The sequence below is a fragment of the Pantoea vagans genome, from assembly GCF_001506165.1.
Taxonomy (GTDB): domain Bacteria; phylum Pseudomonadota; class Gammaproteobacteria; order Enterobacterales; family Enterobacteriaceae; genus Pantoea; species Pantoea vagans_C.
On the sequence record NZ_CP011427.1, the window covers coordinates 2,757,523 to 2,872,865 of the forward strand.

A 115,343-nucleotide genomic window follows, 5' to 3' on the forward strand; every position below is an offset into this window, starting at 1 on the left:
ATCTTTTTCGTAGGGCATGATCAGGCCGACTTCACCCTGATAATCAGGATGGCGGAACACCTGTGCCGGGCCATCACTGCGCCCGCGCGTCTGGCGTTGCCAACCTTGCATGATGAGTTGATCGCGGATCACTTCGCCGGAGATATGGTGACGGCGGAACAGATCGCCGCCCTCGCCGGTTTCCATCAGCTCGATAAAGCGCAGTTGGATTGGGCGCGTGCGGATCCAGTCCAGGAAAGTCTCCAGACTGTGGCTGTTCAGGTCGCGCATCAGCACGCTGTTAACTTTGACCTTCTCGAAACCCGCAGCAAAGGCAGCATCAATGCCGGCCATCACCTCAGCAAACTTGTCCTGACCGGTAATCGCGTGGAACTGGCGCGCATCAAGGCTATCGACGCTGACGTTGATGTGGGTGAGTCCCGCATCACGCCACGCCTGCACATCCCGCGCGAGGCGATAACCGTTAGTGGTCACAGCAATCTGACGGATCGCCTGATTTTCACGCACCGCCGCGATGATATCGGTGAAGTCGCGACGCATAGAGGGTTCGCCACCGGTCAGGCGCACTTTTTCTGTGCCCGCAGCCGCAAAGGCACGCGTCACGCGACGGATCTCGTCCAGCGAGAGAAAGCTTTTGTTGTGCGTACCGTTCGGCTTGTAACCGTCGGGTAAGCAGTAGGTACAACGGAAGTTACACACATCCGTGACCGACAGGCGCAGATAGTAAAAGCTGCGCGCATAGGCATCTGTAAATTGTGGCACCTGAACACCTTTCCAAATACGGGAGATGCAGTCATTTCTTTCTGCACCCTGGCAGCTTACGCTACGGCCAGGCAGCCCTATCTTTCGACTTAGGCATGCAAGGCTTGGGAGTCTGCTGTCGTTATCGACAACACGGTTAATACGGATGTTAGCGCGATTTGCCTCTCGCATCCATGAGTGAATTTCGCTATATATACTGATACATAACGATTTTTCACCGCATTTTCGCAGCAGGATACGTTAAAATGCGCGGTAGATATTGATTCACATCACTACAACTGCGCCTCTTCAGGCAGTTGTAAGCTTTTAAGGAATAGCATGAATCGTACCCTGGCAGATTTAGATCGCGTAGTGGCGCTTGGCGGCGGGCATGGCCTTGGCCGTGTGATGTCCGCACTGGCACCGCTTGGCTCGCGCCTGACCGGTATCGTGACGACCACCGATAATGGCGGATCCACCGGACGCATTCGTCGTTCGGAAGGCGGCATTGCCTGGGGTGATATGCGTAATTGCATCAATCAACTGATCACCGAGCCTAGCGTGGCGTCGGCGATGTTCGAGTATCGCTTCGCAGGCAATGGCGAGTTGGCGGGCCATAATCTTGGCAATCTGATACTCAAAGCACTCGATCACCTCAGCGTACGTCCGCTGGAAGCCATCAACATCATTCGTAATCTGCTCAAGGTGGATGCCTTCTTGATCCCGATGTCGGAGCAGCCGGTTGATCTGGTGGCGCAGGATTGCGAAGGCAACATGGTGTACGGTGAGACCGCCATTGATGAGATGAAGCAACCGCCGCAAGAGTTGATGCTGCACCCGAACGTCATCCCCACTAAAGAGGCGCTGGATGCGATTGCTGAAGCCGATTTAATTTTGATTGGCCCCGGCAGCTTTTACACCAGCCTGATGCCGATTCTGTTGATGGAAGAGATGACTCGCGCATTACGCCGTACCCCTGCCACCATGGTGTTTATTGGCAATCTTGGCCGCGAATTAAGCCCTGCAGCCGCCAGCCTGACCGTGGCCGATAAGCTGGCCATCATGGAAAAGGCGATTGGAAAGCGCGTGATTGATGCGGTAGTGGTCAGTCCGGCCGCCGACATTCGTGGTGTAGAGGATCGTCTGATTGTGCGCGAACCGCTGGAGGCCGCTGACATCAAGTACCGTCACGACCGCCAGTTACTGCGCATTGCGCTGGAGCAGGCGATTCAGGCGTTTTAGGTGCACATGAATCGCCAGTTACTGCGCATTGCGCTGAATCAGGCGATTCAGGCGATTTCGGTGCGCATGAATGCGCACACTACGGCGTTTCGCGTAGGGTCGCCATTAATGGCGACCGCAACGATTCTTGCTGAAATCAGGACGCCGCGATAAACAATTCGCGTAACTGGTGTAACTGGTCGCGCACGCTGGCAGCCTCTTCGAATTCCAGATTCTGCGCATGCTGTTGCATCTGCACCTCCAGCTCGTGAATTTTCTTCTGCATCGCCTGCGGTGTCAGTGCCAGATAGTTCGCCTCTTCTTCTGCAGCCACGCGTGAAGCCGTCTTACCTTTGCCACGCGTTTTCACCACGTTTTTGCCCAACTCAAGAATATCGGTGATTTTCTTGTTGAGACCTTGCGGCACAATGCCATGCTCTTCGTTGTAGCGCTGCTGCTTCTCGCGACGGCGTTCGGTTTCCCCCATCGCACGCTCCATCGATGGCGTAATCTTATCGGCGTAAAGAATCGCCTTACCGTTAATGTTACGTGCCGCACGACCAATGGTCTGAATCAGTGAGCGCTCAGAACGCAGGAAGCCCTCTTTATCCGCATCGAGGATCGCCACCAGCGACACCTCCGGCATATCCAGCCCCTCACGCAGTAAGTTGATGCCGACCAGCACATCAAACTCACCCAGGCGCAAATCACGAATGATCTCCATACGCTCTACGGTGTCGATATCGGAGTGCAGGTAGCGCACCTTCTCTCCGTGTTCCACCAGATATTCCGTAAGGTCTTCCGCCATACGTTTGGTCAGGGTGGTCACCAGCACACGCTCGTTAATCGCCACGCGCTGACGGATCTCTGACAGCAAATCATCCACTTGGGTCGCGACAGGACGCACTTCCAGAATCGGATCCAGCAGCCCGGTGGGACGAACTACCTGATCGATCACCTCACTGCCCGATTTTTCCAGTTCATAGTTGCCTGGCGTCGCCGAAACATAGATGGTTTGCGGCGCCAGCGCTTCAAACTCTTCAAAGCGTAAGGGACGGTTATCCAGCGCTGACGGCAGACGGAAACCATACTCCACCAGCGTCTCTTTACGTGCACGGTCGCCACGATACATGCCGCCAATCTGCGGGATGGTGACGTGCGATTCATCGACCACCAGCAAACCATCGGCCGGAAGATAATCAAACAAGGTCGGAGGCGGTTCGCCGGGGCCACGACCCGAGAGGTAGCGCGAGTAGTTCTCAATGCCAGAGCAGTACCCCAGTTCGTTCATCATCTCCAGATCGAACTGGGTGCGCTGGCTAATGCGTTGCTCTTCCAGCAGCTTATTGTTTTCCAGCAGCACTTTACGCCGCACCACCAGCTCGTCTTTGATCTCTTCCATCGCTTGCAGGATACGCTCGCGCGGCGTGACGTAGTGCGTTTTAGGGTAGATAGTAAAGCGCGGGATCACCGAGTCCACTTGCCCCGTGAGCGGATCGAACAACGATAAGCGCTCAACCTCTTCATCAAACAGTTCCACACGCAAACCAATGTCGTCGGATTCCGCCGGGAAGATGTCGATGACTTCACCACGCACCCGGAACGTACCGCGCTGGAAGACCTGATCGTTACGGGTATATTGCAGCTCTGCCAGACGACGCAAAATGCTGCGCTGATCGATGATCATTCCGCGCGTTAAGTGCAGCATCATCTTCAGGTAGAGATCGGGATCGCCCAAACCGTAGATGGCCGATACCGACGCCACCACGATCACGTCACGGCGCTCCAGCATGGCTTTGGTGGCGGAAAGACGCATCTGCTCAATGTGTTCATTAACTGCCGCATCCTTCTCAATGAAGGTGTCGGAACTTGGCACATAGGCTTCAGGTTGATAGTAGTCGTAGTAGGAGACAAAAAACTCCACCGCGTTATCCGGGAAAAACTCTTTCATCTCCCCGTACAACTGGGCAGCCAGTGTCTTGTTAGGCGCCATCACCATCGTAGGGCGATTGAGATCGGCGATGACATTGGCAATGGTAAAGGTTTTACCCGACCCCGTGACGCCCAGCAGCGTTTGATGCGCGAGACCATCTTCCAGCCCCTCCTCCAGACGACGAATCGCCTCAGGCTGATCACCTGAAGGTTTGAAAGCAGAGTTGAGTTTAAAGGCTTTACTCATGGTTTTGCGGTTCCTGCGGAAGAAGTCGGCGGGCAGGCTGCTAATTCTACTCTGCTATGGCGAATTTGCCAGAAAAAAATACTGGATATATTTACAGATATCTTGCACGATAACGGGGAAACGGGTTGTTTCGCTTCAGTGCAATTAAAGCGGCAGAAAGCAAAATGTTGTTGCGCAAGGTTATCCCCAGAGCCGTAACGCTTTTAACATTTGTCAAGAGAGCGCCATTAAATTGCAGTCGGATGACAAGGCAGAAAAATCTCAGGCTTGCTTTTAAATAACCTGCTGATTTTATTCACAATGACCTCAAAGTCCAGTTTCGCAGCATAATGTATGCAGGCCGCGTATTTCCTCGCTTGCGCCCGGTTTTCAGTCGCTAATACACAAGGTTATCCACAGGAATGGTGGATAACTGAATCCAGCCCTGAACCCATCGGCTGTGTATAATTTTCCCCAGGCTTGTCCAGGCGTGCGAAATATTTTTTTTTTGCGATTATTTTCCCCCCACCTCAGACCGCTTTAACTATTCTTTTTGCAGCTTAAGCAAGCCTTCTTGTCGTGAAAACCGTGCGTTAAGACCATTTATTTCTTCAGTGATTGCCTTATGAACGAACAGATGCACCAGAAACGTTAAGCGTTCAGCACTCTCAAAGTGCAGCCAGGTTATTACTGAGTGGAATTATTAAGCATCTCTCATCTTTTAAGGGCTGTTTTGCCTCGATTCTGATGAAGATGCCCCCGTCGCACTAATCTGGCCTGGGAATTGCAGGTACCTGACTATGGAGTGACGAGTCCATAAGGTCTGCTGCGCAGGCCTGTAACAGCAGTGTCCACTATCAATCGTGCACGACTGTATGCCAGACGACACAGAGCGGGAGCATTCAGGCAAATAATCTGGAAGGAGTATGTCAGATGCTGAGTTTACGTTCGGTGAATCAGTTTTACGGTCACAACCATATTCTGTGGGATGTCGATCTCGATCTGCCCCCCGGCACCTGTACCGGTGTGCTGGGCAGTCCCGGAATGGGCAAAACCACGCTAGTGAACTGCATCATGGGGCGCTTACCGATTAATAGCGGCTCGATGACCTGGCAGGAAGATGGTTCGCCGCCAGAGGACTTGCTGCTGCAACCTGCGGAACAGCGCGCGCGAATGGGCATTGGCTATGTGCCGCAGGGGCGCCATATTTTCTCGCAGATGAGTGTGGAAGATAACCTGATGATTGCGTTGATGGCCGCGCAGGACGACCGCAGCCGTGCTATTCCAGAAATGGTTTTCGATCTGTTTCCTGCACTCTATTCATTACGCCATCAGCGCAGCGGCGAATTACCGATGGACCAGCAGCAGCACCTTGCGCTGGCACGTGCACTGGTGTTGCAGCCAAAGCTGCTGATTCTGGATGAACCCACTGAAGGTATGTCGCCTTGGCTGGAAGAGGAGATGGGCAACCTGATCCGCCGCCTCAATCGCGAATACGGTTTAACGGTATTACTGCTGGAGCAGCACGTGTCGTTTATCCGCCGGGTAGCGGACTATTTCCTGCTGCTGCATCGGGGTCGTAATGTGGCGCAGGGCCACGTGGCACAACTGGACGATATCACTGTTAGCAAGTGGTTAACGTCGACGTAGCGGCCGCCGATTGGTGTGGTCGCCATTAATCGCGACCCTACGGGTGAATGATAAATCGTTGTAGGGTGCGCATTTATGCGCACCTGGAAAGGATATTTTTACAGTGGCAGGGTCAAATACTGCCCGCACTCGGCCTGCTGCGTTTCGTTGTCCAGATACGGAATCTCGCCCAGGAACGGCGCATCAATACGCTGACGCAGTGTGGCGATGTACTCCGCATGACGTTTACCCGGCGGCTGAATATCGTTGGCAATCCATCCCGCCAGACGCAGCCCGCGTGCCTTAATCGCTTCTGCTGTCAGCATCGCATGGTTAATACAGCCCAGTTTCACTCCCACCACCAGGATGACCGGGAGTTGCTCCGCCTCAACCCAATCGGCATAGGTTTGCGTCTCCGATAAGGGGGTAAACCAACCGCCGGCCCCCTCCACCAGCACCCATTCAGCCTGCTGCTCCAGCGCACGCAGCCCTGCGGACAACGCAGCAAACTCAATCGGCCTGCCCTCTTCCGCACTGACAATGTGCGGTGAAGTCGGTTCCACAAATGCCATCGGGTTCACCTGCTCGTAGCTGAGTGCCAGGCTGCTGTAGCGCTGGAGCGCCAGGGCATCACTGTTGCGGATCCCCGCTGGCGTGATGTCACACCCTGATGCCACTGGCTTGTAGCCTGCGGTACGTAAACCCGCAGCACTCGCCGCCTGCAACAGTGCGCCACTGGCCACCGTTTTGCCGACTTCAGTGTCCGTTCCGGTAATAAACCAGCGTGTCATTTACTTAAAACTCCATACATCAAGTGATAACTGAGGCGATAGCCGCGCTCATCTTGCGGCCAGCACTGCTCAAGCTGTGTCAGCTGCTTACGCGTGAGCACACCTGTGCCGCGCCCTTCATGCAAATGGGTGGCACCAATACCTTTCAACGAGCGCATCGCGCTCAGCGCTGTGGGGAAGTGCAGCGTGATCATCTGCTGCTGAGCGTGCAGCGGCAAACCTGCGCAGGCTGAGGTCAATTGCGCTTCGTTGAGAAAGCGATTGGCGTGGATACGGCCATCAAGTTGTGCCCACGCCTGATGCACTTCATGCAGCGAGCCATCAAGCAGGGTCGAAAACAGCACCGCGCCGCCGGGACGTGTGACGCGCAGGAATTGCTGTAGCGCAAGGCGCAGATCGCTGCTCCACTGCACCGCCAGATTGCTCCACACCCCATCAACGCTGTTATCCGGTAGCGGCAATTCATCGATATCCCCTTGCACATAATGCTGTGCAGAGTGCTGGGTGCGCGCAGCATCCAGCATACTGGCAGAGAGATCGAGCGCGGTGAGTGTGCGCCCACGATCGCGCCAGTAGCGACTGTACCAACCAGTGCCACACCCCGCGTCCAGCAAATGCGGGCCAAAACCCGCCGGTGCCAGCGCCAACAGGGCATCCCCACTCTGCCGCTGCAACTCGGCATGTTGTTCATAATGCTGTGCCGCGCGTCCAAAGGCCTGCGCCACCGCCTGCTTGTTAACCTGCAGCGTCATACAGTGCCTCCAGTAGACGATCGATGTCTTCAGTGTGGTGTGCCGCCGTGAGGGTGATGCGTAAACGCGCCGTGCCCGGCGGCACCGTAGGCGGTCGAATCGCGCTCACCCAGCATCCGGCAGCAGCCAAACGCTGTGACAACGCCAACGCCGCACTGTTTTCGCCCACAATCAGTGGCTGAATCGCACTGTTTGACGGCATCAGCTGCCACGGAAGATCGGCCGCACCGCGACGGAAGCGAGCGATATGGCTGTTTAGCTGTTCACGGAGGGCATCGCCCTGTTGGATCTGCTGCAACGCGGCCAACAGCGCACAACATTGTGCCGGTGGCATCGCGGTGGAGTAGATCAAATGGCGTGAAAACTGCTCGACGTAATCCGCCGTGGCTTCATCGCATAACAGTGCGGCTCCGCTGACGCCAAAACCTTTGCCAAAGGTGACAATTAACAGCTCGGGTTTTACGCCCTGCTGCCAGCAACTTCCTCGCCCCTGCTCACCGCACACCCCAATACCGTGTGCATCATCCACCAGCAACCAGCCGTTGCCACGCTGCGTCTCCTGCGCGATAGCGGCTAGCGGTGCGCTATCGCCATCCATGCTGAAAATGCCTTCGGTCACCACCAGCGTGCCGCCGTCCGACGGCGTTGCCAGCAGTTTAGCCAGGCTCTCAGGCTGATTATGGGCAAAACGTCTGAGGGTAGCCGGGCTGTGGCTGGCCGCATCCAGCAGCGATGCGTGTGCCAGCTTATCGGCGAGAATGCGATCTTGCTTTTCTGCCAGCAGATGGATCACCGCCTGATTGGCGGCAAAGCCGGAGATAAACAGCAAGGCACGTTTGTAACCCAACCACTCCGCCAGCTGCTCTTCCAGCTGCGCATGGTATTGGCTATAGCCCGTGACGTGGCCGGAAGCGCCCGCGCCAGCCCCCGCTTGCGCCGCACCCTGCTGCCAGGCCGCAATCACCGCTGGATGCTGGCTCAGGCCCAGATAATCGTTGCTGGAGAAGTGGCAATAGCGCTGCCCCTCGAGCGTGATCTCACGGACACTGTTGTGTTCAAAACGCCGCCGCACGCGCCAGCCATCAGCTTCACGTCGTGCGATCAACGCGTGTTCAATGCGATCTGACCAGCTCATTACACTGCCGCGTTGTAGAACTGTTCGGTATCCGCGTGCACCAACTGTTCACTCAGTTGATATTGCTGCTCATTGTCACCTGCGGTGGTGGCGGTGTGTTCGGGATTGAGGCCGAGTTTGCGGAACAGGATCAGATCTTTATCTTCTTCCGGGTTCGGCGTAGTCAGCAATTTGCAACCGTAGAAGATGGAGTTAGCACCGGCCATAAAGCACATCGCCTGAGTTTGCTCGCTCATCTGCTCACGGCCCGCTGAAAGACGGACGTGCGACGATGGCATCATGATACGTGCCACCGCAATGGTGCGGATAAAATCAAAAGGTTCAACGTCATCGTTATCCGCCAGCGGCGTGCCTTTGACCTTGACCAGCATGTTGATCGGCACACTCTCTGGTGGCGTCGGTAGATTCGCCAACTGCACCAGCAAGCCCGCACGGTCTTTCACCGTTTCACCCAGGCCGACAATGCCGCCCGAGCACACTTTAATGCCTGCGCCGCGCACTTTATCCAGCGTATCCAGACGCTCCTGATAGCTGCGCGTGGTGATGATGCTGCCGTAAAACTCTGGCGAAGTGTCGAGGTTGTGGTTGTAGAAATCGAGACCCGCACTGGCCAGGCGCTCAGCCTGGGTGTTGTCCAGCGTGCCCAGTGTCATGCAGGTTTCCATACCCATAGCTTTCACGCCCTGCACCATCTGCTCCAGGTACGGCATGTCGCGCTCGTGAGGGTTTTTCCATGCAGCGCCCATACAGAAACGGCTTGATCCCGCCGCTTTGGCTTTACGCGCCGATTCCAGCACCGCTTCCACTTCCATCAGACGCTCGGACTCCAGCCCGGTTTTATAGCGTGCACTCTGCGGGCAGTATTTACAGTCTTCCGGACAGGCACCGGTTTTGATCGACAGCAGTGTACTGACCTGCACCTGGCGCGGATCAAAATGCTGACGGTGAACTTGCTGCGCTTCGAACATCAGCTCAAGGAAAGGTTTATCGAACAGTGCCTGAGCTTGTGTCAGTGTCCAGCGGTTTGCCATTGCTTACTCCAGAAAAAAGGGGTTCATCCCGACGATTAACGTGGTTATACTCGTAAACTAAATCTTTTCAAAATGGTTTACAAGACAGATGTTCACTCAGGACGACCTCAACTTTGACCGCCAGCATATCTGGCATCCGTACACCTCGATGCGCGATCCGCTGCCCTGTTACCCGGTAGTCGCCGCGCACGGTTGCCAGCTACAGCTGGCTGATGGACGAGAACTGGTCGACGGGATGTCGTCGTGGTGGGCAGCGATTCATGGCTATAACCATCCGCGCCTCAATCAGGCTTTACAGCAGCAGATGGCGCAGATGTCGCATGTGATGTTTGGCGGTATTACCCATCCGGCCGCCGTGGAACTGAGCCGCCAGCTGATCGCCATGACACCTGAAGCGCTGGAGTGCGTGTTCCTCGCCGATTCCGGGTCGATCGCCGTCGAAGTCTCGATGAAAATGGCGTTGCAGTACTGGCTGGGACGCGGTGAAACACGGCAAAAATTCCTCACGTTGAAGCGTGGCTATCACGGCGACACTTTTGCCGCGATGTCGGTGTGCGATCCAGAAAACTCCATGCACAGCTTGTGGCGGGGTTATCTGCCGGAACACCTGTTCGCCGCTGCGCCGCAGTGCGGCTTCGATGCGGAGTGGGATGCCTCTGACTTTGCCGATTTCGCTCAGTTAGCGGAGAAGCATCATCGCGAGATTGCGGCGGTGATCCTTGAACCCATCGTGCAGGGTGCTGGCGGGATGCGCTTCTACCATCCGCGCTATTTGCAGCAGGTGCGCGAACTGTGCGATCGCTACGGCATCCTGCTGATTGCCGATGAGATCGCCACCGGATTTGGTCGCAGCGGTAAACTGTTTGCCTGCGAGCATGCCGGGATCGCACCCGATATTCTCTGCCTGGGTAAGGCATTGACCGGCGGCACCATGACGCTTTCCGCCACACTCACGACCCGCGAAGTGGCCGACACCATCAGCCGCAGTGCCGCGGGCTGCTTTATGCATGGCCCCACCTTTATGGGCAATCCACTGGCCTGTGCGGTGGCGGTAGAGAGCCTGACGATGATCAATGAGGGGCACTGGCCTGCGCAAGTGACAGCAATCGAACAGCAGTTGCAGCGCGAACTGCTGCCACTCAGCCAGCATCACGCCGTGGCCGATGCCCGCGTGCTGGGGGCGATTGGCGTCATTGAAACCCACTCGCCGGTGAATATGGCGGCACTGCAGCAGTTCTTTGTTGAACGTGGCGTGTGGATCCGGCCGTTTGGCAAGTTGATCTACCTGATGCCACCTTATCTGATTTCTGCCGCTGAACTCTCACAACTAACCCAGGCAGTGCGTGCGGCGCTGGATGTTGAGGCGCATTTCCAAGGGTGAGGAGACTGGAAGTGCAGCAGATTTTCCACCATGATGGACGGCACTGCACAATGGAAAAAAGGAGAGGTCATGCGCGTATTTAGCCAGGATTTTAATGATGGCGATAAGATGCCAGAGCGACACGTTTTCAACGGGATGGGATACACAGGGGATAATCTGTCACCTCATCTGGCTTGGGAAGATGCCCCTGAGGGGACTAAGAGTTTTGTGGTGACCTGTTACGATCCTGATGCACCAACAGGTTCAGGTTGGTGGCACTGGGTGGTCGCGAACTTGCCCGCTGACGTGACGGAACTGGCGCAAGGTGCCGGTTCAGGCGTTGCCGCCTTGCCAGCAAGCGCGATTCAGACGCGCACCGATTTTGGTCAAACCGGTTACGGCGGCGCAGCGCCTCCGCAGGGTGAGTCACATCGCTATATCTTTACCGTACACGCGATGGATACCGATAAGATTGACGTAGATGCCGGCGCGAGTGGTGCCATGGTGGGCTTTAATGTGCACTTCCATGCACTGGCAAGCGCGTCCATCACGGTGAAATACGCTTAATTGTTACTCTGTAGCGGCGCGATTTATCACGCATGTCGTCGCGATACCGCCGTAAAATGCGCGATAAATCGCGCCGCTACGGTTAAGACCTGCCGGTTATATCGGCAGGTCATTAATCAATCCAACGCGTGAATCACCACCCACATCGGGCCCTGGCCTACGGCGTAACGCGCCAGCGGTTGCAGCAGACCGCGCTCTGCAATCTTATACACTTCGATATGATGTGATTTCTGCCCCGCCGCCACCAGATACTGACCACTGTTATCGATATTGAAACCGCGCGGCTGTGTTTCTGTTGGCTGGTAGCCTTCGATCGCCAACACCGAACCATCTTCACTTATGCTAAACGCAGTAATGGTGCTGCTGGTGCGGTCGCAGGCGTACAGGAAACGGCCATCTGGCGTGATGTGGATATCTGCCGCCCAGCGCGTATCGCTGAAATCTTTCGGCATCATGTCCAGGCTTTGCACGCGCTCTACCTGGCCGTGCACGTTGCTCAGAGCCCAGACATCCACGGTGCTGTCGAGTTCATTCACCACATAGCCGTAAGCGCCATTAGGATGGAATGCCATGTGACGTGGACCTGCACCTTCAACCGTGGTGACTTGTGTTTGCTCGCGCGGTGCCAGGGTGCCGTCCGCGTTCAGTTGGAACAGGCAGATGCGATCCTGCTTCAGTGCCGGCACAAACAGCGTTTGGTTGCTGAGATCGATATTCGCCGAGTGGCAACCATCCAAACCGCTAATCACCTGGCTCGGTGCCTGCGGCACACCATCGCTGCCAATCGGGCTGATGCTGACGCAGGCATCGTTGTAAGAACCGCAGAACAGGTAGTGACCCTGACGATCGGTGGAGATATGCGTCGGGCTGCCCGGCAACGGCGCTTCACCGGCCAGGCTCAGCGAACCGTCGGCCGCAATGCGATACGCCAGCACGCGAAAATTCGGACGAACCCCGACATAGAGAAAATCTTTCTTCGGGCTCACCACCATCGGCTGCACCTGACCGGCCACATCCGTGACCTGCAATAACGTCAGTGCGCCATCTTCCTGTAACTGCCAGGCATGGATCTGCTGGCTCTCGGGACTGGCGGTATACACGACTTGTTTCATGCGTTTTTCCTTATTCGCTGCCTGATGAAAGGGATAACTGTAGCGCGTTTCATTTTGCCGCGCTGGATTCATTTGTGCCCTGTTTTTTGTCTCAGGGCCGCTGCCGGGTGTAGACTAAACCCTTTGCTAACTCCCGGACGGAAAGAGTAATGAGCTACCGCGTAATCGCCCTTGACCTTGATGGCACCCTGCTGACCCCGAACAAAACCATTCTGCCAGAATCGATTGAAGCGCTGGCCCGCGCACAACAGGCGGGTGTCAAAGTGCTGATCGTCACCGGTCGCCACCACTGCGCTATCCACCCTTTTTATCAGGCACTGCAGCTGGAGACACCCGCAATCTGCTGTAATGGCACCTACTTGTATGATTATCAAGCGAAGAAGGTGCTGGCTTCCGATCCTCTGGAGAAAAGCCAGGCGACACGCGTTATCGAGATGCTCGATGAGGAGAACATTCACGGCCTGCTGTATGTGGATGACGCCATGCTGTATCAGGAGCCGACCGGCCACGTCACGCGTACCTTAAACTGGGCACAATCGCTGCCGGAAGCGCAACGTCCGCTGTTCCTGCAAGTGCCTAGCCTGGCGCAAGCGGCTCAGGATGCACACGCCATCTGGAAGTTTGCCCTTTCCCACCCTGATACCCGAGCATTACAGCAGTTTGCAGAGCGCACCGAAGCTGAGCTGGGGCTGGCCTGCGAATGGTCATGGCACGATCAGGTGGATATTGCTCAGGCAGGCAACAGCAAAGGTAAGCGTCTGGCGCAGTGGGTTGAGAGCCAGGGTTTGAGCATGCAAGACGTGCTGGCGTTTGGCGACAACTACAACGATCTCAGCATGCTGGAACAGGTTGGATTGGGCGTGGCGATGGGTAATGCTGATGACGCGATCAAAGCGCGCGCCAAAAAAGTCATTGGCACCAACCTGGAAGCGGGTATTGCCGAAGTGATTTACCAGGAAGTTCTGTAACCGTCTGAAATCAAAGGTGCGCATAAATGCGCACCCTACAAATGTGTCGCTATGTTGTAATCGACACACTCTTAATCTGCGCATACAGCCACTGATCGGGTCGAATACCCAGCTCATCCCTTGCCCATGGCGAAATTCGCGCCCACAGCTCACTGATGCCAATGCGCAATTTCACTTCGACCTGATCATCAATCTCCAACAACTCGACCACCTGGGCAGGCAAGATGTTGCGGACTGAGGTGTTTTGCGGCGGCTGCAGTGCCAGGGACACGTCTGCCGAGGCGATACGAATACGCAGTGCCGTTTTTACGGGCTGATTCACCCGGCTGACCCAAATGTGTTGGTCGCCCAGTGATAAAGCCGTCATCGGGTAATCGGGATGCTGCTCCAGCACCTGCACGCGCAGTACGCTGGTGCGATCGGCAATTGGGAGCCACGGGCGCATTGCCGCGCTACTCCACACCTTCTCCAGTGCGCCAAAGGCTTTCACTTTGCCACTATCCAACACCAGTACGTTGTCGGCCAGTTGCAGGATCTCATCCAGGCTGTGCGAAACGTACAGGATCGGAATATCCACCTGCTTCGCCAGCTTTTGCAGGTACGGCATCAGTTCACGCTTACGGATCAAGTCCAGTGAGGCCAGCGGTTCGTCCATTAGCAAGATGTCCGGCGCGGTGAGCAATGCGCGGCCAATCGCCACACGCTGCTTTTCACCGCCTGACAGGGATGCCGGAAAGCGATTGAGCAGCGGTTCCAGCCCAAGTAACGTCACCAGGCTGTTAAACTGCGCCTTCATGTTCGCCGCCATGCCATATTGCAAGTTGCCCTTCACACGATAGTGCGGGAACAAACGTGCATCCTGGAAGACATAGCCGATGCGGCGTTTTTCGGGCGGCAGATTTACACGCGTCGCCGCATCAAACAGCAGGCGATCGTTAAGCTGAATCTGCCCGTTCTGCGGTTGCGTCAAGCCACCAATCGCATTGATCAGTGAGGTTTTACCTGCCCCTGACACGCCAAAAATGGCGGTGATGCCACTGCCGGGGATCTGCACATTGACGTCAAGCAGGTGATCGCCCAGCTGTTGGGAAATATTCAGATTCAGCATCAGGCCGCTCCTAACCGCTTACGGCCCCAGCGCGCCAGCAGCTCTGAAGCCACCAGCGACAACAAGGCCAGCGCAATCGCCACTGCGCACAGGCGAGCAGCAGTGCCTTCCGCGCCGGGCGTTTCAATCAGCGTAAACATCGCGGACGGAATAGTGCGCGTCTCACCAGGAATGTTGGAGACGAAAGTAATGGTTGCGCCGAACTCACCCAGTGAACGGGCAAAGGCCAACACCGTACCGACAATGATGCCCGGCAAGGTGAGCGGAAGGGTAATGGTGAAAAATACACGCCAGCGTCCCGCACCCAGCGTGCGTGCGGCTTGCTCCAGTTTGGTATCGACCGCTTCCAGCGCCAGACGTATCGCGCGTACCATCAACGGAAAAGCCATCACCGCAGAAGCCAGCACCGCACCGCGCCAGCTAAAGGCAAAGGTGAAGCCAAACCAGTCATACAGCCATTCGCCAATGAATCCACGGCGGCCAAGGGCTATCAACAGCAGATAACCCACCACCACGGGCGGTAACACCAGCGGTAAATGGATCACGCTATCCAACAGGGTTTTGCCCGGAAACCGGCAGCGCGCCAGAATCCAGGCCATCATGATGCCAAACGGCAGGCTGACCAGTACTGCAACACAAGAGACTTTTAGGCTGAGAAACACCGCCTGCCATTCGGGATCGCTAAGTATCATTTCTTCGGCGTAAATCCATACTGTTTAAACACGGCAGCGGCATCCGGCCCCTGCAAGTACTTGTAGAAGGCTTCAACCGTTGCGTTCTGATGTTCTTTCACTATCGCCATTGGGTATTCCACTGGCTTGTGGCTGTCTTCAGGGAAGCGCCCGACCACCTGCACTTTGTCACTGGCCACGGCATCGGAACCGTACACAATGCCATAAGGCGATTCGTTACGTTCCACCAGGGCCAGCGCGGCACGGACGTTGTTGGCCGGAGCCAGCTGCGGCGATAACGTTTCCCACGCGCCCAGTTTTTGCAGCGCTTCTTTCGCGTAAATCCCTGCTGGCACATGATCCGGATCGCCCACCGCCAGACGTTCACCTTTTAACAGGCTTTTCCAGTCAGTTTGCGCATTGATGGTCACGGCTTTCGCGCTGTCACTCTTCGGCGCCACCAGCACTAAATCGTTGCCCAGCAAGGTGTAGCGCGTGCTATCGACTACACTCTTTTTCGCCATCACATCATCCATCCACTGCTGGTCAGCAGAGATGAACAGATCGGCGGGGGCGCCCTGATCAATCTGACGCGCTAAGGTAGATGAAGAAGCAAAAGAAGACACCACCTCGACACCGGTTTTCTTCTGATACTGCGTGGCGATTTCCTGCAACGCATTGGTCAGTGATGCCGCGGCAAACACAGTGATCTTCTCTGCCGCCACGGCGTGGCTCGCCATGGAAACACTTAAAACAGTTGCAGCAGTCCAGCGGTAATTAATTTTCAGCATTGTTTACTCCTTGTTACGTTATATATTTGATAATACAACGCGAGGACAAATGCTGTCATGAGATATATATCGGCGGTTTTTGACAGAAGTTAAGGACAAAACGCCCGCGAAAAGCGGGCGTTTAGAAATCAATGATGTGAGCTGTTGGCAGGACGATCGTCGCGGCGGCCAAATTTTGAGATGACGTTGAAAACTTCACCCAAGCCGTAAATCAGACCGAGCATAATGGCCATCACAATTGGCACCATGATGACAGCCACAGCCAGGCTTTTAAGCAGTTCCAGCATGGAAACCTCACGCAGAAAATAAAAAAGTGATTGTAACGGTTAGGGAAAAAAACGCACTGCCCTTTTCGTGCTTTTACTTTTGGCCTTAAACTTGTCGGACTAACCCAAGGAGCTGACATGCAGGCAGAACTTTCTCTCAATATTCGTCTTCAGCAAAAGCTGTTTGCCGATCCGCGCCGCATCGAACTGCTGAAACGCGTGCAGGAAACGGGCTCCATCAGCCAGGGGGCAAAACTGGCTGGCATCAGCTACAAAAGCGCCTGGGACGCCATCAACGATATGAACCAGATGGCTGATCAAACTTTAGTCGACCGGGCCACGGGAGGCAAAGGCGGCGGTGGCGCGCAGTTAACCCGTTACGGCGAACGCCTGATTCAGCTGTTTCAGTTGATGGAGCAAATCCAGCAGAAAGCCTTTGATGCACTGCAAAATGACAGCTTACCGCTCGATAGTCTGTTGGCGGCCATTGCCCGTTTCTCGCTGCAGACCAGTGCCCGTAACCAACTTTTTGGCACCGTGTTGGCGCGCGACCATCAGCAGGTCCAGCAGCATATCGACGTCCAGTTGGCCGACGGCGTGACCCGACTGCAGGTCGCCATTACCGAACGCAGCGCTGAATGTTTGCAACTCGATAGCGGTAAAGAGGTATTAGTGCTGATTAAAGCACCGTGGATTCAGGTGAGCCGCGATGCCGTGAAGAGTGATAATCAGCTGCAGGTGACCATCAGCGCTATCGAACCCGGCGATCAGGTGAGCGAGGTATTAATGGCTCTGCCAAGCGGTGAGACCTTGTGTGCCACCCTTAATAATGCACAAGTGCAGCAGCAGAATCTCCAGCCGGGCGAGCCGGTGACCGCCAGTTTTAACGCTGAACATGCCATCATCGCCACACTGCTCTGAAATCCAGGCCATGATTTGACTTCGTCCGCCTTGCTCGCTACAACTGAGTAACACGATGCATAAAACGGAATGAATCATGGCTTCATTGCAAATTTCGCAAGGCATATTTCACCTTAGCGACACGCGAGCACTGTCACTTAACGATCTCACCCTGAACAGCGGCGAAAGCTGGGCCTTTGTTGGCGCCAACGGCAGCGGAAAATCGTCACTGGCACGGGCGCTCTCTGGCGAACTGACGCCGGGTAAAGGGCAAGTTACCCAGGATTTCCAGCGCCGTACCCGACTGTCACTGGAACAACTGCAAAAGCTGGTCAGCGATGAATGGGAACGTAACAACACCGATCTGCTGAGTGAAGGTGAAGACGATACCGGTCGCACCGCGGCGCAAATTATTCAGGATGAAGTGAAGGACGAGGCGCGTTGTCAGGCACTGGCGCAGCAGTTTGGCATCACTTATCTGCTCGAACGCCGTTTCAAATATCTCTCTACCGGGGAGACGCGCAAAACATTGCTGTGTCAGGCGCTGATGGCGCAGCCGGATTTATTAATTCTTGATGAACCCTTTGATGGACTGGATGTGGCCTCACGCGCCAGCCTCGCAGAAACGCTGAGCGACTTGCACCAGCATGGCTATTCTGTGGTGCTGGTGCTCAACCGCTTTGATGATATTCCCGACTTCGTCCAGCAGGTTGGCGTGCTGGCAGAGTGCACCCTGACCCACGTTGGCGAACGCAAGGCGATTCTGGCTGAAGCCCTGGTGGCACAGTTGGCGCACAGTGAGAAGCTGGCAGGGATGGCGCTGCCAGAACCCGATGAGCCAGATCAGTTGCCGCATCTGGCCGACGATGCGCCGCGCGTGATCCTGCGTAATGGCGTAGTCTCCTATAACGACGTAGCGGTGATTGATGGACTGAGCTGGCAGGTGAATCCAGGCGAGCACTGGCAGATTGTTGGCCCAAACGGTGCCGGTAAATCCACCCTGCTCAGCCTGGTGACCGGCGATCATCCTCAAGGCTACAGTAATGATTTAACGCTGTTCGGCATTCGTCGCGGCAGTGGTGAAACCATCTGGGATATTAAGCAGCACATCGGTTACGTCAGCAGCAGTCTGCATCTCGACTATCGTGTGAGCTGCAATGTGCGCACAGTGGTGCTATCCGGGTTCTTTGATTCGATCGGTTTGTACCAAGCGGTTTCTGACCGCCAGAAAGCCCTCGCGCGACAGTGGCTGGCGCTGCTGGGCATGGACAATCATCTGGCCGATGCGCCGTTCCACAGTCTCTCCTGGGGCCAGCAGCGTCTGGTGTTGATTGCGCGTGCGCTGGTGAAACATCCAACGTTACTGATTCTGGACGAACCGCTGCAGGGGCTTGATCCGATTAACCGCCAGCTGGTGCGTCGTTTTGTCGATGTGCTGATTGGCGAAGGCCGCACCCAGTTGCTGTTTGTCTCGCATCACGCGGAAGATGCGCCGCAGTGCATTACCCATCGTCTGAGCTTTGTGAAGCAGGATAAAGGGTACGGCTATCAGCAGGATGATTTGCGATAACCTGGTCGCCATAAATGGCAACCCTACGTCAATCGTGCGCGGTTTTCCTAGGGTGCGCATTAATGCGCACCTTTGATGTCACCTTATGTAACCGCTACCATTAACCCGCCTGGTATTTCAGCAAACACGCGCTATAACCCCACAAAATGAGAATCGTCACCTTGTGTAAACGATACCATTTATCCAGACTGGATCACGCTTTCATGCGGGCCTTTGTGCTACTTTGATCGCAGTGATTTTGATCCGTTTGCCGTTTACCAGGACTCGTTATGGAAAAATTTAACCCGGTTGATCATCCGCATCGCCGTTATAACCCATTGATCGATCAATGGGTGCTGGTCTCACCGCATCGTGCTAAGCGCCCATGGCAAGGGGCGCAGGAAACCCCTGCGCTGGAGCAACTGCCCGCGCACGATCCCGACTGTTTCCTGTGTGCAGGCAACACGCGTATCACCGGTGACAAAAATCCTGATTACAAAACCACCTATGTCTTCACTAATGACTTCGCCGCGCTGATGACCGATACGCCTGACGCGCCGGAAAGCGAAGACATCTTGATGCGTTGTGAAAGTGCGCGTGGTACCAGCCGTGTGATCTGCTTTTCGCCCGATCACAGCAAAACGCTGCCCGAACTGCCGTTGAGTGGCCTGGAAGATATCGTGCGCACCTGGCAGGAACAGACCGCCGATCTCGGTCAACACTACCCTTGGGTGCAAGTGTTTGAGAACAAAGGCGCGGCGATGGGCTGCTCAAATCCCCATCCGCACGGTCAGATTTGGGCCAACAGTTTCCTGCCCAACGAAGCGCAAAAAGAAGATGATAATCAGCGCCGCTACTTTGATAAAAAAGGTTCACCGTTATTAGTGGATTACGTCGCGCGTGAATTGAAAGACGGCAGCCGCACGGTGGTGGAGACCGAACACTGGCTGGCCGTGGTGCCTTGGTGGGCGGCCTGGCCGTTTGAAACCCTGCTGTTGCCAAAAGCACACGTGAAACGCATCACCGATTTAACGCCGGCCCAGCGCAGCGATCTGGCGCTGGCGCTGAAGCAGCTCACCAGCCGTTACGACAACCTGTTCCAGTGCTCTTTCCCCTACTCCATGGGCTGGCACGGCGCACCGTTTAACGGTGAAGCCAACGACCACTGGCAGTTGCACGCTCACTTCTATCCGCCGCTGTTACGTTCAGCCACGGTACGCAAATTTATGGTTGGCTACGAAATGCTGGCCGAAACCCAACGTGATTTAACGGCGGAACAGGCAGCAGAACGTCTGCGTTCTGTCAGCGATATCCATTTCCGCGAGGCGCAATAAATGTCATTAAAATCCATCACTCAACAGGTTTTCGCTGACACTTTTGGCTATCAGCCGACGCACAGTATCCAGGCGCCAGGTCGTGTGAACCTGATTGGTGAACACACCGACTACAACGATGGCTTTGTGTTGCCGTGTGCCATCGACTATCAAACCGTGATTGCCTGCGCCAAACGCGACGATCGTCAGGTGCGCGTCGTCGCGGTTGATTACGATAATCAGCAAGACAGTTTCTCGCTGGACGCGCCGATTGAGCCGCTGAAAGAACCGATGTGGGCCAATTATGTGCGTGGTGTGGTGAAACATTTGCAGAAGCGCGATGCCAGCTTCGGCGGTGCCGATCTGGTGATCAGTGGTAACGTCCCTCAGGGTGCAGGTCTCAGTTCATCGGCATCGCTGGAAGTGGCAGTGGGCACAGTGTTCCAGCAGCTGTATCAGCTGAAACTCGACGGCGCGGCGATTGCGGTCAACGGCCAGGAAGCGGAGAACCAGTTCGTGGGCTGCAACTGCGGCATTATGGATCAGCTGATCTCCGCGCTCGGCCAGCCCGATCACGCCATGTTGCTGGATTGCCGTACCCTCGGTACGCGCGCGGTCTCCATGCCTGAAGATGTCGCTGTGGTGATTATCAATTCTAACTTCCGTCGTAGCCTGGTGGGCAGTGAATACAACACCCGCCGTGAGCAGTGTGAAACCGGTGCGCGCTTCTTCAACAAACCCGCGCTGCGTGACGTGACGCTGGCCGAGTTCCAGGCCTCTGAATCACAACTCGATGCTTTGGTGGCGAAACGTGTACGCCACGTCATTACCGAGAATGCCCGTACGCTGGAAGCGGCCGATGCCCTGAGCAGCGGCGATCTGAAACGGATGGGCGAGCTGATGGCGGAATCCCATGCTTCGATGCGTGATGATTTCGAAATCACCGTACCGCCGATCGATCAGTTGGTTGAGATTGTAAAAGCCGAAGTTGGCCCGCGTGGTGGCGTGCGTATGACCGGTGGTGGTTTTGGCGGCTGCATCGTGGCGCTGATGCCAACCGATCTGGTTGATCAGGTGAAAGCCGCAGTGGCCGAGAAATACGAAGCGCAGACCGGCATTAAAGAGACCTTCTACGTCTGCAAAGCGTCAGCAGGAGCGGGCCAATGGTAACTGACGTTAATTCCCATGCGCCAGACGGGCAACCGTGGCGCATCACCGTGTTGCGTAACCGCAATGGCATGGTTGCCACCTTTATGGATTGGGGCGCGACATGGTTGTCTGCACGCGTACCCATGCAGGATCACAGCGTGCGCGAAGCACTGTTAGGCTGCGCGACACCATCGGACTATCTGCATCAGGATGCCTATCTCGGCGCGACTATCGGCCGCTACGCGAACCGTATCGCGTCGGCTGAACTCAAGCCGCTCAATCTGCTGCTGGCCGCCAATCAGGGCCCGCATCAACTGCACGGTGGGCCAGAAGGCTTCGACAAACGTCGCTGGCAGATCGTTAGCCAGAGCGAAACCGAAGTGCATTATCGCCTCGACTCACCCGATGGCGATCAGGGCTTCCCGGGTAATCTGATTGCCGATGTGGTTTATCGTCTTGATGAGGATAACAGCCTGTCGATTCGCTATCAGGCGGAAACGGACAAGGCTTGCCCGGTCAATCTCACTAATCATGCTTACTTTAACCTTGATGCGCATCATGGCGATGCGCGCCAGCATCGCTTACAACTGCACGCGGATCGTTACTTACCGGTCGACAGTGAAGGTATTCCCAACGCGCCACTGAAAGCGGTGGCGGGCACCAGCTTCGATTTTAATCAACCGAAGCGCGTGATGGATGACTTCCTCGCCGATGACGATCAAAAAGCGGTGAAAGGCTATGACCATGCCTTCCTGCTGAATACCGCAGGCGACAGCAGCCAACCCGCCGCCCAATTGTGGTCGGCGGATGGCAAGCTGTCATTGACTGTGTTTACCGCCGCACCGGCACTGCAGTTCTATTCCGGCAACTATCTGGAAGGAACGCGCGCCCGTGAACAGGGCAGCTATACTGCTTTCCAGGGCATCGCGTTGGAGAGTGAATTTTTACCGGATTCGCCCAACCATACCGAGTGGCCACAGCCGGATTGCTGGCTGCAACCCGGCGACCGCTGGCAGTCTGAGACGTGTTATCGCTTCACGGCACACTGAGCCAGCGGATGAAAAACGCGCACTGCGTTACCGACAGACTTACGCAGTGCGATGTTTTCCGCTATGGTATGGCGCTATTAGTGAGCCACAGCGTCAGGTGGCCGCAGCCGGTTTCGATAACTATCTACATCAAGCATTAAGGAGTTAAGCTATGGCCGTAACTAAGCTGGTTCTGGTGCGACACGGCGAAAGCCAGTGGAACCAGGAAAACCGCTTCACCGGATGGTATGACGTCGATTTGTCTGACAAAGGTCGCACTGAAGCCAAAGCAGCCGGTCAGCTGCTGAAGAAAGAAGGTTTCGTGTTTGATTTCGCTTACACCTCCGTGCTGAAACGTGCCATCCACACCCTGTGGAACGTGCTGGATGAGCTGGATCAGGCTTGGCTGCCGGTTGAGAAAACCTGGCGTCTGAACGAGCGTCACTACGGTGCGCTGCAAGGTCTGGATAAAGCCGAAACCGCCGCTAAATACGGCGACGACCAGGTTAAGCAGTGGCGTCGTGGCTTTGCCATCACCCCACCAGAACTGGACCGTGCGGATGAGCGTTTCCCTGGCCACGATCCACGTTACGCATCACTGACTGATGCGCAGCTGCCAACTACCGAAAGCCTGGCACTGACCATTGAGCGCGTGATCCCTTACTGGAATGAAAACATTCTGCCGCGCATCAAAAGCGGTGAGAAAGTCATCATTGCAGCACACGGCAACTCACTGCGCGCACTGGTTAAATACCTCGATAACCTGAGCGAAGACGAGATTCTTGAACTGAACATCCCAACTGGCGTGCCATTGGTGTATGAGTTTGATGAGAACTTCAAACCGCTGAAGCGTTACTACCTGGGTGATGCAGACGAGATCGCAGCGAAAGCGGCGGCCGTTGCTAACCAGGGTAAAGCCAAGTAATTACCGGCTTAAAATAAAAAGGCCAGACGCGAGTCTGGCCTTTTTTTTGCGCGCGAGGCGTTTAACCGCGGCGCTGTTTGATCGCCTGCGCCAGTTGACGCAACGCTTTCTCAGTGTCTTCCCAGCCAATACAGGCATCAGTGACACTCTGGCCGTAGACCAACGGTTTACCGCTTTCGAGACTCTGGTTACCTTCCACCAGATGGCTCTCAATCATCACGCCGGTAATCGCCTGCTCACCGCCAGCAATCTGCTGCGCCACGTCTTCAGCTACCACCATCTGACGCTGAAACTGTTTGCTGCTGTTAGCGTGGCTGAAATCGATCATCACCTGCGGACGCAAGCCCGCTTTTTCCAGACCGGTTTTCACCGCTGCCACATGTTCTGCACTGTAGTTCGGCTCTTTGCCGCCACGCAGGATGATATGGCAATCTTCGTTACCGCTGGTTTCAACAATCGCCGAGTGGCCAAATTTGGTGACGGAGAGGAAGCAGTGCGGCGCACTGGCTGCACCAATCGCATCGATCGCCACTTTAATGGTGCCATCGGTGCCATTTTTGAACCCAACCGGGCAAGAGAGACCGGAAGAGAGTTCACGGTGCACCTGTGATTCGGTGGTGCGTGCACCAATAGCGCCCCAGCTCATCAAATCAGCCATGTACTGTGGGGTGATCATATCAAGGAACTCACCTGCGGCAGGCAAGCCCATATCATTGATGTCCACCAGCAGTTTACGCGCCAGGCGTAGACCGTCGTTGATTTGGAAGCTGCCATCCATGAAAGGATCGTTTATCAGCCCTTTCCAACCCACGGTAGTACGCGGTTTTTCAAAATAAACGCGCATCACTACTTCAAGCTCGCCCTTGAGTTCTTCACGCAGTGTCAGAAGGCGTTGAGCATACTCTTTGGCCGCTTCGGTATCGTGGATCGAACAAGGACCGATCACCACCAGCAGACGATCATCTTGACCGTGCAGAATGCGGTGAATCGACTGACGTGCCTGGGCAACGGTCTCAGCGGCTTTATCGGTAGCGGGGAATTTTTCGAGCAAAGCAACAGGAGGCAGTAACTCTTTGATCTCTCTGATGCGTAAATCGTCGTTCTGGTAATCCATGCTTAATTCCATTCAAATTTCTGGCCCCGCGTTCGCCGGGCGCAACCTGTTAAATGTATCCCTTCGGGCATCAGGTGTAAATTCCACACGCAAGGAAATGCATTTGTTAAATTTGCATTTATCTGGTCGTCGACTAAGCTTTTTAAATGTAAGCACTAAGGAATGACGTTCTTACAAGATTAAATTTTTAAGCGAAGCGTTAATGGTGGAATTATATTCCGTCACGGTACGTTATTTTCGTTAACCAGCACCACCGGGTGCCTGATGGCAACTCACCATCGATTAAAGGAGCATAATGATGAATAAGTTTGCATTGATCTTTTTGACGGCAGCGATGACTTTGGGCAGTGGCGCAGCAATGGCCGCTGACAGCAACAACGGCAGTACTAATGCCTCCGCTGAAGCCGGGGCCGCTGCAGGTGGGGCTAAAGAGAACCTGCCACCGAATAACGTTGATAACAGTAAAATCAACAATGGCAGCATGAATACTAACAGTGCCGCAACTTCAGGCACCAGCAGCGGCAATATGACCGCTGAACAGATTCATAAAAACACCATGTGTAAAGACGGCAAATGTCCGGATATGAATAAGAAAGTCGACACCAAAAAAGGTGGCGGCCATGTGAAACACAAAACGGATGGGACTACGCAGTAAGTCTTTACCGATCACACAAAGGGAGCGCTATGGCGCTCCCTTTATTTTTCCCTCTGCTCTTTTCCGCTATGCTGAAGCCCTCAAATAAACAGGAACTGTTTTATGGCTTCGCTACTGCTCATTGATGACCATCCGCTGGTTGAAGTCGCACTGGAAGCGGCCTGCGTTAATTCCCCTATTCCTTTAAAGGTGCACGCGGCGGCAGATGAAACCCAGGCCCGCCAATTTTTGCAGCAACATACCTACGATCTGATCGTGCTCGACATCGGCTTACCGAACAGTGATGGGCTGGAGCTACTGCGCCGCTTGCGCGCGCGTGATGAATGTTGCCCGGTATTAATCTATTCGGCGCAGCAGAGCCGCCATACGCTACTCAGTGCCGTATCATTGGGTGCGGCGGGTTATGTGGTAAAGAGCCAGAGCATGGCACAGTTGTTAAGTGCCATTCTCGCCGTGCTGGGCGGCCAGCGAGCCTTCCCGCCACTGCCCGACCGCATTGAATTACCGCTCACCGATAAAGAGCAGCAGATTGTCGCACTGTTAGTACGTGGCTTGTCGAATTTACAGATTGGTGAACAACTGCATATCAGCAATAAAACTGTCAGTACTCACAAGAAAAACATTCTGGAGAAAACCGGCGTGCAGTCCGTGGTGGAATTAGCCGAACTGTGGAAAGCGCAGCAGTGAGAGGGGTTATGCTGCTGTGCGTGCTGCTATTCAGCCTGGCCGCTCGCGCAGATTTACAGCCCGCCAGCAGTGTGATGCTGCCCGCTATGATGCCCGCGCCGCATGCCGAACCCTGGACAGCACCTAACCTGCGCGTTGCCGTACCGGCACAAAACAGCGCACCCTGGGCAATGCGCATCGGCGATCGTATTTGGGGTATTGATGCGGATTATCTCAGCGCCCTGAGCCAGCTCACCGGCACGCACTTTACCCTGCAAAGCTTCCCGGATCGCAATCAGCAACTTGCGGCACTGGCGCGTGGCGACGTCGATTTTGTCTTGAGTAACGCGCACTTCCCGCTCACCGATGGCCTGCAAACCAGCGACAGCTGGTACAACAGCCCGATTCGTATTTATCGTAATCGTGATAACCAGCGGGCCGTGATGTTCAACAGCGATAGCGCCCAGCTCACCATTGCTGAGGCCACGCTGGCGCATTTGCCTGAAGCCTTTGTGCGCAGCCACCGCTGGCACAGCCTGCCGGGCGATTTACAGGCGTTGTATGCCCTGCTCAACCAACAGAGTGATTATCTGGTAGCAGACGAAGCCAGCGCCGGATTTCTGCTCAGCCAACTGCAACAGGGACAGATTTACCAAATCACTGCCGATCCCGGTGCGGGTGAGCTCTCTTTACGGGCATTCGCGCGCGATCCGGCGCTGATTCAGTGGCTCAATACGCAACTGCGTTTACTCCCCGCCGAGTTCAGTAACCGGGTTCAGCAGCGCTGGAGCCTACCTTTGCTGCGATATCAGGATACGCAGACGTTAATGCTGACTGCCGCCGAGAAACAGTGGCTGGCACAGCAGCAGGAGATCTCTTACGCCGCCGAAGCCGACAATGCGCCCTGGAGTTACCGTGATAGTAACGGCAATGCACGCGGCTTTGGCATCGACTTGCTCAACGCCTTGAGTCAAAGCACTGGGCTGCACTTCACGCCACGCTGGGTGAGCAACCCGCAGCAGGCCAATGCGCTGCTACAGCAACATCAGGTCATGCTGAATCTCATGCAACCGCTATATGAAGACGATGCCAGCAGCAACACCTTGCCGGTATGGCGCGCCATCTGGGGGATTTATACCCTCAATACTCAGCAGCCGATGGGTTGGCAGTCACTGCAGCATCGACGCGTTGGGGTTTTACGGGCTGACTTAGCCCAGCGTTTACTGCCGGCTGATATCACCCCACAGTTGTTTGACGACCGTGCGCAGCTGTGGCAAGCCCTCAATAGCGGCCAGATCGATGCGCTGGTGGATAACGTGCTGTCGGCGCGCTGGCGCATGGCCAGCCACAGCGATAATCGCGTGCATTTGGCCTTCGCCGCCAGCGATATTGCCTGGCCACTGGCTCCGCAGGTCAGCATCGAACAGCCGCAATTGCGAGCACTGTTGGATCATGCACTGCAGCAGATCCCGCCGGATACGCTAAATCAGATGCGCATCAGTTGGTCACAGCCGCCGCAACCGGGCACCAGTGTGGCAATGCGTAATGTTCCGCTGATGATCTTGATCGTGGCAGGGCTCACCATCCTGCTGCTGTTAATCCTGCTATTACGCCGTTACCTGCAACAGCGCCGTGAACGTATCCAGCGCGAACAGGCTGAACGCGCCAATGCCGCCAAAAGCCAGTTCCTTGCCACCGCCAGCCACGAATTGCGCACCCCGATGCAGGCGATTCTCGGTCTGCTGGAACTTGAACAGCAGCAGCATCCCAGCGAACGATTGACGCTGATGCACAGCAGTGCCCGCTCACTGATGACGCTGCTGAATGATTTGCAGGATCATGCCCGCATTGAGAATCAGAGTTTCCGTCTGGCCCCGCGCCCGCTCAATCTGGCACTCTGGCTGCAACAACAGCAGCAGTTTTACCATCCATTAATGCGTGAATCGGGCCCAGAGATGATCATCGAAGCCCTGACGCCGTTGCCCACCTGGGTGATGTTGGATAGCGATCGCCTGCAACAGGTGGTGAATAATCTGGTGGCAAATGCGCTGAAGTTCACCCGCCATGGCGAAGTACGGCTGTCGCTGGCAGTGGATGAACAAATTCATCTCACCGTGGCGGACAGTGGCAGCGGCATTCCGCTCAGCGAACAGACGCAGCTGTTTGAACCATGGTATCAGGCCCCATCCGGCAAAAGCCATGCGGTACAGGGCAGCGGTTTAGGCTTGTTTATTTGCCGGGAGATTGTGCAGCGCATGGGAGGAAGCCTGACGCTGACCTCCGAACCCGATCAAGGCACCACGGTGAATGTCCTGCTGCCGCTGGAGCGAAGTGATACTGGCCCCGTCGATGACCACGCCATCTGGCCGCGCTATCCGCATCTGCGTGTAGCCGTTGTTGATGACCATCCGACCAATTTGTTGGTTCTACAGCAGCAGCTGGCAAGTTTTGGCGTGACAGCTGAACTGTTTGAGGACGGCCGTAGCCTGCTGCGAGCCGATGCACAACAACCGTTCGATGTTCTGCTCATCGACCAGATGATGCCGCGCCCGGATGGCTTAACCCTGCTGCGCATTCTGCGCCGACGCCATCAGCGACGTGCCAGTCCCGCGCTGCGAGTGCTCTGCTCCGCCGATGTGCAGTTGCTGAAAATCACGCTGCAGGAGAACGAAGCCCTGCTGCTGAAGCCGATTGAGCGCGAGCATCTGGTCCCGCTGCTGGCGCGCGCCGTGCAGGATCCCCTGAGCCCGCTACACGAGAGCCTGTTGATTCTGGCGCAGCACAATGAGGCCTTTATCCCGCGTATCTGCCAGACGCTACAACGCACACTACAGCAGGATCGTGATGCGCTGCTGGCCGCCAGCGCCAGCGACGACTGGCCAGCACTGGAGCGTGCCGCACACCGCATGAAGGGAAGTTGGCTGATGCTGGGCATGGATGAGATTGCCGGGTACTGCCAGCAGCTGACCGACCAGGCAAAACAGCAACAGCTGGACGCAGATGCACTCAATTTACTGATATCATTAACGAACAGGTTACTTAACCAACTGGAAAGTTATGGCACACACTCATTCTCACAGCGAGCATAACGGCAACCGCACCCGTCTGGCGGCCGCGTTTGGCGTCACCGCCCTGTTTATGGTGGCCGAAGTGATTGGCGGCGTCATTTCAGGCTCGCTGGCGCTGCTGGCCGACGCCGGGCATATGCTGACCGATACCGCTGCGCTGCTGATGGCGCTGCTCGCCGTGCAATTTTCCCAGCGTAAACCCAATGCGCGCCACACCTTCGGTTTGCTGCGTCTCACCACTTTAGCGGCATTCGTTAACGCCATCGCACTGCTTGTCATCACCGTAATGATCGTCTGGGAAGCGCTGCGCCGCTTCTACCAACCGCAGCCGATTGAAGGGGGGCTGATGCTTGGCATTGCGATTGCCGGTCTGCTGGCTAATCTGCTCTCGTTCTGGCTGCTGCATCGTGGCAGTGAAGAGAAGAACCTCAACGTGCGCGCGGCGGCTTTGCATGTGCTGGGCGATCTGCTGGGTTCAGTGGGTGCTATTGTCGCCGCGATCATCATTATGCTGACCGGCTGGACACCGATTGACCCAATTCTGTCGCTGCTGGTGTCACTGTTGGTGGTACGCAGCGCGTGGTCATTGCTGCGGGAAAGTTTGCATGAATTGCTGGAAGGTGCGCCGAGCAACATCAATGCCGATAAACTGGCACGTGAACTGACGCGCAACATCGCGGAAGTGCGCAATGTGCATCATGTTCACGTTTGGCAGGTCGGTGAAAAGCCGGTGCTGACGCTGCATGTGCAGGTGATCCCACCTTACGATCATGACGGCTTATTGCGCAGCATCCATAAATATCTGCATCAGCATTACCAGATTGCCCACGCCACCGTGCAGATGGAGTATCAGCCTTGTGTCGGGCCGGACTGCGAACTCTGCGCGGTCAACAGCTCAGCGCACCACGATCACCATGAACATGCTGCGCTGAATGGCCACGCCCATCACCATCATTGATTAGAGAGTGCGCGCGACCCTTGTTCGCGCGCGCTTTGCATCCACAGGCGCGTGCCATTGAGCGCAATCAGCGTCAGAATCGCGTACTCCAGCGACATCGCATAGACCCCCTGACGGGCAAAGATCATCACGCTGATCACATTGATCACCACCCATAACAGCCAGTTCTCAACGTATTTTCGCGTCATCAAAATCATCGCCACAATCGACAGCACCATCATGCAGGAGTCCCAGAACGGGAACGCATCTGGCTGCAGTTGCGGCATCTGTACCTGCATGCCCAGGCTTTGCATGATCCCGACCGCTGTTTTCGTCAGGAACGCAAACACCGGATCGATATACAGCGTCATCAACGCGATGGCTACCACGCAGGCCACGCCCCACCCCAACGCTTTTGGCAGCGACAGCCAGCGGATTTTCAGCGCGGTTTCATGGTTCGCGGTTTGTCGGCTCCACGCATACCAGCCGTAAACGTTGGCGACAAAGAAGAACAGTTGCAGCAGCAGGCTGGCATACAGCTGGATCTGGAAAAAAATCACCGCAAACAGGGTGACGTTGATCAGTCCAAACAGGTAGTTAATGATTTTTTCCTGGCTGGCGAGCCAGATGCACAGAAGTCCCGCGAGGGTGCCGACGGCTTCAATCCACGACAGATCGTAGCCCCCGACGCCAATGGGAATGTGAACCAAAATATTTTGTGTGCTGAAGAAGTCCATGAAGTGCACCTGTATGAAAGCCGTCTCAGGCAAAGTGCCGATCATCCTGGTTGGGCGGCGTGAAGCCCGCCCCTGCAACAGTCAGTCAGCAACATTCACCTAGGCGTTCCCTTTCACCTTGAGTTTAAGTTGTGCTGCAAAGTCTAGCATGCGGTTAAGCGGGATCAACGCGGCTTCACGCAGCGCCGCATCCACATGGATCTCATGCGCGTGGCCGCCATTTTCCAGCCCTTCGGCAATGGCTTTCAGGCCGTTCATCGCCATCCACGGGCAGTGCGCGCAGGTCCGGCAGGTGGCGCCCTCACCTGCTGTCGGTGCTTCCAGTAACTCTTTGTCTGGCACCGCCTGCTGCATTTTGTAGAAGATGCCGCGATCGGTCGCGACAATCATTTTTTGGTGCGGCAAGGTTTTCGCTGACTGGATCAGCTGGCTGGTCGATCCCACCGCATCGGCCAAATCCACAATCGCCTGCGGCGATTCCGGATGCACCAGCACCGCCGCCTCAGGATAGAGTGCTTTCATGCGCTGCAAGGCCTGGGTTTTGAATTCATCATGCACAATGCAGGCGCCCTGCCAGCACAGCACGTCAGCGCGAGTCTGCTTGGTCACGTAACGCCCAAGGTGACGATCCGGAGCCCAGATGATCTTTTCACCGAGGCTATCAAGATGTTCGATCAGCTCAACCGCGATGCTGGATGTCACCACCCAATCTGCCCGCGCTTTCACCGCTGCCGAGGTGTTGGCGTACACCACCACGGTGCGATCCGGGTGCGCATCACAGAAGCGATTGAACTCTTCAATCGGACAGCCAAGATCCAGTGAACATTCCGCCTGCAAGGTCGGCATTAGCACGGTCTTTTCCGGACTCAGGATCTTGGCGGTTTCGCCCATAAAACGCACCCCGGCCACCAGCAAGGTTTTCGCCGGATGTGTACTGCCAAAGCGCGCCATTTCCAGTGAGTCCGAGACACAGCCGCCAGTCTCTTCCGCCAGCGCCTGAATTTCAGGATCGGTGTAATAGTGTGCCACCAGCACTGCATCACGCTCTTTTAGCAAGCGTTTGATTTCAGAGAGGTAATGGGATTTTTCATCCTGGCTGAGGCGCGCCGGTTTCGGCGGGAAGGGATAAATGGCGCTTTCAGGATCGAACATCAGGCTCATGACACGGCTCTCGTTTTCTCAATTTAACAAAATTGCCCTTTGAGGCAATGATGCGGCATCAAAACCGCCATCGTGTTTTATATGCTAAACACGATAGCGGAATTGCGCGAGAGTGTCGTCTCTTTTTTATGCGGGTTACAGCAGCAGTGATCCGCCTAACGCTTTTTGCGGGCTCTCCAGTTCGAGCAGAAATGCTTTCACATCTAACCCGCCGGCAAACCCGGTCAGTTTACCGTTGCTGCCAATCACACGATGACAGGGTGCCATAATCGACAACGGGTTTTTCCCGTTCGCCGCCCCCACCGCTCGCACGGCTTTCGGATTGCCAATCTGCTCCGCAATTTGCAGGTAACTGCGGGTTTCACCAAATGGAATCGTGAGCAGTGCTTGCCACACCTTTTTCTGAAACTCAGTCCCGACCGTGTCGTAGGGCATATCAAACTGCTGGCGCTCACCGGCGAAGTACTCGCGCAGTTGGCGCTCGGCCTCGCACAGTATCGGATGCTGATCGTTACGGCTGACAGGCTTGAGCGGCACGCGCTGTGACCCTTCGTTCTCCCATAGAATCGCTGACAATCCTTTGTCTGTCGCAATCAGCGTCAGTTCTCCCACCGGTGTGGGGATGATTTTGGCATGATACATGTTGCACCTCCGGCGTAAATCAGTGCGCCATTATCGCACTTTTATCGCAATAGACTGGCTGTTTTCGGTCATGAGCTTAAACTGGTTTGCTGTCCGAAAGCAGCGAGTTTTGTTTAGCCACTTGCGCGACGATACCCAAAATCATTCAAGGCGCAGCACGGCGGCAAACCAGAGCAGCCAAGGTATCTGCGCTTTGAAGTACGAAGGGTATATGCGGTTTATTTGCTGGAGAAGATGATGTTCGATCCCGATATTGCTTACCAGGCGCTGACCTCGCGCGATAGCCGCTTTGACGGGCTTTTCTACGTCGGTGTGACGTCAACCGGCATCTATTGCCGCCCCATCTGTCCGGTGAAAGCGCCGATGCAGAAGAACTGCCTGTTTTTCACCAGCGCCGAAGCCGCCGAGAAGGCCCATTTCCGTCCCTGCCTGCGCTGCCGCCCGGAACTGGCCCCCGGTTTTGCGCCGGTCGATAGTCATCACCGCATCGCCGATCGCCTGATCCGCCGTATTGAAGAGGGCTTGCTGGAAGAGCAAGAGACGCTCGCCGATATCGCCAATGAGTTTGCCCTGAGCGAACGCCAACTTCGACGCGTGGTGCAACAGGAGCTGGGCGTATCGCCTATTGAACTACGCCAAACGCGACGCATGCTGCTGGCGAAGCAACTCCTTACCGAGACCTCACTGCCCGTAACAGAAATCGCCTATGCCAGCGGTTTCCGTAGCCTGCGCCGCTTTAATGATGTATTCCAGGCACGCTATCGCATGACGCCCTCTCGCCTGCGCAAGCAAAGCCAACCTGACAGCATGACGACGGTGCAAGAGAGCGCTGAGCTACGTCTCAGCTATCGCCCGCCCTATGACTGGGCCGCGATTATCGATTTCCTGCAACAGCGCGTGATGAAGGAGGTGGAGTGGGTCAGTGAAGGCGTCTATCACCGCACCGTGGCGCTGGGGCATTGCCGAGGCTGGGTGCGGATCAGCCATCTTCCTGAAAAGCAGGCGCTCAAAGTCCAGTTCACCACCACCTTAACCCCGGTTTTGCCCGCATTGCTGCGGCGACTGCGTGACCTGTTTGATCTGGATGCCCAACCACAGCGCATCAGCGAGCAGCTAAGCCAGGATCCGCTGTTAGCCGAGAGTGTGTCTCGCTATCCCGGGTTACGCGTTCCTGGTGCGTTTGACGGCTTTGAATTGGGTGTGCGCGCTATCCTCGGCCAGCAGGTCACGGTGAAAGCTGCCACCACCTTAAGCAGTCGCGTAGCCGAACGTTTCGGTGAACCGCTGACCACGCCATGGCCTGAACTTTCTCGCTTACCGCCTACTGCAGAATCACTAGCAACCGCCACCATCGATGATATCGCCAGTCTTGGCATCGTCAGCGCGCGCTCACAGGCGATTCAGGCGCTGGCGCAGGCTTGTGCCTCCGGGGAGCTACGCTTTAACGGTGCAGTGAATCCTGACGTGGTACAGCAGCAACTGCTGGCGTTAAAAGGTGTTGGGCCGTGGACAGCGAGTTACATCGCGATGCGTGCCCTACGCTGGCCGGATGCGTTCCCGAAAGAGGACATTGCGATTCGTAACAATCTCGGCGGCGTCAGTGCCAAAGTGGCGGAACAGTTATCGCAGGTTTGGCGGCCATGGCGCAGCTATGCGGTACTGCATATCTGGAAGAGTTTGACGCCGGGTAAGAAGCAAAGCAGAAAAGCAAAAAGGCGCCTTTAGGGCGCCTTTCTACATAGTGGTGGGTCGTGCAGGATTCGAACCTGCGACCAATTGATTAAAAGTCAACTGCTCTACCAACTGAGCTAACGACCCCTCGATGAGGGCTTACAACTTTACACTTGATGGTGGGTCGTGCAGGATTCGAACCTGCGACCAATTGATTAAAAGTCAACTGCTCTACCAACTGAGCTAACGACCCATCAAGGTTGTGAAGCGACTGAAGAAAACATCTAACATACAGCAGGTTAAGATGGTGGGTCGTGCAGGATTCGAACCTGCGACCAATTGATTAAAAGTCAACTGCTCTACCAACTGAGCTAACGACCCATCTTCAGGCTGCCGGACGCTTTGTTAAACTGCCCGGGCAACGGCGGCATATATTACTGATTTAGCGGGAGGGCGCAACCCTTATTTCTCACCAAATCACTCAATTGCTTACCTTTCATGCTGCAAGACCAGAAATCATACGAAATCCGGTCATTGCTGCACAAATTACATCCCAGCGAGACGCTTTTGCGCCAGCTTGGCAGATTCGCTGCTTGGGAATTGTTTGATCACTTGTTGATAGACCGCTTTAGCTTTCGCCGTATCGTTCTTCTCTTGCATGATCACGCCAACCTTAAACAACGCTTCTGGGGCCTTCGGCGACTTCGCATAGTTCTTCACCACAGTGGCAAAATAATACGCGGCATCGTCCTTCTTACCCTTGTTGTAATACAACTGACCCAGCCAATAATTGGCGTTCGGTTGATACGTGGAGTCAGGATACTTCTTCACCCACGCCTGCAGGGCAGTAATGGCCTGATCGAACTGCTTCTTCTCCAGAATCAGCGCGACGGCAGCATTGTAATCGGTATTGGCATCGCCGGTTTGTGCAGGGGCAGCGGAACTTCCACTTGCATTGCTACCGCCTGCATCAGCGTTTCCCGCAGCACCTGCTGCTCCCGCCGCTGCGGCATCACCGCCACCGCTCGTCTGTGCGCCGTTACTCCCACTGCTCAGACTATCAATCTGCTGATAAAGCTGCTTCTGGCGCTCAATCACCTGATTAAGTTGATAGCTGTTCTGTTGGATTTGGCCGCGCAGCGAATCGATATCGCTTTGGTTGTCACTCATCTGCTGCTGCAATTGCTGCAGAAGCTGAGCCTGGGCATTGGAGATACGTTCAAGATTGGTGACACGGTCTTCGACCGAGCCTGAGCCAACGCTACTGATTGACGCTTGGGCAATAGCGGCCCAAGGAGCCGCTACGCCAACCAGTAACGACAGACTCAACAAATGAAGTCTGAAGTTACTCATCATATGATGCTCTTAGTAAACCAGTACGGCACGACGGTTTTTAGCGTAAGCCGCTTCGTCATGACCCAGTACAGCTGGTTTCTCTTTACCGTAAGAAACGATAGACATCTGGTCAGCAGACACGCCTTTACCCTGCAGATACATCTTAACGGCGTTAGCACGACGCTCGCCCAGGGCGATGTTGTACTCTGGGGTACCGCGCTCATCCGCGTGACCTTCGATGGTCACTTTGTAAGACGGGTTACCACGCAGGAATGCTGCGTGCTGATCCAGCATCTGAGCGTAGTCAGAAGCGACGTCATACTTATCCAGACCGAAGTAAACGATGTTGTTCTGCTGCAGCTGCTGCATCTGCAGACGCGCTTGCTCGTCAGAAGACATGTTACCGTTCTGGCCAGCACCGTAAGCGCCGTTGTCTGCGCCCATACCGGTCTGGTCGTTGTTGTTGTTTTTGTGTGAGCTACATGCAGCTACCGCGATTACCGGCAGAGCCAGCATCAAACCCTTCAGCACTTTGTTCAGTTGCATTTCTTTATCCTATTATTTTGTTTGCTATACATGGTTATCCCCCACTATGCAGGGGACCTATGCATTACAGATACGGCGACCAGGCAGGGAATTTGACCTGTCCATCGGTTGCCGGAAGACGCGCTTTGAAACGCCCATCTGTTGAAACCAACTGCAACACGGAACCCATCCCCTGAGTAGAGCTATAGATTACCATCGTGCCGTTAGGGGCCAGACTTGGCGTCTCATCCAGGAACGTGTCCGTTATTGTTTGAACGGCTCCCGTTACCAGATCCTGTTTGGCGACATGCTGAGCACCACCGGCGCTGCTGATCATCACCATCGTTTTGCCGTCGGAAGACACATCCGCATCCTGGTTCTGAGCACCTTCCCAGGTAATACGTTGTGGCGCACCGCCGTTAATACCAATCTTATAAATCTGAGGCGCACCCGCCTGATCCGAGGTATAAGCCAGTGTCTGGCTATCCGGGAACCAGGTCGGTTCGGTGCTGTTATAACGACCATCAGTCACCTGACGCGTCTGACCTGAAGCCAGATCCATCACATACAAATTCAGGCTACCGGTTTTAGACAGCGCAAAGGCCAGCTTAGAACCATCCGGCGAGAAGGCCGGAGCACCGTTGTGGCGTGGGTAAGAAGCAACCTGACGAATCGCACCGTTGGCCAGCGTCTGCACCACCAGAGCCGATTTACCGCTCTCGAAGGTCACGTAAGCCACTTTACTGCCGTCTGGTGACCAGGCTGGTGACATCAATGGTTCTGGTGAGCGATGCACCACAAACTGGTTATAACCGTCGTAGTCGGATACGCGCAGTTCATACGGGAACTGACCGCCGTTGGTCTGCACCACGTAAGCGATACGCGTACGGAATGCACCTTTAATACCGGTCAGCTTCTCGAACACTTCGTCACTGGCGGTGTGGGCAGCATAACGCAACCACTGCTTAGTCACTTTATAAGAGTTCTGCGCCAATACTGTACCTGGCGCACCGCCGGTATCCACCAGTTGGTAAGCAACCTGATAACTGCCATCTGGGTTAGGCGTCACCTGCCCCACAACCACGGCATCAATACCCAGCGCGCTCCAGGCAGCAGGTTGAACTTCCTGCGCACTGGTCGGCTGTTGCGGCAGACGTGAACGATCAAGCGGGTTAAATTTACCGCTGTTACGTAAGTCAGCGGAAACAATCCCGCCCACATCTTCTGGTGCCGCGCCTGGGCCCGCCCATTTGAACGGAACCACACCTATTGGGCGTGCGGTATTCACACCCTGCGTAATTTCAATACGCACTTCTGCGTGCAGCATCGCTGCCCACAGCAGTACAAAAAAGCCTAACGTTACACGAAGTGCCTGCTTCATCTTATCTCCCTTACCTGAACCTGAGTTCACGATAATTCGCACAGTTCCTGAAAAAACACGAGTACTCGTAAAATACGGCAAGCTAACCTTAGTTCAACCTGCCGTGGGTTACTGCATTATTCCGGTTTGAAACGCATTGGCGCGTTTTTAAACACTTCATACACCGCTTGCGATGGCGGCTTAGGAATATGAGCTTGCTTCGCAGCAGTAATTGCAGCCTGGCACAACGCAGGGTCGCCGCCCTCTGCTTTAACATCGATCAGCAAACCATCCGGGGCCAGTTTGATACGCAGGTTACACTCTTTACCCTTATAAGTATCAGCATCATAGAAACGACTCTGAATCGCTCCCACAACCTGCCCCATATAGGAGTTAATCTCTGCGCCTGACGCACCAGCCTTTTTCTGATTCCCCTGCCCTGCTGCACCGCCAGAAGCTGTGCCACTTTTCGGTGCATTCTTACCAGAAGAAAGGCCACCTAACAGGTCATCAACGTCACTTTCATTCTTGGCCGCTTCCGCAGCGGCTTTTTTCTTAGCGTCGGCCGCCGCTTTGGCTTTCGCCGCAGCATCCGCTTTCGCCTTGGCAGCTGCATCGGCTTTGGCTTTTGCCTCTGCTGCAGCTTTCTCTTTCGCTGCTTCAGCGGCTTTTTCCTTCGCCTCTTCCGCTGCTTGCTCTTTGGCTTCTTTCGCTTCCTGAGCCGCTTTCGCCTTTGCGTCTGCTGCAGCCTGCGCTTTGGCCTCAGCAGCCGCTTGCGCTTTCGCTTCCGCCGCTGCCTTCGCCTGCTCTACGGCTTTCTCTTTCGCCGCTTCTGCCGCTGCCGCTTTCGCTTGCTCTTCCGCTTTCTTCTTCGCGTCGGCTGCTGCCTGCTTCGCTTCTTCTACGGCTTTGGCTTTCGCATCAGCTGCTGCTTTCGCCTGGGCATCTGCTTGCGCTTTCGCATCGGCTTTCGCTTTGGCTGCCGCCGCTTCAGCCGCTTTCTGCTGATCCTGAGCCTGCTTTGCCGCCGCCTCAGCGGCTTTCTGCTGTTCAGCTTGCTGCTTCGCCTGCTCTTTGGCTTCCTGCTGGGCCTGCAAGCGCTCTTTTTCCATCTCTTTCAGACGCTGCTGCTCGGCAGCCTGCTTCTGCTGTAACTCTTCGGCCTGCTGCTGTGACTGCTTCTGACGTTGTTGCTCAGCGCGTTGGCTGTCACGTTGCTGATTCTGCTGACGGTTATATTGTTCAACCACGGCACCAGAATCGACCATCACTGCGTCAATATCACTGCCGCCACCGCCGCCGCTGGATTCGATCTTTTCGTTAAACGAGCTCCAAATCAGCAGGGCGATCAGCACGATGTGCAGAATCACCGAAATGATTATCGCGCGTTTTAATTTGTCGTTCTGCTCGGTTACCTTCGACACTCTCGGATCCCAAAAACGGTTCGCTTTAAATCGGCTGTGTCATCAAACCGACAGATTTCACGCCAGCCTGATGTAACAGGTTCAGCGCCTTGATGATTTCGTCGTAAGGCACATCCTTCGCACCACCAATCAGGAACACGGTCTTCGGATTGGCTTCAATGCGACGCTGCGCTTCACTCACCACCTGTTCCGGCGGTAGCTGTGTCATACGATCGTGATCCACCACCAGGCTGTACTGCCCTACGCCAGCCACTTCGACAATGACCGGTGGATTATCATCCGTTGAGACCGTTTTTGAGTCGGTCGCGTCAGGTAAATCCACTTCCACGCTCTGAGTAATAATCGGCGCAGTTGCCATAAAGATGAGCAGCAGTACCAACAGCACGTCCAGCAGTGGAACAATGTTGATTTCCGACTTAAGGTCGCGGCGCCCGCGACCACGGGTTCTGGCCATCGTTAACCTCGACTTACTTCGCGTTATCGGTGGAGAAAGCCTGACGATGCAGGATAGCCGTGAACTCTTCCATAAAGTTGTCGTAGCCCTGCTCCAGCTTATTCACACGCTGGTTCAGACGGTTGTACGCCATAACAGCAGGAATCGCGGCGAACAGACCGATGGCCGTCGCGATCAACGCTTCGGCAATACCCGGCGCAACCATCTGCAAGGTGGCTTGCTTCACTGCACCCAGTGCGATAAAGGCGTGCATGATCCCCCACACCGTACCAAACAGACCAATATACGGGCTGATGGAACCGACGGTGCCAAGGAAAGGAATATGATTTTCCAGCGTTTCCAGTTCGCGATTCAGGGAAATACGCATCGCGCGGCTAGCGCCCTCCACCACCGCTTCCGGTGCATGGTTGTTCGCACGGTGTAAACGGGCGAACTCTTTAAAACCCGAATAGAAAATTTGCTCGGAACCGGCCAGTTCATCACGGCGTCCCTGGCTCTCCTGATACAGGCGAGATAACTCGATACCTGACCAGAACTTATCTTCAAAGGCTTCGGCTTCACGACCCGCCGCATTCAGGATGCGCGTGCGCTGAATAATGATCGCCCAGGAGGCAATAGAAAAGCCGATCAAAATCAACATGATAAGTTTGACCAGAAGGCTCGCCTTCAGGAACAAATCAAGAACATTCATGTCAGTCACTGCTTGAACTCCGCGACAATAGACTTGGGAAGCGCAATCGGCTTCATTAGATGTGGGTTGATGCAGGCAATCAGGACTTCTGCTTCATTCAGCACTTTGCCTTCTGCATTCACGATACGCTGCGAGAACGTCATGGTGGCGCGGGTCATGGCGGTCACTTCACTCTGGATGTCCAGAAGATCGTCAAGACGTGCTGCGGCAACAAAGTCTATCGTCATGCGTCGTACCACAAACGCCACCTGTTCTTCCAACAGGGCTTGTTGATTGAAATGGTGCTGGCGCAACATCTCGGTACGTGCTCGTTCATAGAAAGCAAGATAACTGGCGTGGTAAACCACACCACCGGCATCGGTGTCTTCGTAATAGACACGAACCGGCCAGCGAAACAGCGTTGTACTCACTCTACATCCCGGTCTCATTTTAAACGTTGCTACTATACGCAAGTGAGATCGGCTTGGGAATGGTCCGCCAGAGCCAGGAGAAAATAATTATCACACGTTAACAACTGGAAGGATTTTTGGGAGATTTCTTGACCAGGTACTGACAAAAACTCACGTCAGCACCTGAATTTAGACAAAAAACGCAGGGATTGGGGATACGCAGTGCTTAATGATAAAACCAGTAAATCCCCAGAACTAACACCAGCATCGCTGGCAGGGGTGAGAACACCGCTCGCCAGCGCGTTTGCAGTGGGCGAAAACCGGTGCCATGAATCACGCCGGCGCACACCGCCCAAATCAACAGTAATCCATGCCAGATAGCTAACTCGCTGGTGCGGGCAGCAAAGCGTGAGGGTTGCCAAATGACACAACCCGCCAGCCATAACGCCAGTATCAACGAAAGGGCCCGTAACGGGCCCTTGTCCATCAGACGATAGAGTGTCTGAATCAGCGTGCGCATCAGTGCTGTTTATCCTTCGCGCCGCTCTCTTCTGCTTGCTCGATCGCCAGCGCCGTGATCACGCCAAACGCACAGGCCAGCAGGGTGCCAAGAATCCAGGCAAAATACCACATGCTCAATCTCCTTAATCAGTACAGGGAGTGCGTATTGCTCTCAATGTGTTCTTTGGTGATACGGCCAAACATCTTGTAGTAGCACCAGGTGGTGTACGCCAGAATGATGGGAACAAAGATGATGGCAGCGAAGGTCATCACTTTCAGTGTTAACAGGCTAGAGGTGGCATCCCACATGGTCAGACTGGTGCCCGGCACGGTGCTGGAAGGCATGATGAATGGGAACATCGCAATGCCCGCCGTCATGATCACGCAAGCCAGTGTCAGTGAAGAGAAGATAAACGCCCATGCGCCCTTCTCCATCCGCGAACAAAGAACGGTTAACAGTGGCAGCACCACACCTAACACAGGGAACAACCACAGTATTGGCGTCTGCTCAAAGTTCACCAGCCAGGCACCGGCTTCACGCACCACTTCTTTACCCAACGGGTTGGATGCAGCATGGTGATCAATAACGCTTTTCACCACATAGCCATCAATGCCGTATTTCACCCACACGCCCGCTAACACGAAGCACACCATCATCACCAACGCGCTGATTTGCGCGGTGCCGCGTGAGCGCAGGTGGAGATCACCGGTGGTACGCATCTGTAGATAGGTTGCACCTTGCGTCAAAATCATCGCGACGCTGATCACGCCCGCCAGGAGACCGAACGGATTCAGTAACTGGAAGAAGTTACCGGTGTAGAACAGACGCAAGTACTCATCCGCATGGAAAGGAACCCCTTGCAGCAAGTTGCCAAACGCCACGCCAATCACCAGCGGCGGCACAAAGCTGCCGATGAAGATGCCCCAGTCCCAGGTGTTGCGCCAGCGCAAATCTTCAATCTTCGAGCGATAGTCAAAACCCACCGGACGGAAGAACAGGGATGCCAGCACCAGAATCATCGCCACATAGAAGCCGGAAAACGCGGCGGCATATACCATCGGCCATGCAGCAAACAGCGCACCGCCGGCGGTGATTAGCCATACCTGGTTGCCGTCCCAGTGCGGGGCGATACTGTTAATCATGATGCGACGTTCTGTGTCGGTGCGACCCAGAATGCGCGTTAGCATGCCCACGCCCATATCAAAGCCATCCGTCACGGCGAAGCCAATCAGCAGCACGCCAATCAGCAGCCACCAGACAAAGCGCAATACTTCGTAATCAAACATGGTCGCTCTCCTTATCCACGTGCTGGCTGAGTGGCCGCTTTCACGGTCTCATGATGGTAGCGGCCGGTCTTCAGGCTGCTTGGACCCAGGCGGGCAAATTTGAACATCAGGTACATTTCCGCCACCAGGAAAATCGTGTAGAGACCGCAGATCAGGATCATCGAGAACAGCAGATCGCCCACGGTCAGTGAAGAGTTCGCCACCGCAGTCGGCAGCACTTCACCAATCGCCCACGGCTGACGGCCGTATTCAGCAACGAACCAACCTGATTCGATGGCAATCCACGGCAGCGGAATACCATACAGTGCTGCTTTAAGTAGCCAGCGGCTCTTACCAATACGGTTACGAATCACACTCAGGAATGACAGCGCGATAATGCCCAGCAGCAGTACGCCACACAGCACCATAATGCGGAAGGCGAAGTAGAGCGGCGCAACGCGAGGGATTGAGTCCTGTGTTGCTTTCTGAATCTGTGCTTCGGTGGCGTTCGCCACGTCCGGGGTATAACGCTTCAGCAGCAAGCCGTAGCCCAGATCCTGTTTACTGGCTTCAAATTCAGTACGAACCGCAGGATCTTTGCTGCCCGCGCGCAGTTCATTCAGCAACGCATACGCTTTCATGCCGTTGCGAATACGCACTTCATGTTGTGACAGCAGATCTTTCAGCCCGGTGACCGGCGTATCCAAGGAACGTGTGGCGATCAGGCCCAGTAAATACGGGATCTGAATCGCATACTTGTTCTCTTGTGAATCCTGATCCGGGATACCAAACAGCGTGAACGCAGCCGGTGCCGGTTGCGTTTCCCACTCCGCTTCAATGGCGGCCAGCTTGGTTTTTTGCACGTCACCCATTTCGTAACCGGACTCATCACCCAGCACGATCACAGACAGAATCGCCGCCATACCGAAGCTGGCGGCAATACCGAATGAGCGCTTGGCAAAGGCCACATCACGACCTTTGAGCAGATACCAGGCACTGATACCCAGCACAAACATCGCACCGGCGGTATAGCCCGCCGCCACGGTGTGAACGAATTTCACCTGCGCAACCGGGTTAAGCACCAGCTCGGAGAAGCTCACCATCTCCATACGCATCGTTTCGAAATTGAACTCAGAGGCAATCGGGTTTTGCATCCAGCCGTTCGCCACCAGAATCCACAGTGCAGACATGTTGGAACCGAGCGCCACCAGCCAGGTCACGGCGAGGTGCTGGACTTTACCGAGACGATCCCAGCCAAAGAAGAACAAGCCAACAAAGGTGGATTCGAGGAAGAACGCCATCAGGCCTTCGATGGCCAGCGGCGCACCAAAGATATCGCCGACGTAGTGTGAATAGTATGACCAGTTGGTCCCGAACTGAAATTCCATGGTCAGACCGGTTGCCACACCCAGCGCAAAGTTGATACCAAACAACTTGCCCCAGAATTTGGTCATATCTTTATAAATTTGTTTCCCCGTGAGGACATATACGGTTTCCATGATCGCCAACAAAAACGCCATACCTAGCGTTAAAGGGACGAACAGGAAATGGTACATCGCCGTCAGGGCAAACTGTAAACGCGACAGCTCGACAATATCTAACATGATGACTCCTTGCTCCTCGCATGAATTTACTCTGCGGCTGACAACGGTAAACAGCGAACATTGACGTGCAGAATAAGATCCAGGAACGACTGATTATTGATTCCAGTTTTATTACTGACATAACAGAGAAATCTGTAGCCCGAAATGAAAGAGTAACAGGGGTGAAAATTCCCCGAAAAACCGATCGCTTCAGTCTTTGTCGAGCAGGAGAGTGATGAGTGGAGGCGACAGAATTGCGCTAGCAACGCCTGACACAAACTCCTGAAAAATGACGATAATGACTGAATTGATGCAGCGCAATTTATACCGTTTGCCGTGCGTGAAGCCAGCAGTAAAGTTTGTTATATCTCGCGTTTTATTGATCTGGATTAACACAATAATTTTCCAGATGTGTAGTGTTAGAGTCGTTGTTAATTAGTTGTCATAAACGGGTGATGTAATTAAGAAAATAATTACTTTTCCCGCATTTTATTAACCTTCATACGAGATGTAGTGCGTTAATTTCTCTTCAGAAATCACGCCTTTTTTCCTTTCTTTACTTAACCAACACCGTAAGCATAGCCGCGGATTTTCAACCCGTTGCCTTTTTTCCCCTGCTTTTTGCGTGGCTAAGCTGCGCACATCTCTTCAGACATAAAAAAAGGCCACCCGAAGGTGGCCTCTTGGCATCACAACGTGATGGCTTATTTGATTGGCAGAACCGCTTTAACCGCGTCACCAATGTCAGCCAAGCTGCGCACGGTTTTCACACCGGCAGCTTCCAGCGCAGCAAACTTCTCATCCGCGGTACCTTTACCACCGGCAATGATGGCGCCTGCGTGACCCATACGTTTGCCTTTCGGTGCAGTCACACCCGCGATGTAGCCAACAACTGGCTTGGTCACGTGCTCTTTGATGAAGGCAGCGGCTTCTTCTTCTGCGCTACCACCGATCTCACCGATCATCACGATCACTTCAGTCTGTGGATCGTCCTGGAACATTTTCAGGATATCGATGAAGTTAGAGCCTGGGATCGGGTCACCACCGATACCGACGCAGGTTGACTGGCCGTAGCCGATGTCAGTGGTCTGCTTAACCGCTTCATAGGTCAGGGTGCCTGAACGTGACACGATACCTACGCGGCCTGGCTGGTGAATGTGACCTGGCATGATACCGATCTTACATTCGCCTGGGGTGATCACGCCTGGGCAGTTCGGGCCGATCATGCGCACACCAGCTTCATCCAGCTTCACTTTCACAGTCAGCATATCCAGTGTAGGGATACCTTCGGTGATGGTGATGATCAGTTTGATGCCTGCGTCGATCGCTTCCAGGATACCGTCTTTGCAGAAAGGTGCTGGAACGTAAATCACGGTCGCAGTCGCGCCAGTGGCTTCTACTGCTTCACGCACGGTGTTAAAGACTGGCAGACCCAGATGCGTGGTGCCGCCTTTGCCTGGCGTTACACCGCCAACCAGCTGCGTACCATAGGCCAAAGCCTGCTCAGAGTGGAAAGTCCCCTGGCCGCCGGTGAAACCCTGGCAAATGACTTTGGTGTTTTTGTCGATAAGAATGGACATTATTTACCCTCCGCGGCAGCAACAACACGCTGCGCTGCGTCTGTCAGGCTGGTTGCTGCAATGATGTTCAGACCGCTGTCGGCCAGTTTCTTCGCGCCCAGCTCGGCGTTGTTACCTTCCAGACGTACCACGACTGGCACGTTCACACCCACTTCTGCTACAGCACCGATGATGCCGTCTGCGATCAGGTCGCAACGCACGATGCCGCCGAAGATGTTAACGAATACCGCTTTAACGGCATCGTCAGACAAGATGATTTTGAAGGCTTCGGTCACGCGCTCTTTAGTTGCGCCGCCGCCGACATCGAGGAAGTTAGCAGGCTGACCACCGTGGTGTTTCACGATGTCCATGGTGCCCATCGCCAGACCGGCGCCGTTCACCATACAGCCGATGTTGCCATCCAGCGCAACGTAGTTCAGTTCCCACTGCGTTGCGTGTGCTTCACGTGGATCTTCCTGGCTTGGATCGCGCATTTCACGCAGCTCAGGCTGGCGGAACAGGGCGTTACCGTCTGCGCCCAGTTTGCCATCGAGGCAGATCAGGTCGCCCTGCTTGGTGATAACCAGCGGGTTGATCTCAACCATCGCCAGGTCGCGCTCCAGGAACATGGTCGCCAGACCCATGAAGATTTTGGTGAACTGGCTGACTTGCTTACCAGACAGACCCAGTTTGAACGCCAGCTCACGGCCTTGATAAGGCTGTGGACCTGCCAGCGGATCCAACGCCATTTTGTGGATCAGGTGCGGGGTTTCTTCCGCCACTTTCTCAATTTCCACGCCGCCTTCAGTTGAAGCCATGAAGATCACGCGACGGGTAGCACGGTCAACAACCGCACCCAGATACAGCTCCTGATCGATGTCAGTCGCGGCTTCAACCAGAATCTGGTTGACTGGCTGACCATCAGCATCAGTTTGGTAGGTCACCAGACGCTTGCCCAACCAATGCTCAGCAAATGCACGGATATCTTCCTTGCTGTTCACCACTTTCACGCCGCCCGCTTTACCGCGGCCACCGGCATGAACCTGACATTTTACTACCCACGGGCCCGCACCAATTTTAGAGGCGGCTTCTTCTGCTTCACGTGGCGTAGCGCAGGCGTAACCAGTAGGAGCTGGCATGCCATAGCGAGCAAACAGCTGCTTCGCCTGGTATTCATGTAAGTTCATGATGTTCTATCCATTCAGATATGAGTTTGGGCGCACTTAAATGCAGTGCGCCCGGCGAAAATTAGACATCCAGCAGCAGACGCGCCGGATCTTCCAGCATCTCTTTGACCGCGACCAGGTAGCCAACGGATTCACGACCATCAATCAGACGGTGGTCATAAGAGAGCGCCAGATACATCATTGGCAGGATCACCACCTGACCATTAACCGCCATTGGGCGCTCTTTGATCGCGTGCATACCCAGGATGGCGCTCTGCGGTGGGTTGATGATCGGCGTTGACATCAGGGAACCGAACACACCACCGTTGGTGATGGTGAAGTTACCGCCAGTCAGCTCTTCAACTGTCAGCTTGCCGTCACGGCCTTTCACTGCCAGTTCTTTAATTTTCTTCTCGATGTCCGCCATGCTCAGCGCGTCAACATCTTTCAGCACCGGGGTCACCAGACCGCGCGGGGTTGAAACCGCGATGCTGACGTCGAAGTAGTTGTGGTAAACCACATCTTCGCCATCGATAGACGCATTCACTTCTGGGAAGCGTTTCAGTGCTTCAACCACCGCTTTGATGTAGAAGGACATGAAGCCCAGACGCACACCGTGACGTTTTTCAAACGCGTCGCCGTACTGCTTACGCAGATCCATGATCGGCTTCATGTTGATTTCGTTGAAGGTGGTCAGCATCGCGGTGCTGTTTTTCGCTTCCAGCAGACGCTCCGCCACACGCTTACGCAGACGCGTCATTGGCACGCGCTTCTCGCTGCGGTTAGCCACAGCAGCCTGCGGTGCAGCAGCAGCAGGAGCCGCTTTCGCGCCATCCGCTTTCTTCGCCACGTGTTTTTCCACGTCTTCGCGGGTCAAACGGCCGCCGACGCCGGTGCCTTTAATCTGGCTCGCGTCGAGGTTGTTTTCCGCAATCAGGCGGCGAACCGCTGGGCTCAGCGCATCGTTGCTCTCTTCTTCCAGAGAAGCGGTCTTACGCTGTTCTGGGGTGGCTTCTTTGCTCTCTACTTTCGCAGAGGTCTCTTTACCACCGCTGTTGCCTTCAACCAGGCGACCCAACAGCTGACGCGAGGTAACGGTCGCGCCTTCATCTTCCAACACAGCTTCCAGTACGCCGTCTGCTGAAGCAGGCACTTCCAGCACAACTTTGTCGGTTTCAATCTCAACCAGTACTTCATCGCGACTCACTGCGTCGCCGGGTTTTTTGTGCCAGGTTGCAACCGTTGCGTCCGCTACGGATTCAGGCAAATCGGGAACCAGAATTTCTACGCTACTCATTTTCTTTCCTTTTAATTAACCAAGGTTCAGCGCGTCGTTAACCAGGTCTTGCTGCTGTTGTTGATGTACGGACATGTAGCCCACGGCTGGTGAAGCAGAAGCCGGACGACCTGCATAACGCAGTGACGCACCGAATGGAACCACTTCGCGGAAATGATGCTGACTGCAATACCATGCGCCCTGATTCAGTGGCTCTTCCTGACACCAGACGAAATCCTGCACATGTGCATAATTTTTCAGAACGTCCTGCACCACTTTGTGCGGGAACGGATAGAGCTGCTCGATACGCACGATGGCCACATCGGTCTGCTCATTCTTGCGACGCTGTTCCAGCAGGTCGTAATAAACCTTACCGGAACACATCACGACGCGTTTCACCTGCTTCGGATCCAGATCGTCGATCTCGCCAATCGCCGGTTGGAAAGCACCGTTAGCCAGTTCTTCCAGGGTGGAGACCGCCAGCGGGTGGCGCAGCAGCGATTTCGGTGACATCACAATCAGTGGACGACGCATACCGCGCAGCGCCTGACGACGCAGCATGTGGTAAACCTGCGCAGGCGTTGAAGGCACGCACACCTGCATATTCTGTTCAGCACAGAGTTGCAGATAACGTTCCAGACGTGCAGAGGAGTGCTCTGGGCCCTGGCCTTCATAGCCATGCGGCAGCAGCATCACCAGGCCACACATACGGCCCCACTTCTGTTCGCCGGAGCTGATGAACTGGTCAATAACCACCTGTGCACCGTTGGCGAAGTCGCCGAACTGCGCTTCCCAAATGGTCAGCACGCGCGGTTCTGCCGTGGCATAACCGTATTCAAAGGCCAGTACTGCTTCTTCAGACAGTACGGAGTCCCAGACTTTGAACTGTCCCTGACCATTATGGATATGGTGCAGCGGCGTATAGGTTGAGCCGTTGGTCTGGTTGTGAATCACCGCATGACGGTGGAAGAAGGTGCCACGACCGGAGTCTTCGCCTGACAAACGAACCGGGATGCCTTCATCGACCAGCGTTGCATACGCCAGGTTCTCAGCGCCGCCCCAGTCAAACAGTTTGTTGCCTTCCGCCATCTCTTTACGATCGTTGTAGATCTTAGCGACGCGCGACTGCACTTCAACCGCTTCCGGAATGCTACTGATGCGACGTGCCAGTTCTTGCACGCGCTTCAGTTCGACCGTTTCTGGATAGCTTTCGTCCCACTCGTGGTTCAGATACGGCGACCAGGTGAAGGAGTGCAGGCTCATCGGACGCCATTCTGGCACCACGCACTCGCCTTCATCCAACGCATCGCGGTACAGATTGACCAGCTCGGTGGCATCTTCCAGCGTTGCGACGCCTTCGCTTTCCAGCTGATCGGCATAGATTTTACGCGGCGTTGGGTGCTTTTTGATTTTCTGATACATCAGCGGCTGTGTTGCACTTGGCTCGTCCGCTTCGTTATGGCCGTGACGGCGATAACACACCAGATCGATGAACACATCGCGTTTGAAGGTATTACGGTAGTCCAGCGCCAGGCGCGTCACGAAGGCAACCGCTTCCGGGTCATCCGCGTTCACGTGGAAGATCGGGGCCAGAACCATTTTACCGATGTCAGTACAGTAAGGCGTTGAACGCGCATCTTTCGGGTTGGAGGTGGTAAAGCCAACCTGGTTGTTGATGACGATGCGAACGGTACCGCCCACTTCATAACCACGCGCCTGCGACATGTTCAGGGTTTCTTGCACCACACCCTGACCAATGACCGCGGCATCACCGTGGATGGTGATCGGCAGAACTTTGTTGCTGCTTGGCTCAGCCAGACGATCCAGACGCGCACGCACCGAGCCCATAACTACCGGGCTAACGATTTCAAGGTGCGACGGGTTGAACGCCAGCGCCAGGTGTACCAGGCCGCCTTCGGTTTCCACGTCAGATGAGAAGCCCATGTGGTACTTCACGTCACCGGTGCCGAGGTGCTCTTTGTGCTTGCCAGAGAATTCATCGAACAGATCCTGCGGCTTTTTACCCAGTACGTTGATCAGCACGTTGAGACGGCCACGGTGCGCCATCCCCAGTACCACTTCACGGGTACCGCTTTTGCCCGCATGACGAATCATTTCACGCAGCATTGGCACCAGTGCATCACCACCTTCCAGCGAGAAGCGTTTCGCGCCAGGGAATTTTGCACCAAGGTATTTTTCCAGACCTTCTGCCGCAGTCAGCTCTTTCAGGAAACCTTTTTTCTCGTCGCTGCTGAAAGACGCATGGCCCACCACGGATTCAAGACGCTGCTGGATCCAGCGCTTCTCATCGGTGTTGTTGATGTGCATGTACTCTGCACCAATCGAGCCACAATAAGTCTGCTGCAGTGCCGCGAACAGATCAGCCAGCTTCATGGTCTCTTTGCCGATGGCAAAAGAGCCTACGTTAAAGCTTTCCTGAAAATCGGCGTCGGTCAGGTCGTGATAAGCCGGATCGAGATCCGCCACGCGATCCTGTTTCCACAGGCCAAGCGGATCGAGGTTAGCGTGCTGATGGCCGCGGAAGCGGAACGCATTGATCAGCTGCAGCACTTTAACCTGTTTGGAATTGGTGGCCGGATCGGTGACTGAGGATGTGTAACGGGTCGCATCTTTTGCCAGGCGGCGGAAGTAATCACGCGTGGTGGAGTGAAATTGCTCAGGTTTCACGCCAGTGCCGGGCAGCTGTTGGAACAGCTCGCGCCACATTTCATCAACTGAGTCAGGATCGGTCAGGAAATCCTCATAGAGTTGCTCTATGTAGGATTGGTTCGCGCCGGCCAGCCAGGAGGAGTCCAGCCAGGGTTTCATCGCGCTGTTCTGCATTGTGATCCCTTAAGCATTAATCTGCTTTTTATGAGGTTTCATTTGTTGCCGCTTTCGCGGCTTGCCGTAGTGAGTTCAGCGATACGAACCTGTGCGCAAAAGCCGCCTGGCCCGTAAGGGAACCTTTATAAGCGTGGTCAGTACCGCGCTTATAGAGGCTTCCGTAAACTGCCGGGAACCTCAGTTCCCGGACAGTGACTTCTGTTTGTTACGCCCCGCGTTGCAGCAGCATCGATTTAATATGACCGATGGCGCGCGTTGGGTTTAGTCCTTTTGGGCACACGCTCACACAGTTCATGATGCTGTGACAGCGGAATACACTGAAAGCATCGTTCATGTTGTCGAGACGCGCATCCGTTTCGGTATCGCGGCTGTCGATCAGGAAACGATACGCTGCCAGCAGGCCAGCCGGACCGATGAACTTGTCTGGGTTCCACCAGAATGATGGGCACGAGGTCGAGCAGCACGCACACAAAATACACTCGTACAAACCATCCAGATGTTCACGCTCTGCCGGGCTCTGCAGGTGCTCGCGCGCTGGAGGATTTTCTCCATTATTCAACAAGAAAGGCTTAATCTTCTCATACTGCGCGTAGAATTGCCCCATATCTACCACCAGGTCGCGGATAACCGGCAGACCAGGCAGTGGACGGATAACAATTTTCTTGGTGCCGTTGCCCAGCGCCGAGACCGGCGTGATACAAGCCAGACCATTTTTGCCGTTCATATTCAGACCGTCTGAACCACACACGCCTTCACGGCATGAGCGACGGAAGGCCAGCGTTGGGTCCTTCTCTTTCAAACGGATCAGCGCGTCCAGCAGCATCATGTCGCGACCATCTTCGGATTCCAGGGTGTACTCCTGCATCCGCGGTTTGTCATCGACTTCCGGGTTGTAACGATAGATAGAAAATTCGAGTCTCATGATGATCTCCGCAATTAGTAGGTACGCGCTTTCGGCGGGAAGGCCGCACGCAGTTTCGGTTGCATGTTCACCTCACGGCGCGTCATGCTTTCCGTTTGCGGAACATAGAGGCTGTGGCACAGCCAGTTGGCATCATCACGTTCCGGGTAGTCGAAGCGGCTGTGAGCGCCACGGCTTTCGGTACGGAAGTTAGCGGCAACCGCAGTGGCGTAAGCGGTTTCCATCAGATTATCCAGCTCAAGGCATTCGATACGCTGCGTGTTGAAATCTGGCGAACGGTCATCAAGACGCGCTGACTTCAGACGCTCACGAATCACTTTCAGCTCTTCCAGACCTTCACGCATTGCGTCACCTTCACGGAACACCGAGAAGTTGTTCTGCATGCAGCGCTGCAACGCTTTGCGGATTTCAACCGGGTCTTCACCCGTGGTGTTGTTTTCCCAGCGATTGAAACGTGCCATGGCGGCATCGATGTTTTCCTGCGTGGCTTCACGCAGTTCGCCCTGCTCTTCAATACATTCCAGCAGATGCACACCGGCCGCACGACCGAATACCACCAGGTCCAGCAGTGAGTTACCGCCCAGACGGTTAGCGCCGTGTACCGATACGCAGGCGATTTCGCCTACAGCGAACAGGCCCGGAATCACTTCATCTTCGCCCTGCTCGTTCACGCGCAGCGCCTGACCGGTGACTTTGGTCGGCACGCCGCCCATCATGTAGTGACAGGTAGGGATAACCGGAATCGGCTCTTTAATCGGATCGACGTGAGCAAAGGTACGCGACAGTTCAAGGATACCCGGCAGGCGGGACTCCAGCACTTCAGCACCCAGATGGTCGAGTTTCAGCTTGATATGCGGGCCCCATGGACCATCGCAACCACGACCTTCACGAATTTCAACCATCATCGAACGGGCAACCACGTCACGACCGGCCAGATCTTTGGCGTTCGGCGCGTAACGTTCCATGAAACGTTCACCGTGTTTGTTCAGCAGGTAACCACCCTCGCCGCGGCACCCTTCGGTAACCAACACGCCCGCACCGGCGATGCCGGTTGGGTGGAACTGCCACATTTCCATATCCTGCACGGGTACGCCCGCACGCAGCGCCATACCGACGCCGTCACCGGTGTTGATGTGAGCATTGGTGGTGGACTGATAAATACGACCCGCGCCGCCGGTTGCCAGGATAGTGGCCTTAGCTTTGAAGTAGACGGTTTCGCCAGTTTCCATGCAGATTGCGGTACAACCAACAATCGCACCGTCTTCGTTTTTCACCAGATCCAGCGCATACCACTCGGAGAAGATGGTGGTTTTGTTTTTCAGGTTCTGCTGATACAGGGTATGCAACAGTGCGTGGCCCGTACGGTCGGCTGCCGCAGCGGTACGCGCCGCCTGCTCACCGCCGAAGTTTTTCGACTGACCACCAAACGGACGCTGATACACGCGGCCGTCATCAAGACGTGAGAAAGGCAGACCCATGTGTTCCAATTCCAGAATCGCTTCTGGACCGACGTGACACATATATTCGATCGCGTCCTGGTCACCGATGTAGTCGGAGCCTTTGACGGTGTCATACATATGCCATTCCCAGTTATCGTCATGGGTGTTACCCAGCGCAACGGTGATACCGCCCTGCGCAGATACGGTATGAGAACGGGTCGGGAAAACTTTGGATAACAGGGCACAGGTCTGGCCCGATTGGGAGATTTGCAGAGCCGCGCGCATTCCCGCGCCACCCGCGCCGATCACCACGGCATCAAATTCTCTGACTGGCAAACTCATTTACACACCCCACACAACAACAATTCCATAAACGGCGTACGACAACAGCGCGACCACAATCACAAACTGCAGCAGCAAACGGGTTGCTACCGGCTTAACGTAGTCGGTCAGGACCTGCCACATGCCAATCCAGCCGTGGACCAGGATCGAGAACAGCGTCAGTATCGTAAACACTTTGGTGAAGGCAGAAGCGAAGAAGCCATGCCAGTTGTCATAGGTCAGGGTGCCGGTCATCACCACAAAGCCAAGCAGGTAGATGATGTAGAGCGTCATTAAGATTGCAGCAGCACGCAGTAACAGCCAGTCATGAATACCGTTGCGTCCTAATGCAGAAGCATTGCTTACCATACGAGGACTCCAGCCAAAATTGAGAGCACGACAGTGATACCAAAAGCCGCTTGCGCGGAACGGGTTCCCACCTGCAGGGTTTCTTCCATAAAGCCAAAATCAGCCAGCATATGACGAATTCCGCCCACGACGTGATACGCCAGTGCAGTCAGGATGCCCCACATGATGAATTTGGCGAAGAAGCTATCCATGATGGACGCCGCTTGCTGGAAGCCTTCAGGAGAAGAGAGAGAGAGACCCAGTAACCAGAGCAGAATTCCGAGAGCGACAAAGGTAATCACGCCGGAGACGCGGTGGAGAATGGACGATATTGCAGTAACGGGAAACCGGATCGTCGAGAGATCCAAGTTAACAGGTCTTTGTTTTTTCACGGTTTTGCCCACACAGCTCTTTTTTATTTTGCTTCCTCCGGACCTGAGTCGCATCAGAGCACAGCGCGTGTTCAGACTGCAACCGCCACCAAAATAGCAACATCCAGTGTTATGTGACGCGGGTAAAACGCTGGGTGGCTCCTGGTGTCAGGGTATTCCGGAGACCTGGCCGCAGTATAGGAGGATCACATTCTGATTACAATTCCCCTACAATCTCTTTGGTCACATTTAAGCTGAACAGTGATCACCCTCACGAATTTCACAATTCATACATTTTTAATTATCTGATTTGACAAAAGATCAACATTTCAGTTACAAACAAACGCATTAAAGCCCTATGATGCACAAAAGTTATGGGGATACACTTTCCCCTAAGCTCAAGTTATGTAACATTGCCATTACGAGCAACACAAAGCATCAGGTTATTGGTTACCAAGAAGTTATGTCGTGACAGGATCTTTAACATCCGCGCTGTTCAGCATGTCATGCCCGAACGCCACCGACTGGCCCTAACGCATCTTTAGCTCTGTAACCCTGCACGACAAACGTTACCGCAGAGTGATACTGTGAAGATTGTGGTTTTACACAACATGAAGGCTATTCTGGTGTCTAAGATCCTTACCTACTAAGGCGCTATGGAGACGAAAAATGACAGATAAAAAAGTGACGCTAACCCTACAAGATAACGCTTCCGTTGAACTGGATGTGATGCAAGGTACGCTGGGACAAGATGTTGTTGATGTCCGCGCCTTGGGCTCACATGGCCTGTTCACTTTTGATCCCGGCTTTACCTCTACTGCGTCATGCGAATCTAAAATCACCTTTATCGACGGTGATGAAGGCATTCTGTTACACCGCGGATTCCCGATATCTGAGCTGGCAACCCACTCCAACTATCTCGAAGTGTGTTACATCCTGCTGAATGGTGAAGCCCCGACCCAGGCCCAGTTCGAAGAGTTCCGCACTACCGTTACCCGCCACACCATGATTCACGAACAAATCACCCGACTGTTCCATGGCTTCCGCCGCGATTCGCATCCAATGGCAGTGATGTGTGGCGTAACAGGCGCGTTGGCCGCGTTTTATCACGACTCCTTAGACGTTAATATTGAACGTCACCGCGAAATCGCCGCTTTCCGTCTGTTGTCGAAAATGCCGACCATGGCAGCCATGTGTTACAAATATTCCATCGGTCAGCCGTTTGTATACCCACGCAATGACTTGTCCTATGCCGGTAACTTCCTGCACATGATGTTCGCTACACCATGTGAAGAGTACAAAGTGAATCCGGTACTGGAACGCGCTATGGACCGTATTCTGATCCTGCACGCCGACCATGAGCAGAACGCCTCCACCTCCACCGTGCGTACCGCCGGTTCTTCTGGTGCGAACCCGTTTGCCTGTATCGCGGCCGGTATTGCTTCCCTGTGGGGACCGGCTCACGGCGGCGCCAACGAAGCCACCCTGCGCATGCTGGAAGAGATCAGCACTGTGGATCACATCCCAGAGTTCGTGCGTCGTGCGAAAGACAAAAACGATTCATTCCGCCTGATGGGCTTTGGTCACCGTGTTTATAAAAACTATGACCCGCGCGCCACTGTGATGCGTGAAACCTGTCACGAAGTGCTGAACGAATTGGGCATGAAAGATGATCTGCTGGAAGTGGCGATGGAGCTGGAACACATTGCGCTGAACGACCCGTACTTCATCGAACGTAAACTCTATCCAAACGTCGATTTCTACTCTGGCATTATTCTGAAAGCGATGGGCATTCCGTCTTCCATGTTTACCGTGATCTTCGCGATGGCGCGTACCGTGGGTTGGATTGCACACTGGAAAGAGATGCACGACGAAGGCATGAAGATTGCGCGTCCACGTCAGCTGTATACCGGTTACACCGAGCGTCCATTCACTTCGGCGCTGAAGAAATAAAACAGAGGGCGGGTTATCCCGCCCTTTTCATTTCTGGCATCCCGGACACCAGTAGAACGGTCGCGATGACAGCACGCCCTTCTCGATAAGAGTGCCACAACGCCGACATTTCTTGCCCTGGCGATGAAACACTTCAAAACGAAATGCCGCCTCTTCGTGATATTTCTTCATACTGCCACGCATCTGATACGACAAACGCGGTACTGCCAGCGTCGCTTCACTTAACGCATTGAGCTGCACTTCAGTCAGATCTTGCGCACGATGGGACGCTAACAAGCCCGCGTGCCATAAAATCTCCACGCGCAGATAATTACCCAAGCCAGCCAAAAATGCCTGATCGAGTAACAGGCCGCTAAACTGACGACGACGAAAACGCGGCGACAGCAATCGCTCGCGCACTTCCTCCACCGTCAGGCTGGCGTCAAGCACATCGGGTCCGACCCGCTGCAGGAAAGGATGTGCACCTAAAGTATCCGCGTTGAGCAGTTCAATATCGGAGGCGCTGTACAGCAGGATGGTTTGGTCGGCGTTCGCCAGGCGCACGCGCAGTTGCCGCGAGGTATTGGGTTCGGTTCCCGTGGGCACCACGCGCCAGACACCATAGAGTTGGTTATGGCTGTAAAGAATTAAGCCGTTAGAAAAGTGCGTCAGCAGCGCTTTGCCGCGCGTCTCGAAGGCGTTGATGGTTTCACCTATCAGCGCCGGTTCGTAGGTTTTCAGCTCAGGAAAGGCAAACCACACATCAGTCAGCGGTTTGCCCACCATTGCCGCGGCCAATTGATCCGCCGCACGGCGGATCTCCGGTCCCTCAGGCATCACATCTCCTGTTAGTGCGTTGCGCCACCAACGACACGAATGTCCTGCTCAGTGCTCAAGATCACCTGCAGTGCGGTTTCCAGTGCCAGAATCACGCTGGCGGTTGCCATGCTCGCCACACCGGGATGGTTCACCGCCTGCTCTGGCATATAGGGGATATGGATAAATCCCCCCCGCGCCGGGCTATGGGTGGTCTGCAACCAGTGCAGCAAACTGTACATCACGTTATTACAGGTGAAGGTCCCCGCCGTTTGCGACACCGACGCGGGCACGCCGACTTCGCGCAGTGCCGCCACAATCGCCTTAATGGGCAACGTGGAGAAGTAAGCGGCTGGACCATCTGCCACAATAGGCTGGTCGATCGGTTGCTGCCGATCGTTGTCAGGAATACGCGCGTCATTCACGTTAATCGCCACGCGTTCAACGGTAATATCGCTGCGTCCTCCCGCCTGCCCCACGCACAGCACGCGGTCTGGCTGAATCTCTTCCAGCGCCTGTGTCAGCACTTTGCCGCAGCTGGCAAACACCACTGGCAGCTGGCGCACCACAATGCGTGCACCCGCGATTTCTTTGCCATCAAAACTGCGTACGGCTTCCCACGAAGGGTTAATGCTTTCACCGCCAAAAGGTTCAAAGGCGGTCATCAATACGGTTTTCATTACGGCCTCACAGGAACATCAGGAAGTAGAGCAGGAACACGTTTACCACCAACAGTAGCACACCGGTGGGCACCTGAGCCTTGATCACTGCATTACGGTCCGGCAGTTCTAACAAGCGAGCAGGCACGATGTTGAAGTTAGCCGCCATTGGCGTCATCAATGTGCCGCAGTAGCCAGAGAACATGCCAATCGCCGCCATCACCGCGGGATTACCACCATGCTGCAACACCAGAATTGGAATGCCAATCCCCGCAGTGACAATCGGGAAAGCCGCAAAAGCATTGCCCATCACCATGGTCAACAGCGCCATGCCAATCGCATACACGGCTACCGCAATCAGACGGTTATCTACCGCCAGATACTTTTCGGTGAGATGGGAAATGGCCGTGCCCACGCCGGCGCTGGTGAACAGCAGACCCAAGGTGGCGAGGATCTGCGGCAAAATAAAGGCCCAGCCCACGGCATCCAGTAAGCGACGCGTTTCCTGAATCGACTGCAGCGGTTTTTCGTGGGTGAACTTCAAGGCAATTAACCAGCCCAGCACACAGCCCACCATCATCGAGAACAGCGTCACCAACGTAGAGTGGTTGCCAGGACCGAACACTGCATCCTGCAAGCCGGGAATATTGTTAAACGCCAGTACGCCAATCACCGTAACCACGGGAATTGCCAGCGCAGGCAGGAACAGTTTGTTACGCAGACGCCCGGCGCTTTCCTGTTTCTGCTTATCACTGCGCTGATGATAGCTTCCAAGGCGCACGCCTCCGAAGCCAGCAATCAGCGCCATCAGTACCACGGCCACACCTACGCCGATGTGTAACCAACGTTTGCCTAACGCGGCATCACCCGCCCACTGTCCCATCAATTGGTAAGCACCATCACCGAGCAGGAAAATCAGGCCATACAGCGCCCAGAATAGTCCGGTGGTAAAACGGCGTGGGTTGGCGCTGTCACGCCAGGAGAGCACCGCCACCACCAGCAGGATGACACCCGCCAGCCACATCAAATATTGTTGCTGAAACATTATTGCCCTCCTTTGGCGTTCAGTGCCTGCTGATTCAGTGCGCCTAATTCACGCGCAAGCTGACGGTCGAGACGCACTAAACGTGCTGAGTGGATGAGGAAGGCGCAAAGCGCGGTAGGAATGCCCCACAACGCGATATGCAAAGGTTCGGTGCTGATGCCAGCCGACTCCTGCATAAAGTTGTGCATGAAGATGATGGCACCAAATGCGACAAAAATATCTTCACCAAAAAACAGACCGACGTTATCGGTAGCGGCCGACATGGCTCGCAGACGATAGCGGACTTCATCGGGCACTTCGCCGTAGCGATTTTCAGTGGCCCCTTCTGCCATCGGCGCTAACAGAGGACGCACCATCTGTGGATGGCCGCCAAGGCTGGTTAATCCCAGTGCCGCCGTGATTTCACGCACGAACAGGTAGACGATCAGCAAACGGCCAGCCGTTGCGGTTTTAATCTGCGCGATCCAGGTTTGCGCACGTTCTTTCAGACCATGGCGCTCCAGCAAGCCGATAACCGCCAACGGCAGTAACAAAATCAGCGGCAGGTTACGGGTGTTCAGGAAGCCGGAACCCAACTTTTCCAGAATGTCCGCCAGCGGCAGATGCGCCGCCAGTCCCGTGACAAAACCGGCGACAATCACCACCAGCACTGGGTTAAAACGCAATACGAACCCCAGCACGATAGTGGCAATGCCGAGTAACGGCCAGAGATTGACCACGTTATCCATTGTTTACCCTCATCAGAAAATAAAAAGCCCGACAAGCTGCTGCCGGGCGGATGAATCATTGTTATGCGCTGGTGACAGCGATTTGATGTGCCGTAAATGCCGCACGCAGCGTACGCGCGAATTGCAGTGCGTGCCCGCCATCGCCGTGTAGACAAACGGTTTCTGCATTGACCTTCACCCACTCACCGCTGATGCTCTGCACCTGGCGCTGTTGCACCATGGCCAGCGTCTGCGCCAGAGCCAGATCGGCCTCTTCGATCATCGCCCCTGCCTGACTGCGTGGCACGAGTGCGCCGCTCGCCAGATAGCCGCGATCGGCAAACACTTCTTCGCGCGTCCGCAAGCCATGATGCGCAGCGGCAGCGATTGAGGCACTCCCTGCCAGACCGACCAGAATCAGAGCGGGATCAACCGCTTTAACGGCGCGCGCGATGGCATCCGCGAGTTGAGCTTCTCCGGCAGCCTGGTTGTAAAGCATGCCGTGTGGCTTCACATGCACCAGACGTTCACCTTCACTTTCGGTGATACTTTTCAGTGCACCAATTTGATAAATCAACTGGGCATACACCGTTTCCGGCGGGAGCTGCATGGCGGTACGGCCAAAGTTTTCCCGATCTGGGAAGCTGGGATGTGCGCCAATCGCTACACCGCTGGCTTTAGCCCAGCGCACCGATTGCAGCATGGTTTGCGCATCACCAGCGTGGAAACCGCAGGCGATGTTGGCAGAACTTACCAGCGTCAGCAGTTCCTGATCGCTGGCGCTGCCTTCACCGAGATCGGCATTGAGATCAATCTTCATGAGCAAGCCCCCAAGCTATTTGATCGAAGGAGCGCTGTTGATGCTGCTTCGCCAGCAGGGCTTCTTCCAGGGTGCAATGGATAAAGTGGATGGGTTCACCGAGGCGAATTTGCGCCAGTTGGTAGAGGTCAGCTTCGATTACGCAGGCGATACGTGGATAACCGCCCGTGGTTTGCGCATCGGCCATCAGCACAATCGGTTGGCCATTCGGTGGCACCTGCACCACGCCAGGCACTAATCCGTGAGAGAGCAAATCACGCGTGGCTTTGCGCTGCAACTGCCGTCCCTGTAAGCGATAGCCCATACGATTACTCTGCGGGCTGAGCTTCCACGGGCTGCGCCAGAATCCTTCCTGCGCTTCACGTGTGAACTCGCTGTATTCTGGGCCCGATAAAGCGCGGATGCGGTTGCCCCAAAGCAATTGGCGCACACCGGCTTTTGCCTTGAAAGTACGCGTGGCTTTCCCTAACGGCAGTTGATCACCATCTTGCAGTTTGCGCCCCTGCCATCCCCCAAAGCCGGCTTTGAGATCGGTACTGTGCGAACCCAGCATGGCATCCGTGGCAAACCCTCCGTTCACCGCCAGATAGCTGCGCATCCCGCGCACCGGCATCGCCAGAGACAACACCTGCCCTTTTTTCACCGGCAAGCGCCAGCCGGTCCATACTGGTTTGCCGTCGAGGTCGGCGTTACAGCCGGCACCGGTCAGCGCGAACCAGCCGTCGCGTTTAAACTCGGCTTTAAACTGACCGAGCACGATTTCCAGCACCGCGCTCTCTTCCGGGTTGCCCACCAGCATATTGGCGGTGCGCATCGACGGCTGATCGAGTGCGCCGCTCACGCTGATGCCATACTGCCGCCAGCCACTGCGCCCCTGATCCTGAATCGAGGTCATCAATCCGGCTCGTAAAATGTTTAACATACGCCCTCCTGCTGCGGTACAAAGCGCACGCTGTCGCCAGGACGCAGCAACGTTGGCGGATGTTGTAAAGGATCGAACAAGCTGAGCTGGGTCTGACCAATCAACTGCCAGCCACCCGGTGCGGCCAGAGGATAGATGCCGGTCTGGCTGCCACCAATACCCACCGAACCACGGGGAACTTGCACCCGAGGCTCAGCGCGACGAGGCGTGTGCAGACGCTCGTCCAGGCCGCCCAGGTAGGGGAAACCCGGCTGGAAGCCGATGAAATACACCACGTAGTCTGTGCTACTGTGCAGTTCAACCACCTGCTTTGGCGTCATACTGGCGCCCTCGGCCACTACCTGCAGGTCGGGGCCACCGACGCCACCGTACACCACTGGGATCTCAACCCGACGTGATTCAGGAATCTGCTCTTCGCTCTCTTCCCACCAGCGCTGTAAACGCTCGATGGCATCCAGCGCATTCAGCTGAGGATCGCGCAGCAGCAGCGTCAGGTTGTTCATCCCCGGAATCACTTCCTGCACCTGATCATTGTGCTGCAGCCTTTGGCATAATCCCCAAATGCGCTGCTGACTGGTCAACGAAATCGGTGGTTCCAGTTCCAACACCACCGCCCGTTCACCGAGCAGATAACAACGTGCTCGTTGCAAAACCTACCTCCTGGTCATCACCAAAGCGGACAAAAAATGCCCGCAAAGCGCTTTGCTTATGCTTAAAGTCAATAAGTTATGCGAAAGTGACGGAGGTGTGTCAACCGATTTGCGCCCTTAACGCAGGTTAAGGGCGTGAGAAAGGGAGATCAGGCAGGATTATCGATATCAATAAAGGTGACATCCAGACCATGATTTTCAGCCAGCCATTCACCTAAGGCTTTAATACCGGCGCGTTCGGTGGCGTGATGCCCGGCGGCAAAGAAATGCAAACCCTGTTCGCGCGCACTGTGGATGGTTTGTTCGGAGACTTCACCGCTGATGAAGGCATCTACGCCAAAGGCCGCTGCGCTGTCGATAAAGCCCTGACCGCCGCCGCTACACCAGGCCACACGTTTGATCAGTGCTGGCGCGTTGTCACCACAGTGCAGCGGTGTGCGTCCCAGCCGCTCGGCAATTTTTGCGGCCAGCGCTTCACCACTTAAAGGTTCAGCCAGTTCGCCCCAAGGCACCAGCGGTTGAATTTCACCTTTGACGTCAATATCGAACAGCTTCGCCAGCTGCGCGTTGTTCCCCAATTCAGGGTGCGCATCCAACGGCAGATGCCAGCCATACAGGTTGATGTCATTGGTCAACAAGGTGCGCAGGCGCTGGCGCTTCATCCCTTTAATCAGCGGTGATTCGCTTTTCCAGAAGTAACCATGATGCACCAAAATCGCATCGGCATTGCGCTTCACCGCTTCATCTAACAGCGCCTGACAAGCCGTGACCCCGGTGATAAGGGTTTTCACGTCGGCACGGCCTTCGACCTGCAAACCGTTAGGGGCATAGTCACTGAAGGCGCTGGTGTTCAGCTGAAGATTTACGATCTTTTCTAACTCGACATTGTTCATTCCGGCTCCCTGACCGCTTAAGCCACGCTGCGCGCGTGCTCAAAGGCATCTAGTGTCTTTTTACGTGCGTCCTTATGTTCCACGATTGGCGCGGGATAATCGAGTTTCTTGTTATTTTTCTGCGCCCAGACCTGAGGCTGATGGATATCGCTATCCGGCACGTCTTGCAACTCTGGCAACCACTGGCGGATAAATTCGCCCTGCTTATCGAAGCGTTCGCCTTGGGTGGTGGGATTGAAGATACGAAAGTACGGTGCGGCATCGGTACCGGTGGACGCCGCCCACTGCCAGCCGCCATTGTTGGCGGCCAGATCGCCATCAATCAACTGCTGCATAAAATAGCGCTCGCCCTCATGCCAGTCGATTAACAGATCCTTCACCAGGAAACTGGCAACAATCATGCGCAGCCGGTTATGCATCCAGCCCAGGGTGTTCAGTTGACGCATCGCCGCATCCACAATCGGATAGCCGGTTTTACCCTGCTGCCACGCGGTGAGGTGCTCGGCATTTTTTTGCCACTTTACGTTACGCGTCCAGTCCACAAACGGCTGGTGTTTACATAGCGCCGGAAACGCCACCATCAGGTGACGATAAAAATCGCGCCAAATCAGTTCATTGAGCCAGGTGAACGCTTTGCCTTCGTTGAGCGCATCAGGGTGCTCTTTTAAAATGCGATGCAAACACTGGCGCGGGGATAACACGCCAATCGCCAGATACGGCGACAGGCGGCTGGTGCCATCCAGTGCTGGTAAGTCGCGCACTTCAGGATAATGCTGCACCGCCTGCTTGCCGAAATGGCGCAGCTGTTTCAGCGCGGCCTCTTCGCCTGCGGGAAACAGCGATGCATCAATGTCTTCAAACGGATAATCGAAAGCGGGAATTTTTTTGCCAGCACTGATGGGGGTATCTCGGCGTGCTTGCGGTGCACGATGGCACTCCGGCAATCCCTGATGTAATCGACGCACAAAGGCACGGCTGAACGGCGTGAAAACTTTAAACATGCTGTGATTGCCGGTCTGTACGCTGCCCGGCGGCAACAGTAGGCTGTCGTCAAACCCCTGGCAAATCACACCCTGTGCATCAAGGCGCTTTTCGGCCGCAGCATCGCGTTCGCGCTCATTGATCTCATATTGATAGTTGTAATACAGCTCATCCACCTGATGCTGCTGGCAAAATTCACTCAGGTAATCCACTGACGCGCCAAAATCATCACACTGATGGTAGTGCAACTTGATGCCGCGCTCGGCCAACGAGTCCTGCAACAAGCACAGGTTCTGATGGATAAACGCCGCCTGTTTCGGCGCCATATGGTGCTGCTGCCACTGTTTGGGTGTCGCCACAAACAGCGCCAGCACTGTCGCCTGGCTGTCACGGCAGGCGGCAGCCAGAGCGGTGTTGTCATTGATGCGCAGGTCGTTTCGCAACCAGACGAGATGGGTGGTCATAGCGCTCCGGGATTATTGACCGTAGCGCAGACGCAGCGCTTCCGGGTAAGGATCAAAGTAACGCTGTTGTGCCAGCCACGGGTGCGGGAACTCCGCCATGTAATGTTTCAGCATGGTGATAGGCACTAACAACGGTTGTACGCCAGTGCGGTAGCGGTCGATGAGCTGAGCCAGCTCCTGACGCTGCGGCGAGGTGAGCTGCGGACGGAAATAGCCCTGCACATGCATCAGCACGTTGGTGTGATTACGCCGAGAAGCCTGATGCGACATGAGATGCATCAAACGGATGCGGTATTCATAGGCGTAGTCTTCAAGCGAGTCCCACTGCTCCATCGCTGCGACAAAGCGCCCCATTTCCCGATACTCGTCCTGCGCATGGGAGAGCAACAGCAATTTGTAACGGCTGTGGAAGGCAATCAGCTTGTGGCGCGTCAACCCACTGCGCCACATCTCATTGAACTCATGCAGCGCATACACCCGGCCCATGAAGTTTTCGCGCAAAGCGTCATCATGCAGACGGCCATCTTCCTCCAGCGGCAGCCAGGGCATCTCTTTTTGCAGGAAGGCGGTGAAAATGCCGGTGCCGGCTTTACGATTGTCATTGGTATCGGGTTGATACACCCGCACCCGCTCCAGACCGCAACTCGGGGATTTGGCGCAAAGAATATAGCCACACAGGTGATGCAGCGATTTCACGCGATCGGCAGACCAGCGCTGCATCTCATCCGTGACTTCCTGGCCGCCATCTTTGCTGAAGCACAGATGGATCTGCTCATCTGACTCTTTGACCAGTCGCAGGGCTGGGCGTGGCGTCGGCAGACCAATCGCCATCTCTGGGCAGACCGGCTCAAAACGGATGAAAGGTGTCAGCTCGTCGGTTGCAAAAGCGAAACGCTTGTGGCCACCGTCAAACCGGACCTTATCCCCGAGCAGGCAAGCACTGATACCAACAGGAATTTTTTCGCTCATACTTGTACAACCTCCAAAATCTTGTAGAGGTTTTAAGTGTAGCCGAAATAGACGCTGATAACAGCGGGGACATAAGCCGGAAATAAAAAATTCGGATAAAAAAACCCGGTACTTCGCAACAAGTCCCGGGTTATTGTCGAGGCAGCGCGATTACCAGTAGATACCGGCAGCCGCTTCAGACTGCGCCAGCCAGACGGGCATGGTGCTGGTTTTGCACCATACACGGTGCAGATAACTGTAAAAACGCGCACGATCCTGGCGGAACAGCATCACCGGCAGCGCGAGTAAACCGCCCAATACCACCAGCACGCGGCGCAGTACGATTTTATAGAGTGGATATGCCTGATACATCTTTGCCCCCTCGTGATTATTTTTGTGTTAAATGTGATCTGCCTCAGATATTACCCTTGTTTGTGTAATTTTACTACTCATCCGACCACTTATTTTGATCTTTTTTTGCACTAATCAGGCTTATCTGAAAGTTAGTTACAAAGATGTAAAACTATCGATCGCTTAAGGTTATAAATATCAGCGCGGACGTGGTGTCAGATTCTTGATAAAGTGCCGTGTTAACTTTACCTGTGGCAGGAGTCAGCGTGACGACCATCTTGATTGTTGAAGATGAAAAGGAGATCCGCCGTTTCGTGCGCCTGGCGCTGGAGAGCGAGGGCCTGAAAATTGTGGAAGCGGAGCAATTACAGCGTGGACTGATTGAAGCCGCGACGCGCAAGCCGGACCTGGTGATCCTCGATCTTGGTCTGCCCGATGGGGATGGCAATGACTTTATCCGCGAAGTGCGCCAGTGGAGCAGCATGCCGGTGATTGTGCTGTCTGCACGCAGTGATGAGCAGGATAAAATTGATGCGCTGGATGCGGGTGCCGATGACTATCTGACCAAACCGTTTGGCATTGGTGAATTGCTGGCGCGCGTGCGGGTTGCATTGCGTCGTCATCAAAGCAGCCAACCTGAACCGGTAGTGAAATTTGGAGAAGTGAGTGTGGATCTGGCAGCACGGCGTGTGCTGCGCAATGAAAAGGAGATTCATCTGACGCCAACAGAGTTTCGCTTGCTGAGTTTATTAGTGAATAACGCGGGCAAAGTGCTGACGCAGCGGCAACTGCTGAATCAGGTGTGGGGGCCAAATGCGGTGGAGCACAGCCATTATCTGCGCATCTATATGGGTCATCTGCGCCAAAAGCTGGAATCGAACCCGACCCAACCCAGCCATTTGATCACTGAAACCGGAATCGGTTACCGCTTCATGCCATAAAAAAAGGCCGCTTAGCGGCCTTTTCATTTCTGTCAGTCATTACGCGTTTTTCAGCACTTCACTGACAATCTCCACCGCTTCTTTCTCGATCTGCTGGCGATGCTCAGCGCCGAGGAAGCTTTCACAGTAGATTTTGTAGGCATCTTCAGTGCCTGACGGACGTGCGGCAAACCAGCCGTTTTCCGTCATCACTTTCAGGCCGCCAATGGATGCACCGTTACCCGGCGCAGCCGTCAGACGTGCAGTGATCGGATCGCCTGCCAGCGTGTCCGCGCTGACCATCTCAGGTGACAGCTTAGACAGTGCCGCTTTCTGCGCTGAAGTCGCAGGCGCCTGAAGACGGTTATAGCTTGGCGCACCAAAGCGCTCTGCCAGCTCGTCATAGTGCTGCTGCGGATTCTTACCGGTCACGGCCGTAATTTCTGCCGCCAGCAGGCACAGAATGATGCCGTCTTTATCGGTTGACCAGGCGGAGCCATCGAAGCGCAGGAAGGAAGCACCCGCACTCTCTTCGCCACCGAAACCGAAGCTGCCATCAAACAGGCCATCAACAAACCATTTGAAGCCAACCGGCACTTCAACCAGTTTGCGACCGATGTCGTTTACCACGCGGTCAATCATCGCGCTGGACACCAGGGTTTTACCCACTGCCACATCTTTGCCCCATTGCGGGCGATGCTGGAACAGGTAGTTGATCGCGACAGCCAGATAGTGGTTAGGATTCATCAGGCCAGCAGGCGTGACGATACCGTGGCGGTCATAATCCGGGTCGTTGCCAAATGCCAAATCAAACTTATCTTTGTATGCCAGCAGACCAGCCATCGCACACTCTGACGAACAGTCCATGCGCACCACGCCATCTTTATCCAGATGCATAAAGCGGAAGGTCTGATCGACAGCATCGTTAACAATGGTCAAATCCAGCTTGTAATGCTCAGCAATGCGCTGCCAGTAGGCAATGCCCGAACCACCGAGTGGATCAACGCCAATTTTCAGGCCTGCTTTCTGGATAGCCGGGAAATCGATAACCTGAGCCAGCCCTTCAACGTAAGGTTGAATCAGATCCTGCTCCACGATATGACCACTCGCCCATGCCTGATCCAGCGGCAGACGCTTCACGTCTTTCAACTCGCCTTTGATCAGTTGGTTAGCACGGTCTTCCACCACTTTGGTGACATTGGTATCAGCCGGTCCACCGTTTGGTGGGTTGTACTTAATGCCACCGTCTTCTGGCGGGTTGTGTGAAGGCGTGATCACGATACCATCGGCCTGCGCGCCACCACGCTTGTTGTGCTCAAGAATGGCATTGGAGATCGCAGGCGTCGGGGTGTAGCCATTATCTTGCTGCACAATGACGTCCACACCGTTGGCCGCCAGCACTTCCAGTACCGACAAAATTGCCGGTTCAGACAGCGCGTGGGTATCTTTACCCACGTAGCAAGGACCGGTGATGCCGTTCTTTTTGCGCTCTTCGGCGATCGCTTGCGCAATCGCCAGAATGTGCACTTCGTTGAAGCTGTGACGTCCCGCGCTGCCGCGGTGGCCGGAGGTGCCAAATTTCACCGCATGGTCCGGGTTCGCCGCATCTGGCTTCAGGACGTAATACTGCGAGGTTAATTGTGCAACGTTAATCAAATCGCTCTGCTGGGCGGGTTGCCCGGCACGGGGGTGATTGGCCATTGGCGCTTCTCCCTGACGCTTCAGTTTAAATGGTGCCGCGAACTTTCTCTGTCAGTTCCTGAGGGAACTGCATAGCCAGCATGATGTGTTCAACCATGCTGCATTTGCGACCTGTATTGGTATTGGTGATCACCCAGTACGGCGTGCCGGGAACATGCTTCGGCTTAGTATGGGTGCCATTTTGCAACAGCGTGTGCTCATCACCCGCAAAGTAAACGCGCGTGCGGCCCTGCAGCGAGGCAGTAGCATCAGCAAAAGCTGCCGGATCAAGACGATAGAGCGTTGACAGTACCAGCATAAAGCGATTAACCGCCTTATTCTGCTCAGCATACTCATCGGAAAGCAGCAGTTCACGCACGGCACGCACGCGATCCTGAGGACGCGCGTCGTTACGCGCAGGCTGCGCTTCCTTGACTGTCGCACTGGCGGCAGGTGCGGCGGGCGCACTCTGGCCTGCAGTGAACTTCAGCATGCGGCGCAAAATATCGGAGGCGCTTTCACCAATGTGCTGCGTGTGGCTGGCAATATAACGGTAGAGTTCTTCGTCAACTTCAATCGTTTTCATCTTATTCCGTACAATTCTGGCAAATGACAGAACCACGCATTGTTGCAACGGCCTTAGCAAAATCCAGTCGTGCAAAATGTGAGCGGGCTCTAACATAAGGATTATAAAGTTAAATCCGTGGCAGCCGATAGCGCTGGCATCGTTTCAGGGCAAAAGTCGGAATATGCCCTAATGCCTGGCCGGCTGGCTCCTGGACAGGTGAATCCATGATAACCTAAGCCAAGGTCACAACCGTAAGAACTTTAGCCATGATTTTGAACGCCCGTCTGCAAACTGAACAATCTTCGCCTGATGCCACACCGATTCTGTTAATTCATGGCCTTTTTGGCAGCCTCGATAACCTGGGTGTACTGGCACGCGGAGTGCGCGATGCACGCCCAACGCTGCAAGTTGATGTGCGTAACCATGGGTTATCCGAACGCAGCGAGATCATGAATTATGCCGCGATGGCGCAAGACATCGTTGACACACTGGATGCTCACCAGATTGAACGTGCCAGCGTGATTGGCCATTCGATGGGCGGAAAGATCGCCATGGCATTGAGTGCCGTGGCACCGGAACGCATCGAGAAGATGGTGTTGATCGATATCGCCCCGGTTGATTACCAAACGCGCCGTCACGATGAAATCTTTGCCGCGATTCGTGCCGTGACCGCCGCAGGCGTGACGCGTCGGAGTGAAGCCGCAGAAGTGATGCGCCAGTACATCAACGAAGAGGGAGTCATTCAGTTCATCCTGAAATCGTTTGCCGAGGGGGAATGGCGCTTTAATGTCCCTGTCCTGTGGGATAACTACACCACGATTTCTGGTTGGGAAGCCATCCCTGCCTGGCCCCACCCGGCACTGTTTATTCGTGGTGGTGATTCGCCTTATCTGGACAATCAGCATCGCGATGCGCTGCTGCGTCAGTTCCCGCAGGCCCATGCACATGTGATCAGCGGTGCCGGTCACTGGGTGCACGCGGAAAAACCTGATGCGGTTTTGCGCGCGGTTCGTCGCTTTTTTAACCTGTAAAAGCAAAAGCTTGCTGTTAGCGGTTTAGGGTTGGCGTCACGGATGGCGCTGGAGTATGATGTCGCGCTAAAAATTTGCCGCGGATGATTTTTTCGCCGCGGTCGGGCCGATAATGTATAAATCGCGCAGCGCCTTTCCGCCGTTCGCGCCCACTCAGTTTCACAAATCATGGCAAAAGAACAGACAGACCGTACCACGCTCGATCTTTTTGCAGACGAGCGGCGTCCCGGTCGACCAAAAACCAGTCTGCTGACGCGTGACGAACAGTTACGTATCAACAAACGTAACCAGCTCAAGCGCGATAAAGTGCGTGGGCTGCGTCGTGTTGAGCTAAAGATGTCCAGCGAAGCTGTTGACGCACTTAACACCTTGGCCGATCAACAAAACATCAGTCGCAGCGAATTGATTGAACAAATGCTGCTGGCGCAACTCAAACTGTCTTAGCGTGTGCAGACCGCACACAGGAACACAAAGTTAAGGCTTTACACGTTCCGCGCTTTTCACTGGTCTGCTATCATTCGCTTAAATGTGCAGTCAACTGACTTACTTTCACAATCAGGATTTAAGAGGTTATCTAACCCATGGCAATCGTAGGCATTTTCTTCGGCAGCGATACCGGCAACACTGAAAACATTGCAAAAATGATCCAGAAACAACTGGGTAAAGATGTCGCCGAAGTGCATGACATTGCCAAGAGCACCAAAGAAGATCTCGCAGCGTTCGATATCCTGCTGCTGGGCATTCCGACCTGGTATTACGGCGAAGCACAGTGTGACTGGGATGATTTCTTCCCAACCCTGGAAGAGATTGATTTCAATGGCAAACTGGTTGCGCTGTTTGGTTGTGGTGACCAGGAAGATTATGCTGAGTACTTCTGCGACGCAATGGGCACCATTCGTGACATTATTGAGCCAAACGGTGCCGTTATTGTTGGGCACTGGCCAACGGAAGGTTATCACTTCGAAGCTTCGAAGGGCCTGGCAGACGACAAACACTTCCTGGGTCTGGCGATTGACGAAGACCGTCAGCCTGAACTGACCAACGAACGTGTTGATGCATGGGTGAAGCAGATTTTCGATGAGCTGCAACTAAAAGAGATCATCGAAGCCTGATCCCCTTCCCTACCCGATGTGAGCGGTGTCTCACATCGGAACAAAGGAATCTCCTATGAAAAAAATAGCGACGGTTTTTTAACTTTTCCCCGCAAATCTGTAGAATACCCGCAATGGTCATCCGCTTATTCCTCGCTCTTTAGAATGAGGCTGAGTGAAATGGAAACCCAAACCACTACGTTTCTCAATGGCATAAGCGATGTTTATCCTTACAGCTTTTGTTGATTTTACGCGACGCCTTGGTTTTCATTTCACTGCTTGGGTTCTATAATGAGACGCAAATGAGAATATGCGTGACCTAAACATTCAAGGCCTTTGAGCCGTAAGTGACTCGCAAAGTAACAGGACAATATCCGCATGACTGACAACAACTCCGCATTGAAGAAGGCTGGCCTGAAAGTCACTCTCCCAAGATTGAAAATTTTGGAAGTGCTTCAGGGACCAGGACCAGAGTCCCACCATGTCAGTGCGGAAGATTTGTACAAGCGCCTGATTGATATGGGCGAAGAGATTGGTCTGGCAACGGTATATCGCGTTCTTAACCAGTTTGATGACGCAGGTATCGTCACCCGTCATAACTTCGAAGGCGGTAAATCCGTATTCGAACTTACCCAGCAACATCACCACGATCATTTGATCTGCCTGGATTGTGGCAAAGTGATTGAATTTAGCGACGAATCAATTGAAACGCGTCAGCGTGAAATTGCGACTCGCCATGGCATTAAACTCAGCAACCACAGCCTGTACCTTTATGGTCACTGTGCGCTGGGAGACTGCCGCGAAGACGACACGCTCCACGACAAGTAATGACGTGTGCTATGCAATATAAAAAAACCGGTGCTCGTCACCGGTTTTTTTATGCCTGCAATCAGGCAACAAAGGTTTCGTGGAGATAGCGCCAGCGTGGAATGGTGGTGCTGCAGTCCAACACCGCCAGCGAAATGCGAGTCTGGTTAGTCCCGTTCATCATCTGTAATTCACGATACTGAATGGTAATCTCATCGCTTTGCTGAGAAATGATGGCATGTTCGCTGGTGGCGATTCGCATCCCCTCACGCTGACCGTGCAACTGACGAAACAGTGTTTCAGTCGCGTTCAGGTCCAGTTCTTTGCCAAGTGGTGTGACCATTTTGAATTCTGGATGAAAGTGCGACAGAAGCAGTTCCATGCTGTCATCGCTGCCCTCTGCTTGATTGAAAATACGTTCAATCAGCTGATGCAAAACCACCACACTGTGTTTAGCTTCCAACGCGAGACTTGTCATTTTTTTTCCTTTGATAACCCGCAGAGCCCTGTCTGAGAGCGGATAGCCTACCTGAAAAAAAGTTTTTGACACTCGCTAATGGGTTAATTTTACTAAAGTCAGAATTGTCGCAATAACAGCCAACAAGCAGATTTCACGGCCCGCAGCATAAATGGTTGCAGGAGGTGAATTACAGGCAATAAAAAAGGGCGATTGCTCGCCCTTAGATGATCATATTGTGCTATCGACAAACAGGATTACTCGCCGATTTTGGCAAAAGTATCACGTAGCCCGACAGTGCGGTTGAACACCAGTTTACCCGGCTGCGAATAGACGCTATCCGCACAGAAATAGCCTTCACGTTCAAACTGATACGGCGCAGTTACCGAAGCAGTACGCAAACCAGACTCGACAAAGCCCTGTTTGATTTCCAGTGAATTCGGGTTAATGGTGGTCAGGAAGTCCTCTGCCGCTGCCGGATTTGGCACGCTGAACAGACGATCATAAAGACGGAACTCAGCAGGCAGCGCGTGAATCGCTGACACCCAATGAATCACCCCTTTCACCTTGCGACCATCTGCAGGATCTTTGCTCAGCGTGTCGACATCACAGGTTGCATAGATGCAGGTGATGTTACCCTCTTCATCTTTTGCCACACGCTCAGCGCGGATCACATAAGCATTACGCAGACGCACTTCTTTACCCAGCACCAGACGCTTGTACTGCTTGTTGGCTTCTTCGCGGAAGTCAGCACGATCGATCCACACTTCGCGGCTGAACGACACTTCGCGGGTTCCCATCTCCGGCTTATTCGGATGATTAGGCATAGTCAGCGTTTCTTCATGGCCTGCTGGCAGATTCTCGATCACCACTTTCAGTGGATCAAGAACCGCCATGGCACGTGGTGCGTTCTCATTGAGATCGTCACGAATGCAAGATTCCAGCGAGGCCATCTCAACGATGTTGTCCTGCTTGGTGACACCGATACGACGACAGAATTCGCGAATGGACGCAGCGCTGTAGCCACGGCGGCGCAGACCTGAAACGGTCAGCATGCGTGGGTCATCCCAGCCTTCAACCACTTTCTCGGTAACCAGTTGCGTCAGCTTACGCTTCGACATCACCGCATATTCCAGATTCAGGCGCGAGAATTCGTACTGACGCGGATGCTGAGGAATGGTGATGTTGTCCAGTACCCAGTCGTACAAACGACGGTTGTCCTGGAACTCCAGGGTGCAGAGCGAGTGCGTAATGCCTTCGATGGCATCAGAGATGCAGTGAGTAAAGTCGTACATCGGGTAGATGCACCACTTATCACCGGTCTGGTGGTGGTCGGCAAACTTAATGCGATACAACACCGGATCGCGCATCACGATAAAGCTGGACGCCATGTCGATTTTTGCGCGCAGGCAAGCTTTACCCTCTTCGAAGCCGCCATCACGCATTTTCTGGAACAGCGCTAAGTTCTCTTCCACGCTGCGATCGCGATACGGGCTGTTTTTACCCGGTGCGGTCAGCGTGCCGCGGTATTCACGGATCTCATCCGCTGACAGTTCGTCAACGTAAGCCAGACCTTTATTGATCAGCTCAACCGCGTAGTTAAACAATTGGTCAAAGTAGTCTGAGGAGTAACGAATGTCTCCGCTCCAGTCAAAGCCCAGCCATTGCACATCACGCTTGATGGATTCAACGAACTCCAGGTCCTCTTTAACCGGGTTAGTGTCGTCAAAACGCAGGTTGCACTGTCCTTGATAATCTTGCGCGATACCAAAGTTCAGGCAGATAGATTTCGCATGGCCAATATGCAGGTAACCATTGGGCTCAGGCGGGAAACGGGTATGCACACTGCTGTGCTTACCGCTCGCCAAATCTTCGTCGATAATCTGACGAATAAAGTTCGTTGGGCGGGCTTCAGCCTCACTCATCTCAAAATCCTCAAAACAATAGCGGGTGATTTGTACCACGAAGTAACGGAGTATGATCCACAAAGCGCAGGAGGGAAACAACCGTTTGTTGGTCGTTTTAAAACAAAAAAGGCAGGAATTGCTTCCTGCCTTCTGGCTAAATCACAAGGACTTAGTTTTTCACTTCATACAATGGCGTCACACCCGCGACAACAGAACCGCTTGCCAGCAGATTCAGACCGGCGAAATCATCGCTGTTGCTCACGACTACCGGACTGATCATTGAGCGTGCATTGGCGTTGAGGAAGTCCAGATCCATTTCCAGAATCGGCTGACCCGCCGTCACCGTTGCGCCCTCTTCCACCAAACGTGTGAAGCCTTTGCCTTCCAGCGCGACGGTATCCAGACCCATGTGCACCACGATCTCGACACCGTTCGCCGCTTCCAGACAGAAGGCGTGGTTAGTATTGAAGATTTTCACCACGGTACCGGCAATCGGTGCCACGACAGTTTTATCGGTTGGCTTGATGGCCAGGCCGTCACCCACGGCTTTGCTGGCGAAGGCTTCATCTGGCACTGCATCCAGCGCAACGATTTCACCACTTACCGGCGCAACCAGCGTGGCAATCACGGCTTTCTCGCTATTAAGCACCGCCTGAGGTTTAGCCGCAACCGGAGCTGCTGCTGCAGCAGGCGCCGCAGTGGCCGCTACCGGGCCTTTACTCAGCACGGTTTTCATCGCGCTGGCGATGCTTTCTGCCTGCGTACCGACAATCACCTGCACACTCTGTTTGTTCAGACGAATCACACCGGAAGCGCCCAGACGTTTCGCTACACCTTCATTGACCTGTGCTGAATCTTTCACGTTCAGACGCAGACGGGTGATGCAGGCATCGATGTTGGTCAGGTTTTCAGAACCGCCAACGGCAGCAATATAGCGACGCGCCAGTGATTCGGTTTGGCTCTCGCCGCTACCGCTGTGATCAACGTTCACATCGTAGCCATCGGTTTCATCGCCCGCAGAGAGTTCACGGCCTGGCGTCATCAGATTGAATTTCTGGATAGTGAAGCGGAACACCACATAATAGATGGCGAAGAACACCAGACCTTGTGGGATCAGCATCCACCAGTTAACCGCCAGCGGATTTCGGGTGGAGAGCACCATATCCACCAGCCCGGCACTGAAGCCGAAGCCGGCGATCCAATGCATACTTGCCGCGATAAACACGGAAATACCGGTCAACACCGCATGGATGACATACAGCACCGGTGCCACGAACATGAAGGAGAATTCCAGCGGTTCAGTGATACCCGTAAAGAAGGCTGCAAAAGCCGCCGCCAGCATGATACCACCCACTTTGGCGCGGTTTTCTGGACGCGCACAGTGGTAGATCGCCAGCGCAGCGCCCGGCAGACCAAACATCATAATCGGGAAGAAGCCTGCCTGATAACGACCGGTGATTCCTGGGATACCGGTACCATTGGCAATAGATTGCGCACCACCGAGGAACTTAGGAATGTCGTTAATACCGGCCACGTCAAACCAGAACACCGAGTTCAGGGCGTGGTGCAGACCCACCGGAATCAGCAAGCGGTTAAAGAAGGCGTACACGCCCGCACCGACAGAACCCAGTTTCTGGATGTGTTCACCGAAGTTCACCAGTCCACCAAAGATGATCGGCCAGACATACATCAGAATGAAGGCGACGACGATCATCAGGAAGGAGACCAGAATCGGCACTAAGCGGCGTCCGCTAAAGAACGACAGCGCTTTTGGCAGCTCAACGTGGCTAAAGCGGTTGTACACTTCAGCGGAGAGAATGCCGACCAGGATACCTACGAACTGGTTATTGATTTTACCGAAGGCAGCAGGAACTTGCTCCACCGGCATTTTCTGAATCATTGCCACCGCAGCAGGTGAACAGAGCGTGGTCACCACCAGGAAGCCGACAAAGCCGGTTAACGCGGCTGCACCATCTTTATCTTTGGACATACCGTAAGCCACACCAATGGCAAACAGCACAGACATGTTTTCGATAATGGCGGAACCGGATTTGATCAACAGTGCCGCCAGCGCATTGCCTGCACCCCAGCTGTCTGGATCGATCCAATACCCCACACCCATCAAGATTGCCGCTGCCGGCAGCGTCGCTACCGGCACCATTAGCGCGCGGCCGACCTTTTGCAGATATCCTAAAATACTCACCTTATTCTCCCCCTATGAGACTGGCGTTTGCCGTGGCGTGGGTTGATTTTATTATCCCGACGCCCGGTACCTTGATGACATCATTCACCACGAGGCGCAGTGTAAAGATAAATTAATTCGCCTCGCAAATTAAAACCACAGTAACTGTGACTTTAATCACCATAATGGACGTTTCTTGCTGCGAAATGCTAGCCACCACCACAAACTTATTTTATGATGAAAAATATCAAGTCGCACTTTTCCCTGCTGGTTACGCTTAAACGGATTACGCTTAAGGGCAGCAACCTAAACCAGAATCGGCGACTACATTTTCCTAATCTTAATTGAGGTGAAGACATGAGACTGATCCCTTTGGCCACACCTACCCAGGTGGGTAAATGGGCTGCACGCCACATTGTTAACCGCATTAACGCGTTTAAGCCTAGCGCAGAACGTCCCTTCGTGCTGGGTCTGCCAACCGGCGGTACACCGCTGGAAGCTTACAAGCATTTGATCGAGATGCACAAAGCGGGCCAGGTTAGCTTCAAACATGTTGTGACTTTCAATATGGATGAGTACGTTGGCCTGCCAAAAGAGCATCCAGAAAGCTACCACAGCTTCATGTTCCGTAACTTTTTCGATCACGTTGATATTCAACCAGAAAATATCAATCTTCTGAATGGCAATGCACCCGATATTGACGCAGAATGTCGCCAGTACGAAGAGAAGATCCGCGCTTACGGTAAAATCAATCTGTTTATGGGCGGCGTAGGTAACGATGGACACATCGCGTTTAACGAACCGGCCTCTTCACTCTCCTCCCGCACTCGCATCAAAACCCTGACGCATGAGACCCGCCTGGCGAACTCACGCTTCTTCAATGGGGATGTGGATCAGGTGCCTAAATATGCGCTGACCGTGGGCGTGGGCACGCTGTTAGATGCAGAAGAAGTGATGATTTTGGTTACCGGTCATGTGAAAGCGCAAGCGCTGCAGGCCGCAGTGGAAGGTAACGTGAACCATATGTGGACCATCAGCTGCCTGCAATTACATGCGAAATCTGTGGTGGTGTGTGATGAGCCAGCCACCATGGAACTGAAAGTGAAAACCGTGAAATATTTCCGCGAAATGGAAGCGGAAAATATGAAGGGTGTGTGAAAACACGTTGTCATAACCTGCAGCGCAGGCTGCAGGCTTAGCCGGGAGAGAAAAACGATGTACGCATTAGTAAACGGCCGGATTTTTACTGGCCACGAAATTCTGGACGATCATGCCGTGGTGATTGCCAATGGCCTGATTGAACGCGTGTGCCCACGTGATGCGCTTGATGCGAACATCGCGCAGCAGGATGTGGCTGGTGCATACATCGCTCCCGGATTTATTGATTTGCAACTCAACGGCTGTGGCGGTGTGCAGTTCAACGATGACATTGATGCCCTGAGCGTGGAAACGCTGGAAATCATGCAGCGCGCCAACGAAAAATCGGGCTGCACCAGTTATCTGCCAACGCTGATCACCAGCACCAACGAATTAATGAAGCGCGCCGTTGAAACCATGCGCGCCTATTTAGCCAAACATCAAAATCAAGCACTGGGTCTGCATCTGGAAGGGCCGTGGCTGAACAAAGCCAAAAAAGGTACGCATAACCCAGAGTTGATTCGTCTGCCTGATGCGGAAATGGTCGACTTCCTGTGTGCTAACGCGGATGTGATCACCAAAGTGACGCTGGCGCCAGAGAATGCAGGCGACGACGTGATTCGCCAACTGCGCGATGCGGGCATTATTGTGTCAGCGGGCCACTCCAACGCCACCTATGAAGAAGCCAAAGCCGGCTTTAGCGCGGGCGTGAGTTTTGCCACCCATCTTTATAATGCAATGCCGACCTTCGCAGGCCGTGAACCCGGTCTGATCGGTGCGCTGTTTGATTCACCTGATGTATACTGCGGCATCATTGCAGATGGTTTACATGTCCATTACGCTAACGTGCGGAATGCAAAACGCATCAAAGGCGACAAACTGGTGTTAGTGACGGATGCCACAGCACCGGCAGGCGCATCGATTGATAAATTCATTTTTGCAGGCAAAACAATATACTATCGCGACGGCCTTTGCGTTGACGAAAACGGTACCCTGAGCGGTTCGGCACTGACCATGATTGAGGCAGTGCAGAACAGCGTGGAGCATTGCGGTATCGCTCTGGATGAAGCGTTGCGGATGGCAACCCTGTATCCAGCACAGGCAATGGGCGTGGCAAAACAGTTAGGTTCAGTGACAGCAGGAAAAGTCGCTAACCTGACCGTCTTTACCCGCGATTATCAAATCACTAAGACGTTAGTCAATGGAGACGACGTCCTCAGCGAGTAAGTACTGAATGACCACTGGCGGCCAGACTCAAATAGGAAATGTCGATCTTGTCAAACAACTTAACAGTGCAGCCGTTTACCGGCTGATTGATCAACAGGGGCCGATTTCGCGCATACAAATTGCCGATCTCAGCCAGCTTGCGCCCGCCAGCGTCACCAAAATTACGCGTCAGCTTATCGAACGTGGCCTCATCAAAGAGGTGGAGCAACAAGCCTCCACCGGTGGGCGCCGCGCCATCTCTATCGTTACTGAAACCCGCCATTTTCATACTATCGGCGTCCGCCTGGGCCGCAATGATGCGACCCTGACGCTGTTTGATCTGAGCGGGAAATCGCTGGCGCAGGAAGATTACCCACTACCGGAGCGCACGCAGGAAACGCTGGAGAATGCGCTGTTCAATGCCATCACCGCGTTTATGGCTGCGCATCAACGTAAGATTCACGAACTGATTGCGATTGCAGTGATCTTGCCCGGTTTGGTCGATCCGATTAACGGCATCATTCGTTATATGCCGCACATCACCGTTAGCCACTGGCCGCTGGTGTCCAGCCTGAAAAAACGCTTTAACGTCACCAGTTTTGTCGGTCACGACATTCGCAGTCTGGCACTGGCAGAGCACTACTTCGGTGCAAGTCGCGACTGTGCAGACTCTATTTTGGTGCGTTTACATCGCGGTACCGGCGCGGGCATTATCGCCAATGGGCATATCTTTCTTGGCAGTAATGGTAACGTCGGCGAGATCGGTCATATTCAGGTCGATCCGCTGGGCGAGCGCTGCCACTGCGGTAATTTTGGCTGCCTGGAAACCATCGCGGCCAACGGCGCGATTGAGAACCGCGTGCGTCATCTGCTTAATCAGGGCTATCCCAGCACGCTGACGCTGGATAATTGCCTGATGCCACAAATTTGCCGTGCCGCGAATCAGGGCGATGCGCTGGCGTGTGAAGTGATCGAATATGTCGGACGCTACCTCGGCAAAGCGATCGCCATCGCTATTAACCTGTTCAACCCGCAGAAAGTGGTGCTGGCCGGTGAAATCACCGAAGCGGATAAGGTGCTGTTCCCAGCCATTGAAGGCTGCATTAACACCCAGGCGTTGAATGCCTTCCGCAAAAATCTGCCGGTGGTGCGTTCCGAATTGGACCATCGTTCGGCAATTGGTGCGTTTGCACTGGCGAAACGCGCAATGCTGAACGGCATTCTGCTGCAGCATCTGCTGGAAGAATAATCGAAGCCTGCCGCTTGGCGGGCCTGACCGGAAGCCAATATGACCATCAAAAGCGTAATCTGTGACATCGACGGCGTGTTGATGCACGACAATACCGCCGTGAAAGGCGCGAACGAGTTTTTGCAGCGCATCCTGGAAAAAGAGATGCCGCTGGTGGTGCTGACTAACTATCCGTCGCAAACCGCGCAGGACCTGGCGAATCGTTTTGCCAATGCGGGCGTTGAAGTGCCGGATTCGGTGTTCTATACCTCTGCCATGGCTACCGCCGATTTCCTGCGTCGTCAGGAGGGTAAAAAAGCCTATGTAATTGGCGAGGGTGCCCTCATTCATGAGCTGTATAAAGCGGGCTTTACCATCACTGACGTCAATCCCGATTTCGTCATCGTCGGTGAAACGCGCTCCTTTAACTGGGAGATGATGCACAAGGCTGCCTTCTTCGTCGCCAACGGTGCGCGCTTTATTGCCACCAACCCGGATACCCATGCGCGCGGCTACGTGCCCGCCTGCGGTGCCTTGTGCGCCGGTATCGAAACCATTTCTGGTCGCAAGCCGTTTTATGTGGGTAAACCGAGCCCGTACATCATGCGTGCGGCGCTGAATAAAATGCATGCGCATTCTGAAGAGACGGTGATTGTGGGGGATAACCTGCGCACCGATATCCTCGCTGGCTTCCAGGCCGGCCTGGAAACTATTCTGGTACTTTCTGGCGTCTCAACCTTGAGCGACATTGATGCAATGCCGTTCCGTCCAGACTGGATTTACCCTTCAGTGGCAGACATCGACCTGTTCTGATTATCTGTTATCACTTTTGCTTATCGCCCTGCAGGCACCTTGTGTCTGCAGGGCGATTGTTTTTATGTCGCTTTGTGGTGAACGACACCCAGGATAGTTGCACACTAAATCATCCAAAAAGCCATTTCATTAGATGCCATCTAAAGAAGTGGTGATTAAATTAGATAAAATTCAATTTTTATCGCCTGACAACATTCTTTTTATCAAAAGATCGCAATTTTGCTTGCACTCCCACCACCAGATAGCGCATTTTCTTATACATCACGCAGCCACTGCTGCCGGACAAACGAAGAAATAACATCCCCGTAAGGTGAGATCAGGAGTCAGTTATGTGTTCGATTTTTGGTGTGTTGGATCTGAAAACCGATCCTGTTGAATTGCGCAAGAAAGCGCTGGAGTGTTCCCGTCTGATGCGTCACCGTGGCCCAGATTGGTCCGGCGTCTACGCAGATGACAAAGCCATTCTGGTGCATGAGCGCCTGTCAATTGTTGACGTCAACAACGGCGCACAGCCGCTGTATAACGCTGACCACACCCACGTACTGGCCGTGAACGGTGAAATCTATAACCATCAGGCGCTGCGTGCGGAGCTGAGCGACCGCTACGCCTTCCAGACCGGTTCTGACTGCGAAGTGATCCTGGCGCTGTACCAGGAAAAAGGTCTCGACTTCCTCGACGACCTGCAAGGCATGTTCGCCTTCATTCTGTGGGACAGCGTGAAGCAGCAGTACCTGATTGGCCGTGACCATATCGGGATTATCCCGCTGTATATGGGCAACGATGAGCACGGTAACCTGTTTGTTGCTTCCGAAATGAAAGCGCTGGTGCCAGTGTGCCGCACCATCAAAGAATTCCCGCCGGGAAGCTTCATGTCCAGCAGCGATGGTGAGATCCGTCGTTACTGGCAGCGTGACTGGATGGATTTCTCTGCTGTGGCTGAGAACACCACCGATGCAGCGGGCCTGAAACATGCGCTGGAAGAGTCCGTGAAAAGCCACCTGATGTCAGATGTGCCTTACGGCGTGCTGCTCTCTGGCGGTCTCGACTCTTCGATTATCTCTGCCGTGACCAAGCGCTTTGCCGCGAAACGTGTAGAAGATGAAGATAAAAGCGATGCCTGGTGGCCGCAGCTGCACTCCTTTGCTGTAGGACTGGAGGGCTCTCCTGACCTGAAAGCGGCGAAGTCAGTGGCTGATCATCTGGGTACGGTACACCACGAAATTCATTTCACCGTACAGGAAGGTTTGGATGCCATCCGCGATGTGATTTATCACATCGAAACTTACGATGTCACCACCATTCGCGCCTCGACGCCTATGTATCTGATGTCGCGCAAAATCAAAGCGATGGGCATCAAAATGGTGTTGTCCGGTGAAGGTGCAGATGAAGTGTTCGGTGGCTACCTGTACTTCCATAAGGCGCCGAACGCCAAAGAGTTCCACGAAGAAAACGTGCGTAAACTGCTGGCTCTGCACATGTTTGACTGTGCTCGCGCTAACAAAGCAATGTCGGCGTGGGGCGTTGAAGCACGTGTGCCTTTCCTGGACAAAAAATTCCTCGATGTGGCGATGCGCATCAACCCAGAAGATAAACTGTGCGGCAAAAACGGTAAGATGGAAAAACACATCCTGCGTGAGTGCTTCTCCTCTTACCTGCCAGAGAGCGTGGCATGGCGTCAGAAAGAGCAGTTCTCCGATGGCGTAGGCTACAGCTGGATCGATTCGCTGAAAGAAGTGGCGGCGAAACAGATTACCGATCAACAGCTTTCAACTGCGCATTTCCGTTTCCCGTACAACACGCCGAACTCTAAAGAAGCGTATTTGTATCGTGAAATCTTCGAAGAGCTGTTCCCGGTCGCCAGCGCGGCGGAGTGTGTACCCGGTGGTCCATCGGTAGCCTGTTCTTCCGCTAAAGCGATTGAGTGGGATGAAGCATTTAAGAACATGGATGACCCTTCAGGTCGTGCCGTGGGTGTGCATCAGTCCGCTTATAAATAAGCTTTTTAATTAAGATCATAAGGGGCCATGACTGGCCCCTTTTTGCTTTGATTGTCGATGTTGCGACGGAAAGTTGCCGAATAATTCACCACCCTGGTTACAACCCAGACAAACAGGCGTTTTAAGGCAAAAAACGGCAAAAAACTTGTTGACGCTACAAAGCTCAATACGCATAATGCGCCCCGCAACGCCGATGAAGGTTAGCGAAAAAAGATGGCTACGTAGCTCAGCTGGTTAGAGCACATCACTCATAATGATGGGGTCACAGGTTCAAATCCCGTCGTAGCCACCATCTTTTTTTTCGCGGGAGTGGCGAAATTGGTAGACGCACTAGATTTAGGTTCTAGCGCCGCAAGGTGTGCGAGTTCAAGTCTCGCCTCCCGCACCATTTCATCTTCGGCAGCCGGATGGGGTATCGCCAAGCGGTAAGGCACCGGTTTTTGATACCGGCATTCCCTGGTTCGAATCCAGGTACCCCAGCCAATCCGATACTTCTCGTGGATACGAGTCGACAAATGGGATATCGCCAAGCGGTAAGGCACCGGTTTTTGATACCGGCATTCCCTGGTTCGAATCCAGGTATCCCAGCCATCTTCGGATGCAGTAAGCAGTAAACTCAGGCTACGTAGCTCAGCTGGTTAGAGCACATCACTCATAATGATGGGGTCACAGGTTCAAATCCCGTCGTAGCCACCAAATTCTTGGGGTGTCGCCAAGCGGTAAGGCTCTGGTTTCTGATACCAGCATTCCGGGGTTCGAATCCCTGCACCCCAGCCATATTAAAGACAATTTGAAAAGCATTATTGGGGTGTCGCCAAGCGGTAAGGCTCTGGTTTCTGATACCAGCATTCCGGGGTTCGAATCCCTGCACCCCAGCCAATTAAAAACAATTTGAACAGTATTTTTGGGGTGTCGCCAAGCGGTAAGGCTCTGGTTTCTGATACCAGCATTCCGGGGTTCGAATCCCTGCACCCCAGCCAAATTGAACAATAAAGCCCGCTTTTGCGGGCTTTATTGTTTTCTGCGTTTAGACAAGTAGAGCGCCCTGCGACGCTCCCCTGCTTACAAACCCAACGCGTATTTCAGCACTTTGCGTTTCAGCGCTCCGGCATTCTCCGCGGCGATCAATCCCAGATTGCGCGCAAAACGTAACGGTGAAAGCGTATTGCTAAACGCAAAATAGAACAGATCCATCCCGCCTTGCATCAGCACGTTATCTTTATAGCGTTGACGATGATAACGCTGTAACACCGCATCCGATGACCACAACTGCGCCTGACTGCGTGCCTCAACAAGTGTATTGATTAGCGCATCCACATCCCGGTATCCCAGGTTCACACCCTGACCGGCAAGCGGGTTAATGGTGTGCGCGGCATCGCCTACCAGCGCCAGACCGGGCATGACATAGCGTGTCGCATGGCGTCGCACTAAAGGAAACGAGGCTGCTTTTTTCACATGAATGCGGCCCACACGCGCCGGGAAATGAGCGTGAATCTCTTTCTCAAGCTGTGCCAGAGGCAGGTTTTGCAGTTGGCGAATACGCGCTGGCGCGTCATACCACACCAGTGACGCGTGGCGATCAAACAACGGCAGGAAGGCACGCGGACCTTCAGGGGTGAATTGTTGCCAGGTGGAATCGCCCACCTCCTGTTCACACTCAACGCTGATCAGCATGCAAGACTGCGCATATTGCCAGCCGCGCACACCAATCCCCGCCAGTTGACGTACCCGTGAGTTGGCACCATCCGCACCAACCACCAGACGCGTCTCCAGCACCGTGCCGTTATCCAACTGCACCTGCCAGCCTGCGCAATGTTGCTGTAGCCCCTGTAAGCTCGCCGGGCAAATCAGCGTCACACCCTCTTCCTGCATTTTTTCCCACAGCGCGCGCTGTAGCACGCTGTTTTCAACCATGTAACCTAATTCAGGCAGACCCAACGAAGCTGCATCAAATGTCACGTGCGCACTTTGCCACTCCCAGGTTTCCAGCTTGCGGTAAGGTGCGCAGCGCATCGCTTCAACACGCGGCCAGACATTCAGTTGACGTAGCAGCGCCACTGATGAAGCGCCGATGGCAGAAATACGCACATCGGGTGGGCTGGTGGCATCAAACTCCGCCGGTTCCGCACGCTCAATCACCGCCACGCGGAATTGCTGCTGTGCCAGTCCACAGGCCAGCGCGGCACCGACCATGCCGCCGCCCACCACCACCACATCAAATTGTGAATCCTGCATTGACTCTCATCCTTCTGCTTACCGTGAAGCCTCACAGCATCACGTTGATTGGTAAAGTGTACCGGAAATTGGCGCCACAATCTCAGCCCCTGCTGCGCTGGTCACAACAGCGGCAAAGCATTACAATACGCGCCCTGCACTTCGCTCTGATCAATGGCTAGTTCGATGACCAAAAAACTGCATATCAAAACCTGGGGCTGTCAGATGAATGAGTATGATTCATCCAAGATGGCTGACCTGCTGAACAGCACTCACGGTTATACCCTGACCGAGGACGCCGAAGAGGCGGACGTTCTGCTGCTCAATACCTGCTCCATCCGCGAGAAGGCACAGGAGAAGGTTTTCGCCCTGTTAGGACGCTGGAAAAAACTGAAGGCGAATAATCCTGACGTGATCATCGGTGTGGGCGGTTGTGTGGCGTCACAGGAAGGCGAACGCCTGCGTGAGCGTGCGAACTGCGTGGATATTGTTTTTGGTCCGCAGACATTACATCGCCTACCAGAGATGCTGAATCAGGTGCGTGGCACCAAGAGCCCGGTGATTGATATCAGTTTCCCTGAGATTGAAAAATTCGACCGCCTGCCAGAACCGCGTGCTGAAGGGCCTACCGCGTTTGTCTCGATTATGGAAGGCTGCAATAAATACTGTACCTTCTGCGTGGTGCCTTACACCCGTGGAGAGGAAGTCAGCCGTCCGTGTGACGATATTTTGTTGGAAATTGCCCAGCTCGCCGCACAAGGCGTGCGTGAGGTCAATCTGCTGGGGCAAAACGTCAATGCCTACCGTGGCGCAACCTTTGATGACCAAATCTGTACCTTTGCCGAACTGCTGCGTCTGGTCGCCGCGATCGATGGTATCGACCGTATTCGCTTCACCACCAGCCACCCGATTGAGTTCACGGATGACATTATTGATGTCTACCGCGATACGCCAGAGCTGGTGAGCTTCCTGCATCTGCCGGTACAGAGCGGTGCAGATCGCATTCTGACATTGATGAAACGCGGACACACGGCGCTGGAATACAAATCCATCATCCGTAAGCTGCTCAAGGCACGTCCTGATATCCAGATGAGTTCGGACTTTATCATCGGTTTCCCGGGTGAAACGCAGCAAGATTTCGAGCAAACCATGAAGCTGGTTGGAGATGTGAACTTCGATGTCAGCTTCAGCTTTATCTACTCTGCGCGTCCGGGTACACCGGCTGCCGACTTGCCGGACGATGTCACCGAAGAAGAGAAAAAACAGCGCCTGTTTATCCTGCAGGAACGCCTTAATCAGCAGGCGATGGCGTGGAGCCGTCGTATGCTCGGCACCACGCAGCGTGTCTTGGTTGAAGGCATCTCACGTAAAAACGTTATGGAGTTGAGCGGCCGTACCGATAATAACCGCGTGGTCAACTTTGAAGCCCCTATCGAGATGATCGGTAAGTTCGTCGATGTTGAGATCGTGGATATCCACGCCAACTCACTGCGCGGTAAGCTGGTGCGTACCGAGGATGAGATGGGCCTGCGCGTCAACCAAAGCCCAGCGATGGTGATTGCCCGTACACGCCGTGAAAATGACATTGGTGTTGGTATCTACCAGCCTTGAAACCACGAACTTTGAGCGGCAGCGCACAACCCGCTGTCGCCTGCTTCAGTTTGCTCCCCTTGCATTCCGCAAGCGGTGCCCAAATATTCCTTCTGCAACTTGCAGCTGGGCGTAACCCCATAAATAATTCTGTAGAGATGCGCAGCATCAATCAGCGCATCCGATACACCTTTTTCAACTGGCCCTGAGTGACCCAAAGGATTCATTTGAATATCGAAACTCGTGAAATCGCCCTTGAACCGGCAGATAACCGCCGACTGATGAGCCTGTGCGGTCCGTTTGATGACAATGTGAAGCAGCTGGAAAAACGTCTCGGTGTCGAAATCAACCGCCGGGATAATCACTTCAAGCTGGTGGGGCGCGCGTTAAGCGTGGACGCGGCGGTCAATATTCTGCGTGATCTTTACGTGGATACTGCACCGGTGCGTGGCCAAATTCCCGATATTGAGCCGGACCAGATTCATCTGGCGATCAAAGAGAGCCGCGTGCTGGAGCAAACCGCAGAGAGCGTGCCGGAGTTTGGTAAAGCCATCCACATCAAAACCAAACGCGGCGTGATAAAACCGCGTACGCCGAACCAGGCGCAGTATGTGGCGAATATCCTCGACCATGACATTACTTTTGGTGTCGGCCCAGCGGGTACCGGTAAAACTTATCTCGCCGTTGCGGCGGCCGTCGATGCGCTGGAGCGCCAGGAAATTCGTCGCATTTTGCTGACGCGCCCTGCCGTTGAAGCAGGTGAGAAGCTTGGCTTCCTGCCGGGCGATCTCAGCCAGAAGGTCGATCCCTACTTACGTCCGCTGTACGATGCCCTGTTCGAAATGCTCGGCTTTGAGCGCGTTGAAAAATTGATGGAGCGCAACGTGATTGAAGTGGCACCGCTGGCCTACATGCGCGGTCGTACGCTCAATGATGCGTTTGTGATTCTGGATGAAAGCCAGAACACCACTATCGAACAGATGAAGATGTTCCTGACGCGTATCGGCTTTAACTCTAAAGCGGTGATTACTGGTGACGTGACGCAGATTGACTTACCGCGCAGCACCAAATCGGGTCTGCGCCACGCTATTGAAGTGTTGGCGGAAGTCGAAGAGATCAGCTTTAACTTTTTCCACAGTGAAGACGTGGTTCGTCATCCGGTTGTCGCACGCATCGTTAATGCTTATGAAGCGTGGGAAGAAGCCGATCAGAAACGTCGAGACAAACTGGCTGAAGAGCGCAAGCGTGAAGCGCTGGCGGCTCAGCTAGCGACCCACCCCAGCCCGCAGGAGCCTTCATGAGCGCGGTGATTTTAGATTTACAGTTGGCCTGTGCCGATGAAAACGGCCTGCCAGCCGAAGCCGCCTTTCAACGTTGGCTGGAAGCGGCGGTCACGCCTTTCCAGCCGGAAAGCGAAGTGACGATTCGCCTGGTTGACGAAGCAGAGAGTCATGAGCTTAATCTGACTTATCGTGGCAAAGATAAGCCGACAAACGTGCTCTCATTTCCTTTTGAAGCCCCACCGGGAATTGAGTTACCCCTGCTGGGCGATCTGATTATTTGTCGTCAGGTGGTTGAGCAAGAAGCGGAAGAACAAGGCAAAACCCTGGAAGCCCATTGGGCGCATATGGTGGTACACGGCACGCTGCATTTGCTGGGGTACGACCATATAGAAGACGATGAAGCCGAAGAAATGGAGGCACTGGAGACCGAGATAATGCTTGCTCTTGGTTATCCTGATCCGTACATTTCGGAGAAAGAAGACGCCTGAAACTCTGTTTCAGGCTATTGCGCTGCTGGCGATGACGCCGGCAGTTCCTTTCCCTCATTAGAGAGAACGAAATAAAAACGCCATGAGCGACGACCATTCTCAAAACAGCGACGCACCCAGTAGTAAAAAGGGATTTTTCTCCCTGCTAATCAACCAACTGTTTCACGGTGAACCTAAAAACCGTGATGAACTGCTGGGGCTGATCCGCGATTCTGAGCAAAAAGAGCTGATTGACCAGGACACCCGCGACATGCTTGAAGGGGTGTTGGATATCGCCGAACAGCGCGTGCGTGACATCATGATCCCGCGCTCACAGATGATTACCCTCAAACGCAACCAAAGCCTGGAAGAGTGCCTGGCGGTCATTATTGACTCTGCCCACTCGCGCTTCCCGGTGATCAGCGAAGACAAAGACCACGTCGAAGGCATTCTGATGGCCAAAGACCTGCTGCCGTTTATGAGTAGCGCGTCTGAACCTTTCAGCATTGAAAAAGTACTGCGCCCTGCTGTTGTGGTGCCTGAAAGCAAGCGTGTTGACCGCATGCTCAAAGAGTTCCGCTCCCAGCGTTATCATATGGCGATTGTCATTGATGAATTTGGCGGCGTTTCTGGACTAGTCACCATTGAAGACATCCTCGAACTGATCGTTGGCGAGATCGAAGATGAATATGACGATGAAGAAGATCGTGATATCCGTCAGCTTAACCGCCACACCTACACGGTGCGTGCGCTTGCGCCGATTGAAGAATTCAATGAGATTTTTGGTACCAGCTTCAGCGATGACGAAGTGGATACCATTGGCGGTCTGGTGATGCAGGGATTCGGCCACCTTCCCGCGCGTGGTGAGAGCATCGACATTGATGGTTACCAATTCAAAGTCGTGATGGCTGACAGCCGCCGTATCATCCAGGTGCATGTGAAAATTCCGGAAGACTCTCCGCAACCGCAACTGGAAGACGAATAATTTTATGGCTTTAGCCTCTTTATACTCGCAGCAGCGGGTACGCCTGCTGCTGGCGTTAATTACGGGTGCCGTTGGCACCCTTTCCTTTTCCCCCTACGATTTCTGGCCCGCCGCGCTCATCTCCCTGGCAGGTTTACAACTGCTGTTGCTGGAGCGCCGCAGCCCGCAGGCCGCGGCGATAGGTTTCGTCTGGGGCTTTGGCCTGTTTGGCAGTGGCATTAACTGGGTTTACGTCAGCATCGCCACCTTTGGTGGTATGCCCGGTCCGGTGAATGTCTTCCTGGTGATTCTGCTGGCCGCCTACCTGGCGATCTACCCGATGCTGTTTGCTGCAGTGCTCAATCGCTTGTGGCCACGCGCCACATTGTGGCGTCTGGCACTGGCGGCTCCGGCCCTCTGGCAGATCAGCGAATTCCTGCGCGGCTGGATCCTGACCGGTTTCCCGTGGCTGCAATTCGGCTACAGCCAGATTGATGGCCCGCTGAAAGGCCTTGCACCGCTGGCAGGCGTCGAAACCATTACTTTCCTGCTGATGGTGATCGCCGGCCTGTTGGTGCATGCATTCCATCATCGCACAGTAAAAAGCCTGATCGCCGCAGCCGTGTTGTTGCTGCTGCCCTGGCCGCTACGGATGCTGCAATGGTATCAGCCACTGCCGGAACGCAGCGTGGATGTCGCCATGGTGCAAGGCAACATTCCACAGTCCATGAAGTGGGACCCACAACAGCTGCTCAATACGCTGCGCGTTTACACCTCCTACAGCCAGCCCTACATGGGCAAAGCGCCGATCATTATCTGGCCAGAGTCTGCGATAACCGATCTGGAGAGCAATCAGCAGCCGTTCCTGAAGGCGCTGGATGCTGAGCTGCGCGCGCGCGGAAGTTCGCTGATTACCGGCATTGTTGATTCACGCGTTGAAGGCGATAACCGCTACCACGATTACAACTCGGTGATTGTGTTAGGGGGAGAAAAGCCTTACAGCTATCAGAGCCAGAATCGCTACCAGAAAAACCATCTGGTCCCGTTCGGGGAGTTTGTTCCGCTGGAAGACTTGCTGCGGCCGCTGGCGCCGTTCTTTGATCTGCCCATGTCATCATTCAGTCGTGGAGCTTATATCCAGCCGCAATTGAAAGTGTCGGGTTACAACCTGACCAGCGCCATCTGCTATGAGATTGTGCTCGGTGAGCAAGTGCGCGCTAACTTCCGCCCGGACACCAACTTCCTGCTTACGGTGTCCAATGATGCCTGGTTTGGTCACTCTATCGGCCCGTGGCAGCACTTCCAGATGGCGCGCATGCGTGCACTGGAGTTGGGTCGTCCGCTGCTGCGCTCCACCAACAATGGCGTGACCGCCGTGGTGAATGCCAACGGTGAAATCGAGAAAGAGATTCCGCAGTTCACCCGTGACGTGCTGGAAGCCAAAGTGACACCGACCACCGGTGAGACACCGTATGCGAAAGCCGGTATCTGGCCGGTGTGGATTCTGACGCTAATCGGCATGGTGTTAGCGATTATACGCCGTCGTCATTGACACCTGGCTCACAATATCTCCAGGCGAAGTGATCACTTCGCCTTTTTTTTGCGCTGTTTTCCGCTCCCATCCGCTACGCTTTACCAGATTCTCTGCTGGCATTTTTTCTTTTTTCATCGTGCTGGCACGATCATTGCTATTTATTTCAGTGATTTTCCAGACATCAGCGTTTTGTCAGCGTATTGCCATCTTTTCGCACTACTATCTGGCACTGACACGCACCGTAAAGGCGCACAGGTGTTTTATTGCCTCTTAATGGTGCGGAGCGGCTCGCAAAAAACAAACTTTTTTGTTTCATTGCGTTAACAATTCGCTATGTTAATCACTATCCTGCGTGCAGTTGCGCTAAGGGATAACTAAAAAAGCAGCACGAAATACACACAACATCACAATCTGCGCAGTTTATGTTCTGCGCAACATCCATTCAAAGGAGTAGGAACATGCAGACACGCAAAGTGGCATTATCTCTTCTGCTGTTGGGAGCAGCAGCGGGAGCGGCCCAGGCGGAAGATCTCACCGGTACCCTGAAAAAAATTAATGATAGCGGCGTGATCGTCGTTGGGCATCGTGAGTCATCAGTTCCCTTTTCTTACTACGACAACCAGCAAAAAGTGGTTGGCTATTCACAAGACTACTCAAACGCCATCGTTGCAGCGATCAAGGCCAAGCTGAACAAGCCTGATCTGCAGGTTAAAATGCTGCCGATCACTTCACAAAACCGTATCCCTCTGCTGCAAAACGGAACTTACGATTTTGAGTGTGGTTCTACCACCAACAACCTTGAACGTCAGCAGCAAGCCGCATTCTCTGACACCGTGTTCATCATTGGTACACGTCTGCTGGTGAAAAAAGGTGGCGACATCAAAGATTTCGCTGACCTGAAAGGGAAAACCGTTGTGGTGACCTCAGGTACCACTTCTGAAGTTCTGCTGCACAAGCTGAACGATGAGAAGAAAATGGACATGCGCATCATCAGCGCGAAAGACCATGGCGATTCTTTCCGTACGCTGGAAACCGGTCGTGCCGTGGCCTTCATGATGGATGATGCACTGCTGGCGGGTGAACGTGCGAAAGCCAAAAAACCTGATGACTGGCAGATTACCGGCACACCTCAGTCGAAAGAAGCCTACGGCTGTATGCTGCGTAAAGAAGATCCACAGTTCAAACAGCTGATGGATGACACCATCGCAAAAGCGCAGACCTCGGGTGAAGCGGCGAAATGGTTCGATACCTGGTTCAAACAGCCAATTCCACCGAAAAACCTGAACATGAACTTTGAACTGTCATCTGATATGCAGGCACTGTTCAAAGCGCCAAACGACAAAGCACTCTAATTAACAATGAAAACAAGGGCAGTTCCGCTGCCCTCTCGATTGCTGAACACGCGGTGCGGACAGACAGACTGCAACAGGTCGTTCCCCTGAAGCAGGACGTAAGACACCGCTCAACAATCTTATGGGTAGCCTGGCTACCCTTTTTTTACCGGAGCTCGTTATGGGTATCGATTGGAACTGGGGCATATTTTTACAACAGGCCCCGTTCGGCAATACGACTTACCTCGGCTGGCTGTGGTCCGGATTTCAGGTAACCGTTGCGGTTTCCTGCTGTGCCTGGATTATCGCCTTCCTGGTAGGTTCCTTCTTTGGCATTCTGCGTACCGTGCCCAATCGTCTACTGTCGACGATCGGTACCTGCTACGTGGAACTGTTTCGTAATATCCCGCTGATCGTCCAGTTCTTCTTCTGGTATCTGGTCGCGCCTGAACTGGTCGGTGAGAAGCTGGGGATGTGGTTTAAAGCGGAACTGGATCCGAACGTTCAGTTCTTTGTTTCTTCAACCATCTGTCTGGGGCTCTTCACTGCAGCCCGTGTTTGTGAGCAAGTCCGTGCCGCCATTCAGTCACTGCCGCGTGGCCAGAAAAACGCCGGTCTGGCGATGGGCCTGACGCTGCCACAAACCTATCGCTACGTGCTGTTACCCAATGCGTATCGCGTGATTGTGCCGCCGATGACGTCTGAAATGTTGAACCTGGTGAAGAACTCGGCGATTGCTTCGACCATTGGTCTGGTCGATATGGCAGCGCAAGCGGGTAAACTGCTCGACTACTCCGCCCATGCTTACGAATCCTTCACCGCTATCACCCTGGCTTACGTCGGCATCAACCTGATTATCATGCTGATCATGAGTTTGGTAGAACGCAAAATTCGCCTGCCTGGCAATCTGGGAGGCAAATAAATGTACGATTTTGACTGGAGTTCCATTCCGCCAAGCCTGCCTTATTTATGGAATGGCTTGATCATTACCTTCAAAATTACCGCGGTGGCGGTGGTGTTCGGCATTATCTGGGGCACCATTCTGGCGGTAATGCGCTTGTCACCGTTTGCCCCGATCCGCTGGTTTGCCAAGCTGTACGTCAACCTGTTCCGTTCGGTGCCGTTGGTGATGGTGCTGCTGTGGTTCTATCTGGTGGTACCGGCTTTGCTGCAACAAGTGCTGGGGCTATCACCAAAAACCGATATCCGTCTGATTTCCGCCATGGTGGCATTTGCGCTGTTTGAAGCGGCCTATTATTCGGAAATTATTCGTGCGGGTATCCAGAGCATTTCACGCGGTCAGTCAAATGCTGCGCTGGCACTGGGTATGACGCACTGGCAATCGATGCAGCTGATTATCCTGCCACAAGCCTTCCGTGCCATGGTGCCGCTGCTACTGACGCAAGGCATTGTGCTGTTCCAGGATACCTCGCTGGTGTATGTCTTAAGCCTGGCTGACTTCTTCCGTACCGCCTCCACCATTGGTGAGCGTGACGGTACCCAGGTTGAAATGGTTCTGTTTGCCGGTCTGGTCTACTTTGTGATCAGCCTGAGCGCTTCGCTGTTGGTTAGCTATCTGAAAAGAAAAAGGACGGTTTAAATGATTAGCCTGAAAAACGTTTCTAAGTGGTATGGTCACTTTCAGGTGCTGACCGACTGCTCCACCGAAGTGAAAAAAGGTGAAGTGGTGGTGGTCTGCGGACCGTCCGGTTCGGGGAAATCAACGCTGATTAAAACCGTTAACGGTCTGGAGCCGGTGCAGCAAGGCAGCATTCAGGTCAACGGTACCGAAGTAAACAACAAGAAGACCAACCTCGCACAGCTGCGCAGCAAGGTGGGTATGGTGTTCCAGCACTTCGAACTGTTCCCGCATCTCAGCATTGTCGACAACCTGGTGCTGGCGCAGGTAAAAGTCCTGAAGCGTGATAAAGCTGCCGCCCGTGAAAAGGGTCTAAAGCTGTTGACGCGCGTTGGTCTGGCGGCGCATGCGGAGAAATTCCCTGGACAGCTTTCGGGTGGACAGCAACAGCGTGTGGCGATTGCCCGTGCGCTGTGCATGGACCCGATTGCGATGCTGTTCGATGAACCAACTTCAGCGCTGGATCCCGAAATGATCAACGAAGTGCTGGACGTAATGGTCGAGTTGGCCAACGAAGGCATGACCATGATGGTGGTGACGCATGAGATGGGCTTCGCACGTAAAGTGGCAAATCGCGTGATCTTTATGGATGAAGGGAAGATTGTCGAAGACACTAACAAAGATGACTTCTTCAACAATCCGCAATCTGACCGTGCAAAAGACTTCCTCGCGAAGATTCTGCATTAATTTGTTAGCGCAATAAATTGCGCCGCTACGGGATCTGCACACCGCTAGCGGCGCGGCTTTATGCTGGTGAGCATTAATGCGCACTCTACGAAAAAACCATTATTGCAGGGTCGCCATTTATGGTGACCGAAAGGCGCCTAACTGACGAGCATTACGCCATTTATGGCGACCGTCAGGCGCTAAACCGACAAGCACTTCGCGATTCATCGCGCTTTTGACATTCCATCAAGGCTCAAACGGCTGACGCTGGAAATGGTCGTGCCCACACTCCGGACAGCGCGTTAAGCTTTCAGGCGTGTAAATGGCTCGGGTAAAACCGCACTTCTCACACACCAGATTCCCCAAGCCCACCACTTCACCGCTCTGATAGACGCCGTGATGTCGCAGGTCCTGAAACACTTCGCGCCACTCCAGCTGGCTTTTGTCTGTGATATCCGCCAACTCCTTCCACACGCTCTCACGGATCACGCGCATAAATACGGAATCCCCCAACACATCAGAAGACTCCTGATAGCTCAGAGCAAACTCATGCAAATCGCGTCTGACGGCCCGCATCACTTCATTCACCTCTGAAGTCGTCAGCGTTTTTTTCGCCAGCAAATCCTGCCGCGCTTCTGCTACCAGCGCATCGACATCACGCTCGCCGCGCTCCAGCCGCTGGGTTAACGCCGCTATCGTTGCTCGATACTCCTGCGCCACGTTATTCATTTTGTTCTCCTTTCCGCGGGAATCGCTGCCTTTAAGTTTAGCTGTTCTGTCATATTTGCCGTGCTATCCGCCAGGGAAATCATAAAAGGGTGAAAGCGGCGGCGCATTAAGCAGAAATCCTGCCTGCAGGGGCGTGAAATGTTGTTGAGGGCCAGCCTTATGGGTATGCTATGCGGATCTAAAAGTATGCGAACCCACCATACAGGGTTAACGATTTTCACAAAGGACCACAGGCAGCCATGCAAGAGCAATACCGCCCGGAAGAGATAGAATCCCGCGTACAACAGCACTGGGATGAAAACGAAACCTTTAAAGTGACCGAGCAGGAAGGCAAAGAGAAGTATTACTGCCTTTCAATGCTGCCCTATCCTTCTGGCCGCCTACACATGGGCCACGTGCGTAACTACACCATTGGCGATGTAATCGCACGTTACCAGCGTATGCTCGGTAAAAACGTCCTGCAGCCGATTGGCTGGGATGCGTTCGGTTTGCCAGCAGAAGGTGCCGCGGTAAAAAATAACACCGCCCCCGCCCCCTGGACATACGACAACATCGAATACATGAAGAACCAGCTGAAACTGCTGGGCTTTGGTTATGACTGGAGCCGCGAATTAGCGACCTGCCAGCCAGAGTACTATCGCTGGGAACAGTGGTTCTTCACCAAGCTGTATGAAAAAGGCATGGTCTACAAGAAGACCTCTGCGGTGAACTGGTGCCCGAACGACCAAACCGTGCTGGCCAACGAACAGGTTATCGACGGCTGCTGCTGGCGCTGTGATACCAAAGTGGAACGCAAAGAGATCCCACAATGGTTCGTGAAAATCACCGCCTATGCTGAAGAACTGTTGAACGATCTGGATAAGCTGGAAGACTGGCCTGAACAGGTCAAAACCATGCAGCGTAACTGGATTGGCCGTTCTGAAGGCGTTGAGATCACCTTTGATGTGGCTTACAGCGAAGAGAAACTGACGGTTTACACCACCCGTCCAGATACCTTCCTGGGTGCCACTTACGTTGCCGTTGCGGCAGGCCACCCACTGGCGCGTCAGGCAGCAGCCAGCAATCCTGCGCTGAGTGACTTTATCGCCGAGTGCAGCACCACCAAAGTCGCGGAAGCGGATATGGCGACGATGGAGAAGAAAGGCATGGCCACTGGCCTGTTTGCTATCCATCCGCTGACCGGTGAAGAGATCCCTGTTTGGGTGGCTAACTTTGTGCTGATGGAATACGGCACCGGTGCGGTGATGGCCGTGCCAGGCCACGACCAGCGTGACTGGGAGTTTGCCACCAAGTACAACCTGAACATCAAGCCGGTTATCCTCAACCTTGACGGTTCAGAGCCCGATATCAGCGAAGCCGCAATGACTGAAAAAGGCACGCTGTTTAACTCTGGCGAGTACAACGGTCTGGACCATCAGGCGGGCTTCAACGCCATCGCTGATGCGCTGGCCGCTAAAGGTGTGGGCGTACGTAAAGTTAACTATCGCCTGCGCGACTGGGGTGTTTCCCGTCAGCGTTACTGGGGCGCGCCAATTCCAATGGTGACACTGGAAGATGGCACGGTCATCCCGACGCCAGAAGACCAGTTGCCGGTTATTCTGCCAGAAGACGTGGTGATGGACGGTATTACCAGCCCAATCAAGGCCGATCCTGAGTGGGCGAAAACCACCGTGAACGGACAGCCTGCGCTGCGTGAGACCGATACATTTGACACCTTCATGGAGTCATCCTGGTATTACGCCCGTTACACCTGTGCCAACTATAACGAAGGCATGCTGGACCCGGCTGCGGCCAACTACTGGCTGCCGGTCGATCAGTATGTGGGTGGTATCGAACACGCCATCATGCACCTGATGTATTTCCGCTTCTATCACAAGCTGCTGCGTGACGCCGGCCTGGTCAATTCTGATGAGCCAGCTAAACGCCTGCTGTGTCAGGGCATGGTATTGGCCGATGCGTTCTACTACACCGGCGCTAACGGTGAACGTAACTGGGTGTCTCCGGTTGATGTGACGGTAGAGCGTGACGAGAAAGGTCGTATCGTTAAAGCTGTCGACAATGCAGGCCGCGAAGTGGTGTATGCGGGCATGAGCAAAATGTCGAAGTCGAAAAACAACGGCATCGATCCACAGCTGATGGTTGAGCGTTACGGCGCGGATACCGTGCGTCTGTTCATGATGTTTGCTTCGCCAGCAGAGATGACGCTGGAATGGCAGGAGTCCGGTGTGGAAGGGGCTAACCGCTTCCTGAAGCGCGTCTGGAAACTGGCCTACGAGCACATTGCGAAAGGGGCCACCGTGGCGCTGGACGTGAACACGCTGAACGACGATCAGAAAGCGCTGCGTCGCGATCTGCACAAAACCATCGCGAAAGTGGCGGATGATGTTGGCCGTCGCCAGACCTTCAACACCGCTATCGCAGCCATTATGGAGCTGATGAACAAGCTGATTCGTGCACCACAGGAGAGCGAGCAAGATCGTGCCCTGCTGCAGGAATCCCTGGTGGCGGTTGTTCGTCTGCTGTATCCGTTCACCCCGCACGCCAGCTATGTTCTGTGGCAGGCACTGGGTGGTGAAGGCAGCGTTGATGAAGCCAGCTGGCCGGTTGCGGATGAAGCCGCAATGGTCGAAGATTCACTGCTGGTGGTCGTACAGGTGAATGGCAAAGTGCGCGGCAAAATCACCGTTGCGCCCGATGCTACGCAGGAGCAAGTTCAGGCGCGTGCTGCGCAGGAGCATCTGGTGGCGAAATATCTGGATGGCGTCACCCTTCGTAAAGTGATTTATGTCCCTGGCAAACTGCTTAACCTGGTCGTAGGTTAAGTTCAGGAGGAACTGTGCGACAACTGATTATCAGGCTGTTTGTCCTGCTGGCGGTGATGATCACCGCTGGATGTGGTTTTCACCCGCGCGGCACCACCATGGTGCCAACTGAGATGAAAACGCTGATCGTCCAGAGCGGCGACCCTTATGGTCCGCTGGCACGTACCGTGCGCCAGCAGCTGCGTATCAATGATGTGACCATCGTTGAAGACAGCAAAAAGGCGAGTGCGAAGTACCCTACTCTGCGCCTGGGCGCAGAAATGCAGGGGCGTGATACTGCATCGGTGTTTATAAGCGGCACCACCGCTGAATATTCCCTGGTGATGACGGTCACCGCACAGGTTCTGCTGCCGGGCAAAGGTATCTACCCGATCAGCACCACCGTGTATCGTTCTTTCTTCGACAACCCGAACGCCGCACTGGCCAAGGATGCCGAGCAGGACATGATCGTACAGGAGATGCGTCAGCGCGCTGCCGAGCAGTTGGTGCGTAAGCTGCTGACCGTTCATGCCGCGCAGGAAAGCAACAAAGACACACTGCCGCAGCCGGAGACGATTGCACCGGGTCAGAACTCACCGGAAGTGCCGTCTTCGTCAGCTACCAGTCTGCAATGATCAGGATTTATCCTGAACAACTGAGCGCGCAGCTTCGAGAGGGGCTGCGCGCCTGTTATTTTCTCACCGGCAATGAACCTCTGCTGATTCAAGAGAGTGCCGACGCTATCCGCGCAGCCTCGACCGCACAGGGCTTTGAAGAGCACTTCAGCGTCACGTTGGATGCGCAAACCGATTGGGATGCGATCTTTGCCAGCTGTCAGGCGCTCAGCCTGTTTACCCAGCGCCAAACCTTAACCTTACAGTTGCCAGAAAATGGTCCGAATGCCGCCATGGCAGAGCAACTGGTCAAACTGGCCGGTTTGCTGCACAGCGATATTCTGCTGATTTTACGTATGGCAAAGCTGACCAAAGCGCAGGAAAACAGCGCCTGGTTTAAAGCGCACAGCGGGCATGCCGTGGTAGTGCCGTGCCAGACGCCGGAACAGGCACAGCTGCCGCGCTGGGTTGCCAGCCGTGCAAAAGCCATGAAATTAAGTGTCGATGATGCCGCCATTCAGCTGCTGTGCTACTGCTATGAGGGTAACCTGCTGGCCTTAGCGCAAGCTCTGGAACGTCTTTCACTGTTATGGCCGGATGGCAAACTGACGCTGCCGCGCGTGGAAGAGGCAGTCAACGATGCCGCGCACTTTACGCCGTTTCACTGGGTGGATGCACTGCTGGCCGGGAAAAGTAAACGCGCCCTGCACATCCTGCATCAGCTGGAGAAAGAGGACGCCGAAGTGGTGATTCTGCTGCGCTCGCTGCAACGCGATTTACTCACGTTGTTGCATCTGCAGCGTAACCAGGCAAAACAGGGTTTACGCACGCTGATGGATCAGCAACGCATCTGGCAAAATCGTCGTGCACTGTTTACCGAAGCCCTGCAGCGCCTTGATGCGCGACGTTTACAGCGCGCGGTACATCTGCTGGCTGAGCTGGAACTGACCATGAAGCAGGATTACGGTCAAAACCTGTGGCCTCAGCTAGAAACGCTGTCGCTGTTGATCTGCCATCGTGATTTTCCCTTGAGTTTCACCGATGTCTAAACTCTATGCGCTGTTTGGCGGCACCTTTGATCCGATCCATTTTGGCCATCTGCGTCCAGTGGAAGCCCTGGCGCAGCAGGTGGGTTTGAAGAAGGTGACGTTGTTACCCAACAATGTGCCGCCGCATCGCCCTCAGCCCGAAGCCAGTGCGCAGCAGCGCGTTGAGATGCTGCGTTGTGCCATCGCCGACCGCCCTTTATTTGATATCGACACACGGGAACTGGAGCGCGACACGCCCTCCTGGACTGTGGCCACGCTTGAAGCACTGCGTGCGGAACGCGGTGCAGAACAGCCCCTCGGGTTTATCATCGGACAGGATTCTCTGCTAACGTTATCCAAATGGCATCGCTGGCAGGATTTGCTGTCGCTGTGCCATTTGCTGGTTTGCAAGCGTCCCGGCTATGCGGCACAGATGGAGAGTGTTGACATGCAGCAGTGGCTGGATGCCCATCTGGCGCAGAACCCGCAGCAGTTGCATCAGGCACCTTCAGGCCACATCTGGTTGGCGGATACCCCGCTGTTCGACATCTCCGCCACAGAAATACGCCAGCGTCGCCATAGCGGTCAATCCTGTACCGATCTGCTGCCCGATGCGGTCATTGACTATATCGATCGCGCTGGCTTATATCGCGCTTGATCGTTGCGTGCTATACTGCGCCGCTTCATTTTCGGCTACGTTTTCGGGCATTCAGCCTGCTCGCAATCACCTGTTTTTAAGGGGAACCTTTTGCAAGGTAAAGCACTCCAAGATTTCGTTATTGATAAGATTGATGATCTTAAAGGTCAGGACATCATTGCTGTCGATGTTCAGGGCAAATCCAGCATCACCGACTGCATGATTATCTGCACCGGCACCTCCACGCGCCACGTTATTTCGATTGCCGATCACGTGATGCAGGAATCACGTGCAGCTGGCCTTAAGCCATTGGGCGTAGACGGTAAAGCTGCCGCTGACTGGGTCGTGGTTGATCTCGGCGAAGTGATCGTTCACGTCATGCAGGAAGAGAGCCGCCAGCTGTATGAGCTGGAAAAGCTCTGGAGCTAAGCGTTGAAACTTCAGCTGGTGGCCGTTGGCACCAAAATGCCCGATTGGGTTCAGACCGGTTTCATGGAATATCTACGCCGTTTTCCCAAGGATATGCCGTTTGAACTGACCGAAGTCACTGCCGGTAAACGCGGCAAGAACGCGGACATCAAACGCATTCTGGAAAAAGAGGGCGAAGCGATGCTGGCTGCCGTGGGTAAAGGCAATCGCATTGTCACGCTGGATATTCCAGGTCAGCCGTGGGAAACGCCCCAACTGGCGCAGCAGCTTGAGCGCTGGAAGCTGGACGGCCGCGATGTCAGCTTGCTGATCGGCGGTCCGGAAGGACTGGCGCCGGCGTGTAAAGCCGCCGCCGAACAGAGCTGGTCGCTTTCTGCGTTAACGCTACCGCACCCGTTAGTGCGCGTGTTGGTGGCGGAAAGTTTGTATCGTGCCTGGAGCATTACGACGAATCACCCTTATCACCGTGAATAAACGCCTGACAACCTCCAGACAATAAACGCAGCGGATGAAATTACAGAGCAACGCCTTTCGCGACTACACTGCTGAACAGAAACTCTTTGTCCGCCGGGCTCTGGTGGCTTTTGTTGGCATTTTTCTCCTCTCCAGCGTGCTGGTGGTAAACCTCTATCACCTGCAAATCCTGCGTTTCGACGATTACAGCACCCGTTCAAATGAAAACCGCATCAAGCTGGTGCCCGTGGCACCGAGCCGCGGCATCATCTTTGACCGTAACGGCGTGCCGCTGGCGCTGAACCGTACGATCTATCAGGCGGAGCTGGTGCCAGAAAAAGTTGATGATCTTAAGCAGACCTTGCAAGACCTGCGTCCGGTGCTGGATCTGACTGACGACGACATCGACGCCTTTGAGAAAGAGCGCAAGCGCTCGCGCCGCTTTACCTCCATTCCGGTGAAAACCGCACTGAACGAAGTCCAGGTTGCGCGCTTTGCGGTGAACCAGTACCGCTTCCCCGGTGTGGAAGTCAAAGGCTATCAGCGCCGTTATTATCCTTACGGCCAGACCCTGACTCACGTGGTGGGTTACGTATCAAAAATCAACGATCGTGACGTTAAACGGTTGGATGATGAAGGGAAATGGCCTAACTATGCCGCAACGCATGATATCGGTAAGCTGGGCATCGAAAACTACTACGAAGATGTGCTGCACGGCAAAACCGGCTATGAAGAGGTTGAAGTTAACAACCGTGGTCGCGTGATCCGCCAGTTGCATGAACAATCTCCTCAGGCTGGGCGTGATATCTATCTCACCGTTGATCTCAAGCTGCAGCAGTATATTGAAACCCTGTTGACCGGCAGCCGCGCAGCAGTGGTGGTGAGCGATCCACGCACCGGTGAAATTCTGGCGCTGGTGTCGACGCCAAGCTATGACCCCAATCTGTTTGTCGATGGTATTTCCAGCAAAGATTACAAAGCACTGCTGGGTGACGAGAACCGTCCACTCTATAACCGTGCGTTACAGGCATCCTATCCGCCTGCATCCACCGTTAAACCTTATGTCGCCGTGTCCGCACTCAGTGCCGGCGTGATTAACCGTAATACCAGTTTGTTCGATCCCGGCTGGTGGCAGTTGCCAGGTTCGGAAAAGCGTTACCGCGACTGGAAAAAGTGGGGACACGGTCGGCTTAACGTCACTAAATCGCTGGAAGAATCCGCGGATACCTTCTTCTATCAGGTTGCCTATGATATGGGCATTGATCGCCTGTCCGAGTGGATGACCAAATTCGGTTATGGCCATCGCACCGGCATCGATCTGCCGCAAGAAAGCCCAGGCAACATGCCGACCCGCGAATGGAAACTGAAGCGCTTTAAAAAGCCCTGGTATCAGGGTGACACCATCCCAGTGGGCATCGGGCAAGGTTACTGGACGGCGACGCCCGTACAGATGAACAAAGCAATGATGATTTTGATTAACGATGGCGTAATCAAAGTGCCCCACTTGCTGCGCGCCACCCGTGAAGGGCAAACCATGGTGCCTTATCGTCAGCCACCCGATGCCCCGATTGGTGATATCCACTCTGGCTACTGGGAAATCGCCAAAGACGGTATGTATGGCGTGGCGAACCGCCCTAACGGGACCGCACACAAAAGCTTTGCTGACGCGCCTTATAAAATCGCCGCAAAATCAGGTACTGCGCAGGTCTTCGGCTTGAAAGAGAACGAAACCTATAACGCCCATAAGATTGCCGAGCGGTTGCGCGACCATAAACTGATGACGGCTTTCGCGCCGTATGACAAACCGCGCGTGGCGGTCACCATGATTCTGGAAAACGGCGGTGCCGGCCCTGCGGTAGGTACTGTAATGCGCCAGATTCTCGACCACATAATGTTAGGCGACAACAATACCGTGCTGCCTGAAGCCGCACCGACGCCGCCTGGCTACGAAGGTGAATAAAGATGTCCATGAACGATAGCCCGCAGAAACGATCGATCTGGACGCGTATCCACATCGACCCGATTTTTATGCTGATCATCCTCGCGCTACTGACCTACAGCGCCATCGTGATCTGGAGTGCAAGTGGCCAGGACCCAGGTATGATGGAGCGTAAGCTCGGCCAGATCGCGATGGGCGTGATTATCATGCTGGTGATGGCGCAGGTGCCACCGCGCGTCTATGAGAGTTGGGCGCCGTATCTCTATATTGTCTGCGTGATATTACTGGTGGCCGTTGACGCCTTTGGGCATATCAGTAAGGGTGCACAGCGCTGGCTGGATCTCGGATTTGTGCGTTTTCAGCCCTCGGAGATAGCCAAAATTGCGGTGCCGCTGATGGTCGCGCGCTTTATCAACCGCGATGTCTGCCCCCCTACCCTGAAAAATACCGGCATCGCGTTAGTGCTGATTTTCATGCCAACTCTGCTGGTGGCGGCGCAGCCGGACTTGGGTACATCTATTCTGATTGCCGCTTCGGGTCTGTTTGTGCTGTTCCTGTCAGGCATGAGCTGGAAGCTGATCGCGGTAGCTGTGCTGCTGGTTGCCGCGTTCATTCCCGTTCTGTGGTTCTTCCTGATGCACGACTATCAGCGTGACCGCGTCATGATGCTGCTGGATCCAGAAAGTGATCCACTCGGCGCGGGCTATCACATCATCCAGTCAAAAATTGCGATAGGTTCCGGTGGGCTGCGCGGTAAAGGCTGGCTGCACGGCACGCAGTCGCAACTTGAGTTTCTCCCTGAACGCCACACCGACTTTATTTTTGCCGTGTTAGCGGAAGAACTTGGCCTGGTCGGGGTGTTGCTGTTGCTGGTCCTGTATCTGTTGCTGATTCTACGCGGGCTGATTGTCGCAGCCCGTGCACAAACCACTTTTGGTCGTGTAATGGCCGGCGGTTTGATGCTGATTTTATTCGTTTATGTTTTCGTTAACATTGGCATGGTAAGTGGTATCTTACCCGTGGTCGGCGTACCGCTGCCGCTGGTGAGCTACGGCGGATCGGCATTGATTGTGTTAATGGCCGGATTTGGCATCGTGATGTCGATCCATACTCATCGAAAAATGTTATCTAAAAGCGTTTAAGAGGCTGCACATGCGTAAGGATTGGCTTGGGGTTGTACTCGCATCACTGGTACTGGCTGCCTGTTCTACTCCAGAACAGCAGACTAACACGGCACCGCCACAACCGGCCTATAACGGCCCGGTGGTTGAGATCCCAGGCGTGGAGCCACGCTATGAACCGATCAATCCGTCCACCAGCCAGGATTACAGCGTTAACGGTAAAAATTACCGCGTGATTCAGGATCCGTCGAATTACAGCGAAATCGGTCTGGCGACCTGGTACGGTGACGAAGCTAAAGGCAATCGAACTGCGATTGGTGAATCTTACGATCCGGATGCCATGACTGCTGCTCACCCGACGTTGCCATTGCCAAGCTATGTGCGCGTGACTAACCTCGCCAACGGTCGTCAGATTGTGGTGCGCGTGAACGATCGCGGCCCTTATACGCCGGGGCGGATTATCGATTTATCTCGTGCCGCAGGCGATCGTCTTAACATCTCGAATAACACGCGCGTACGTGTGGATTACATCAAAGTCGCGCCGGATGGCTCGGTTTCCGGTCCTGGCACCATTGGCACTACCGTTGCTAAGCAGAGCTATGCCCTACCCGCACGCCCTGACTTGGGCGGCGGCATGGTGATGATGGGCGGCAGCAGCGCTAATGCCACACCAACCCCAGCCCCGCAGGATGTCCGCGCGGTGGATAACAGCACGCTGCAAAGCAACGGCAATATGGGTGCGCCAGTACAAAGCAGCGGTTTCCTTGGTGCGCCACAGCCGTTAGCCAATGGTGTACTGGAAGGCAGTGAACCCGCGGCCACGCCTGCCCCTGCGGCAGTTGCGGCGCCGGTGGCGGCCAGTGCTGCCCCCGTGAGTCAGAATGCTCACGCTGGAAGCGGTTACGTGGTACAGGTCGGCGCCGTCAATGACGCGGCACGTGCCCGCCAACTTGCCACCAGCCTGGGCAAACGTTTTGGTGTGCCGGGCAGCGTTGAGGCCAACGGTAATGTCTATCGCATCCAGCTCGGGGGTTACAAAAGCCGAGCTGAAGCCGCAGCGTTACAGCAGCGTCTGACCACTGAAGCACAGATGAGCTCATTTATTACCACTGCCCGCCCGTCAATGTAACGGGCAGTCAATTTTACCGCTGATACTGATTTGCAAAGCAAGATGTCGCCCGATCGGGCGTTTGCTATAGTAAGGCACTTTTTTCACTCTTAGCCCACGGATGTTGTAGTCCTTAACATGAATACGCTGAAACCTTCTCGTTTTCTGAAACGCCTGACAGTGGGATCACTGGTCGCCCTCTCTCTCAGCCATGCCGCATTTGCGGATGATGTTAATCTTAAGACGATGATCCCGGGCGTACCGGAAATCGATGCTGAAGCTTACGTGCTGATGGATGCCAACTCCGGCAAAGTACTGGCGGAAAAGAACGCTGATGCACGCCGCGATCCTGCCAGCCTGACCAAAATGATGACCAGCTACGTCATTGGTCAAGCGGTCAAAGCCGGTAAAATCCACAACGATGATATCGTCACCGTAGGGAAAGATGCCTGGGCAACCGGCAACCCGGTGTTCAAGGGCTCGTCACTGATGTTCCTGAAACCAGGCGATCGCGTACCGGTTTCCCAGCTGACGCGCGGTATCGTTTTGCAATCGGGTAACGATGCTTGTGTGGCAATGGCGGACTATGTCGCCGGTAGCCAGGACGCCTTTGTTAGCCTGATGAACAACTACGTTAACGCACTGGGCCTGAAAAACACCCACTTCCAGACCGTACACGGCCTGGATGCTGAAGGTCAGTACAGCTCACCACGCGATATGGCGCTGATTGGTCAGGCACTGATTCGTGACGTTCCGGACGAATACGCGGTTTACCGTGAAAAAGATTTCACCTTTAACAACATCAAACAGATGAACCGTAACGGTTTGCTGTGGGATACCAGCCTGAACGTGGACGGTATCAAAACCGGTCATACTGATGCCGCTGGTTACAACCTGGTGGCATCCGCTACTGAAGGCCAGATGCGTCTGATTTCTGCGGTAATGGGTGGTCGTACCTATAAAGGCCGTGAAACCGAGAGCAAAAAACTGCTGACCTGGGGCTTCCGCTTCTTTGAAACCGTAGCACCACTGAAAGCGGGTAAAGAGTTTGCTTCTGAGCCAGTGTGGTTCGGTAACAGCGATCGTGTGCAGTTGGGCGTGGAAAAAGATGCCTATCTGACGATTCCTCGCGGCCGCATGAAAGACCTGAAAGCCAGCTATGTGCTGAACAACACCGAACTGCATGCACCGCTGCAGAAAAATCAGGTCGTGGGCAGCATTAACTTCCAGTTAGATGGAAAAACCATCGAACAGCGTCCGCTGGTGGTACTGAACGAAGTGCAGGAAGGCGGCTTCTTCGGTCGTATCATTGATTACATCAAACTGATGTTCCATCACTGGTTCGGTTAAGAACAGCTTGAAAAAACGCCCGTCTGGTACAATATAAATACAATCCCCGTATCAAACGTGTAGGGGAGGCCTTCTGGCCTCCCTTTTTAACTTTTTTGCACCACCCGTAAGGGACGCATTTTTGCCTCCCGAATTATCTGTTAAGCACCGGAGTCAACATGAAAACCAAACTGAATGAACTGCTCGAATTCCCTACCCCCTTCACTTATAAAGTCATGGGACTGGCGCAACCGGAGCTGGTTGATCAAGTGGTTGAAGTGGTGCAACGTCACGCGCCAGGCGACTATACCCCGGCGGTGAAGCCCAGCAGCAAAGGCAACTATCACTCCGTCTCCATCACCATTACCGCCACGCATATCGAACAAGTTGAAACCCTTTACGAAGAGTTAGGCAATATCGAAATCGTGCGTATGGTTCTGTAATACCCACGCTGGCAAAGGCAGCTTTGCCAGCGTTATACTCAGCCCTTCACTCTTTACCGGATTTCCGCTTTGTCAGCTAACACGCTTCTTGTTCGTCAACTGGGCCTGCGCGACTGGCAGCCCGTCTCCGATGCGATGCATCAGTTTACCGATCAACGCGACCCGCACACTGCCGATGAACTCTGGCTGGTGGAGCATCACCCGGTGTTTACCCAAGGCCAGGCCGGTAAAGCAGAACATCTGTTGATGCCCGGTGACATTCCGGTAGTACAAAGCGATCGCGGCGGTCAGGTGACCTATCACGGACCTGGTCAGCAAATCATGTATGTGCTGATTGACGTCAAACGCCGTAAAATGGGCGTGCGTGAACTGGTGACGGCGTTAGAAGAGACGGTAATCAGTACACTGGCGGACTACGATATTTCCGCGCGGGCGCGCGCCGATGCGCCCGGTGTGTATGTGGGGGATGACAAGATCTGCTCGCTGGGGCTGCGCATCCGCAAAGGGTGTTCCTTCCACGGGTTAGCCTTAAACGTGGCCATGGATCTCGCCCCCTTCTTACGCATCAATCCGTGTGGCTATGCTGGCATGCAGATGACCCAGCTCAGTGCAACCCAGCCCGGCGTCACTCCGGCCGATGTGCAACCGCGCCTGGTGCAGCATTTCGCGCGATTAACCGGTTTTAGCCAGCTGGAGTGGAAAAATGAATCAGCGGTCTGACCTTGACTGTCTGTGCTGATTTACAAAATTGTAACTTTTGCACGGGCTTATCGGCTGCTTATACGCAGACGAGATGATATAATTTTTGCCATATTTTCAAATAAAGTTGAAAGCCTGGTTCTCAGTTTGAGTGAGGAAGCTTTCAAATCGCAATCCCGACCGGAACCTGCAGATTTATGAGTAAACCAATTCAGATGGAACGTGGCGTCAAGTATCGCGATGCCGACAAAATGGCGCTGATTCCGGTGAAAACCGTGATGGTCGAGCGTGAAGAAATTCTGCGTAAGCCGGAGTGGATGAAGATCAAACTGCCTGCGGATTCCAGCCGCATTCAGGGAATCAAAGCCGCAATGCGCAAAAATGGTCTGCACTCGGTGTGTGAAGAGGCTTCCTGCCCTAACCTCGCCGAATGCTTCAACCATGGCACCGCCACCTTTATGATCCTCGGCGCAATTTGTACCCGTCGCTGCCCATTCTGCGACGTGGCGCATGGCCGCCCCAATGCGCCTGACGCCAACGAACCGCTGAAGCTGGCGCAAACTATTGCCGATATGGCATTGCGCTATGTGGTCATCACCTCGGTGGACCGCGACGATCTGCGTGACGGCGGTGCTCAGCACTTTGCCGATTGCATCACCGCGATCCGCGAGAAAAGCCCAAGCATTAAGATTGAAACGCTGGTGCCTGATTTCCGTGGTCGTATGGATCGCGCACTGGAAATTCTGACCGCAACCCCACCGGATGTGTTCAACCACAACCTGGAAAACGTGCCGCGCGTCTATCGTCAGGTGCGTCCTGGTGCCAACTACGACTGGTCACTGAAACTGCTGGAACGCTTTAAAGAAGCCCATCCGGATGTGCCGACCAAGTCTGGTTTGATGGTGGGTCTGGGTGAAACCAATGCAGAGATTGTTGAAGTGATGCGCGATTTGCGCCGTCATGGTGTCACCATGCTGACACTCGGCCAGTACCTGCAGCCAAGCCGCCACCATCTGCCGGTACAGCGCTATGTCAGCCCAGCCGAGTTCGATGAGATGAAAGAAGAAGCCATGGCGATGGGCTTTACCCATGCCGCCTGCGGTCCGTTCGTTCGCTCTTCTTACCATGCAGACATGCAGGCGAAAGGTCTGGAAGTAAAATAATCCGCCATTCTGGCCGCAGGCTAATGACCTGGGGCCGTTTTTTCGGCAGCCAGAAAAACAAAAACCAGACTGGAAGCAGTCTGGTTTTTTTATTAACGTCATAAATATTTACATTTATATACGTTCGACGTTGGAATTACTCTTTGTGACTGACGCGTTCAGCCGGCGCTTCTTCAGCGGTGCTTTTGGTTGCGGTGGATTCATCGTCTTTCATGGCTTTCTTGAAGCCTTTGATTGCGGAACCCAGATCGCCACCCAGTGAACGTAACTTGTTGGTACCAAACAGCAGTACGATAAGTGCACCGATGATCAGCAGTTTGGCAATGCTGAAACCTTCCATACTTTACCTTTCAACCTTAGCGAAAAACATACATGACTATTAACGCGCAGTTTATCACCTGTCACAAATGGAATCTGTAACAGATTACGATCAACCTGCGCGTGGCACTAAATAAAGCGGCTCAGAAATGCCTGGGTACGCGGATGCTGAGGATTGCCAATCACCTGCTCCGGGCTGCCCTGCTCCACCACCACACCACCATCCATAAACACCACCCTGTCAGCGGCTTCACGCGCAAAACCAATTTCGTGCGTCACCACAATCATGGTCAAGCCCTGGTCTGCCAGCGTTCGCATGGTGGCCAGCACTTCACCCACCAGCTCTGGGTCCAGCGCCGATGTAGGCTCATCAAACAGCATCAGCGCCGGTTTGATCGCCAGTGCACGGGCAATCGCCACACGCTGTTGCTGGCCGCCTGAAAGGTGACGTGGCCAGGCATCGGCTTTATCACTCAAGCCCACGGTTGAAAGCAGCTCTCGCGCATGCTGCAGCACTTCCTGACGCGGATACTTATGCACGCCAATCGGGGCTTCGATAATGTTCTGCATCACCGTCATGTGCGGGTAAAGATTAAACTGCTGAAACACCATGCCGATTTTCTGGCGTTGATGGGCAATCTTGCGTGCCGACAAGCGGTGCAGAATACCGCGCTTCAGCTCGTAACCGATCTGCTCGTCACCCACCATAATCGAGCCCGCATTCATATCTTCCAGATGGTTAATGCAGCGCAGGAAAGTCGATTTACCCGATCCCGAAGGCCCGAGGATCACCACTACCTCGCCCGGAAACACATCCAGATCGATACCCTTCAGTACTTCATTATCGCCATAACTCTTCTGCACATTGCGCGCACGGACCAGCGGCTGAACGTCACTCATACATCCTCCTTCAGTCGGTGTGCGGCGGCGACCGCTTTATCGGTACTGGCAGCACGGCGTTTGTTTATCACCACGGTGCGTTTAGTACCACGTGCGTAGTAACGTTCAATGGCGGACTGGCCCACATTGAGAATCGAAGTGATGAACAGATACCAAATCACTGCCACCATCAGCATCGGGATAATTTCAAAGGTACGGTTATAAACAGCCTGTACAGAATAGAGCAGGTCGCCCATCGCAATCACACTCACCAGCGAGGTGGCTTTGATCATGCTGATCAACTGGTTGCCTGTTGGCGGAATGATCGAGCGCATGGCTTGTGGGATGATGATGCGACGCAGCGCACGGCTGCGGCTCATACCAAATGCCTGGGTGGTTTCCACCTGTCCATTGTCCACTGACAGCAACCCTGCGCGAATGATCTCGGCCATATAAGCCGCCTCATTCAGTGCCAGACCAGCGATCGCAGCCGTTAACGGCGTGATCAGATCGTTGGTATTCCAGTGAGCAAAGGTGATGTCCGTCCAGGGCACGGTGATGGAAATGGACGGAAACAGCGTTGAAAGGTTGTACCAAAAAATCAGCTGCACCAGCAGCGGCGTTCCACGGAAAAACCAGATGTAGAGGGAAGAGATACCACTCAACAACTTGTTATCCGACAGTCGCCACACCCCTAACACCAAACCTAACAGCGTCCCGAGGATCATTGAGACCACCGTCAGGCCCAGCGTCACCTGAAGCCCTTTCATCACCGAGCCTTCAGTGAACCACTGCAGCACCACTTTCCACTCAAAATTGGGATTGGTCGCCACTAACCAGAGAAAGTTAGCAGCAATCACCAGTACCACAATCCAGGAGATCCAGCGCCCATAGGTGGGCGCACTGCGGGCAAAAGCCACATCGCGCTGCTGCACGTCGGCCTTATCCCTGGCTCGCGTATTGTGGTTGAGCGGACTCATTTTGCCGTCCCCTGCGCCAGATTACGTCCCGGCTGCTGCAGAATATTGCCGTCGAGTTTCCATTTTTTCATGATCGCCGCATAAGTGCCGTTGGCAAACAGCTCTTTATAGGCATCCAGCACCACATTGCCCAGCTCGGAGCCTTTCGGCACCACAGTGCCCTGGAAGATATCGCCGAAACCGTTTTTCTGCCCTTTACCCGACAACTCGAGTTGGCCATTCGCCTGCTCGATGAAGTAAGTCAGCGGCGCTTGTGACGAGAAGAATGCGTCGGAACGTTTTGAACGTACCGCCAGAATCGATGACGGCTGGTCGGTGAAGGATTGCACCTGCACCGCTGGTTTGCCCGCAGCCACACAAGCATCGGACTGCTTACGAATCACCTGCTCTGCCGAACCCGCCGCCATCACCGCAATGCGTTTACCGCAGGTGTCCTCAAGACCATTGATCTTCGCTGGGTTGCCCTTCTGCACGCCGAACACCACGAACTCCTGCACGAAGTCGATAAAATCAACTTTCTGCTGGCGGTCCGGATAGTCACCAATCGGGCCAATCGCCATCTGGTAACGACCTGAATTGATGCCTGCCAATACGCCAGACAATCCGCTGACGGTAGCATGTTCAATTTTCACGCCGAGCAGCTGTGCCAGCGCCTCGGTCAGGTCGGCAGACGCGCCATCCATTGAGTGAGGGCCATTCACAATCTCATAGGGAGGGAATGATCCGTTGTTTACCGAAATCATTTTTCCAGCGCTTTTAATCTCAGCAGGCAGACGATCGTGTAAAGCCTGATCAACTTTCTGCGTTGGGATGGCATCCGCTGCCTGAACGACGCTTACGGTCAGGCCCAGAGCCAGCGCGATAGCGGTTGCAAGTGTTTTCATTGGCCAGTTTCCCCAAAGTCTATCAAAGTGGTTTCAATTCAGGACGTGCAAAACGGCGGTTTTCCAGCACCGGTAATACGCTGCGGGCGTAAGCAATGCGTTGTGGATCGAGGTCGGCAAACACCAGCGCGGCAGACTCAGGCGCTTTAGCAATGGCCACACCCAGCGGATCAACCACCAGGCTGTTACCGATGTTGCGCGGGCCACATTCGCCCACGGCCACCATGTAGCAGGTGTTTTCCAGGGCGCGTGCGGTGCAGAGCAACTCCCAGTGCATCTCTTTCAGTGGACCTTTCACCCATGCGGCAGGCAGCACCAGCACGTCTGCGCCATCCAGCACCAGGCGACGCGCCAGCTCCGGGAAACGCACGTCGTAGCAGGTCATCAGGCCCACTTTCATCCCTGCAACTTCAACCAGCGGAGGGATCACATTCCCTGGATTGACGCGCTGAGATTCCTGCATCGCAAAGGCATCGTAGAGGTGTAATTTGTCGTAAGCGGCAATGATTTCGCCGTTACGGATGGCAATCAGCACGTTCAACGCTTTGTTGCCTTCAGTTGGCACGTGCACGCTCATCATGGTGGTTAAGTCATTACCCTTGCTCACCGCCAGCAGTTGCGTCACAAAAGGGCCATCCAGAGGCTGTGCCGCTTTCAGTACCAGGTCTGGGTCGGCAATATCACGCGCCAGCACGCCTTCAGGCAGTACCAGCAAATCTGCGCCACCCGCCAGCGCATTGTTCATCAGACCGATGCAAATATCGGTGTTTTCCTGCCATTCACGGCTGACAGCAAACTGTCCCATTGCAACTTTCATCATCACTCCCCTTTCGCGACGGCCGGGAAAATCGCTTCCGGCGTCAGCAATGTTTTGGTTAAGCCTTGTTGGAACAGCTCGTTGGCAAAATCGGCGATCATCTTTTTGTTAGTTGAGAATCCGTTTTGATTCCAGTCGGCCGGTAATTCCTGCGCGGTACGTCGCAAATCATCCAGCAACCACGGCGTGGTATCCGCATACTTCTCACGTTTCTTCATCCACATCTGGTACGACCGATCGATAATCTCGCTTAAGGCCTGTGGCAACCAGGGATGCGCTTCTGCCAACGCCGGTTTCATCGCCAAAATGTGAATGCCAGGCACATAACCAACGCGGTTAAAGTAGTCGCGCTCGGCAGTGGCAAAGTCGGCCTGCAGCTGACGTAAACCGGAGTCTTTCAGGAAGAAGCCCTCAGGCATAAACGGCGTGAATACCGCATCCAACTCGCCCGCTTTCAGCAGGTCGATCAGCGGTCGCTCACCCGGAGCAGGCTCGATGCGGCCCGGACGGCCAAAGCCCGCCAGACGGTCCACAATCGGGTGATCTTCGGTCAAACGGCCTGCAAACCAGTAGGCATCATCAATTTCCACACCCGCTTCACGCAGTACGGTACGCGTCCAGGTATTGCCGGAATCCTGCCATCCCGTGACACCAATCTTTTTGCCTTTTAGCTGTGCAGGCGTGGTGATGGGGCTGTCAGCGGTGGTGATAATGCAGCGCTGACGAAAGCCCCGCATCAGGAAGTGCGGCAGGCCCAGCAACGCGTAGTCACCTCTGGCACATGCCTGAGCATAGCGGCTGAAGGAGACTTCACCCGCATCGTATTTGTCGCTGGTTGCGAGGTTATCGACCAGCGTACCTACGCGGTCAATCTCCAGCGTAAAGCCTTCTGGTTTGATATCGCCGAGTGCTAGCGGGGTAAAATAATCCCAGTCACGCACCGCCAGTCTGATGGTTACCATATCTGTACTTCCCCGTTTTCTGCCAGCCAAGGCATTGTTTATTTTTTAATCAAATAGTGCTTGAAATTGAGTCTAAAACGCGAATACTAATCTGAACAATCAATTCTTTGTTACTGAACAAATGATTTTCTTATGACGCAAAATGTAGATGTAGAGTGGCTTAGCCAACAGATTGATGACGCTTCGGTGAAGGGGATTACTCACGCCACTTCAACTCTGATTCGTGACGGGGAAATCGCGGTGGGTATGCAGATGCCGGCGGTACGTGAACTGGCAGAACGGTTGGGCGTCAGCCCGGCAACCGTATCTGCTGCCTGGGCGCAGTTGAAGAAGCAGAAAGTGCTGGCGGGAAAAGGTCGCAGTGGTGTCTGGGTCTGTGGCAACAGCGTGCTGCCCCGCCCGATTCGCTTTGAAAAAATTGGCAATTACGGTGAAAACATTAAAGCGTCACTGGCGATGGCGTCGCCGGACCCTGCGCTGCTACCGGACCTCAGACAGGCGATGCTGGCGGGCATTACCTCAACCGATCTCAACAGCTATCAACGTGAGGCGATCTCGCCGCAGTTACAGGCTGCGATCCAGCCGCGCTGGCCCTATCCGGCACAGGCCTGGCTCGCCACCGATGGCGGATTTGATGCCATGAACCTGATCGTGCAAACCTTGCTGTCGCCTGGCGATCGGGTCATCATCGAAGATCCGACTGCCACACGCCTGTTGGATATGCTGGATAATATCGGCGCAGAAATTTTACCGCTGCCCTGTGACGAGCAAGGCCCACTGCCTGCCGTATTAACCACGCATCTGCAAAAGTCACCGGCCATGTTTATCTATCAGCCGCGCACCCATTCAGCAACAGGGCACAGTGTCACCCAGCGCCGCAGCGCCGAACTGGCCCGCGTGTTGGCAAACAGCAACATCCTGATTGTGGAGGATGACGGCATCGGCGACCTGTCACGCTGGCCGGTCTGGAGCCTGGGCTTTCACTTCCCGGAACGCGTTATCCACGTCCACTCGTTCTCCAAAGCCTATGGCCCGGATCTCCGGCTGGCAGTGCTGTCCGGTACGGCAGATATGGTGAAACGATTACAGTCATGGCGTAACTTTGGCGTGAGCTGGACCAGTCGAATTTTGCAAGACGCCGTGGCATGGATGCTGACTGATGACACCACGCAACGGTGCATCCAGCAGGCAAAAACCGCCTATGCACAGCGCCGCCAACAGCTGCTCGCGGCACTGGCGGCTCGTGGAATGGTGCTGGAAGAGCGTGATGGGCTCAGTGTTCTGATTCCGGTGGAGTCAGAACAGTACGCGATGATTACCTTAGCTGCACGTGGCATTGCCGTGCTGCCCGGTGAGCGCTGTAGCATTAACAGTCGGCAATTTATTCGCGTCAGCGCCGCGTTATTGCCGTTCGAACAACTGGACAGCATCGCAGACGCTATCGTCATCGCCTCAGGTCGAGAACTGAAAACTACCCCAGATCTTTGATGTGATAGCGGGGTGACTCTACATAGCCTTCTCGCGAGTAAAACTGATTCGCTTTAAGGCGCGATGAATGGCAATGCACTTCCATGCGGTCGCATCCGCGTTTTATCGCCAGCTGCTCAGCGTGATTGAGCAGCTGCTGCCCACTGCCTTTGCTGCGTTCGCCCTCGGCAATGCAGAAATAGCTAATACGCGCGAAGTCGCCAGAGAGGGCCAGTTGTGGAATGAAATGCAGTGACAGAAAGCCCAACACCTGATTGCCATGCTCCGCCACCAGCAATATCTCATCGGGATGGCTACACAATTGGGCCAGACGTGAATCAATAAATTTTTCCGTGCCGCTGTAACCCAACTCCGTTAACAGCGCACTCAGCGCAAAACTGTCTTTTGCTTGTGCCTGACGTATGTTCATCCTGCCTCCTCATGAGTCCCTGACTGCAGTTATATAGCGTTGTTCAGCAAAAAGCTGCAAGTAAGGATTGTTATGAGAATGTTACTGGGATTATCTGTGAGATACGCCGCAGAATGTGCCTTGTCATCGGAGTGTCACGGCAATTTAAGGTTGGCTTAACCTGGCTTTGCCATGCTGGAGGAAATGAATTTCCGAGGCATAAGCCATGAAAAATTTAGTCCCACGTACGTTGAATGAACTTATCGCTACCAGCGTCGCGATCGCTGCCGTGCTGGCCTATGCGCACACCTGGTGGCAGATGTAAAATTAAGGCGAAAAAAAACCCGCCATTAGGCGGGTTTTCAGAATTCTAACTGTTAACTTACAGAGCGATAACGTTAGCAGCAGATGGGCCTTTAGCGCCGTCAGTGATTTCGAACTCTACACGCTGACCTTCAGCCAGAGTTTTGAAACCATTGCTCATGATTGCAGAGAAGTGTACGAATACATCTTTGCTGCCATCTTCTGGAGTAATGAAACCGAAGCCTTTCGACTCATTAAACCACTTAACGTTACCTTTGATCTTGGACATCTATATTACCTTTACATGAAAAATGGACACTAAACTGTGTCGACGTGTA

The 115,343-nt window shown here is 54.3% G+C and carries 111 protein-coding genes, 11 tRNA genes and 1 riboswitch (1 of these 123 running past the window's edge); of the genes, 59 read left to right on the plus strand and 63 right to left on the minus strand.

Annotated features, from left to right (window positions below):
* Positions 1–762, minus strand: partial view of a GTP 3',8-cyclase MoaA gene (gene moaA / locus LK04_RS12855; RefSeq protein ID WP_039336606.1) — the 5' portion only. 225 nt of this gene lie to the left of the window's left edge; the window shows 762 of its 987 coding nt (coding positions 1–762); it begins with the start codon at positions 760–762; its stop codon lies beyond the left edge, outside the window.
* Positions 752–885: riboswitch (molybdenum cofactor riboswitch) on the minus strand. (Overlaps the previous gene by 11 nt.)
* A 195-nt stretch (positions 886–1,080) precedes the next feature.
* Between moaA and LK04_RS12860 the strand changes: the two genes are divergently transcribed.
* A complete protein-coding gene (locus tag LK04_RS12860; protein WP_039336608.1) occupies positions 1,081–1,983 on the plus strand; it encodes a gluconeogenesis factor YvcK family protein in 903 nt (300 codons plus the stop codon).
* 6 nt (positions 1,984–1,989) lie between these two features.
* Positions 1,990–2,136 (plus strand): hypothetical protein, encoded by a 147-nt coding sequence (locus tag LK04_RS20675; protein ID WP_156138104.1) that lies wholly within the window; start codon positions 1,990–1,992, stop codon positions 2,134–2,136.
* Here the strand turns inward: LK04_RS20675 and uvrB are convergent.
* Positions 2,120–4,141, minus strand: a complete 2,022-nt coding sequence (gene uvrB / locus LK04_RS12865) for an excinuclease ABC subunit UvrB (RefSeq protein WP_039336610.1) — start codon at positions 4,139–4,141, stop codon at positions 2,120–2,122. The two genes, LK04_RS20675 and uvrB, sit on opposite strands and share 17 nt — an antisense overlap.
* Positions 4,142–5,053: 912 nt before the next feature.
* Here uvrB and LK04_RS12870 point away from each other — a divergent pair.
* Positions 5,054–5,770, plus strand: a complete 717-nt coding sequence (locus tag LK04_RS12870; protein WP_039336612.1) for an ABC transporter ATP-binding protein — start codon at positions 5,054–5,056, stop codon at positions 5,768–5,770.
* 98 nt (positions 5,771–5,868) lie between these two features.
* Here LK04_RS12870 and bioD read toward each other — a convergent pair whose 3' ends face one another.
* From bioD to bioB, 4 genes are read right to left on the minus strand one after another with little or no spacing between them, the layout of a single operon-like run.
* The gene (gene bioD, locus LK04_RS12875; RefSeq protein WP_039336614.1) at positions 5,869–6,540 is read right to left on the minus strand and encodes a dethiobiotin synthase; all 672 of its coding nucleotides are present in this window, start codon (positions 6,538–6,540) and stop codon (positions 5,869–5,871) included.
* Positions 6,537–7,292 (minus strand): malonyl-ACP O-methyltransferase BioC, encoded by a 756-nt coding sequence (gene bioC, locus LK04_RS12880; RefSeq protein ID WP_039336616.1) that lies wholly within the window; start codon positions 7,290–7,292, stop codon positions 6,537–6,539. The genes bioD and bioC overlap by 4 nt, the downstream gene beginning before the upstream one ends.
* The gene (gene bioF / locus LK04_RS12885) at positions 7,276–8,427 is read right to left on the minus strand and encodes an 8-amino-7-oxononanoate synthase (protein WP_039336618.1); all 1,152 of its coding nucleotides are present in this window, start codon (positions 8,425–8,427) and stop codon (positions 7,276–7,278) included. Before bioF ends, bioC begins: the two co-directional genes overlap by 17 nt.
* Positions 8,427–9,458 (minus strand): biotin synthase BioB, encoded by a 1,032-nt coding sequence (gene bioB / locus LK04_RS12890; protein ID WP_034821141.1) that lies wholly within the window; start codon positions 9,456–9,458, stop codon positions 8,427–8,429. The genes bioF and bioB overlap by 1 nt, the downstream gene beginning before the upstream one ends.
* A gap of 88 nt (positions 9,459–9,546) precedes the next feature.
* On the opposite strand from bioB, the gene bioA reads away from it, so the two are divergent.
* Entirely contained in the window at positions 9,547–10,839 is a 1,293-nt protein-coding gene (gene bioA, locus LK04_RS12895) for an adenosylmethionine--8-amino-7-oxononanoate transaminase (protein WP_039336621.1), read from the plus strand.
* Between the two features lie 69 nt (positions 10,840–10,908).
* Positions 10,909–11,385 carry a kinase inhibitor gene (locus LK04_RS12900; RefSeq protein WP_039336623.1) on the plus strand — a complete coding sequence of 159 codons (477 nt, stop codon included), beginning with the start codon at positions 10,909–10,911 and terminating at the stop codon, positions 11,383–11,385.
* Between the two features lie 116 nt (positions 11,386–11,501).
* Here the strand turns inward: LK04_RS12900 and pgl are convergent, their stop codons facing one another.
* Positions 11,502–12,497 carry a 6-phosphogluconolactonase gene (gene pgl / locus LK04_RS12905; protein ID WP_039336652.1) on the minus strand — a complete coding sequence of 332 codons (996 nt, stop codon included), beginning with the start codon at positions 12,495–12,497 and terminating at the stop codon, positions 11,502–11,504.
* A gap of 149 nt (positions 12,498–12,646) precedes the next feature.
* On the opposite strand from pgl, the gene LK04_RS12910 reads away from it, so the two are divergent.
* Positions 12,647–13,465, plus strand: coding sequence for a pyridoxal phosphatase (locus LK04_RS12910; RefSeq protein WP_039336624.1), 819 nt, complete (start codon positions 12,647–12,649; stop codon positions 13,463–13,465).
* 49 nt (positions 13,466–13,514) lie between these two features.
* On the opposite strand, the gene modC is transcribed toward LK04_RS12910, so the two are convergent.
* The 4 genes from modC to LK04_RS20155 form a co-directional block, all read right to left on the minus strand.
* Positions 13,515–14,573, minus strand: coding sequence for a molybdenum ABC transporter ATP-binding protein ModC (modC, locus tag LK04_RS12915; protein ID WP_039336626.1), 1,059 nt, complete (start codon positions 14,571–14,573; stop codon positions 13,515–13,517).
* Entirely contained in the window at positions 14,573–15,265 is a 693-nt protein-coding gene (modB, locus tag LK04_RS12920) for a molybdate ABC transporter permease subunit (RefSeq protein ID WP_039336628.1), read from the minus strand. The genes modC and modB overlap by 1 nt, the downstream gene beginning before the upstream one ends.
* The gene (modA, locus tag LK04_RS12925) at positions 15,262–16,035 is read right to left on the minus strand and encodes a molybdate ABC transporter substrate-binding protein (protein WP_039336630.1); all 774 of its coding nucleotides are present in this window, start codon (positions 16,033–16,035) and stop codon (positions 15,262–15,264) included. The genes modB and modA overlap by 4 nt, the downstream gene beginning before the upstream one ends.
* A 128-nt stretch (positions 16,036–16,163) precedes the next feature.
* A complete protein-coding gene (locus LK04_RS20155) occupies positions 16,164–16,322 on the minus strand; it encodes an AcrZ family multidrug efflux pump-associated protein (protein WP_039336632.1) in 159 nt (52 codons plus the stop codon).
* Between the two features lie 117 nt (positions 16,323–16,439).
* Here LK04_RS20155 and modE point away from each other — a divergent pair, with 117 nt between their 5' ends.
* The 6 genes from modE (at position 16,440) to gpmA (ending at position 23,165) form a co-directional block, all read left to right on the plus strand.
* Positions 16,440–17,222: a molybdenum-dependent transcriptional regulator gene (modE, locus tag LK04_RS12930; protein WP_039336634.1), complete on the plus strand. Its 783-nt coding sequence runs from the start codon at positions 16,440–16,442 to the stop codon at positions 17,220–17,222.
* A 76-nt stretch (positions 17,223–17,298) separates the two neighbouring features.
* Positions 17,299–18,771 (plus strand): molybdate ABC transporter ATP-binding protein ModF, encoded by a 1,473-nt coding sequence (gene modF, locus LK04_RS12935; RefSeq protein WP_039336636.1) that lies wholly within the window; start codon positions 17,299–17,301, stop codon positions 18,769–18,771.
* A gap of 269 nt (positions 18,772–19,040) precedes the next feature.
* Complete coding sequence (galT, locus tag LK04_RS12940) at positions 19,041–20,084, plus strand: galactose-1-phosphate uridylyltransferase (protein ID WP_039336638.1); 1,044 nt, start codon at positions 19,041–19,043, stop codon at positions 20,082–20,084.
* On the plus strand, positions 20,085–21,233 hold the full coding sequence (gene galK, locus LK04_RS12945; RefSeq protein WP_039336640.1) for a galactokinase: 1,149 nt from the start codon (positions 20,085–20,087) through the stop codon (positions 21,231–21,233). It begins immediately after the preceding gene.
* Positions 21,227–22,261, plus strand: a complete 1,035-nt coding sequence (gene galM, locus LK04_RS12950) for a galactose-1-epimerase (RefSeq protein WP_039336642.1) — start codon at positions 21,227–21,229, stop codon at positions 22,259–22,261. The genes galK and galM overlap by 7 nt, the downstream gene beginning before the upstream one ends.
* Before the next feature lie 151 nt (positions 22,262–22,412).
* On the plus strand, positions 22,413–23,165 hold the full coding sequence (gene gpmA / locus LK04_RS12955; RefSeq protein ID WP_039336643.1) for a 2,3-diphosphoglycerate-dependent phosphoglycerate mutase: 753 nt from the start codon (positions 22,413–22,415) through the stop codon (positions 23,163–23,165).
* 61 nt (positions 23,166–23,226) lie between these two features.
* Here gpmA and aroG read toward each other — a convergent pair whose 3' ends face one another.
* Complete coding sequence (aroG, locus tag LK04_RS12960) at positions 23,227–24,279, minus strand: 3-deoxy-7-phosphoheptulonate synthase AroG (protein ID WP_039336645.1); 1,053 nt, start codon at positions 24,277–24,279, stop codon at positions 23,227–23,229.
* Positions 24,280–24,574: 295 nt separating this feature from the next.
* Between aroG and LK04_RS12965 the strand changes: the two genes are divergently transcribed.
* The 4 genes from LK04_RS12965 (at position 24,575) to zitB (ending at position 29,626) form a co-directional block, all read left to right on the plus strand.
* Complete coding sequence (locus LK04_RS12965) at positions 24,575–24,934, plus strand: YbgS-like family protein (protein WP_039336647.1); 360 nt, start codon at positions 24,575–24,577, stop codon at positions 24,932–24,934.
* Between the two features lie 102 nt (positions 24,935–25,036).
* The gene (locus tag LK04_RS12970; RefSeq protein WP_059109808.1) at positions 25,037–25,621 is read left to right on the plus strand and encodes a response regulator transcription factor; all 585 of its coding nucleotides are present in this window, start codon (positions 25,037–25,039) and stop codon (positions 25,619–25,621) included.
* A gap of 8 nt (positions 25,622–25,629) precedes the next feature.
* A complete protein-coding gene (locus LK04_RS12975) occupies positions 25,630–28,689 on the plus strand; it encodes an ATP-binding protein (RefSeq protein ID WP_081998081.1) in 3,060 nt (1,019 codons plus the stop codon).
* The gene (gene zitB / locus LK04_RS12980) at positions 28,658–29,626 is read left to right on the plus strand and encodes a CDF family zinc transporter ZitB (protein ID WP_039330402.1); all 969 of its coding nucleotides are present in this window, start codon (positions 28,658–28,660) and stop codon (positions 29,624–29,626) included. Before LK04_RS12975 ends, zitB begins: the two co-directional genes overlap by 32 nt.
* Here the strand turns inward: zitB and pnuC are convergent.
* The 3 genes from pnuC to LK04_RS12995 form a co-directional block, all read right to left on the minus strand.
* Positions 29,620–30,342: a nicotinamide riboside transporter PnuC gene (gene pnuC / locus LK04_RS12985; protein WP_039330587.1), complete on the minus strand. Its 723-nt coding sequence runs from the start codon at positions 30,340–30,342 to the stop codon at positions 29,620–29,622. The genes zitB and pnuC overlap by 7 nt on opposite strands.
* Before the next feature lie 99 nt (positions 30,343–30,441).
* A complete protein-coding gene (gene nadA, locus LK04_RS12990; RefSeq protein ID WP_039330403.1) occupies positions 30,442–31,503 on the minus strand; it encodes a quinolinate synthase NadA in 1,062 nt (353 codons plus the stop codon).
* Between the two features lie 135 nt (positions 31,504–31,638).
* Positions 31,639–32,145, minus strand: coding sequence for a methylated-DNA--[protein]-cysteine S-methyltransferase (locus LK04_RS12995; RefSeq protein ID WP_039330404.1), 507 nt, complete (start codon positions 32,143–32,145; stop codon positions 31,639–31,641).
* A gap of 237 nt (positions 32,146–32,382) precedes the next feature.
* Here LK04_RS12995 and LK04_RS13000 point away from each other — a divergent pair, with 237 nt between their 5' ends.
* Positions 32,383–33,870 carry an AlkA N-terminal domain-containing protein gene (locus LK04_RS13000; RefSeq protein ID WP_039330405.1) on the plus strand — a complete coding sequence of 496 codons (1,488 nt, stop codon included), beginning with the start codon at positions 32,383–32,385 and terminating at the stop codon, positions 33,868–33,870.
* A 17-nt stretch (positions 33,871–33,887) separates the two neighbouring features.
* On the opposite strand, the gene LK04_RS13005 is transcribed toward LK04_RS13000, so the two are convergent.
* From LK04_RS13005 to sdhC, 22 genes are all read right to left on the minus strand, one after another.
* Positions 33,888–33,963: transfer RNA gene (locus LK04_RS13005), tRNA-Lys, on the minus strand.
* A 30-nt stretch (positions 33,964–33,993) separates the two neighbouring features.
* Positions 33,994–34,069, minus strand: a tRNA-Lys gene (locus tag LK04_RS13010).
* Between the two features lie 52 nt (positions 34,070–34,121).
* Positions 34,122–34,197: transfer RNA gene (locus tag LK04_RS13015), tRNA-Lys, on the minus strand.
* A 165-nt stretch (positions 34,198–34,362) separates the two neighbouring features.
* Entirely contained in the window at positions 34,363–35,172 is an 810-nt protein-coding gene (gene cpoB / locus LK04_RS13020) for a cell division protein CpoB (RefSeq protein ID WP_039330407.1), read from the minus strand.
* Between the two features lie 9 nt (positions 35,173–35,181).
* Complete coding sequence (pal, locus tag LK04_RS13025; protein ID WP_039330408.1) at positions 35,182–35,697, minus strand: peptidoglycan-associated lipoprotein Pal; 516 nt, start codon at positions 35,695–35,697, stop codon at positions 35,182–35,184.
* A 64-nt stretch (positions 35,698–35,761) separates the two neighbouring features.
* A complete protein-coding gene (tolB, locus tag LK04_RS13030) occupies positions 35,762–37,057 on the minus strand; it encodes a Tol-Pal system beta propeller repeat protein TolB (RefSeq protein WP_039330409.1) in 1,296 nt (431 codons plus the stop codon).
* Positions 37,058–37,173: 116 nt separating this feature from the next.
* Positions 37,174–38,460, minus strand: a complete 1,287-nt coding sequence (gene tolA, locus LK04_RS13035) for a cell envelope integrity protein TolA (RefSeq protein WP_039330411.1) — start codon at positions 38,458–38,460, stop codon at positions 37,174–37,176.
* A 25-nt stretch (positions 38,461–38,485) separates the two neighbouring features.
* Positions 38,486–38,914, minus strand: a complete 429-nt coding sequence (gene tolR, locus LK04_RS13040; RefSeq protein ID WP_034829164.1) for a colicin uptake protein TolR — start codon at positions 38,912–38,914, stop codon at positions 38,486–38,488.
* A 13-nt stretch (positions 38,915–38,927) separates the two neighbouring features.
* Positions 38,928–39,614 carry a Tol-Pal system protein TolQ gene (tolQ, locus tag LK04_RS13045; protein ID WP_039330423.1) on the minus strand — a complete coding sequence of 229 codons (687 nt, stop codon included), beginning with the start codon at positions 39,612–39,614 and terminating at the stop codon, positions 38,928–38,930.
* Positions 39,611–40,033 carry a tol-pal system-associated acyl-CoA thioesterase gene (gene ybgC, locus LK04_RS13050; protein WP_202404442.1) on the minus strand — a complete coding sequence of 141 codons (423 nt, stop codon included), beginning with the start codon at positions 40,031–40,033 and terminating at the stop codon, positions 39,611–39,613. The genes tolQ and ybgC overlap by 4 nt, the downstream gene beginning before the upstream one ends.
* Positions 40,034–40,220: 187 nt before the next feature.
* Positions 40,221–40,514 (minus strand): cyd operon protein YbgE, encoded by a 294-nt coding sequence (gene ybgE, locus LK04_RS13055; protein ID WP_039330427.1) that lies wholly within the window; start codon positions 40,512–40,514, stop codon positions 40,221–40,223.
* Complete coding sequence (cydX, locus tag LK04_RS13060; RefSeq protein ID WP_058962355.1) at positions 40,514–40,627, minus strand: cytochrome bd-I oxidase subunit CydX; 114 nt, start codon at positions 40,625–40,627, stop codon at positions 40,514–40,516. Before cydX ends, ybgE begins: the two co-directional genes overlap by 1 nt.
* Positions 40,628–40,642: 15 nt before the next feature.
* Positions 40,643–41,782 (minus strand): cytochrome d ubiquinol oxidase subunit II, encoded by a 1,140-nt coding sequence (cydB, locus tag LK04_RS13065; RefSeq protein ID WP_039330429.1) that lies wholly within the window; start codon positions 41,780–41,782, stop codon positions 40,643–40,645.
* An 11-nt stretch (positions 41,783–41,793) separates the two neighbouring features.
* The gene (gene cydA, locus LK04_RS13070) at positions 41,794–43,365 is read right to left on the minus strand and encodes a cytochrome ubiquinol oxidase subunit I (protein WP_039330430.1); all 1,572 of its coding nucleotides are present in this window, start codon (positions 43,363–43,365) and stop codon (positions 41,794–41,796) included.
* A 683-nt stretch (positions 43,366–44,048) separates the two neighbouring features.
* Complete coding sequence (sucD, locus tag LK04_RS13080) at positions 44,049–44,924, minus strand: succinate--CoA ligase subunit alpha (RefSeq protein ID WP_034829155.1); 876 nt, start codon at positions 44,922–44,924, stop codon at positions 44,049–44,051.
* Entirely contained in the window at positions 44,924–46,090 is a 1,167-nt protein-coding gene (gene sucC, locus LK04_RS13085) for an ADP-forming succinate--CoA ligase subunit beta (protein ID WP_034829153.1), read from the minus strand. Before sucC ends, sucD begins: the two co-directional genes overlap by 1 nt.
* A 61-nt stretch (positions 46,091–46,151) precedes the next feature.
* Positions 46,152–47,366 (minus strand): 2-oxoglutarate dehydrogenase complex dihydrolipoyllysine-residue succinyltransferase, encoded by a 1,215-nt coding sequence (odhB, locus tag LK04_RS13090; protein ID WP_039330434.1) that lies wholly within the window; start codon positions 47,364–47,366, stop codon positions 46,152–46,154.
* 15 nt (positions 47,367–47,381) lie between these two features.
* Positions 47,382–50,189 (minus strand): 2-oxoglutarate dehydrogenase E1 component, encoded by a 2,808-nt coding sequence (sucA, locus tag LK04_RS13095; protein WP_039330436.1) that lies wholly within the window; start codon positions 50,187–50,189, stop codon positions 47,382–47,384.
* A 208-nt stretch (positions 50,190–50,397) separates the two neighbouring features.
* Positions 50,398–51,114 (minus strand): succinate dehydrogenase iron-sulfur subunit, encoded by a 717-nt coding sequence (locus tag LK04_RS13100; RefSeq protein WP_039330437.1) that lies wholly within the window; start codon positions 51,112–51,114, stop codon positions 50,398–50,400.
* Positions 51,115–51,128: 14 nt separating this feature from the next.
* A complete protein-coding gene (gene sdhA / locus LK04_RS13105; protein ID WP_039330439.1) occupies positions 51,129–52,895 on the minus strand; it encodes a succinate dehydrogenase flavoprotein subunit in 1,767 nt (588 codons plus the stop codon).
* Positions 52,896–53,243, minus strand: a complete 348-nt coding sequence (gene sdhD / locus LK04_RS13110) for a succinate dehydrogenase membrane anchor subunit (protein WP_039330441.1) — start codon at positions 53,241–53,243, stop codon at positions 52,896–52,898. It abuts the gene before it with no gap.
* Positions 53,237–53,626 carry a succinate dehydrogenase cytochrome b556 subunit gene (sdhC, locus tag LK04_RS13115; protein ID WP_034829146.1) on the minus strand — a complete coding sequence of 130 codons (390 nt, stop codon included), beginning with the start codon at positions 53,624–53,626 and terminating at the stop codon, positions 53,237–53,239. Before sdhC ends, sdhD begins: the two co-directional genes overlap by 7 nt.
* Before the next feature lie 636 nt (positions 53,627–54,262).
* Here sdhC and LK04_RS13120 point away from each other — a divergent pair.
* Positions 54,263–55,546, plus strand: coding sequence for a citrate synthase (locus LK04_RS13120; RefSeq protein ID WP_039330443.1), 1,284 nt, complete (start codon positions 54,263–54,265; stop codon positions 55,544–55,546).
* 27 nt (positions 55,547–55,573) lie between these two features.
* Here the strand turns inward: LK04_RS13120 and nei are convergent, their stop codons facing one another.
* The 11 genes from nei to LK04_RS13175 form a co-directional block, all read right to left on the minus strand.
* Positions 55,574–56,362 carry an endonuclease VIII gene (gene nei, locus LK04_RS13125; protein WP_039330445.1) on the minus strand — a complete coding sequence of 263 codons (789 nt, stop codon included), beginning with the start codon at positions 56,360–56,362 and terminating at the stop codon, positions 55,574–55,576.
* An 11-nt stretch (positions 56,363–56,373) separates the two neighbouring features.
* On the minus strand, positions 56,374–57,021 hold the full coding sequence (pcp, locus tag LK04_RS13130) for a pyroglutamyl-peptidase I (protein WP_039330446.1): 648 nt from the start codon (positions 57,019–57,021) through the stop codon (positions 56,374–56,376).
* A gap of 7 nt (positions 57,022–57,028) precedes the next feature.
* The gene (locus LK04_RS13135; RefSeq protein WP_039330448.1) at positions 57,029–58,045 is read right to left on the minus strand and encodes a DUF979 domain-containing protein; all 1,017 of its coding nucleotides are present in this window, start codon (positions 58,043–58,045) and stop codon (positions 57,029–57,031) included.
* Positions 58,045–58,773 carry a DUF969 domain-containing protein gene (locus LK04_RS13140; RefSeq protein ID WP_039330450.1) on the minus strand — a complete coding sequence of 243 codons (729 nt, stop codon included), beginning with the start codon at positions 58,771–58,773 and terminating at the stop codon, positions 58,045–58,047. The genes LK04_RS13135 and LK04_RS13140 overlap by 1 nt, the downstream gene beginning before the upstream one ends.
* 61 nt (positions 58,774–58,834) lie before the next feature.
* The gene (pxpA, locus tag LK04_RS13145) at positions 58,835–59,572 is read right to left on the minus strand and encodes a 5-oxoprolinase subunit PxpA (RefSeq protein WP_039330451.1); all 738 of its coding nucleotides are present in this window, start codon (positions 59,570–59,572) and stop codon (positions 58,835–58,837) included.
* Positions 59,562–60,494, minus strand: coding sequence for a 5-oxoprolinase subunit PxpC (gene pxpC, locus LK04_RS13150; RefSeq protein WP_039330453.1), 933 nt, complete (start codon positions 60,492–60,494; stop codon positions 59,562–59,564). The genes pxpA and pxpC overlap by 11 nt, the downstream gene beginning before the upstream one ends.
* Complete coding sequence (gene pxpB / locus LK04_RS13155) at positions 60,488–61,144, minus strand: 5-oxoprolinase subunit PxpB (RefSeq protein WP_039330455.1); 657 nt, start codon at positions 61,142–61,144, stop codon at positions 60,488–60,490. Before pxpB ends, pxpC begins: the two co-directional genes overlap by 7 nt.
* Before the next feature lie 149 nt (positions 61,145–61,293).
* Positions 61,294–62,037 carry a type 2 GTP cyclohydrolase I gene (locus LK04_RS13160; RefSeq protein ID WP_039330456.1) on the minus strand — a complete coding sequence of 248 codons (744 nt, stop codon included), beginning with the start codon at positions 62,035–62,037 and terminating at the stop codon, positions 61,294–61,296.
* Positions 62,038–62,054: 17 nt separating this feature from the next.
* Positions 62,055–63,482, minus strand: coding sequence for a deoxyribodipyrimidine photo-lyase (phrB, locus tag LK04_RS13165; RefSeq protein ID WP_039330458.1), 1,428 nt, complete (start codon positions 63,480–63,482; stop codon positions 62,055–62,057).
* A gap of 12 nt (positions 63,483–63,494) precedes the next feature.
* A complete protein-coding gene (locus LK04_RS13170; protein WP_039330460.1) occupies positions 63,495–64,451 on the minus strand; it encodes a YbgA family protein in 957 nt (318 codons plus the stop codon).
* A gap of 150 nt (positions 64,452–64,601) precedes the next feature.
* Positions 64,602–64,802, minus strand: a complete 201-nt coding sequence (locus tag LK04_RS13175) for a DUF2517 family protein (RefSeq protein WP_039330462.1) — start codon at positions 64,800–64,802, stop codon at positions 64,602–64,604.
* Positions 64,803–65,047: 245 nt separating this feature from the next.
* Here LK04_RS13175 and kdpE point away from each other — a divergent pair, with 245 nt between their 5' ends.
* Complete coding sequence (gene kdpE / locus LK04_RS13180; protein WP_039330465.1) at positions 65,048–65,722, plus strand: two-component system response regulator KdpE; 675 nt, start codon at positions 65,048–65,050, stop codon at positions 65,720–65,722.
* A gap of 39 nt (positions 65,723–65,761) precedes the next feature.
* Here kdpE and pgm read toward each other — a convergent pair whose 3' ends face one another.
* The gene (gene pgm, locus LK04_RS13185) at positions 65,762–67,402 is read right to left on the minus strand and encodes a phosphoglucomutase (alpha-D-glucose-1,6-bisphosphate-dependent) (protein ID WP_039330466.1); all 1,641 of its coding nucleotides are present in this window, start codon (positions 67,400–67,402) and stop codon (positions 65,762–65,764) included.
* Positions 67,403–67,427: 25 nt separating this feature from the next.
* A complete protein-coding gene (gene seqA, locus LK04_RS13190; protein ID WP_039330468.1) occupies positions 67,428–67,967 on the minus strand; it encodes a replication initiation negative regulator SeqA in 540 nt (179 codons plus the stop codon).
* Between the two features lie 248 nt (positions 67,968–68,215).
* Here seqA and ybfF point away from each other — a divergent pair, with 248 nt between their 5' ends.
* From ybfF to fur, 4 genes are all read left to right on the plus strand, one after another.
* On the plus strand, positions 68,216–68,980 hold the full coding sequence (gene ybfF, locus LK04_RS13195; protein ID WP_039330470.1) for an esterase: 765 nt from the start codon (positions 68,216–68,218) through the stop codon (positions 68,978–68,980).
* 168 nt (positions 68,981–69,148) lie between these two features.
* The gene (gene ybfE / locus LK04_RS13200; RefSeq protein WP_039330471.1) at positions 69,149–69,424 is read left to right on the plus strand and encodes a LexA regulated protein; all 276 of its coding nucleotides are present in this window, start codon (positions 69,149–69,151) and stop codon (positions 69,422–69,424) included.
* A 137-nt stretch (positions 69,425–69,561) separates the two neighbouring features.
* Entirely contained in the window at positions 69,562–70,092 is a 531-nt protein-coding gene (gene fldA, locus LK04_RS13205; RefSeq protein ID WP_034829111.1) for a flavodoxin FldA, read from the plus strand.
* Between the two features lie 357 nt (positions 70,093–70,449).
* A complete protein-coding gene (gene fur, locus LK04_RS13210; RefSeq protein ID WP_007890672.1) occupies positions 70,450–70,899 on the plus strand; it encodes a ferric iron uptake transcriptional regulator in 450 nt (149 codons plus the stop codon).
* Between the two features lie 61 nt (positions 70,900–70,960).
* Here fur and LK04_RS13215 read toward each other — a convergent pair whose 3' ends face one another.
* The 3 genes from LK04_RS13215 to nagE form a co-directional block, all read right to left on the minus strand.
* The gene (locus tag LK04_RS13215) at positions 70,961–71,356 is read right to left on the minus strand and encodes a hypothetical protein (protein ID WP_039330475.1); all 396 of its coding nucleotides are present in this window, start codon (positions 71,354–71,356) and stop codon (positions 70,961–70,963) included.
* Positions 71,357–71,592: 236 nt separating this feature from the next.
* The gene (gene glnS / locus LK04_RS13220; protein ID WP_039330478.1) at positions 71,593–73,260 is read right to left on the minus strand and encodes a glutamine--tRNA ligase; all 1,668 of its coding nucleotides are present in this window, start codon (positions 73,258–73,260) and stop codon (positions 71,593–71,595) included.
* 151 nt (positions 73,261–73,411) lie between these two features.
* Complete coding sequence (nagE, locus tag LK04_RS13225) at positions 73,412–75,439, minus strand: N-acetylglucosamine-specific PTS transporter subunit IIBC (protein WP_039330588.1); 2,028 nt, start codon at positions 75,437–75,439, stop codon at positions 73,412–73,414.
* 342 nt (positions 75,440–75,781) lie between these two features.
* On the opposite strand from nagE, the gene nagB reads away from it, so the two are divergent.
* From nagB to LK04_RS13290, 13 genes are all read left to right on the plus strand, one after another.
* On the plus strand, positions 75,782–76,582 hold the full coding sequence (gene nagB / locus LK04_RS13230) for a glucosamine-6-phosphate deaminase (protein ID WP_039330479.1): 801 nt from the start codon (positions 75,782–75,784) through the stop codon (positions 76,580–76,582).
* A gap of 57 nt (positions 76,583–76,639) precedes the next feature.
* Positions 76,640–77,788 carry an N-acetylglucosamine-6-phosphate deacetylase gene (gene nagA, locus LK04_RS13235; RefSeq protein WP_039330480.1) on the plus strand — a complete coding sequence of 383 codons (1,149 nt, stop codon included), beginning with the start codon at positions 76,640–76,642 and terminating at the stop codon, positions 77,786–77,788.
* Between the two features lie 7 nt (positions 77,789–77,795).
* A complete protein-coding gene (nagC, locus tag LK04_RS13240; protein ID WP_039330482.1) occupies positions 77,796–79,016 on the plus strand; it encodes a DNA-binding transcriptional regulator NagC in 1,221 nt (406 codons plus the stop codon).
* A gap of 39 nt (positions 79,017–79,055) precedes the next feature.
* Positions 79,056–79,808, plus strand: coding sequence for an HAD-IIA family hydrolase (locus LK04_RS13245; RefSeq protein ID WP_039330484.1), 753 nt, complete (start codon positions 79,056–79,058; stop codon positions 79,806–79,808).
* 329 nt (positions 79,809–80,137) lie between these two features.
* Positions 80,138–81,805 (plus strand): asparagine synthase B, encoded by a 1,668-nt coding sequence (asnB, locus tag LK04_RS13250; protein WP_039330486.1) that lies wholly within the window; start codon positions 80,138–80,140, stop codon positions 81,803–81,805.
* A gap of 215 nt (positions 81,806–82,020) precedes the next feature.
* Positions 82,021–82,097 (plus strand) — tRNA-Met (locus tag LK04_RS13255).
* An 11-nt stretch (positions 82,098–82,108) separates the two neighbouring features.
* Positions 82,109–82,193 (plus strand) — tRNA-Leu (locus LK04_RS13260).
* A gap of 20 nt (positions 82,194–82,213) precedes the next feature.
* Positions 82,214–82,288: transfer RNA gene (locus LK04_RS13265), tRNA-Gln, on the plus strand.
* 33 nt (positions 82,289–82,321) lie between these two features.
* A tRNA-Gln gene (locus LK04_RS13270) sits at positions 82,322–82,396 on the plus strand.
* 28 nt (positions 82,397–82,424) lie between these two features.
* Positions 82,425–82,501, plus strand: a tRNA-Met gene (locus LK04_RS13275).
* A gap of 6 nt (positions 82,502–82,507) precedes the next feature.
* Positions 82,508–82,582, plus strand: a tRNA-Gln gene (locus LK04_RS13280).
* A gap of 27 nt (positions 82,583–82,609) precedes the next feature.
* Positions 82,610–82,684 (plus strand) — tRNA-Gln (locus LK04_RS13285).
* Between the two features lie 26 nt (positions 82,685–82,710).
* A tRNA-Gln gene (locus tag LK04_RS13290) sits at positions 82,711–82,785 on the plus strand.
* Positions 82,786–82,867: 82 nt separating this feature from the next.
* Here the strand turns inward: LK04_RS13290 and ubiF are convergent.
* On the minus strand, positions 82,868–84,040 hold the full coding sequence (ubiF, locus tag LK04_RS13295; RefSeq protein ID WP_039330488.1) for a 3-demethoxyubiquinol 3-hydroxylase: 1,173 nt from the start codon (positions 84,038–84,040) through the stop codon (positions 82,868–82,870).
* A gap of 165 nt (positions 84,041–84,205) precedes the next feature.
* On the opposite strand from ubiF, the gene miaB reads away from it, so the two are divergent.
* The 9 genes from miaB (at position 84,206) to LK04_RS13340 (ending at position 93,514) form a co-directional block, all read left to right on the plus strand.
* Entirely contained in the window at positions 84,206–85,630 is a 1,425-nt protein-coding gene (miaB, locus tag LK04_RS13300; protein WP_039330490.1) for a tRNA (N6-isopentenyl adenosine(37)-C2)-methylthiotransferase MiaB, read from the plus strand.
* A gap of 206 nt (positions 85,631–85,836) precedes the next feature.
* Entirely contained in the window at positions 85,837–86,910 is a 1,074-nt protein-coding gene (locus LK04_RS13305; protein WP_039330492.1) for a PhoH family protein, read from the plus strand.
* Positions 86,907–87,380: an rRNA maturation RNase YbeY gene (ybeY, locus tag LK04_RS13310; protein ID WP_039330494.1), complete on the plus strand. Its 474-nt coding sequence runs from the start codon at positions 86,907–86,909 to the stop codon at positions 87,378–87,380. The genes LK04_RS13305 and ybeY overlap by 4 nt, the downstream gene beginning before the upstream one ends.
* 82 nt (positions 87,381–87,462) lie before the next feature.
* On the plus strand, positions 87,463–88,344 hold the full coding sequence (gene corC / locus LK04_RS13315; protein WP_039330496.1) for a CNNM family magnesium/cobalt transport protein CorC: 882 nt from the start codon (positions 87,463–87,465) through the stop codon (positions 88,342–88,344).
* Between the two features lie 4 nt (positions 88,345–88,348).
* Complete coding sequence (gene lnt / locus LK04_RS13320) at positions 88,349–89,875, plus strand: apolipoprotein N-acyltransferase (protein ID WP_039330498.1); 1,527 nt, start codon at positions 88,349–88,351, stop codon at positions 89,873–89,875.
* A 440-nt stretch (positions 89,876–90,315) separates the two neighbouring features.
* Entirely contained in the window at positions 90,316–91,209 is an 894-nt protein-coding gene (locus LK04_RS13325; RefSeq protein ID WP_039330499.1) for a glutamate/aspartate ABC transporter substrate-binding protein, read from the plus strand.
* A 160-nt stretch (positions 91,210–91,369) separates the two neighbouring features.
* Positions 91,370–92,110, plus strand: a complete 741-nt coding sequence (locus LK04_RS13330; RefSeq protein WP_039330501.1) for an amino acid ABC transporter permease — start codon at positions 91,370–91,372, stop codon at positions 92,108–92,110.
* Positions 92,111–92,788, plus strand: coding sequence for a glutamate/aspartate ABC transporter permease GltK (gene gltK / locus LK04_RS13335; protein ID WP_039330502.1), 678 nt, complete (start codon positions 92,111–92,113; stop codon positions 92,786–92,788).
* Positions 92,789–93,514, plus strand: a complete 726-nt coding sequence (locus LK04_RS13340; protein ID WP_039330504.1) for an amino acid ABC transporter ATP-binding protein — start codon at positions 92,789–92,791, stop codon at positions 93,512–93,514. It begins immediately after the preceding gene.
* A gap of 225 nt (positions 93,515–93,739) precedes the next feature.
* On the opposite strand, the gene LK04_RS13345 is transcribed toward LK04_RS13340, so the two are convergent.
* A complete protein-coding gene (locus LK04_RS13345; protein ID WP_039330507.1) occupies positions 93,740–94,222 on the minus strand; it encodes a zinc ribbon-containing protein in 483 nt (160 codons plus the stop codon).
* A gap of 239 nt (positions 94,223–94,461) precedes the next feature.
* Between LK04_RS13345 and leuS the strand changes: the two genes are divergently transcribed.
* From leuS to lipA, 13 genes are all read left to right on the plus strand, one after another.
* The gene (gene leuS, locus LK04_RS13350; RefSeq protein WP_039330508.1) at positions 94,462–97,044 is read left to right on the plus strand and encodes a leucine--tRNA ligase; all 2,583 of its coding nucleotides are present in this window, start codon (positions 94,462–94,464) and stop codon (positions 97,042–97,044) included.
* A 14-nt stretch (positions 97,045–97,058) separates the two neighbouring features.
* A complete protein-coding gene (gene lptE / locus LK04_RS13355) occupies positions 97,059–97,658 on the plus strand; it encodes an LPS assembly lipoprotein LptE (protein ID WP_039330510.1) in 600 nt (199 codons plus the stop codon).
* Complete coding sequence (holA, locus tag LK04_RS13360) at positions 97,655–98,686, plus strand: DNA polymerase III subunit delta (protein ID WP_039330512.1); 1,032 nt, start codon at positions 97,655–97,657, stop codon at positions 98,684–98,686. Before lptE ends, holA begins: the two co-directional genes overlap by 4 nt.
* Positions 98,679–99,323 carry a nicotinate-nucleotide adenylyltransferase gene (nadD, locus tag LK04_RS13365; RefSeq protein ID WP_039330514.1) on the plus strand — a complete coding sequence of 215 codons (645 nt, stop codon included), beginning with the start codon at positions 98,679–98,681 and terminating at the stop codon, positions 99,321–99,323. The genes holA and nadD overlap by 8 nt, the downstream gene beginning before the upstream one ends.
* A 90-nt stretch (positions 99,324–99,413) precedes the next feature.
* On the plus strand, positions 99,414–99,731 hold the full coding sequence (gene rsfS / locus LK04_RS13370; protein ID WP_039330517.1) for a ribosome silencing factor: 318 nt from the start codon (positions 99,414–99,416) through the stop codon (positions 99,729–99,731).
* 3 nt (positions 99,732–99,734) lie between these two features.
* Entirely contained in the window at positions 99,735–100,205 is a 471-nt protein-coding gene (gene rlmH / locus LK04_RS13375) for a 23S rRNA (pseudouridine(1915)-N(3))-methyltransferase RlmH (RefSeq protein ID WP_013357098.1), read from the plus strand.
* A gap of 34 nt (positions 100,206–100,239) precedes the next feature.
* The gene (gene mrdA, locus LK04_RS13380; protein WP_039330521.1) at positions 100,240–102,144 is read left to right on the plus strand and encodes a peptidoglycan DD-transpeptidase MrdA; all 1,905 of its coding nucleotides are present in this window, start codon (positions 100,240–100,242) and stop codon (positions 102,142–102,144) included.
* An 8-nt stretch (positions 102,145–102,152) separates the two neighbouring features.
* Entirely contained in the window at positions 102,153–103,265 is a 1,113-nt protein-coding gene (mrdB, locus tag LK04_RS13385; protein WP_039330589.1) for a peptidoglycan glycosyltransferase MrdB, read from the plus strand.
* A gap of 10 nt (positions 103,266–103,275) precedes the next feature.
* Positions 103,276–104,373: an endolytic peptidoglycan transglycosylase RlpA gene (gene rlpA, locus LK04_RS13390; protein WP_039330522.1), complete on the plus strand. Its 1,098-nt coding sequence runs from the start codon at positions 103,276–103,278 to the stop codon at positions 104,371–104,373.
* A gap of 117 nt (positions 104,374–104,490) precedes the next feature.
* Entirely contained in the window at positions 104,491–105,702 is a 1,212-nt protein-coding gene (gene dacA / locus LK04_RS13395) for a D-alanyl-D-alanine carboxypeptidase DacA (RefSeq protein ID WP_039330524.1), read from the plus strand.
* Positions 105,703–105,860: 158 nt separating this feature from the next.
* Positions 105,861–106,124, plus strand: a complete 264-nt coding sequence (gene ybeD / locus LK04_RS13400; protein ID WP_039330526.1) for a DUF493 family protein YbeD — start codon at positions 105,861–105,863, stop codon at positions 106,122–106,124.
* A gap of 69 nt (positions 106,125–106,193) precedes the next feature.
* Positions 106,194–106,844: a lipoyl(octanoyl) transferase LipB gene (gene lipB / locus LK04_RS13405; RefSeq protein ID WP_039330527.1), complete on the plus strand. Its 651-nt coding sequence runs from the start codon at positions 106,194–106,196 to the stop codon at positions 106,842–106,844.
* A 176-nt stretch (positions 106,845–107,020) separates the two neighbouring features.
* Complete coding sequence (lipA, locus tag LK04_RS13410; protein WP_039330529.1) at positions 107,021–107,986, plus strand: lipoyl synthase; 966 nt, start codon at positions 107,021–107,023, stop codon at positions 107,984–107,986.
* A 136-nt stretch (positions 107,987–108,122) separates the two neighbouring features.
* On the opposite strand, the gene tatE is transcribed toward lipA, so the two are convergent.
* From tatE to LK04_RS13440, 6 genes are all read right to left on the minus strand, one after another.
* Positions 108,123–108,326, minus strand: coding sequence for a twin-arginine translocase subunit TatE (gene tatE / locus LK04_RS13415; RefSeq protein ID WP_034829040.1), 204 nt, complete (start codon positions 108,324–108,326; stop codon positions 108,123–108,125).
* A 107-nt stretch (positions 108,327–108,433) separates the two neighbouring features.
* Positions 108,434–109,204: an amino acid ABC transporter ATP-binding protein gene (locus LK04_RS13420; protein ID WP_039330531.1), complete on the minus strand. Its 771-nt coding sequence runs from the start codon at positions 109,202–109,204 to the stop codon at positions 108,434–108,436.
* Complete coding sequence (locus tag LK04_RS13425) at positions 109,201–110,163, minus strand: amino acid ABC transporter permease (RefSeq protein WP_039330532.1); 963 nt, start codon at positions 110,161–110,163, stop codon at positions 109,201–109,203. The genes LK04_RS13420 and LK04_RS13425 overlap by 4 nt, the downstream gene beginning before the upstream one ends.
* A complete protein-coding gene (locus LK04_RS13430) occupies positions 110,160–111,047 on the minus strand; it encodes an ABC transporter substrate-binding protein (protein ID WP_039330533.1) in 888 nt (295 codons plus the stop codon). The genes LK04_RS13425 and LK04_RS13430 overlap by 4 nt, the downstream gene beginning before the upstream one ends.
* A gap of 22 nt (positions 111,048–111,069) precedes the next feature.
* Positions 111,070–111,864 carry a deaminated glutathione amidase gene (locus LK04_RS13435; RefSeq protein ID WP_039330534.1) on the minus strand — a complete coding sequence of 265 codons (795 nt, stop codon included), beginning with the start codon at positions 111,862–111,864 and terminating at the stop codon, positions 111,070–111,072.
* Between the two features lie 2 nt (positions 111,865–111,866).
* Positions 111,867–112,826, minus strand: coding sequence for an ABC transporter substrate-binding protein (locus tag LK04_RS13440; RefSeq protein ID WP_039330535.1), 960 nt, complete (start codon positions 112,824–112,826; stop codon positions 111,867–111,869).
* Positions 112,827–112,958: 132 nt separating this feature from the next.
* Between LK04_RS13440 and LK04_RS13445 the strand changes: the two genes are divergently transcribed.
* The gene (locus LK04_RS13445; RefSeq protein ID WP_039330536.1) at positions 112,959–114,314 is read left to right on the plus strand and encodes a PLP-dependent aminotransferase family protein; all 1,356 of its coding nucleotides are present in this window, start codon (positions 112,959–112,961) and stop codon (positions 114,312–114,314) included.
* Here LK04_RS13445 and LK04_RS13450 read toward each other — a convergent pair.
* Together LK04_RS13450 and cspE are read right to left on the minus strand one after the other, a co-directional pair.
* The gene (locus LK04_RS13450) at positions 114,298–114,723 is read right to left on the minus strand and encodes a GNAT family N-acetyltransferase (protein WP_039330537.1); all 426 of its coding nucleotides are present in this window, start codon (positions 114,721–114,723) and stop codon (positions 114,298–114,300) included. The genes LK04_RS13445 and LK04_RS13450 overlap by 17 nt on opposite strands.
* A gap of 361 nt (positions 114,724–115,084) precedes the next feature.
* Complete coding sequence (gene cspE, locus LK04_RS13455; protein ID WP_034829024.1) at positions 115,085–115,294, minus strand: transcription antiterminator/RNA stability regulator CspE; 210 nt, start codon at positions 115,292–115,294, stop codon at positions 115,085–115,087.
* Between the last annotated feature and the right edge of the window lie 49 nt (positions 115,295–115,343).

Bases quoted from the DNA above. Each gene is read 5' to 3' on its own strand.
- LK04_RS12860 (WP_039336608.1), top strand. From the start codon at position 1,081: ATGAATCGTACCCTGGCAGATTTAGATCGCGTAGTGGCGCTTGGCGGC.
- LK04_RS20675 (WP_156138104.1), top strand. From the start codon at position 1,990: ATGAATCGCCAGTTACTGCGCATTGCGCTGAATCAGGCGATTCAGGCG.
- uvrB (WP_039336610.1), bottom strand. From the start codon at position 4,141: ATGAGTAAAGCCTTTAAACTCAACTCTGCTTTCAAACCTTCAGGTGAT.
- LK04_RS12870 (WP_039336612.1), top strand. From the start codon at position 5,054: ATGCTGAGTTTACGTTCGGTGAATCAGTTTTACGGTCACAACCATATT.
- bioD (WP_039336614.1), bottom strand. From the start codon at position 6,540: ATGACACGCTGGTTTATTACCGGAACGGACACTGAAGTCGGCAAAACG.
- bioC (WP_039336616.1), bottom strand. From the start codon at position 7,292: ATGACGCTGCAGGTTAACAAGCAGGCGGTGGCGCAGGCCTTTGGACGC.
- bioF (WP_039336618.1), bottom strand. From the start codon at position 8,427: ATGAGCTGGTCAGATCGCATTGAACACGCGTTGATCGCACGACGTGAA.
- bioB (WP_034821141.1), bottom strand. From the start codon at position 9,458: ATGGCAAACCGCTGGACACTGACACAAGCTCAGGCACTGTTCGATAAA.
- bioA (WP_039336621.1), top strand. From the start codon at position 9,547: ATGTTCACTCAGGACGACCTCAACTTTGACCGCCAGCATATCTGGCAT.
- LK04_RS12900 (WP_039336623.1), top strand. From the start codon at position 10,909: ATGCGCGTATTTAGCCAGGATTTTAATGATGGCGATAAGATGCCAGAG.
- pgl (WP_039336652.1), bottom strand. From the start codon at position 12,497: ATGAAACAAGTCGTGTATACCGCCAGTCCCGAGAGCCAGCAGATCCAT.
- LK04_RS12910 (WP_039336624.1), top strand. From the start codon at position 12,647: ATGAGCTACCGCGTAATCGCCCTTGACCTTGATGGCACCCTGCTGACC.
- modC (WP_039336626.1), bottom strand. From the start codon at position 14,573: ATGCTGAATCTGAATATTTCCCAACAGCTGGGCGATCACCTGCTTGAC.
- modB (WP_039336628.1), bottom strand. From the start codon at position 15,265: ATGATACTTAGCGATCCCGAATGGCAGGCGGTGTTTCTCAGCCTAAAA.
- modA (WP_039336630.1), bottom strand. From the start codon at position 16,035: ATGCTGAAAATTAATTACCGCTGGACTGCTGCAACTGTTTTAAGTGTT.
- LK04_RS20155 (WP_039336632.1), bottom strand. From the start codon at position 16,322: ATGCTGGAACTGCTTAAAAGCCTGGCTGTGGCTGTCATCATGGTGCCA.
- modE (WP_039336634.1), top strand. From the start codon at position 16,440: ATGCAGGCAGAACTTTCTCTCAATATTCGTCTTCAGCAAAAGCTGTTT.
- modF (WP_039336636.1), top strand. From the start codon at position 17,299: ATGGCTTCATTGCAAATTTCGCAAGGCATATTTCACCTTAGCGACACG.
- galT (WP_039336638.1), top strand. From the start codon at position 19,041: ATGGAAAAATTTAACCCGGTTGATCATCCGCATCGCCGTTATAACCCA.
- galK (WP_039336640.1), top strand. From the start codon at position 20,085: ATGTCATTAAAATCCATCACTCAACAGGTTTTCGCTGACACTTTTGGC.
- galM (WP_039336642.1), top strand. From the start codon at position 21,227: ATGGTAACTGACGTTAATTCCCATGCGCCAGACGGGCAACCGTGGCGC.
- gpmA (WP_039336643.1), top strand. From the start codon at position 22,413: ATGGCCGTAACTAAGCTGGTTCTGGTGCGACACGGCGAAAGCCAGTGG.
- aroG (WP_039336645.1), bottom strand. From the start codon at position 24,279: ATGGATTACCAGAACGACGATTTACGCATCAGAGAGATCAAAGAGTTA.
- LK04_RS12965 (WP_039336647.1), top strand. From the start codon at position 24,575: ATGATGAATAAGTTTGCATTGATCTTTTTGACGGCAGCGATGACTTTG.
- LK04_RS12970 (WP_059109808.1), top strand. From the start codon at position 25,037: ATGGCTTCGCTACTGCTCATTGATGACCATCCGCTGGTTGAAGTCGCA.
- LK04_RS12975 (WP_081998081.1), top strand. From the start codon at position 25,630: ATGCTGCTGTGCGTGCTGCTATTCAGCCTGGCCGCTCGCGCAGATTTA.
- zitB (WP_039330402.1), top strand. From the start codon at position 28,658: ATGGCACACACTCATTCTCACAGCGAGCATAACGGCAACCGCACCCGT.
- pnuC (WP_039330587.1), bottom strand. From the start codon at position 30,342: ATGGACTTCTTCAGCACACAAAATATTTTGGTTCACATTCCCATTGGC.
- nadA (WP_039330403.1), bottom strand. From the start codon at position 31,503: ATGAGCCTGATGTTCGATCCTGAAAGCGCCATTTATCCCTTCCCGCCG.
- LK04_RS12995 (WP_039330404.1), bottom strand. From the start codon at position 32,145: ATGTATCATGCCAAAATCATCCCCACACCGGTGGGAGAACTGACGCTG.
- LK04_RS13000 (WP_039330405.1), top strand. From the start codon at position 32,383: ATGTTCGATCCCGATATTGCTTACCAGGCGCTGACCTCGCGCGATAGC.
- cpoB (WP_039330407.1), bottom strand. From the start codon at position 35,172: ATGATGAGTAACTTCAGACTTCATTTGTTGAGTCTGTCGTTACTGGTT.
- pal (WP_039330408.1), bottom strand. From the start codon at position 35,697: ATGCAACTGAACAAAGTGCTGAAGGGTTTGATGCTGGCTCTGCCGGTA.
- tolB (WP_039330409.1), bottom strand. From the start codon at position 37,057: ATGAAGCAGGCACTTCGTGTAACGTTAGGCTTTTTTGTACTGCTGTGG.
- tolR (WP_034829164.1), bottom strand. From the start codon at position 38,914: ATGGCCAGAACCCGTGGTCGCGGGCGCCGCGACCTTAAGTCGGAAATC.
- ybgC (WP_202404442.1), bottom strand. From the start codon at position 40,033: ATGAGACCGGGATGTAGAGTGAGTACAACGCTGTTTCGCTGGCCGGTT.
- ybgE (WP_039330427.1), bottom strand. From the start codon at position 40,514: ATGCGCACGCTGATTCAGACACTCTATCGTCTGATGGACAAGGGCCCG.
- cydX (WP_058962355.1), bottom strand. From the start codon at position 40,627: ATGTGGTATTTTGCCTGGATTCTTGGCACCCTGCTGGCCTGTGCGTTT.
- cydB (WP_039330429.1), bottom strand. From the start codon at position 41,782: ATGTTTGATTACGAAGTATTGCGCTTTGTCTGGTGGCTGCTGATTGGC.
- cydA (WP_039330430.1), bottom strand. From the start codon at position 43,365: ATGTTAGATATTGTCGAGCTGTCGCGTTTACAGTTTGCCCTGACGGCG.
- sucD (WP_034829155.1), bottom strand. From the start codon at position 44,924: ATGTCCATTCTTATCGACAAAAACACCAAAGTCATTTGCCAGGGTTTC.
- sucC (WP_034829153.1), bottom strand. From the start codon at position 46,090: ATGAACTTACATGAATACCAGGCGAAGCAGCTGTTTGCTCGCTATGGC.
- odhB (WP_039330434.1), bottom strand. From the start codon at position 47,366: ATGAGTAGCGTAGAAATTCTGGTTCCCGATTTGCCTGAATCCGTAGCG.
- sucA (WP_039330436.1), bottom strand. From the start codon at position 50,189: ATGCAGAACAGCGCGATGAAACCCTGGCTGGACTCCTCCTGGCTGGCC.
- LK04_RS13100 (WP_039330437.1), bottom strand. From the start codon at position 51,114: ATGAGACTCGAATTTTCTATCTATCGTTACAACCCGGAAGTCGATGAC.
- sdhA (WP_039330439.1), bottom strand. From the start codon at position 52,895: ATGAGTTTGCCAGTCAGAGAATTTGATGCCGTGGTGATCGGCGCGGGT.
- sdhD (WP_039330441.1), bottom strand. From the start codon at position 53,243: ATGGTAAGCAATGCTTCTGCATTAGGACGCAACGGTATTCATGACTGG.
- LK04_RS13120 (WP_039330443.1), top strand. From the start codon at position 54,263: ATGACAGATAAAAAAGTGACGCTAACCCTACAAGATAACGCTTCCGTT.
- nei (WP_039330445.1), bottom strand. From the start codon at position 56,362: ATGCCTGAGGGACCGGAGATCCGCCGTGCGGCGGATCAATTGGCCGCG.
- pcp (WP_039330446.1), bottom strand. From the start codon at position 57,021: ATGAAAACCGTATTGATGACCGCCTTTGAACCTTTTGGCGGTGAAAGC.
- LK04_RS13135 (WP_039330448.1), bottom strand. From the start codon at position 58,045: ATGTTTCAGCAACAATATTTGATGTGGCTGGCGGGTGTCATCCTGCTG.
- LK04_RS13140 (WP_039330450.1), bottom strand. From the start codon at position 58,773: ATGGATAACGTGGTCAATCTCTGGCCGTTACTCGGCATTGCCACTATC.
- pxpA (WP_039330451.1), bottom strand. From the start codon at position 59,572: ATGAAGATTGATCTCAATGCCGATCTCGGTGAAGGCAGCGCCAGCGAT.
- pxpC (WP_039330453.1), bottom strand. From the start codon at position 60,494: ATGTTAAACATTTTACGAGCCGGATTGATGACCTCGATTCAGGATCAG.
- LK04_RS13160 (WP_039330456.1), bottom strand. From the start codon at position 62,037: ATGAACAATGTCGAGTTAGAAAAGATCGTAAATCTTCAGCTGAACACC.
- phrB (WP_039330458.1), bottom strand. From the start codon at position 63,482: ATGACCACCCATCTCGTCTGGTTGCGAAACGACCTGCGCATCAATGAC.
- LK04_RS13170 (WP_039330460.1), bottom strand. From the start codon at position 64,451: ATGAGCGAAAAAATTCCTGTTGGTATCAGTGCTTGCCTGCTCGGGGAT.
- LK04_RS13175 (WP_039330462.1), bottom strand. From the start codon at position 64,802: ATGTATCAGGCATATCCACTCTATAAAATCGTACTGCGCCGCGTGCTG.
- pgm (WP_039330466.1), bottom strand. From the start codon at position 67,402: ATGGCCAATCACCCCCGTGCCGGGCAACCCGCCCAGCAGAGCGATTTG.
- seqA (WP_039330468.1), bottom strand. From the start codon at position 67,967: ATGAAAACGATTGAAGTTGACGAAGAACTCTACCGTTATATTGCCAGC.
- ybfF (WP_039330470.1), top strand. From the start codon at position 68,216: ATGATTTTGAACGCCCGTCTGCAAACTGAACAATCTTCGCCTGATGCC.
- ybfE (WP_039330471.1), top strand. From the start codon at position 69,149: ATGGCAAAAGAACAGACAGACCGTACCACGCTCGATCTTTTTGCAGAC.
- fldA (WP_034829111.1), top strand. From the start codon at position 69,562: ATGGCAATCGTAGGCATTTTCTTCGGCAGCGATACCGGCAACACTGAA.
- fur (WP_007890672.1), top strand. From the start codon at position 70,450: ATGACTGACAACAACTCCGCATTGAAGAAGGCTGGCCTGAAAGTCACT.
- LK04_RS13215 (WP_039330475.1), bottom strand. From the start codon at position 71,356: ATGACAAGTCTCGCGTTGGAAGCTAAACACAGTGTGGTGGTTTTGCAT.
- glnS (WP_039330478.1), bottom strand. From the start codon at position 73,260: ATGAGTGAGGCTGAAGCCCGCCCAACGAACTTTATTCGTCAGATTATC.
- nagB (WP_039330479.1), top strand. From the start codon at position 75,782: ATGAGACTGATCCCTTTGGCCACACCTACCCAGGTGGGTAAATGGGCT.
- nagA (WP_039330480.1), top strand. From the start codon at position 76,640: ATGTACGCATTAGTAAACGGCCGGATTTTTACTGGCCACGAAATTCTG.
- nagC (WP_039330482.1), top strand. From the start codon at position 77,796: ATGACCACTGGCGGCCAGACTCAAATAGGAAATGTCGATCTTGTCAAA.
- LK04_RS13245 (WP_039330484.1), top strand. From the start codon at position 79,056: ATGACCATCAAAAGCGTAATCTGTGACATCGACGGCGTGTTGATGCAC.
- asnB (WP_039330486.1), top strand. From the start codon at position 80,138: ATGTGTTCGATTTTTGGTGTGTTGGATCTGAAAACCGATCCTGTTGAA.
- ubiF (WP_039330488.1), bottom strand. From the start codon at position 84,040: ATGCAGGATTCACAATTTGATGTGGTGGTGGTGGGCGGCGGCATGGTC.
- miaB (WP_039330490.1), top strand. From the start codon at position 84,206: ATGACCAAAAAACTGCATATCAAAACCTGGGGCTGTCAGATGAATGAG.
- ybeY (WP_039330494.1), top strand. From the start codon at position 86,907: ATGAGCGCGGTGATTTTAGATTTACAGTTGGCCTGTGCCGATGAAAAC.
- corC (WP_039330496.1), top strand. From the start codon at position 87,463: ATGAGCGACGACCATTCTCAAAACAGCGACGCACCCAGTAGTAAAAAG.
- lnt (WP_039330498.1), top strand. From the start codon at position 88,349: ATGGCTTTAGCCTCTTTATACTCGCAGCAGCGGGTACGCCTGCTGCTG.
- LK04_RS13325 (WP_039330499.1), top strand. From the start codon at position 90,316: ATGCAGACACGCAAAGTGGCATTATCTCTTCTGCTGTTGGGAGCAGCA.
- LK04_RS13330 (WP_039330501.1), top strand. From the start codon at position 91,370: ATGGGTATCGATTGGAACTGGGGCATATTTTTACAACAGGCCCCGTTC.
- gltK (WP_039330502.1), top strand. From the start codon at position 92,111: ATGTACGATTTTGACTGGAGTTCCATTCCGCCAAGCCTGCCTTATTTA.
- LK04_RS13340 (WP_039330504.1), top strand. From the start codon at position 92,789: ATGATTAGCCTGAAAAACGTTTCTAAGTGGTATGGTCACTTTCAGGTG.
- LK04_RS13345 (WP_039330507.1), bottom strand. From the start codon at position 94,222: ATGAATAACGTGGCGCAGGAGTATCGAGCAACGATAGCGGCGTTAACC.
- leuS (WP_039330508.1), top strand. From the start codon at position 94,462: ATGCAAGAGCAATACCGCCCGGAAGAGATAGAATCCCGCGTACAACAG.
- holA (WP_039330512.1), top strand. From the start codon at position 97,655: ATGATCAGGATTTATCCTGAACAACTGAGCGCGCAGCTTCGAGAGGGG.
- nadD (WP_039330514.1), top strand. From the start codon at position 98,679: ATGTCTAAACTCTATGCGCTGTTTGGCGGCACCTTTGATCCGATCCAT.
- mrdA (WP_039330521.1), top strand. From the start codon at position 100,240: ATGAAATTACAGAGCAACGCCTTTCGCGACTACACTGCTGAACAGAAA.
- mrdB (WP_039330589.1), top strand. From the start codon at position 102,153: ATGAACGATAGCCCGCAGAAACGATCGATCTGGACGCGTATCCACATC.
- rlpA (WP_039330522.1), top strand. From the start codon at position 103,276: ATGCGTAAGGATTGGCTTGGGGTTGTACTCGCATCACTGGTACTGGCT.
- dacA (WP_039330524.1), top strand. From the start codon at position 104,491: ATGAATACGCTGAAACCTTCTCGTTTTCTGAAACGCCTGACAGTGGGA.
- ybeD (WP_039330526.1), top strand. From the start codon at position 105,861: ATGAAAACCAAACTGAATGAACTGCTCGAATTCCCTACCCCCTTCACT.
- lipA (WP_039330529.1), top strand. From the start codon at position 107,021: ATGAGTAAACCAATTCAGATGGAACGTGGCGTCAAGTATCGCGATGCC.
- tatE (WP_034829040.1), bottom strand. From the start codon at position 108,326: ATGGAAGGTTTCAGCATTGCCAAACTGCTGATCATCGGTGCACTTATC.
- LK04_RS13420 (WP_039330531.1), bottom strand. From the start codon at position 109,204: ATGAGTGACGTTCAGCCGCTGGTCCGTGCGCGCAATGTGCAGAAGAGT.
- LK04_RS13425 (WP_039330532.1), bottom strand. From the start codon at position 110,163: ATGAGTCCGCTCAACCACAATACGCGAGCCAGGGATAAGGCCGACGTG.
- LK04_RS13430 (WP_039330533.1), bottom strand. From the start codon at position 111,047: ATGAAAACACTTGCAACCGCTATCGCGCTGGCTCTGGGCCTGACCGTA.
- LK04_RS13435 (WP_039330534.1), bottom strand. From the start codon at position 111,864: ATGAAAGTTGCAATGGGACAGTTTGCTGTCAGCCGTGAATGGCAGGAA.
- LK04_RS13440 (WP_039330535.1), bottom strand. From the start codon at position 112,826: ATGGTAACCATCAGACTGGCGGTGCGTGACTGGGATTATTTTACCCCG.
- LK04_RS13445 (WP_039330536.1), top strand. From the start codon at position 112,959: ATGACGCAAAATGTAGATGTAGAGTGGCTTAGCCAACAGATTGATGAC.
- LK04_RS13450 (WP_039330537.1), bottom strand. From the start codon at position 114,723: ATGAACATACGTCAGGCACAAGCAAAAGACAGTTTTGCGCTGAGTGCG.
- cspE (WP_034829024.1), bottom strand. From the start codon at position 115,294: ATGTCCAAGATCAAAGGTAACGTTAAGTGGTTTAATGAGTCGAAAGGC.